This is a genomic window from Pyxidicoccus sp. M6 (assembly GCF_055568925.1).
In genome coordinates, this window is sequence record NZ_CM145714.1 from 741,047 (window position 1) to 852,965 (window position 111,919).

The following is a 111,919-nucleotide window of genomic DNA, read 5'->3' on the forward strand; positions in this document are numbered from 1 at the left end:
GGCGGACCTCTTCCTGGTCCTTCGCGTCCTCGAACTTCTGCGCCTGGAAGTAGTGCTCGCTCGTGGGCCACGTCTTGCCCCGGAGCTGGATGGGGTAGGGCGCGAAGTTCGAGCACCAGCCGTGGTCGTCGGTGACGCTGTAGAAGTGGATGACCTCGGACATGGACGGATTCCTCACCTGCGACGGCACAGCACGAGTCCGACGTCATCCGGCAGGCCACCTGACGCAAGCCTCGGCAGCGTGGCCAGCGCACGGGCGGCGGCGGAGAGGTCCGGCCCGGCGGCCACCGCTCGGATGCGGCGCGCGTCCACGTACTTGAACAAGCCATCGCTCGCGCCGAGCAGCGTGCCTCCGGTCCACGACACGTCGAAGAAGACAGGCAGGACCTCACCGCTTCCGAGCAGCGGCTTGCGATGCTGATGCTCGGTGAGGACGCGGTGCGAATCACCCTCCATCAGCCACAACTCCGAGTCCCCCACGCTGGCCCCGAGGATGCGCTCCCCGGTGACGCAGGCGACCATGGCGGTGGTCTCTCCTCCCTGTCCCGTTGACGCGAGCATTTCGTCGCAACGTGTCAGGATGTCGCTCAACGCCTCGGGCCGTTCCAGGTCCGGGCGCTCGTTCACGGCGGCCCGCACCGCTTGGACAACCGCGGCAGCAGCCTCGGTTCCCCGCCGCGAGTTCCCCGCACCATCCGCGACCACGAGCACCACGGCGTCACCCCAGGACAGGATGTCCACGTGGTCCGCGCTGGTCCGTGCCTGAGGCTCCACCACCTGGGCTGTCTCGAAGCATTTCATGGCTGTAGCCCCACTCCTGCAACGCCCGAGCCCACGCGAAGGCATTACCGGGCTCACCATGAAAAGCACGTCTTTCATGATTTGGTGCCGCCAGCCTCGGGGCCACACGCCCGTCCCGGCAGCAGGCAGGCGAACGCCGCGTTCCGTGACGGCGCGGGCGAATCCGGCTAGAAACGCCGCCGTGAGACGCGACGCTTATGGAGCGTTCGCCGCCATCGCGGTGGGGCTCCTCGGATGCAATGACCTGGAGGTCTGTGGCTCCACGACCTCCAACATCACCCGTGACAACGGGGAGGTCTACCGTTGCGTCACCTCCGAGGACTGCCCTCGGACCTCGCGTGTGAGTGTGTGCGTCACCGACGTGTCCCCCGTGGCCGAGTGCGTGCGCTGTGAGGACTCGCAATGCATCCTCGTGACTCCGGAGGCCTGCTAGTGCGGCGCCTGCGAATCGCGCTCGCCCTTCTGGCCCTCGCCGGCGTGGGTTGCCGCGACAAGCCCGTGGACCACCTCCAGCGCGCCCGCGACGCCACCTTCGAGAAGCGCCCCGACGAGGCCCTCGTCGAGTACCGCAAGGCCTTCGACGCGCTCCGCCACGACGAGTCCGCCGAGGCGCTCGTCTTCCGCGCCCGCGCCCTCAAGGGCGCCGCCGACGTGTACTGGCTGGAGCAGCGCAAGGTGAAGGAGGCCGTCGGCGTCTACCGCGAGCTCATCCAGCAATGCCCGGACTCGCCCGAGGCGCTCGACGCCCGCATCATCCTCGCGGAGCTCCTGCGCGTTCACTACCGCGACCTGCGCGGCGCCATCGACCAGCTCACCGCCGCCCTCAAGCTCAACCCGCCCCAGGGCGCCGAGCTGCACTACCAGGTCGCCAAGCTCTACTTCGAGCTCGGTGACTATCAGCAGTGCGAGCTGGAGACGCGCCGGCTCATCGAGCGCTTCCCCACCAGCGCCTTCGTGGACGACTCGCTCTTCCTCCAGGCCCAGGCCGTCTCGATGATTGAGGGCCGCCGCCAGGAGGCCTCGCGCACCTTCGCGGACCTGCGCACCCGCTTCCCGGACTCCGAGCTCGCGCCGCACGCCCTCTTCGAGATGGGCAAGCTGAAGGCCGACGCGGGGGAGAACGAGAAGGCGATTGAGACGTGGGTGGAGGCGCTGAAGACGCACCCGGACCCGTCGCTCGTGCAGGACTACATCGCCCGGGCCCGCAAGCGCATCGCCAACACGCACGCGGAAGTCGTGGGCCGCGAGGCCGCCTTCGACCGCAACCGCCCGGCCCGCAGCTCGCTGGAGGCCGTGGGCGGCCGGCCCGAAGAAGCCGCCAACGAGCACAACTGACTCACGCCGGCACGTCGAGCACCGCTTCCAGGAGCGGTGCCGCCACCGCCGGGTCATCCGCGTCCGCCACCAGCAAGAGGTGCACGCGCCCTCGCTCCACGCGCGCGTCCACGCCCTCCAGCTTCACCTTCGCGTCCACCGCGTCCAGGAACACCGGCGTTCCATCCGGCGCCAGCACGCCCACCGCCGAGCCCGTCACCACTCCATCCGCGTAGGCATCGCGCGTGTCCTCCGCCGCGGCGGTGAACACCAGCCTTCCGTCCGGTAGCGGCGACGCATCCGTGAAGGACAGCCGCACGCCTCCAGCCCGGCCCAGCTCCCACCGCCGCGTGGTGCGCACCACGTCCGGCCTCAGCGCGCCCACCTCCAGTCCGCGCCGGGCACGCTCCAAATCCAGGTCCACCAGCGCGTCCACGCCCGTGTCCCCATTGCCCCGGTTGAGCAGCCGCAGCCGCCCTCCCACCACCGCCGCGCCCTCGATGTTCAGCGGCCCCAATTCGCGCGTGAGCTGCGCATACAGCGCCGTGCAGTCCACCGTGCGCACCTCCCCCGCCAGCGCCCCGTCCGCGCCCAGCGGCACTATCGCCCCACGCAGCCGTGTCGGAGCGGAGCCCGAGGGCAGCGCCAGCAGCGCCCCATGCGGCGCGTCCGCGAGCGGCCCCAGCAGGCATAGCGCCTCCAGGTCCGGCTTGGCCGCCTTGCGTGCCGCCGGCTCGGACGGAAGCCCACCCGGGAACAGGCGCACGCTGCGCCCCGGTGCATCTCCGGCCACGGGGAAGACGGCGAGGTGCAGGGCGTCGTCCGCGACGATGTAGAGCCAGGCGCCGGCGCGCACCAGGCCGCTCGCCGCGGACACGTGCGCGGGGCGGCCGGGTGCCTCCGGGGACTCCAGCGTGAGGGTGCGCCTTTGCGTCGTGCGAATCATGGGCCGAAGAGCCTCCCGCGCGAGAGGCTACCGGCCTCGCCGCGTCAGAGCAGCGTACCGCGCAGAATCAGGCTGGCGACGGTGAAGTAGATGACCACGCCGCTGACGTCCACCAGCGTGGCCACGAAGGGCGCGGACGCGCTCGCGGGGTCGAACCCGAAGCGTCGTAGCACCAGCGGCAGCATGGAGCCCGCCAGCGTGCCGAACGTCACCACGCCCAGCACGGACAGCGCCACCGCGCAGCCCAGGAGGAAGAAGTGCTCGCCATACGCACCGGACGCCGTGTGCCAGATGACGATGCGCAACAGGCCCACGAGCCCGAGGACGATGCCGAGCACCACGCCGGACAGCGCCTCGCGCCGGGCCACGCGCCACCAGTCCTTCAGCCGCATCTCGCCCAGCGCCAGCGCGCGGATGATGAGCGTGGACGTCTGGCTGCCGGAGTTGCCGCCCGAGGAGATGATGAGCGGCACGAAGAGGCTCAGCACCACCGCGCTGGCGATTTCGTCCTCGAAGCTGCTCATCGCCGTGGCCGTGAGCATCTGCCCGAGGAAGAGCACCAGCAGCCAGCCGATGCGCTTCTTCAGCATGCCGAAGAAGCCCACCTCGAAGTAGGGCGCCTCGAGGGCCTCCATGCCGCCGACCTTCTGGATGTCCTCGGTGGCCTCCTCCTGCACCACGTCGACGATGTCGTCCACCGTGACGATGCCCTTCATCCGCCCCGCTTCGTCGAGCACCGGCAGGGCCATGAAGCCGTGCTCGCTGAACAGCCGGCCCACCGCCTCCTGGTCCGTGTTCTCCGCCACGGTGATGACGTCGCGCTGCATGACGTCCGCGACCTTCTTGTCCGGCGCGGCCTGGAAGAGCTGGCGCAGGGAGAGCACGCCCAGCAGGTGCTGCCCCGCGTCCAGCGCGTAGGCGTAATAGACGGTCTCCACCTTCTCGCGCGCCTGCTTGCGCAGGTAGCCGATGGCCTCGTCGATGCTCATGTCCGGCCGCACGCGGGCGAAGCGCGGGTTCATCAGACCGCCCGCGTCGTCCTCCGCGTAGGCCAGCAGCACATTCACTTCGCGTCGGCTGGCGTCGTCGAGCTGCGAGAGGATGGCCTCCGCCTGCTCGGGCTCCACCGCCTGCACCAGGTCCGCGAGGTCGTCCGGGGGCAGCACGCGCACCCACGTGCGGCGCTCGCCGGGCGGCAGGTGGAGGATGAGCTCCGCCTGGTCCCTCGCGGACAGGCTGATGAAGAAGTCGTCCGCCACCGACGGCGGCAACAGCCGGAAGCCCTCCAGCCGCTCGTCGACGGAGAGCACCGGCCAGACCTCGTGCAGGTCCTCCTCGGAGAGCGAAGCGCTCTGGGGGCTTTCCATCATCGGCTCACCTCCGGCGGGTGGGGCGTCGCGTTACACGCGGCGCGCGGGCCTCTCTACACCCGAGCGTGGGGCGCGGCGAGAGGCAGGCAGGCGACATTCCGCGCTTTTTCTCGCGACCCTCACCCCGGGCTTGGGTCCGCACCCTCCGTGTGGGCTCCAACGGGTTCCACGGAACGGGCTGGAGTCTCCGGGACGCCGCTCCCGGCATGGGGCCCGGCGCGGGGCAATGTGACACAGAAGGTGGAGCCCTCCCGGGGCCGGCTCTCCACCTCGATTCGGCCGCCCATCGCCTCCACGAGGCTGCGGGTGATGAAGAGGCCCAGCCCCAGGCCTCCGTAGTGGCGGCCGGACACGGCGCGCTCGAAGCGGCCGAAGATGCGCTCCTGGTCCTGCGGGGAGATGCCGATGCCCTCGTCCCGCACCGTCAGTCGCACCCAATCTCCCTGGTCCTCCACCCGCGCGTGAATGTCGCCACCGGCCCCATAGCGGATGGCGTTGGAGAGCAGGTTGGTGACGACCTGCTCCAGCCGCAACCGGTCCCACCGCCCGCGCGTGTCCCCCGCGGACTCCAGCTTCAGCCGGCAGCCGGCCTTCGCCGCCTCGGGAGCGAACCAGTCCGCGACCTCGCGCAGCACCTCGCCCAGATCCGCCTCCGTCAGCTCCAGCGTCAGCCGCCCGTGGTTGAGCCGCCCCACGTCGAGCAGCGCGCCCACCAGCGACGCCAGCTTGCGCACCTGCGCGCGCGCCACGTCCAGGTGGTGCCGGGCCCGGGTGTCGTGTGAGGCGATGCCGTCCCGCCACAGCTCGCGCGCCAGGGTGGCGAGCGTGAGCTGCAGCGGCGTCAGCGGCGTGCGCAATTCGTGCGAGGCCACGGTGAGGAACTCGTCGCGCAGGCGCACCGCGGCCTGGGCCTCGGAGTAGAGGCGCGCGTTGTCCAGCGCGAGCGCGGCCCGGTGTGCCAGGTCCTCGGCCACGCGCCTGTCCTGCGCGTCGTGGTGGTGGTCCGGGCGCCCGCGGATGAACGTCAGCGCCCCGAGCACCTGGTCCCTCGCGAGCAGGGGCACCGACAGCACCGAATGGATGCTCAGCGCGCGCAGCATCTCCAGATGTTCGGCGTCCAGCGCGAAGCCGGCCAGGGTCGCATCGTCCACGAAGGGCTCGCACCACGTCCCTCCGGTGTGGATGGCCGCGGCGGGCCCATGGGGCGCTTCGAGCTGCACGGGGTAGCGCCGCGAGATTTCGCGGGCCATCGCCTCGCGGGCCGGGTCCAGGTGCGCCACCGCGAGCCGGCGCAGGCCGCCCTCGGGCTCCACCAAATCGAGGAAGCACCCGTCGCCGAGGTGGGGGACGCACTGGCGCACCACGCGGGTGAGCGTGGCCTCCGCTTCGAGCGAGCTGGCCAGCGTCTCGCTCACGCACGCGAGGAAGGTCTGGTCCTCCTTGGCGCGCTTCAGCGCGGTGATGTCGAAGAAGCCCGCCACCACCGCCTGGAGCCGCCCCTCGCTGTCGCGGACGGGACCGGCCTTGAGGTGGAAGGTGCGCAGGGAGCCGTCGGGGCGGCTGTACAGCACGTCCTCCTCGCCACAGGGCTCGCCGGTGCGCAGCACCCGGGCAATGGGGTACTCGTCTCCCCGGTAGCGGCGCCCGTCCGGGTGGACCGCGTAGTAGCGGGAGAAGTCGTCGATGCAGGTCGTCTCCAGCATCGGATGGCCGAGCAGCCGCTCGGCCTCGTCATTGGCGAGCAGCGTGCGGCCCGAGGGCGCCTCGGCGAGGTGCACCGCCACGGGGAGCTGCTGGATGATGGCCCGCAGCCTGTCCTTCTCCGACTGGTGGGCGGTGAGCAGTTGCTCCCGCTCCTCCTGCGAGCGCCGGAACGCGGCGAAGTCACTGGCGATGGTCTCCAAGAGCCGTGCGCTCTCCCGCGCCGCGCTCTCCGCGCGCTCCACCGCCTCCCGCAGGGCGTCCTCTTTTCGCCGCAGCTCCAGCACCGTGCGCACCCGGGCGCGGACGACGTCCGGGTGCAGCGGCTCCAGCAGGAAGTCCACCCGCCCCAGCGCATGGCCGCGCAGCAGGGCCTCCTCATCGAACGGGGGCCGCACCACCAGCAGCAGGGGCGTGTGCTCCAGCGCGGGCGTCGCGCGCAGCCGTGAGGCCCGCTCGAAGCCGGCCTCCCAGTCCTGGCGCGCGTCGATGAGGATGCAGGAGGCCGGGGGCTGCTCCTCGCACGCGGTGCTTGCGTCGCTCACGCGGTGGAGCGGGGGGCCCAGGTGGGCCAGCATGGCCTCCAGGTCCCGCCCATCACCGGGTGCGGCCTCGACGAGCAGGGGAGGACCTTCCTCCCTCGGACCTGGCCTGGCTTCCCTCATCACCTCGAAGGTGATGGCGGAGCGGCGCGTTGCCATCCTCCCCGCCCATGGGCCGCACGGTGTGCGGAGGACCGCGCGAGGAGCGGGCGCACGTCAGCCCGCGGGCCGCTCGTACACCATCGTGCTGGCGCCGCTCACCCGGTTGTCACCCTCCCAGTAGAAGCGCGGGGAGACGGTGCGCAGCTCGGAGGAGAGCGCCGCGGTGCCAGGCAGGATTTCCAGCCCCAGGGGGCCCTGCGCCGGGGACACCACCGGCAGCACGGAGAGCGAGGCCGGCTGGATGCCCAGGCGGACGTCGGGGACGAGGAAGCCCGCGCGGAGCGCGGAGCTGATGCCCTCGACCTGCGCGTCCAGCACCAGGGAGCCCTGCTCCACCAGCGCTCCGTCCGAGACCACCCACCGCTGCAGTGTCTGTCCGCCTGTCTGGAAGGGCTCGCCGGCGCGCATCCACACCACGCCGTCCTCGTAGCCCACGGGGATGCCTCGCAGCGGCACGCAGGGCTCGCCCGTGGCGGCGAAGACGTCGTCCTGCCCGACCTGGAAGGGGCACGCCTGGCTGTCCGGCCGGGAGGTCATCCGCACCACCAGCACCCGCTTCGCGGACACGCGCACCAGCAGCCCCGTCGTGTTGTCGATGCCGAAGGGGATTTCGATGCCGGTGCCCCACGTCGTGGAGCCCGCGGCGGCGAGCACGCCGGCCTCCGTGAAGACGAAGCGGTGCAGGCGCTGGGTGTCGAGCACCCACAGCTCGTTCTCCGTGGCGAGCCGGCTCTGGAGGGTCGTCACCGGCGCCGACGTGCTGAGCAGCAGCGAGCCGGTCAGCTCGAGCTCCGTGCCGCCCGTGTCCAGGAAGCGGCGCACGCGGCCCTCGCTGCCCACCACCCAGACGACGTTGCCCGCGACGGCGACATCCGGCGGAAGCGAGGAGGTGGAGGTGCCGAGCCGCTGGGTGCGCCCGCTCGCGTGCACCGCCACTCCGTCACACAGCCAGGTGCCTCGCGTGGTGCGGTCCAGCTGCGTGCACCGGGGCAGCGGCAGCGTGGTGGCGGTGGTGCTCCCGGTCCAGTCTCGCGCCACGTACACCCCGAGCTGCTGCACGCTGCCCACCGGCGCGAAGGCGACGAGGACGTGGTGCCGTCCCGTCGTCTTCGGCGTGAAGCTGACGAGTGCGGACGTCCCATTCGCGCCCAGGCTCACCTGCGAGGGCACCAATTGGTTGTCCGGGTCGAACACCTCGGCGGTGACGCTGTCCGGCACCTGCGAGCTGGCTTCTCCGTTGCAGGACAGCGTCTGCACGGCGGACACCTTGAATGACGCCGGCGCATCCACGCGGAAGGTGGGCGGGCCTCCCACGGTGGATTCGTCGAAGAGCGTCGTGGTGATGCAGGAGTCGTCGGACGCCGAACAGCCCGACAGGGCGAGCAGTGCGGACAGTGCGAGCAGGCGGGCGGTCTTCATCGAGGGGGAGAGGTCGTCCAGAGACCCTTCGGCCTGGGGGGAGACGGCCTCCTTCCTCCTCTTACTCCTATTCGCCCCTCGGGTCAGCCCCGAGCGGCCGGAGGTGTCCGGCGCAGGGCGAAGGCGCGGGCGGCTTGTCACAAAAAGGATGCGACATCGCCCATGTCAGGCATTGATTTTCCGCCGCGTCCTTTTTCGCTGAAAGGAGCGGTGACGATGAACCCGACGAGCCCGATGAACCCCGAGTCCATGAACGCCGCTTCCGAACCCGCCCTGCTGGGACCCGCCGCCGGCGGTGAACCGCCCGGAGCCTGAGCCTCGCCTGCCTCGTCACCCGACGAGGCAAGGGTGGCCAGGGGCCGGGCTCCCAGAGGGGGACCCGGCCCCTTCCATTTCCGGGCCCACGCAGTGCCGACGCCCCGTTCGTCTAGCGGAACAGGACACCGCGCTTTCAATGCGGTGGGACGGGTTCGACTCCCGTACGGGGTACTCACGCAGCACGCAGCACACGCAGCCGTGGCCGAGAGGTGAGGCACCTGAGCGCCACTCAGGACCATGCGGGTTCGAGTCCCGCCGACTGCTTATCGGGATGTAGCTCAGCTTGGAAAAGAGCGCGCGCTTGGGGTGCGCGAGGTCGCTGGTTCGAATCCAGTCATCCCGACTCGATACACCCTGTCTGTGTTTCAAATGGGGCCATGGCTCAACGGGAGAGCACCCGGCTGGCGTCCGGGAGATCCGGGTTCGATTCCCGGTGGTTCCACTCGACTCAAGCGGACATCGGCGTGCAGAGCTCCACGAGCACTCCGCTGATGTCCCGCACGTAGGCCACCGTCTGTCCCCAGGGCTTCTGCTTGGGCGGCTGGGCGGGCGTGGCGCCGGCCTTCACCGCGCGCTCGTAGGCGGCCTTCACGTCCGGCGTGACGAGCGCCACCTCCACCGCGGCCGCGTCCTCCTTCGTCCGGTTGGGCCGCATGGTGAGGCCGTTCTCCTTCGCCAGTCCCTCCACCGCGAAGGCCAGCGCCGTGGCGCCCGTCTCCATCTCCGCGTAGGTGTTGCTCTCGTGGAGGAAGCGGCGTTGCAGGCCGAAGGCCTTCTCGTAGAAGTCGACGGTGGCGGGCACGTCCTGCACGTAGAGGATGACGTAGCCGAGCTTCATGGCGGAGCACTCCGGTGAAGAGGTGAAGCAGCGTGGGGCGGTGTTCTCACGGAGCGCCCGGGCCTGTCTTGAAGGAATCGGACAGACGTCAGCCGGTGAGCGCTCCAGGTGTCACGCCCGCCAGGTCGCGCACCTCGCGCGACAGGTGGGCCTGGTCCGAGTAGCCGCAGGTGAGCGCCACGGAGGTCAGGTCTCCTTCCGCCCCGGAGCGCAGCAGCTTCACGGCCCGCTGGAAGCGGAGCACCCGGGCGAGCAGCTTCGGCGCCACGCCGGCCTCGTCCAGCACGTCGCGGTGCAGGGTGCGCTCGCTCACGCCCAGTGTCCGCGCCAGCTCGGACATGCGCACCTGACCTCCCGAGGACTGAATCGATTGCAGCGCCCGAGCGGCGCGGGGATGGGGCTCGGCACGCAGCGACGTCCGCCGCCGCACGAAGGTCTCCTGGAAGAGGGCCAGGGCGCGCGCCGGTGAGGCGCTGTCCTCGAGCCGCCGCTGGAGCTCGGTGAAGCCCGGCGCGCAGTCCGCCACGGGGACGTTGAGGCCGCACACCTCGCGGGGGCTCACCCCGAGGAGGGGCAGCGCCCAGCCGGGCTTGAGCCGCACACCGAAGCTCACCGCGCCAGGGTCCAGGGGCACGAGGGCGAAGCGCTCCATGGGCCCCACCACCGTGAGCTCCGGAGCGTCCATCCACGTCCGGCCGCGCGTACCGCGGAAGCTGAAGATGACGTCCGTGCAGCCGTCGGGCAGCACCCGGGTGCTCGACGGCGCGGCGCCGAGGGGCGGGGCGGTGAAGCGCCAGAAGGCATCCACCGCCTCCGCGAGCCCGGCGGGAGGCGCCCACTCCTCATAACCCTGCTTCACTTCACCGGCGGACATCGTGGCTCCAGGGCATAGCCGAGGGAGAAAAACCTGTCACGTGTCAGGGACGCATTTATCGCGCGTCTATTTTCGCTGAAAGGAGCGGTGACCATGAACACGGCGAACCTGACGAGCCCGATGAATCCCGAATACCTGAACGACACTGTCATCGGCATCGACGCGCTCGCACTCGCTGGCCTGTTCACCGCTCTGGATTCGCGTCCACCCGGACTCTCTGAACCTCCGCGCCCCGTCTGACGACGAGGCACGAAGAGACCAGAGGCCGGGCTCCCAGAGGAGACCCGGCCTCTTTCATTTCCGGGTCATGCAGTCCCTTCCTGCCCCGTTCGTCTATCGGCGGAAGACACCGCACTCTCTATGCGGGAAGACGGGTTCGACTCCCGTACGGGGTACTCGCAGCAAATGCGATCGTGGCCGAGAGGTAAGGCCCCTGAGTGCCATCCAGGTGTGCGCGGGTTCGAGTCCCGTCGATCGCTCTCGTAGCAATCACAGACATATGGATTCCAAGCTCGGGGAGAGCGCTCGGTTCGTGAACCGGGAGGTCTGGGTTCAACTCCCAGAGGGGTCCACGACATATGGGACCATGGTTTCAACGGGAGAATTCTCGGTTCGCATCCGAGAGGTCCGGGTTCGAATCCCGGTGGTTCCACTCAACGCCGCGGTAGCCCAACCTGGTAGAGGCGCTGCATTCAGAGTGCAGAGGTTGCGGGTTCGACTCCCGCTCGCGGCATGGAAGTCCCCGTCGTTCGTATCTGCTCCGGGATGCGATTGGATCGCAGCACGGCCGTCTACCGTGTGAACAGGGTTCGATTCCCTGTCGGAGCGCTCTCGTACACGCCGCGTTAGCCCAACTGGTAGAGGCACTGCACTCAGAACGCAGAGAGTGCGGGTTCGAATCCCGCGCGCGGCACTCAGCCCTACTGTGTGAATGTGGTGACGATTCGGCACCCCTCGCACGCGACGCCGTACAGCATGCCCGTGTCCGAGAAGTCGGATTCGTCGTCGCGGACCTGACCCACGGCATGCATGGGCTCCTGGCAGCGCGGGCACGGTGGCGCCACCGGGTACTCGACCCAGGGAGGTGCTCCGCCCAGCCGGTGGAGCCGCCCTTCGTCGCTCATCATGATGCTGCGCCAGGTGCGCCCCGGTACGAAGTCCACCGGCTGAGGCTCGACGGTTGTCGGGCGCTGGGGAAACTTCGAGGTGCGGTCCGCGCCCATGCTCCACAGCGCGCCGTCCGGTGACATCTCCACGTGGACCGTCCCGCCCTCCCTGAGACAGGTGAAGCAGGTGGGCAGGCGCGCGGGCCAGGGCAGCCCATGTTCCGCGCCGTCTCCGTCGAGATGCAGCGCGTCCACCAGTCCGCTGCCGCACTTCATGCACGTCGCACCCGGAATGGGACGCCACAGCGTCCCCCGGGCGACGGGTTCCTCGTCTTCGCGAGGTTCCTCCGGGAGCACCTCCAGGCATGCGGGCGTGAAGTTGCGCACCAGCTTCCCGGAGGTGCGCGGCACCACGTTGGCGCGGCGCAGCCAGGTCAGGGCCTCCATCCGAGCGCCCTCGTCGAGCGCGCCCACCCACGCCTCGAGCACGCGCAGGGCGCCCTCGCGTCCGGAGCGAGCGAGCGCCAGGGCCGCCGCTGCCACCGGGTCCTCCACCGAGACGTACTTCTGTGGATGCCAGTCCATCCGCAGCGCGTCCATCAACGGGGCGAGGGCGCTGGTAGGCGCATCCGTCCACGCCAGCGCTTCCAGCTCGTGCTGATGTGACAGCTCACCGAGGTACGGGTGCAGCAGGGTGGGGTCCAGCTCGGTGAGGGCGGTGAACGCCTCCTCGAAGAGCCGCGAGGTGCGCCGCAATTCCATCACACCCTCGGCCAGGCGCACTCGGTCCTCCGGAGAGAGCGTCTCGTAGTCCGAAGGTTCGATGTCTTCTCCCGGAAGGCCCAGCGCTTCGAGCAGCGCCACCTCGCGCTCGTAGGCGGCGTCCGACGCGGCGTGCTCCTCCCAGATTTGCGTGAGCCGGTCCTTCACCACGTGGCCCGAGCGATTCACCACGCTGGCGCGCTCACCCCGGCCGAGCGGGTCAGGCTTTGTCTCCACCAGCCACACGCTCATGCCCTGCTCGGGGACGAAGTCCGTGCAGGCCGAGGCGCCGAAGCGGACCTCCACGCCCTGCGCAGTGCGAAGCGTGCCGAGGCCATCTCGCTCGTCATACGCGATGACGACGGCCTCGGTGGGAAGCGTGAGCGTGCTCATGCGCGGAAGCGTAGGGCATGCGGGCAGCCGGGCGGAAATGGCGTGTCAGGAGACGCGCTCCGGAGACGTCATTTCCCTCTGAAAGGAGCGGTGACCATGAGCATCTCCGAACGTCGCAACATCCGTCGCAACGACATCGTCCGTGGCCTCGCCGTTCCGGCCGCGAACCCCGAGCCCGAGCCCGTCCCCGACGAGCTCGAGTGGCTGGACGGAATCGCGTCCTTCCGTGACAGCCGACCCCGACTCTGAGTCCCGGTGCCCGTCTTCGGACAGGGCATGACGAGGCCAGAGGCCGGGCTCCCAGAGGGGACCCGGCCTCTTCCATTTCCGGGTCCCTTCACTCGCAGCATCCCTCCTGCCCCGTTCGTCTATTCGGCGGAGGACACCGCACTCTCAATGCGGAAAGACGGGTTCGACTCCCGTACGGGGCACTCGCAGTCCCTTTGGTCCTGTAGCTCAGTGGATGAGAGCGCTCGGGTGCGAACCGAGAGGCCGCAGGTTCGACTCCTGCCAGGGCCACATGTGGTGATTTGAGGTTCTGTAGCTCAGTGGATGAGAGCACTCGGCCGCGAACCGAGAGGCCGCAGGTTCGACTCCTGCCAGGACCATGAGTTTCGCTTCATGCACGCCGAGCCAGCTGGAGACGGCATCGGTCTGACGTACCGACATCGCCGGGTTCGACTCCCGGGGCGTGCACTCCCATCAGTTGTGCCGTGAGGCTCGGGTGTGGCAAGGGGACACGCCGTGAGCCCCGTCACCCTGCAAATCAACCTCGCGCCGACGGACTACCCCCACGCGCGGCTCATCCTCCCACACCAACTCCGCCAGCTCGCGCCCTCCGTGCAGGAGGTGCTGCTGGTCATCGACCTGCACCGCAGCCAGGGAGCGCGCTTCGCGGGAGCGTGGGAGGAGCGCAAGCCGAAGATGGAGCGGCTCCTGTCCGAGCTGTCCGCCGCCGACTCGCGCATCCGCGTGGTGGAGGTGGACTACTCGCCGGCGAGGACTCGGGCCCTGTCGGAGCAGTTCTTCGGGGGCACGACGCTGCCGATGAAGGACTCGCGCGGCGGGCCGTACCACTCGTACTTCTTCGGACTCGCGGCGGCGACGCACCGGCACGTGCTGCACCTGGACGCGGACATGCTCATCGGCGGCGGCTCGCGCGCGTGGATGGCGGAGGCCCAGGCGCACCTCGCCGCGCGTGAGGATTTGCTGAGCTGCAGCCCACTCGCGGGGCCGCCGCGCGCGGATGGCACGGTGGCGGGAGACGCGCGCTGGTACGAGCCGGATGGGCGAGTGCCCGGTGGGTTCCGCTACCGCCGCTTCAGCAGCCGCGTGTTCTTCGTGGACCGCGAGGCTTTCGTTCGCAGAGTGGGCCCGCTGCGTGCGCGCCTGGCGCCGCCGATTCACGTGCTGCGTGCGCTGCGCGCTGGTAATCCGCCGTACCGCGAGCCGGAGAACCTCGTCACCCGCCTCATGGTTCGGCGCGGCCTGTGGCGGCTGGACTTCCAGGGCACGGCGCCTGGCCTGTGGACGCTGCACCCGCAGTACCGCTCGCCCACGTTCTATGAGCGGCTGCCGGAGCTGATTGCCCGCGTGGAGTCCGGAGACATGCCCGACGCGCAGCGCGGCCAGGAGAACGTGCAGGACTGTCTGGTGGACTGGTCCGACGTGCGGGCAGCGCGCAGGAAGTGGTGGCGGCGCGGGTAGGGCGTCTTGTCAGGGCGTACGGCCTCGTACGTCCCTGCCGCCGCCCGACATGAGCGAACCGGACGCCCTGCCTCCTTCCTCGTTGGATATCTGGGGTGACCCTCTTCCGGCTCAGGCGCTGAGTCGCTGCGGCACGTTGCGCTTCCTGCACCTGCCCGGCTCGACCGAGGCCTGTCTCCAGGAGTTGCGTGCCGTCGACTTCTCGCCGGATGCCCGTCGGGTCCTCTCGGCCGTGGGCATGACGGTGCGCATCTGGGACGTGGAGGATGGCCGCGAGCTGCTGTCACTCTCCGGCCACACGCAGCGGGTGAATGCCGCGCTCTACGTCTCCAGCACCTGTATCGCGACGGCGGGGGATGACAACACGGTCCGGCTCTGGGACGCGGAGCGCGGTGTGGAGGTGCGGTGCTGGCCACTGGAGCAGCAAGGCATCAGCCACCTGGCGCTCTCACCGGATGGGCGCACGCTGCTGGCTGGCGCCTGGTGGCCGAACGGCTTCACCGTGCTCGACCTCGACACCGGGGCGCTGCTCCGGCGTGTGCATCCCGAGGAGAGCATAGGCGGACCGTGCACGCTGTCGTTCTCGCCTGACGGCTCGCAGGTCGTCCTCGTGGAGCAGACGAACGAGGACTTCCGGCTGTGCGTCTTCGACACGGCCACCTGGACGCTGCGGTGGGCAACGCCGCCGCGCTACCTGGGGTTCGGAGCGTGGGCAGCGTTCTCTCCCGACGGACAGCGGATTCGGTGCCCCGCTTTCGTGAAGGACCAGCGGCCCGTGGTTCACGAGTACGACGCCCGAACGGGCGAGCTGCTGGCGATTCCCGGGCTGGCCCGGGGAAGGCCGGTGACGCTCGCCGATGGCTCGGAGGCCCGAGTCATCAATGGCCGGCTGGTCATCTTCCGTGACGGGGCGCTGGAGCGCTGGGCTCGCATTCCCTATGCGTACTACTGCTCCGGATGGGAGCCCGTGGTGGCGCCGGGCGGGCGGTGGGCTTCCTTCGCGCGCGGACCCGCCTCCCTCCTCCTGCTGGACCTCCAGGCGCGGAAGGCGCATCCGGAGCGCGCTCACCGGGGCTACGTCACGAAGCTCACCTTTTCACGGGACGGTGAGCGCCTGCTGACGTACGGGGCCGACGGAACGCTGCGGACCTGGGAACGCGATTCGGGCAGGCAGGTGGAGTGCAGGATGCTGGATGTGTGGGATGACCGCTTCATCCACCTGCACGGCGGGCGGGCGCTCCAGTTACGGCGCTGGGGGGAGCTGTTCCTTCGCGACCTTCTCGAGGGCACCGAGGTCCCGGTCGAGGGCTACTGCTCGGACTACCAGAACGTCTGGTCCGATGACCGTGTGCTGCTCGCGGCTCTCGAATACGAATACGTCGAGGGAGAACGAACGGTCCACATCCACGACACGCGCATGGGAAGGCTGTTGCGGCGCGTGCCCATCGCCCTCGATGAGGACCGGCCGCTCCTGGCGCTGTCCCGGACAGGACGACTCCTGCTGACCTCCGAGCGCCCACGGGAGCCCAATCCCGAGCGGGCGACGGGAGTCCTCTGGGACCTGGAACGTCGTGCTCCGCGCTGTGTGATGCCACTGTGGTCGCGGAAGTCCTGGTGGCATCTGTACTCGCCGCGGGTCTGGTTCTCTCCCGATGCGCGGTGGCTGTACTTCCGTGATGAAGAGAACGTGGTGGTGCTCGTGGACGTCGCATGCCCGGAGCGACGCATCCGGTTGGAGGCGGGAGTGGGCGTGTCCGCAATCGCGTTCTCCGAGGACGGGACGCGCGTCGCCACCGGCGCATTCGAGGGTGGCATCCAGGTCTGGAGTCCGGAGGGGCGGCTCATCGGTTCGCTCGAAGGCCACCCGGTGGGGGTGTACGCACTGGCCTTCTCGTCGGATGGAGAGTTCCTGGCATCGGCCAGCTCGGACTCGACGGCACTCATCTGGCCCCGTGAGGCGTGGGAGCGGAGCGGGCCTGCATAGCGCCACAATCCCGTCAGGAATATGGAGCGCTGTTCGTCCGTGCGCGAGCCCCGATATGCGCGAACCCGACCGGCTGGACGTCTTCGGTGATCCGCTGCCCCCTGGTGCCCTTTCACGCTGTGGCACACATCGCTTCTGGCATCCCCCGGATGCGACGAACCGCGGGATGTATGCGGTCTGCTTCTCTCCCGACTCGCGGCGGCTCTTGTCGGCCCAGGGGCTGACGGCGCGCGTCTGGGACCTGGAGGACGGGCGCGAGCTCGTCGTGCTGGCGGGACATACCGACTTCCTGCACGCCGCGCTCTACGTGTCCGCGAAGCGCATCGCGACGGCGTCATGTGATGGCACGGTGCGCCTGTGGGACGCGGAGGACGGCACCGAGCTGCGGCGCTGGACGCTCGCGCGCTCCGTCCGCTGCCTCGCGCTGTCCCGCGATGGACGAACCCTGCTGGCCGGAACGGATGCACCGGACGGCTTCGCCGTGCTCGACCTGGAGCGCGATGAGCCCATCTGCCACGTCTGCTCGGAGGGCGCAACCGCCGGCACGGAGCTCATCACCTTCTCGCCTGACGGCACGCAGGTCATCACCCTCGAACAGGAGTGGAGGAACGCGTACGACGGGGCTCGCCTGTGTGCCTTCGACTTCCAGACCGGAGCCCGGCAATGGGCGTTGGCGGGGAGCGATAAGTCCTGGCCGTGGCTCAACTTCTCCCCGGACGGTGCGCAGCTGACCTGCTCGTTCGCGACGCTGGGACCCTGGCTTCCCATGACGTTTCACGTGCGCACCGGCACGCCCTTGCCACCCGGGCGACCGGAGGACGCGTGCGTCCGGTGCTTCCTCCCGGATGGCACGATGGTGAAGATGGGGGAGGGCACGGTCGAGCTGCACTTCCAGGGAGCGGTGGTGCAGGAGTTCCCCCTGCCCACGGACTGCGGCCTGGAATGGGGCCGGCCCGTGGTTTCTCCCGACGGGCGGTACGTGTCCTTCTATCAACAAAGAGCAGACGTCCTCCTGCCACTCGAGGTGTCGACGGGAAGGACGGGCCCGGTGCATGCACACCGTGGCTCGCTCAGGGAGGTCACCTTCTCCCGGGATGGGCGCCGCCTGCTGACCTACGCGTGGGATGGCACCCTGCGCGTCTGGGATTGCGCGACCGGCACCGAGGTGTCCTGTACGGACGTGTATCGCTGGTTCGAGATGCGGCACGGCTTCATCGAGCATGACTGCCTTGCGGATGGGGACATGTGGGTCTCCACGTGGCCGGATGTCATCGTCGGCGTCCTCTCGGGAAGCCTGGTGGAGCCCGAGGGCGGCTTCAGGCCCTACCGCATGAGCTGGTCGGGAGACGGCGCGCGCGTCGCTCACGTGCGCGAGGATGAAGCGGGGCGGCTCGCCATCGTGCATGACGCCCACACGGGGCGACTCCTTCGCAAGGTGCCACTGCCCATCGTGAAGGACGAGGCCCGCGCGCTCGCGCGGAATGGGCGTTTCCTGGCCACGTGGGAAAGCCACAGGTCGCCACCGGAGGCGCATACGTCCATCCGGATATGGGACCTGGAGCATGGGGTGCTTTGCTCCGAGCAGTTCCCGCGCGGCACGATTGTGTGGCAGATGCGGTTCACTCCGGACGACCGGTGGTTTGCCTATATCGACAAGCCGTGCACGCTCGTCCTCGTCGACCTCGAGCACCCGGAGCGCCTGCGCAAGCTGGAGTCACCGTCGCCCATCTCGACCTTCGCCTTCACCGAGGACAGTCAGTGCGTGGCCCTCGGGAGTGAGGACGGGCGGGTGCGGGTGTGTCAGTTGGACGGGCGGCTCCTCGGCGTGCTCGAAGGGCACCGGGACGTCGTGCGCGCCCTGGCCTTCTCCGCGGATGGCCAATGGCTGGCGTCGGGAAGTGAGGACACGACGGCGCTCATCTGGCCTCGCGAGGCGTGGGAGCGGAGCGCGCGCTGAGCCTCAGTGCCGGGCGGGTTCGAGGGTGGAGACCCCGGGCGACGTGGTGCTCTCGGCGATGGGCTGCAGGCTGGCTGGGAAGTTGGCGCGTCACGTTGGACGCGTGCGCGGGCCTGACGTGCTCGGCTTCGCGCCGTGGGTGGCGGTGCCCACGCTGGTGGCATGGGGACGGCATGACCACGCCATGCCGCCCGACTGCGCACGGAGGCTCGCGGGCAGGCTGCGTCACGCGAGACTGCACATCGGCCCCGGCAGTCACGACGCGCCCATCACCCGGCCACGGGTTTTCACCCGGGCCGTGGTCGACTTCGCGCGGGACGTCAGTGCAGCGCCTTCTCCGACGTGACGATGCCGTCCGCGTCCGCGTAGAGGTAATGGCCCGGCTTGAAGGTGACGCCGGCGAAGCGCACCTCCACGTCGCGCTGGCCCTCGTTGCGCTTGCCGCTCTTGAGCGGGTGCGTGCCGAGCGCCTTCACGCCGACGGCGGTGCGGCCCACCTCCTCCGCGTCGCGGATGCAGCCGTTCACCACCACGCCGGCCCAGCCATTCTTCTCCGCGAGCGCGGCGAGGATGTCTCCCACCAGCGCGCAGCGGCGGCTGCCTCCGCCGTCCACCACCAGCACGCGGCCCTGGCCGGGCTCCTCCAGCGCCTTGCGCACGAGCGAGTTGTCCTCGGGCGCGCGCACCGTGCTGATGGGACCGGAGAAGCTTCGGCGGCCGCCGTAATCGAGGAAGCCGGACTCGGCAATCTGGAAGTGCGGAGCACTGGAGTGCTCGTCGCAGAGGTCGGCGGTCTTGAGAGTCTTGGAGTCGCTCATGGCACTTGAGCCTGCTCAGGCCTCACGCGAGGACGCAACGTCCAACGCACGCAGGTCCTCCGCGTCCAGTCTCAACGTGAACGCCCCGAGCAACTCGCGCACCTGCTCGACGGACGTCGCGCTCGCGATGGGGGAGACGACGGTGGGCTGGGCCACGAGCCACGCGAGCGCCACCTGGGCCAGCGTCGCACGGTGCTTCTTGGACACGCCGTCCATCGCCTCCAGCACGCCCCAGCCGCGCGCGTTGTCGTACTTCTTCAGGACTCCCGCGGCGCGGGGAGACGGAGGCGTCGGCTGGCCCTTGCGGTACTTGCCGGTGAGGAAGCCCGAGGCGAGCCCGTAGTAGGGGACCACCACGATGTCCTCGGGCTCGCACAACTCGCGCAGCGTCCTCTCGAAGTGGGCGCGCGCGACGAGGTTGTACTCCGGCTGCAGCACCGTGTAGCGGGCGAGCCCTTCGCGCTTCGAGGCCTCCAGCGACTCGGTGAGGCGTTGCGGTGTGTGGTTGCTCGCGCCCAGCGCGCGCACCTTGCCGGCGCGCACGAGCGAGTTGAAGGCCTCCATCGTCTCCTCGGGAGGCGTCTTCGGGTCCTCGTAGTGGGCGTAGTACAGGTCGATGGTGTCCACCTGGAGCCGGCGCAGCGAGGCCTCGACGCTGCGCTGGATGTGCTCGCGGCCCAGGCCGGTGCCGAGCTCCGTCTGCGCGCCCACCTTCGTCGCGATGACCACGCGGTCGCGCACGCGCCGCGAGGTGAGCCACTTGCCGATGATGGTCTCGGACTCGCCGCCCTTGTTGCCCGGCACCCAGCGCGAGTACACGTCCGCCGTGTCGATGAAGTTGCCGCCGCCGTCGAGGAAGGCGTCGAGCACCGCGAACGAGGTGGTCTCGTCGCACGTCCAGCCGAACACGTTGCCGCCCAGGCACAGCGGCGAGACCTTCAGACCGCTCGCCCCGAGCGTCTGCTGTGCTTCCACCATCTTCTGCGTCATGCGCGTCTCTCCCGGCTCGACGGGGCCACTCCCGGACACCCGGGCCCACCGAGGTTGAGGGCACGAAAGCAGGAAAGTGGAGGACGGAGTGCTCGGGTTTCCGGGCGGGGTTCCGCCGGAAGGAACGTTCATTCCGCTGAGTGACGTTCCGGCGGCGAGAGCTGTCCAGGGGCGGACGACGGCATCACGGGCGCGGCGTGCCTTGTCGAGCAGGTCCTACGTCCGTGGCCGCTCCGCCAGCAGGCAGGCCACCGTGCTCGCCGCCCGCATCGCCCACCGCATCCCCGCTCGCATGCGCTCATCCTTCGCCGACTGCTCCACGCTCACGGGGCCCGGCGCTCCATGCCGGCCTGAGTGGAAGAATCCAATCTAGAACGATTTTCGGAGAAGGCTGTTTCTTCCGCCCCTCCAGGGAGTGTCCATAATCGGGTCCTGACGGAACGGAGAAGCGGTGGGCATGGGAGCGGGCGAGGGTGGACGGCAGGCGGGCCCGTGCCGCGTGTTATGGAACCCGCCATGAACCACGCTCACAGTCAGGCCCTCTTCGCCCGTGCACAGGCGCGCATCCCGGGTGGAGTGAACTCTCCGGTGCGCGCCTTCCGCGGCGTGGGAGGTGACCCCGTCTTCTTCCGTGAGGGCGCAGGCGCGTGGCTCACGGATGTGGACGGCAACCGCTACGTCGACCTCGTGGGGAGCTGGGGCCCGCTCATCCTCGGGCACGCGTACCCGCCCATCGTGGACGCCCTCGTCGACGCGGCGAAGCGCGGCACCACCTTCGGAGCGCCCACCGCGGCCGAGGTGGAGTTCGCCGAGCTCATCTGCGCCACCATGCCGGCGGTGGAGATGGTGCGCCTGGTCTCCAGCGGCACCGAGGCCACCGTGGCCGCCATCCGCGTCGCGCGCGGCTTCACCGGCCGCGACTACATCCTCAAGTTCGAGGGCTGCTTCCACGGCGCCGGAGACCCGTTCCTCGTGAAGGCGGGCAGCGGCGTGGAGACTCTGGGCCTGCCGGACTCGCCGGGCGTGCCGCAGGCGCTCGCGAAGCTGACGCTCACCGCGCCCTTCAATGACCTCGCCGCCGTGGAGCGCATCTTCGCGGAGAAGGGCAAGGACATCGCTTGCGCCATCATCGAGCCCGTGGTGGGCAACATGGGCGTGCTGATTCCGAAGCCGGGCTACCTCGAGGGACTCCAGGCGCTCTGCCAGAAGCACGGCGTGCTCTTCGTCATGGACGAGGTGATGACGGGCTTCCGGCTCGCGCGCGGCGGTGCGCAGGAGCTGTACGGGCTGAAGCCGGACCTCACCACCATGGCCAAGGTGATTGGCGGCGGCATGCCGCTGGGCGCGTACGGCGGCCGGCGCGACATCATGTCGAAGGTGGCGCCCGCGGGGCCGGTGTACCAGTCCGGCACGCTGTCCGGGAATCCGGTGGCGGTGGCCGCGGGCATGGCGTGCCTCAAGGCGCTCGCGGCGCCCGGCACGTACAAGCGACTGGAGGAGGTGAGCCGCATGCTGGCCGAAGGGCTCGCCGCCGAGGCGAAGTCCGCGGAGGTGCCTGTCACCCTCAACCGCGTGGGCAGCATGCTCACGGTGTTCTTCACGGGCGAGCCCGTCTACGACTACACCTCGGCGAAGAAGGCGGACACGGCGCGTTTCGGCCGCTTCTTCCACGCCATGCTGAACGAGGGCGTCTACCTGCCGCCGAGCCAGTTCGAGGCGGCGTTCGTTTCGCTGGCCATTGGCGAGCCGGAAGTGGCGCACGTGCTCGCGGCGGCGAGAAAGGCCTTCCGCTCGCTTGGCAAGGCCGATTGAGCCGGAGCCCCTCGAGGGGCCCGTTCGCTTCGGACCCTATACCCTCGTGCGCCGCATTGGCGCCGGGGGCATGGGGGAGGTGTTCCTCGCGCGCGAGGAGTCGCAGCGCCGCGCGTGCGTGGTGAAGAAGGTCCTGCCGCAGCTCATGGAGGACCCGCGCTTCGTGGGCCGCTTCCGCGACGAGGCGCGGGTGATGGTGCGGCTCACGCATCCGAACATCGCCCGCGTGTACGCCATGGGCGAGGTGGACGGGCAGCTCTACCTGTCCATGGAGTACGTGCAGGGCAAGACGCTGAGCCGGCTCGCGTACCGGCTGCGGCAGCTCGGAAGGACCATTCCCCTGGGCGTGCTGCTGCACCTGGGGCAGCGGCTGTGCGAGGGGCTCGCGTACGCGCACGACGCGAAGGACGAGGAGGGACACCCGCTGCACCTGGTGCACCGGGACTTGTCCCCCGCGAACGTGTGCCTCAGCTACGCGGGCGAGGTGAAAATCATCGACTTCGGCGCGGCACAGTCGACGCTGAAGGAGCAGCAGACGGCGCCCCGGGTGGTGATTGGGAACCTGACGTACATGGCGCCGGAGCAGGCTCGGAAGCGCTTCGTGGACCGGCGCGCGGACGTGTACGCGGTGGGCGCGCTGCTGTGGGAATTGGTGGCGTGGAGGCCGCTGACGCAGCGAGGGGACCCGGTGGAGCGCTGGCGGCGCGCGGCGTATCCGACGTGGGAGCCGGCGGGGCGCTTCCGGGAGGGCGTGCCGTCCAGCCTGGACGCGCTCTTGATGCGGGCGCTGTCGCCCGAGCCGGAGCACCGCTTCCCGGATGCGAAGGCGCTGGGCGCGGAATTGGCGCGCATCAAGCTGAAGCTGACGCCGGGCGTGGGTGACGCGGACATCGCGAAGCTGATGGAGAGTGCGTTCCCGCGAGAGAAGGTGGCGGAGACGAACGCGCTCGTGGAGTTGCTGCGCGAGGACACATCCCGCAAGCGCACGGAGCGCGAGGTGAGCGCCGTCGTGCTCACTCCGCCCAATGCGCTCGCCTTCGAGCACAGCGGCATCGATACGCCCGAGGACTTCGTTCCCGAGGAGCCCGCGCGCTCCGGTGCTCATGGGGCGCAGGCTGCGCAAGGGGCTCCGGGAGTGGGGCGTCAGGCGCCGGGCAAGACGGCGATGTACGGAGTCGGAGCGCGCGGTGCGGACGCCGCCGTCACCGAAGCCATCAGTGCTTCGAAGGTGGCCGGAGCCGTGGCGCGCTCCACGGATGGCGCCACAGAGGCACTCGAAGCATCGAAGATTGCCAGCGCAGTGGCACGTTCCGCGGATGGCGCGACTGAGACGCTCGATGCATCGAAGGTGGCTGGGGCCGTCGCGCGCTCCACGGATGGCGCTACCGAAGCCATTGAAGCGTCGAAGGTCGCCGGAGCCGTGGCGCGCTCCACGGATGTCGCCACCGAGGCGCTCTACGCATCGAAGGTGGCCGAGGCCGTTGCGCGCTCCACGGATGCCGCCGTCACCGAAGCCATCGACGCGTCGAGAATCCCCGCCGTGCCGAAGCGCGGAGCCGGCGCCGCCACCGAGGCCGTGGAGGCCAACAAGGTACTCGTGGCCATCGCGCAGGCCGAGGCCGCCCGCAACACGGGAGCTCGCCCCGTCCCCATGTTCACCGGCCAGGAGAACACGGTGACTCCGGTCATGGCGCCCCGTGGCGCACCCGCGAAGCCCGCTGCTCCCCGCCGCGCGCCTCGCGAGACACAGGTGGGCTTCGGCGTGGACATCTCCCAGACCGTGGATGCGGCCTCGGTGGAGGCACGCCGGCTGGAACTGGTCCGCGCCATCACCGGTGAAGACGAAGCGGTGGAGCCGCCACGTCCCCGGCTCCCCGGACGGCGCGCTCTGCTCGCCGCGGGCATCTTCGCGGGCGCATGCGCGCTCGGGCTCGGCGTGGCCTGGGCGCTGGGGCACCCGTAGTCCTCAGATGCCCTCGACCAGCTCTCCCTGCGACGCGCCGCCGTCCAGCGGCAGGTAGAGCCGGAACGTCGTGCCCTGTCCCGGCTGCGACTCCAGCGACACGCGCCCCTGGTGCGACTCGATGATGCGCTTCACCACCGCGAGCCCCAGCCCGGTGCCCTTGGCCTTGGTGGTGAAGAAGGGCTCGAAGATGCGCGCGCGCACCTCGGGAGAGATGCCCGGGCCGCTGTCCGCGAACTGCACCTCCACCTCCGGCGAGCCCGGTGAGCGTCGCACGCTGGCGCGCAGCATGCCGCCCTGGGGCATGGCCTGCACCGCGTTGATGGCGAGGTTGAGGAAGGCCTGCCGCATCATCCGCTCGTCCACCGTCACCGCCGGCACGTCGTCCGCCAGCTCCAACTCCACGCGCACCTTGCCGGCCGCTTCCGCCAGCGCGCCGCGCACCGCGTCCTCCACCAACGGCGACAGCGGCACCGCGTACGGGTGCGGCGCCGGAGGCCGCGCGAAGGTGAGCAGGTCCGCGACGATGCGGTTGAGCCGGTCCGCCTCCTCCGCCACGATGTCCACCAGCGGCACCGCCGTGCTCTCCGGCCCGATGATGCGCCGGATGGACGCCACCGAGTTGAAGATGGCGCCGAGCGGATTGCGCACCTCGTGCGCCACCACCGCGGACAGCTCGCCCAGCGCGGCCAACCGCTCGCGGCGCACGAGCTGCGCCTGCGTGCGCGCCAGCTCCACGTAGCTCGCCTTCAGGTCCTCCACGAGCCGCGCGCCCTCTCGGGCCAGCGCGAGCTGGTTGGCGATGGCGCTCGCGCGCTCCACCTCCGCGGGCGTGAAGCGGCGCGGCCACCGCGTCTCCACGGCCATGATGACGCCCACCGGCCGCTCGTGCACCACCAGCGGCAGCACCAGGAAGGCGCGTGCCTCGCTGATGCGCCGGAACTCCTGATTGACGCGCAGGTCCGCCTCGGCGTCCTCCACGAGCACCACCTCGCGCGTCTGGAAGGCCAGCGCGGACAGCGAGGAGTACGCCGGGAGCATCGGCAATGCCCGCCCGAGCAGCTCCGGATGGTTGCCCGTCGCGGAGCGAAACTCCAGCCGCTCGCCGGTGGAGTCCGGCAGCAGCACGTACGCATCCGGCGTGTCGACGATGCGCGCCAGGCTGGTGACGCCGGTGGCCATCAGCTTGTCCAGCTCCAGCGTTGCCGCCAGGGCCTTGGCCACCTCGTGCAGCAGCGCCAGGTCCTCCGCGCGCCCGCGCAGCTCGTGCAGCAGCCGGTGAGACTCGATGGCCGCCGCGAAGTGGCTGCCCATGGCCTGCAGCGTCTCCCGCTCCAGCGGGGTGAGCGGCCGTCGCTCGCGGAAGAGCACGGTGAGGATGCCCACGCCCCGCGAGCGCACCCGCAGCGGCACCACCACCAACGTGTGGATGCCCTGCCGCGTCAGCTCCTCGCGTAGGGGCCCCGGGCAGGCCTGCACGTCGCGCTCCAGCGGGGCTCCGTCATGCTCCGCCTGGCCGGCCAGGCCGCCCGCGTGCCACAGGCGCGCGAAGCGCTCCGACGACCCGTCCTCGAGTCCGCGCGCGTACGCCAGCTCCACCTCCTGCGTGCCATCCAGGGGCAGCAGCAGCGCCACCGCGTCGCAGCCGAGCAGGTCGACGATTTCCGCGGTGCCCGGGCCGAAGAAGGCATGCGGGTGTGGCGCCGACGCCGCCTCCGATGCCAGCCGGTTGAGCGAGGCCAGCGCCGTGTTCTGCGCGGACAGCCGGGAGATGGTGAGCGCCGCGTCCAGCGCCGCGGATACCTGCGCTCCGAAGAGCCGCGCGGATGGCAGCTCCTCCTCGCGCAGCCAGTCTCCCGCCAGCGCGAGCATCGCCCGCCCCTGGCCCTCCACGTCGATGCGCACCGCGATGACGTGGGGCTGCCCCGCCCGCTGCAGGCCCACGCGCACCACGTCCGCCAGCGAGGGCGCGTCTTCCTCCAGGAAGCGGCCGGCCTCCTGGGGCAGCTCGGGCGAGTACGCGGCGCCCTCGCGCCACGCGCGCTCCAGCACCGCCGGCCACCGGCCCACCACGTCGCGCACCCAGCGGCCGCTCAGCGCCTGGGCCTCCGGAGGCACCATCTGCGCCGGCACGAAGGTCTGTCCGAGCCGCACCCCGGGGCCCTCGGGCGACAGCCAGGTGAAGGCCAGTCCCAGCTCCTCCAGTCCGGAGAACACGCGGCGCAGCACCTCGCCCTCGGTGCGCAGCGCGGGCAGCCCCGCGCCCAGCTCCGCCAGTCGCTGCAGCACCGCGCGGCGCCGGCTGCGCGAGGTGGCGTCCCGCACCATCACCACATAGTCGTCCCCGTTGGGGATGACGGTCATCTCCGTGCGCCGGTCGCCGGAGATGGTGCGCACCGTCGCCTCGTAGGTGGTGGGGACCTGCTCGCCGCGCAGCCGCCGTGCATGCCGTCCGGCCAGCTCCGCCGCGCTGGCCTCGTCCAGCGCCGACGTGAAGGGCTGTCCCAGGAGGGCTTCGGCGGAGCGGCCCAGGAACGTCAACAGGGCCTCGTTCAGGTAGACGAAGTTTCGGTCCCGGATGACGGCGACGCCCACGGGCATCGCATCGAAGGGGCCGTAGATGGCCCGGAGGTTGGTGGCGGCTGTCACGGCACCCCCACTCTCCCACCGGTTTCAAGCCGGGGGGTAGGGGTGACCCCCTCACTTCGCCCACCAGCCCACAGCCCGGGGCCGGCCCTCAGGGCTTCCCCTTAAGATGGCGGGGCAGTCGCGTGTCGGCGGCGCTTCACTCGACCGTGGAGTTGCAGGGGTAATCCCGTGTCGGGATGGTGCTCCGCCGTGGCGGAGGACCGCGCGCCCCATCCGCGCGGGACGGGGCGCGGCCTGCGTTGCCCGCGTGCTCAGTGGGGCATGCCGCCCGCGCCCCACTCCGCGCCGCGGTGGTGCACCTTCTGGTACAGGCCGATGAGCTCCGCCTCGCCGACGATGTGGCCCTCCATCGCGTCCAGCAGGTCCTGGCGCGTGCACCGGCCCAAATCGGGCAGCACGGTGTCCAGCGCGTACAGGCGGAAGTAGTAGCGGTGGCGCCCCACCGGCGGCATGGGCCCGCCGTAGCCCTGGCGGTTCCAGTCATTCATGCCCTGGCGCGCGCCCGGAGGGAGCACGTCCGGGTTGGCGCCCTCGGGCAGGGCCTGTGCGCCGGGCGGGAGGTTGTAGACGACCCAGTGGCTCCAGGTCATCTGGGGGTTCTGCGGGTCTGGCGCGTCCGGGTCCTCCACGATGAGCGCCAGGCTCTTCGTCCCGGCCGGCGGGTTCGACCACTGCAAGGGTGGGGAGAGGTCCTCGCCCTCGCCCGTGTAGGCGATGGGGATGATGTCTCCATCCTTGAAGCGGGGGGACGTGAGCGCGAGCGGCTTCGGCATGGAGTCCTCCGAGAAGCGAATGCGGTGTCCTTGAGCAAGCTGGCGACGCGAGTCCCCGGGCGACGAGGAGCAATGAGCCCGCCGCTGGAACCCCGGCCTCCTGGGCGGCGGAGCAGATGGCCCCGCCGTCTGGCTTGATGGGAGCCCCCACGACTCCGTCACGGCTGGAAGCCGGCCGGGGAGCCGAGGCGTTCCCGGCCAGCCTCCTCCCGGCCTTCAGAGGGAGGACACGCGGTTTCCACCCCTGCCGGGGCAGATCGCGATAGCGCAGCTTCCGGGTGCCGCAATCGCCGCTGTGGGCCGCTGTCCAGCGCCGGATGGTACCCATTGCGTGTGCCGCGCATTCGGTGCTAAGCGGCGCCCGCGCGTGAATGGACGGGGTCGGGTGGCGCAGGAAACCCGAGGTTTTCCCGGGGTTTGGGGAGGCGTCCGAATGGCGGTGAAGGAGCCCCGGGAAGACAAGCAGGGTGACGGCAGCGAGCTGGGCGAGACGGCGCGGCAGATGAGGGCGGCGGAGCCCTACATCGCGGCGGTGTGGAAGCTGACGGGCGGTGCGGTGGTGGGGGTGTTGGGCGGCTACTGGCTGGACAAGTGGCTGGGGACGGGGCCGTGGCTGCTGGTGGGGCTGAGCCTGGTGGGGATTTGCGTGGGCTTCTACGGATTCCTCCGGGAGATGGCTCGACTGGGGAAGCGGAAGTGACGGGGAAGGGCGACGGGAAGGACCCCTTCTGGGGACACGCGGGGCTGGCGGCGGGCGTGGCGGTGGTGGGCGTGGCGGTTGCCGCGCTCCTGCCACCGGTGGTGGAGGACAAGGTCTCCGCGCTGTGGGGGGTGGGGCTGGCGGTGGCCAGCGGGGCGGTGGCGCTGTTGCTGAAGCGGCGGGCGGTGAAGCAGGACCTCAACGCCGCGCTGAAGGTGGTGGGCGTGGTGTTCGCGCTCCGGGCGGTGTGTGTGCTGGTCGGGTTGCTGGGGATGATTTCGCGGGGGCTGGCGGCGGTGCCGTTCATCGCCGGCTTCTTCGGCGTCTACTTCGCGCTGCAGTGGATTGAAGTGAGCTACGTGATGGCCGCGTCCAAGGGCGCGGCGGGCGGAGACGAGTGATGCGCAAGGCAATGGTGCTGATCGCCAGTCTGTTCGCGGCCACGGCGTGGGCCTCGCCGGAGCACGGCGAGCATGCCGCGGAGGAGCACGGCGCCCCCGCCGGTGAGCACGGCGCCGCCGCGGGCGGGCATGACGAGGACGTGCCGGGGTACATCCTCCACCACGTCACCGACTCGCGGGAGCTGGAGATTGAGCGCCCCCTGAGCACGCCCATCCACCTGGGCAAGCTGCCCACGTGGACCGTCGGCAACTGCACGCCGAAGATGACGGACCACGGCGAGGTGATTCCGGGCCTGATGGAGGGCTGCCTGGACCTGTCCCTCACCAAGCACACGGTGTTCATGTTCATCTCCGCGGCGCTGCTGCTCATCACCGTCCTGGTGTGGAGCAACCGCGACAAGACGAAGCTGGTGCCGCGCGGCACGGGCGCCAACCTCATCGAGATGCTGGTGCTCTTCGTTCGCGACGAGCTGGCCATCAAGAACATCGGCAAGGAGGAGGGCCCGCGCTACGTGCCGTTCCTCCTCACGGCGTTCTTCTTCATCCTCTTCATGAACCTGCTGGGCCTGGTGCCCTGGATGTCCACGGCCACCGGCAACATCGGCGTCACGCTGGCCCTGGCGGTGTGCACCTTCATCGTCACCCAGGTGGCCAGCATCCGCGCGGCGGGCTTCGGCGGCTACCTGAAGCACCTGACCGGCGGCGTGGCCCCCTGGCTGTGGCCCATCATGATTCCCGTCGAGGTGCTGGGCCTGTTCACCAAGCCCTTCGCCCTCACGATGCGTCTGTTCGCCAACATGCTGGCGGGCCACATCGTCCTCTTCTTCCTCCTGGGCCTCATCTTCATCCTCGGCCACCCCGGGGTCGCCGCGGTGAGCGTGCCCTTCGCCTTCGCCATCTACCTGCTCGAGCTGTTCGTGGCCTTCGTGCAGGCGTACGTCTTCACGATGCTGTCCGCGCTGTTCATCGGCATGGGCGTCGCCATGGGCCACCACGCCCATGACGACCACGGACACGGCCACGAGGGTGGCCACGGTCACGACCACGCCCACTGACAAGTTAGCGGGGCGCGTGCGGTAGGGCGCCCCGCGCAGAAGACCCGGCGGTTCGAAAGGCCGCCGGAGGTAGTCCTCAAGGGATTGAAACGACCCCCCCACAAGCGGGTCATCGCCTACGAAAGAAGAAGTGCTCCCATGACGAACCTCGCTCTCGCCTTCCTCGCCGCCGGCTTCGGTGCCGGTCTCTCCATCATCGGCGCCGCCCTCGGCATCGGTAAGCTCGCCGCCGCCGCCATGGACGCCACGGGCCGTCAGCCGGCCGCTGGTGGCGACATCCGCACCACGATGATCATCGCGGCGGCCCTCATCGAAGGCGCCACGCTGTTCGCGCTGGTCGTCTGCATCCTGCTCGCCACGAAGACGGCCTGAGCAGGCTGAAGCAGTCCGCAGCATCACCGGACTGAAAGAGCCGGTGCCCGCGGGCCTCACGCGCGGGTGCCGGCTTCTCGCCGGTCGCAGTCAGAAGCGTCGCTTTCGCAGCCTCCCTCCCTCTCGCCGGACACCCGTCATGTTCCTGCCCTCCGTCCTCGCCGCCAGCAGCTTCGTGTCGGTCCAGCCGGGTCTCATCTTCTGGACCCTGGTCACCTTCGTCATCGTGTTCTTCGTCCTGCGCTGGAAGGCGTGGGGGCCCATCCTGGAGCTGGTGCAGGAGCGCGAGAAGCAGATTGCCAACGCCATCGAGAGCGCCAAGCGTGAGCGCGCCGAGGCGGAGAAGCTGCTCGCCGACCAGAAGACGGCCATCGCCGAGGCCCGCCGCCAGGCCGCCGAGGACACCCGCCGCATCCAGGCGGAGATGGAGAAGTTCCGCGAGGAGCTGATGGCCAAGAGCCGCAAGGAGGCCGAGGAGCTCAAGCTCTCCGCCCGCCGCGAGATTGAGGAGCAGAAGACGAAGGCCATCGCCGAGGTCCGCGCCATGGCGGTGGACCTGTCCATCGAGGTGGCGAGCAAGCTCATCAACGAGCGCATGGACGACAGCAAGCACCGCGCCCTGGCTGACCAGTTCGTGCAGGGCCTGCCGGTGGGCGGCACCGGCGCCGTCCGTCGCACCGCCTAGTTCGGGGAAGCGCGCCCCCCGGCGCGCGCGTTCCAGGGAATCAGCATGGCTCTCTCCATCGGCATCGTCGGGCTCCCCAACGTGGGCAAGTCCACCCTGTTCAACGCGCTGTCCGCCGCGGGCGCGCAGGCGGCCAACTACCCCTTCTGCACCATCGAGCCCAACGTGGGCGTGGTGCCCGTGCCGGATGACCGGCTCGACAAGCTGTCGGCGCTCATCAAGCCGCTCAAGAAGATTCCCACCTCGATTGAGTTCGTGGACATCGCCGGCCTCGTGCGCGGCGCGTCCAAGGGCGAAGGTCTGGGCAACCAGTTCCTCGGCAACATCCGCCAGGTGAACGCGGTGCTGCACGTGCTGCGCTGCTTCGAGGACGACAACGTCACCCACGTCGAGGGCGGGGTGAACCCGGTGAGGGACCGGGATGTCGTCGACACGGAGCTGTGCCTCAAGGACCTGGAGACGGTGGAGAAGCGCCGCGAGCGCAGCCTCAAGAACACCAAGGTCGGCGGCAAGGTGGGCGAGGAGGCGAAGGCCGAGGTCGCCCTGCTGGACCGCATCAAGGCGGGCCTGGACGCGGGCACCACGGTGCGCGCGCAGAAGCTCACCGAGGAAGAGCGCGCCGTCATCAGCGACCTCTTCCTGCTCACCGACAAGCCCGTGCTGTACGTGGCCAACATCGGTGAGTCGGAGATTGGCAAGGAAGACGCCAACCGGCACGTGAAGGCCGTGAAGGAGATGGCCGCGAAGGAGGGCGCTGAGGTCGTGGTGCTCGCCGCCGCCATGGAGTCGGAAATCCAGCAGTTGCCCGAGGAGGAGCGCGCGGGCTTCCTGGAGAGCGCGGGCCTCAAGGAGCCGGGCCTCCACAAGGTGGCGCGCGAGGGCTACAAGCTCCTGGGCCTGTGGACGTACTTCACCGTCGGCGAGCAGGAGTGCCGCGCGTGGACCATCCACAAGGGCTACAAGGCCCCGCAGGCGGCCGGCGTCATCCACTCGGACTTCGAGCGCGGCTTCATCAAGGCCGAGGTCATGCGCTGGGAGGACCTGGTGAAGCTCGGCAGCGAGTCCGCCGTGAAGGAGAAGGGCCTGCTGCGCGTGGAAGGCAAGGAGTACGTCGTCCAGGACGGCGACTGCATGCACTTCCGCTTCAACGTCTAGGCTTCACGCGAAGACTCGGGTTGTCCTACGCGGGCGCTTCCCACCAGGGGGCGCCCGCGTTGCGTTCGCGGGCCCCGCGCCTAGAGCCGACCCGCGGGCCCGCGCAGCAGCGTGAAGACCCACAGGCCCACCGCCACCGCCGCGAGCGCGGTGGTGAAGAGCGCGTTGCGGCGCGCGACGGCGGAGCCTCCGGACTGGCGCAGCGCGTAGAGCCACGCGCCGCCTACCCGCAGGACGAGGAAGCCGGCGAGCAGCACCGGCCCCACCACCTGCCAGCCCGCGGGCCGCGTCAGCAGCACCGCCCATGAGGCGACGAGAGAGACATTTCCCAGCAGGGACAGCAGGGCGAGCCGAGGGTGCGTGCGTCGGGGGTCCACGGCGCGGCAGTCTCTCCGGCACGCGCTCCACCTCCAACGTCCGAGTGCGCGCGGTGCCCGGCAGGTGACAGCGACCCGGCGAGTCTTTTCCGCCTCCGTCAAGGCCGCCCGCGGCACGACGCTCCGGGGCCGTCGAGTGCCTGCCCTGCAGTCGCACCGTTTTATCACGATTTGACTGTAGGGGTGTGTGTCCCGCTACCGTTCGTGTTTCCCTCCTGCACATCTATCTGTAACCCGGTTTCTGGAGAAATCCGCTTGCACATGCGAAGACGAGTCGTCGTCTCCATGGCTGTTGGTGCTGGTGTCCTGGCGCTGGCTGCTCCCGCGTCCGTCCGCGCATACCGCGTATGGGCCGAGGAGCAGCGCCGTCTGCGCTTCGAGGACTTCATGCAGCAGCCCGGCGAGGACGCACCCCCGCAGCTGAAGGCCGCCGTCGAAGAGGAGCTGTTCGAGGACGGCGACTACGAGGTCGAGGACATCGACGATGCCTTCGCCCGCTGGATGGCGCACAAGGCCCAGTGGGGCATTCCCACGAAGCAGGACTCGGACACGCTGCTGGCCGAGGCCCGCGCCGAGGCGCAGCGCTGGGCGGACCGGATGCCCCGCACTCCGGGCCAGAAGGGGCTGGGGCAGAGCGCCAACGCCTGGGTGAACCTGGGCCCCACCGACGCGTTCTTCCAGTTCAACGGCACGCGCTACACGCAGGTGGACTCCGGCCGCCTCACCAACATCGCCGTGGACCCGCGCAATCAGAACGTCGCGTACGTCGCCACCTCGGGCGGCGGCGTGTGGAAGACGTTCAACCTCTTCTCCCCGGACCCCACCTGGCACCCGCTGACGGAGACGCTGGGCAACCTGGCCGTGGGCGACATGGACATGGACCCCCAGAACCCGGACACGCTGTACCTGGGCCTGGGTGACTTCGTGGACCTGGCCGGCGGACAGGTGGTGAAGACCACCAACGGTGGCGCGAGCTGGGAGACGCCGGTGTCGCTGGTGGGCACATACCCCGCTGGCTCGGGCGGCCTGACGGTGCGCCCGCTGCGCATCCGCGCCCTCAAGGTGGACCCGAGCGCGCCCAACATCATCCTCGTCGGCACGGAGGCGGGCCTGTACCGCTCCACCGACTCGGGCGCGTCGTTCCAGTTGGTGGACCTGCCCAACGTGGGCACGCAGACGCCGGACACCGTCTGGACCATGGCCTACACCGGACAGGTGGGCGGCGTGAGCCGCTGGGCCCTCAGCGGCACGGCCTACGCGAGCCCCACCTCGGCGGCCCCCACTGCCTCCACGGCGGTGCAGGGCGACATCTGGGTGAGCACGGACGCGGGCCTGACCTGGTCCTCGCGCGCGGCGGCCAACGCGCTGCCCGACAACAACACCACCACCGGCACGCTCCCGGACATCAGCCGCGTGGCGCTCGCCGCGGGCACGCCTTCCGAGGACCCGACGCACACGGTGCTGTTCGCGCTGACGGGCCGGCGCACCAACGTGGCCAATGGCGGTGGCATCTGGCGCTCCACGGACGCGGGCAACACGTGGCAGGACGTTTCCGGCGGCAGCAAGGGCGAAGGCTCGCCGCGCAACCCCGCCTTCGCGTCCTCGAGCGCCCGCTGCATCAGCATCAACGTGCACGGCGCCCAGGCCTGGTACAACGCCACCATCGCGGTGGACCCGGGGGACAACAACCGCGTCATCCTCGGCGGCACCTACTGCGGCCTGCGCACCATCAACGGCATGGAGGGGCAGCCCACGTGGGAGCTGGTGTCGCACTGGCTGCCGACGTCCACCACCAACGCCACCACGGATGACGGCGTCCTGCCGTACGTCCACGCGGACTGGCACGTCACGCAGGTGCTGCGCACGCCCACCGGCTACATGGTGATGGTGGGCAGCGACGGTGGCCTCTTCACGTCCACCGACGTCTTCACCCCCGGCAAAATCAATCAGGAGACGGTGCACTGGCGCTTCCCCAACCGGGGCCTGGTGACGCACCTGATGTACAACGTCGCGTCGGGTGACCCGGCCACGGGCAACGCGTTCGTCGCCTTCGCGGGCCTGCAGGACAACGGCACGCGCATGCGCGACTCGCAGGCGTCGCCCACCACCTTCAACCAGGTCATCGGCGGCGACGGCATCGGCGTGGCCGCGTCCCGCGTGGGCGAGGACAGCGTGTTCTGGGGCTCGGTGCAGAACAGCTCCACGCGCTGGTGCGACCCGGACACGGCGGGCAACAGCGGCTGCAACCAGGGCGTGGGCAACACGTGGCGCACCCTGGCGCCGCCCACCACGGCGGCCGCGGGTGGCTGCGCCGGTGACGGCGTGACGTTCCTCACCAAGGTGCGGGCCATCAACACCGGCAACCGGCCGGCGGCCATCACCGGCACCACCTACGGCGTCTTCCGCCTGGTGGGCACGCCGAGCGGCACGGACGTGCGCCAGTGGCAGCACCTGGGCGCGTGCGACACCGTCAACGGCGTCCGGGCCCTCGGCGTCTCGTCCACCGTGGACGGCCTGTACGGCGTCGCCGCCACGGCCGGACGCTTCCGCGTCATGTCCGGCTGCACGCTGGACACGCCGGCCGCGTCCTGCACGTGGACGGTGACCAACCGCATGGGGGTGGACCTCAACGGCAACGGTACGGTCGACATCGCGGAGTCTCCGCAGAACACCAACAGCGTGGACTTCCCGCCCAACCACGAAGGCATCACCCCGGGTGACATGTTCGTGGGCTCCAGCGTGACGGCGTCCGCCTCGCTGCCCGCGGGCACCGGCCGCGTGTACCTCACGAGGGACCGCGGCCAGACGTGGCAGAACATCACCGGCGACCTGCCCAACGTGCCGGTGCAGGTGGTGCGCTTCGACCCGTCGGACGACACCAACCAGACGCTCTTCGCGGGCACGGACCTGGGCGTGTACCGGACCACCAACCAGGGTGCGACGTGGGAGCGCTACGGCGTGGGCCTGCCGCTGGTGCGGGTGATGGACATGTACGTCGGCCGCACGGGTGGCCTGCTGCGCATCGCCACCTTCGGGCGCGGCATGTGGGAAATCTACCCGTCCGCCACCGCCGAGCGCGGCGTGGCCGGCAACGGTGACTTCGACCGCAACGGGCAGCTCGACTTCGTGGACCTGCTCGCCACGGCCAACCGCCTGGGCACCACCCCGGCCACCGAGTCCAAGCCCTACTACGACTGGAACCAGGACCTCGTCGGCACCCAGAACGCGGTGGACGAGCAGGACCTGACCCAGTTGGTCAATCGCTACGGAGGGCGGCCGTGATGATGCGCGCGTCCTCTTCCACCTCTTCGTTGCTCTCGGAGCGCAACATCTTGAGCCAGCGCATTGCTCTCGGTCTCACGCTGCTCGCGGCGCTGTTCGCCTCGGCCTGCGGTGACGACCCGAAGCCCCAGCCCGAGTCCGCCACCCTCGTCTTCCGCAGCCAGCCCGGTTCGGTCCGGGCCGGTGAGAAGCTCGGGGACGTCGAAGTGGCCCTCGTCGACGCCAGCGGCAACATCCTCACCGACCGCAGCGGCACGGTGCAGTTGACGCTGACGGACGCGCCCGAGGGAGCGAAGCTCGGCGGCACCACCCGCGGCGTGCTCAACTACGGCGTCACGCACTTCTCCAACCTCACCGTGACGAAGGCCGCGGCCGGCATGAAGCTGTCGGCGCAGTTGGCCTCACAGACGGTGGCGAGCGCGCCCTTCACCGTGCGCCCGGCCGTGGCCCATTCATTGTCCATCACCACTGGCCCCACGGAGGCGGTGGCCGGCGCGGCGCTCGCGCCGGTAGCCGTCACGCTGCGCGACGCGTACGGCAACATCCCCGAGGAGGTCTCCACGGTGACGGCCTCCCTGGAGGGCGGCACCGCGGGTGCCACGCTGTCGGGGAATCTCACCGCGCAGACGGTGAATGGCGTGGCCACCTTCAACGAGCTGTCCATCGACGAGGACGGCGAGGGCTACGTGCTGGCCTTCGCCTCGGGGACGATGGCCACGGTGAAGTCCGCGCCCTTCAAGGTGCGGCCCGGAGCGCCGGCCCGTCTGGCCTTCACCACGCAGCCCGCAACCTCCACGGTGGCGGGTGCCACGCTGGCTCCCGTGAAGGTGACGGTGTTGGACTCGCGGGGCAAGGTGGCGAAGGAGGCCGACGGCAATGTCTCCCTGGAGTTGGTGGCCGCCAATGGCGCGACGCTGGGCGGCACGGCCTCCGTGGCGGTGGCCAGGGGTGTGGCGACCTTCGATGCACTGAGCATCCAGAAGGCCGGCACGGGCTATACGCTGCGCGCCAGCTTCGGCTCGCTGGCGGCGGTGGACTCCTCTGCCTTCGCAATCACTCCAGCGGCGGCGGCGCGGCTGGCCTTCGTGACGGAGCCCGGCACGTCCACGGCCGGCGAGGCCCTGTCCCCGGCGGTGCAGGTGGAGCTGCTCGACACGTACGGCAACCGGGCGGCTTCCACCGCGACGGTGAGCGTGGCGCTGGGCGCCAACCCGGGCGGCACGGCGCTGCACGGCACGCGCTCGGTGGCCGCGGTGGCGGGCCTCGCGACCTTCGCGGACCTGTCCATCCAGGTCGCGGCGCAGGCGTACACCCTGGAGGCGATGTCCGGGCAGCTCGCGGCGGTGGCGACTGGCACGTTCGACGTGGTGCCCGCGGCGGCGGCGGCGCTGGCCTTCACCGGCCAGCCGTCCAACGCGGTGGCGGGTGGTTCGCTGTCTCCGGCCGTCGAGGTCACCATTCGTGATGCGTTCGGCAACACGGTGCCCTCCACCGACGCGGTGGCGCTGGCGCTGGAGGGCGGCTCGGGCGCGGTGCTGGGTGGCACCGTGTCCGTGGCGGCCGAGGCCGGCGTGGCCCGCTTCTCCGCGGTGCACGTGCAGAAGGCGGGCACGGGCTACACGCTGCGCGCGACTTCCGGCTCGCTGACGGAGGCGACGAGCACCGCGTTCTCCATCACCGCGGCCGAGGCGGCGAAGCTGGCCATCTCCCGTCAGCCGGCCAACGGCATCGCGGGCGAGGCGCTGAGCCCGGGCATGCGGGTGTCCATCCTGGACGCGTTCGACAACCTCACGGGCTCCACCGGGAGCGTCACCGTGGCGCTGGCCACCAACCCGGCCGGCGGCGTGCTGCAGGGCACGCTGACGGAGTCTGCGGTGGCGGGCGTGGCCACCTTCGGTGCGCTGCGCGTGGAGAAGGCGGGCACGGGCTATTCGCTGCGTGCCACGGCGCAGGGGCTCACCGAGGCGATGAGCGGCACATTCGACATCGCCCCGGCGAGCGCGGCCTCGCTGGCGTTCCGCAGCCAGCCCACGGACGGTGTCGCGGGCGAGAGCCTGGCGGCCTTCGAGGTGGAGATGCTGGACGCGTACGGCAACGTGGCGGACTCCACCGCGACGGTGACGCTGTCGCTGGGCACGAACCCCGGTGGCGGTGCGCTGGGTGGTGACGTGGCGGAGGACGCGGTGGCGGGCGTGGCCCGCTTCACGGCGGTCCAACTCCAGAAGGCGGCGGCGGACTACACGCTGCGCGCCACCTCCGGCTCACTGACGGCGGCGGTGAGCGGCATGTTCGACATCGTCCCCGCGGCGCCGGCCTCGCTGGCCTTCCTCCAGCAACCGAGCAACATCGCCGCCGGTGAGCTCATCGCCCCGGCGGTGCAGGTGGCGGCCTCGGATGCGTTCGGCAACCGGGCCACCAATGCCACCGGCAACGTGAGCCTCGCGCTGGGCACCAACCCGAGCGGGGCCTCGCTGACGGGCACCCTCGGGGTGGCGCTCTCCAATGGCGTGGCGTCCTTCCCGGACGTGTCCGTCGACCGGGCGGGCTCGGGCTTCACGCTGTCGGCGACGCTGGGGACGCTGCCCGCGGTGGCGAGCAGCGCGTTCGACGTGGCGGCGGCGGCGACCACCCTCGCGTTCGTGACGAACCCGGGGAACGTGACGGCGGGCAACGACTTCAACCCCGTCGTGCAGGTGGAGATTCGCGATGCTTCCGGCAACCGGACGACCTCTCGCGCCACGGTGACGCTGCGGCTGGCGAACAACCCGACGGGGGCTTCGCTGTCGGGCATCGTGTCGCGCAGCGCGGTGAATGGCGTGGTGCAGTTCCCCGGCCTGGGTGTGCGCAAGGCGGGGACGGGCTACACGCTGGAGGCGACCTCGGGCAGCCTGACGTCGGCGGTCAGCACCGCCTTCAACGTGTCGCCCGGGGCGATGAATCAACTGGTGGTGACGACGCAGCCTCCGGCGACGGTGGTGGCCGGTGCCGTCATGAGCGCCGTCGTCGTGGAGGCGCAGGACGCGTACGGCAACCGGATACCGACCTTCGGCAACGCGGGGGAGAAGATGGCCGTCGGCGTGGACCCCGACTTCAACCCGAGCGGCGTGTCCGTGCTGGGCACTCGCGAGGTGAGCGTCGTCAACGGCGTGGCCACCTTCTCGAACATCAGCCTGGACAGGGTGGGCAGCGCGGAGCTGCTGTTCGTGGCGTACAACGCGGCCATCACCGCGCTGTACCAGGGCTACTCGAACACCATCACCGTCACGCCCGGTGCGCCGGCGGCGATTGCCTTCGGCCCGGTGCCGGCGACGACGACGGCGGGCTCGGCGATGGGCCCGGCGGTGCAGGTGCGGGTGACGGACCGGTATGGCAATGCGACGAGCGGCAGCGGTGACGTGACGCTGACGCTGGCCGCGAACCCCGGCCATGACACGCTCCGGGGCACGTTGACGGTGTCCGTGACGGACGGCGTGGCGACGTTCGCGGACCTGGTGCTGCGCAAGGCCGCGCAGGGCTATACGCTGAAGGCCAGCATGGGCGCGCTGACGCCCGTGACGAGCTCCACGTTCGCAGTCATCGGTGCCGCTCCCGCGCGGGTGGAGTTCGCCGCGCAGCCGCGCTCGACGCCCAACGGCCTCCCGCTGAACGAGGTGGCGGTGCGGCTGGTGGACGCGTTCGACAACACGGCGACGTCGGAGGCACCGGTGACGCTGACGCTGGGCAACGCGAATGGCGCGGTGCTCGGCGGCACGGCGACGGTGAACGCGCAGGGCGGCGTGGCGCGCTTCGGCGACCTCACGGTGGACCGGAGCGGCCAGGGCTACGTGCTGGCGGCATCGTCGCCCTCGCTGGTGGGCGCCGAGTCCGACGCGTTCGACGTGTACGGCGCGTCGCTGGTGTACGTGGACCCGGCGGCGGGCCGCATCCGGCTGATGCGCAACCCGGCGTCGACGAATACGCAGCTCGTGCTGGACGTGGTGGCGGCCGAGGACCTGAGTGGCTACGGCGTGGGCTTCAACCTGCCGCTGGACGCGACGAAGGTGCGGCTGACGGCGCAGGACGGCATCACCGCGGGAGCCATCTTGTCGGTGGGCGCGTCGGCTCCGGCGATGGTGGCGGCGCTGCCTCTGAGTGGTCCGCTGACGGGTGTGCTGACCAGCGGCATCAGCCAGAAGGCGGCGGGCTCCGGCGCAGTTGCGACGGACACGGAGATTCCGGCGGGCAGCGTGCTGTACCAGCTCCGGCTGACGCTGGCGCCGGGCGCCGAGCCGGGCGTGGTGTTCGACGGCTCCAACCTGGGCAGCGGCTTCAAGGGCCTGCTGCGCAACAAGCTGGGCGATGACGTGGTCGGCAGCAGCGGCTTCGGAATCGGCAGGCTGGAGATTGCGGCGGACGCCGGCTTCCAGAAGACGGCGTCGCGGTAGTCGAGCGCTGTGAAGTCACCGCCTCACCGGGCACCCCCGGTGAGGCGCTTCCCGGGCCCTGCTTGGATGGCAATGTGCCATCCGGGTGGGGCCCGGGTGTTTTCTACGTCCTGGGTGCAGTAGGCGAGGGCTCCACATAGCGGGCTCGTGGACGCAGCAGGTGTCCCTGCTCGCGTTGCTCCAGCACATGCGCCACCCAGCCCGCCGCGCGTCCCACGGCGAAGAGCGTGGCCGCGCTTCCCGGCGGCAGGCCCAGCGCTTCCGCCAGCATGACGAGCGCCAGGTCCACCGACGGCGGCGGGTGTCCCGCGTCCCGCATCACTTCCAGCACGGCCCTCCCCACCCGGACTCCCTGCGCTTCGGGCCGCACCGACTGCGCCGCCTCCAGAATCGGCGGCGTCCTCGGGTCTCCCTTCGGGTACAGCTGGTGTCCGAAGCCCGGCACCGACTCTCCGCGCCGCAGCCGCTCGAACACCACCTGTGGCGCGCGCTCTGGCTTGCCCACCTCCGCCAGGAGTGCCTCCACCCTGTCACACGCGCCACCGTGCTTCGGCCCGGACAGCGCCGCCAGCGCCGCGCTCACGCACGCGTACAGGTCCGCTCCCGAGGACGCCGTCACCCGCGCGGTGAAGGTGGACACATTCAGCTCATGGTCCGCCAGTAGCACCAGTCCCCGGTTCAGGAACTCCGGCGCGCGCTTCACGTCCGTGTTCCATGCCGTGGCCAGTGACGTCGCCACTGTGTCCTCCTTCAGCGCCCTCGCCACCCGGCCCGGCGCCGACGCCACGCACACCCACGCCGCCAGGTGGCGCAGTAACTGCCGCGCTCGTGCCCTCTCCCCCTCAGGGGGCGCCGCGAATCGCACCGGGTCTCTCGCGCCCAGCAGTGGCACCAGCGCGGACAGCGCCGCCACCGGAGGAGTGCCCTTCGGCAGCAGTCGTGCCAGCTCCGACGGTGGAAAGGACAACTCCGGCGCCGGCCACTTCACCGGCTCCGTCGGCAGCGTCCCCGTCCACAACAACTCCGCCACGTCCTCGAAGGCGCGCCCCTCCACCGCCAGCTTCACCGCCAGGTGCCCCCGGTACTCGATGCCCTCTCCGCCCACCCGCGACACCGATGAGTCGATGACCGGCTCACCCCATCGCAGCGCGCCCGCGGCCACCGCCGCGTGTCCCGCCCGTGCGTCGTGTCGCGCCTTCAGCCGCTCCAGGTCCGCGCGCACGTAGCGGTTCTCTTTCGTCCCCGGCTCCGGCACGCACCGGATGAGCCCCCGGCTGACGTACGTGTAGAGCGTCGCCCGCTTCACGCCCAGCAGCTCGGCGGCTTCCGCCGCGGGCACCAGCTCCTCCTCACGTTGATGGTCGAATCGAGATTGAGAGCGACCGCCCTTACGCTTACTCATGCTTCACACGCCTCCACGGCGCTCATTGTCGACTCGACTGGATGCATTGTCGACACATGCGTACCCGTATCCCGGGCCAACCCGGCCCGGTGCGTGGAAAGGAGCCCTGTCATGCAGGTGGATTTCGGACGCACGTCCTCCGACTACGCAAAGCACCGCGCCGGCTTCCCGGATGTCTTCTTCTCCCGGCTCGTCCGCGAGGGAATTCTTCGTGCCGGCCTGCGCGCGGTGGACGTGGGCACGGGCACCGGCACCATCGCCCGAGGACTCGCGAGGCACGGCTGCACCGTCACCGCGCTGGACGTGTCCGCGCCCATGCTGGAGTCCGCGCGGAGCCTCGCCACCGAGGCGGGCCTGCGCATCGACTTCCATCAGGCCCCGGCCGAGCGCACCGGACTTCCCTCGGAATCCTTCGAGCTCTTCACCGCCGGCCAGTGCTGGCACTGGTTCGACCGCCGCTCCGCCGCCCGCGAGGCCGCTCGGCTACTCGTCCCCGGCGGCCGGCTCGTCATCGCGCACAATGACTGGCTGGCTCCCGAGGGCAGCGTCGTCGAGGCCACCGAGGCGCTCATCGACGCCTTCAACCCCGGCCCGCCGCCCACGTACCTCGGCTATGGCCACGGCGTGGGCGTGTACCCGGAGTGGTACCGCGACGTCGCCAACGCGGGCTTCACGAGCCTGGAGTCCTTCACCTTCGACGTGACGGTGCCCTACACCCACGAGGCGTGGCGGGGCCGCATCCGAGCCAACGCCCGGGTGGGCGCGTCGCTCCCGGCCGCCGCCGTCACGCGTTTCGATACGCAGCTTGCGACCATCCTCGCCGAGCGCTTCCCACAGGGGCCGCTGTCCATTCCGCACCGCATCTTCGTCCTCATGGCGACGCGGCCCTGAGACACCGGATGCGCTCGCGCTCGCGCGTCGGCGCATCCACGAGCCTTCAACCAGACGCGCACCTTGCCCTCTCGCTTCGTGGCGATGCGTTTCCGAGTCCCGCACTGTGCGCACAAAGGACCCACGTCATGTCCTCCCACAAGCACGTCGTGCATGAGCAGGAAATCCCCTGGAATGAAGTCACGCATGGCCCGAAGGTGTCGTATCGCCGCAAGCAGCTCGGCGCGGCGGCGAAGGGCCGGAAGCTGGGGTGCAGCCTGATGGAATTGCCTCCGGGCAAGTTCGCCTTTCCGCGCCACTTCCACACCGCCAACGAGGAGGCGTACTACGTCCTCTCCGGCACCGGCCGCTTGCGCATCGGCGAGGACACCGTCGCGGTGAAGGCGGGCGACTACGTGGCGCTCCCCGTGGGGCCCGAGGGCGCGCACCAGCTCGTCAACGACGGCACGGAGACGCTGCGCTACCTCGCCTTCTCCACCATGGTGGAGCCGGACATCACGGTGTGCCCGGACTCGAAGAAGGTGGTGCTCTTCGCGGGCGCCGCGCCGGGAGGTGACAAGTCCGCGCGCACGCTGTCCGTCATCCTGCCCCTGTCCGCCGAAGTGGACTACTGGAGCGGCGAGGAGCGATAGGCTTCCGGAGCTGCGCGAGTTTCAGGTGCCAACGCTTCAATGTGCGTTTCAGGTAGGGCCTTTGTCGACCTACTTGTGGCGTTGCGCAGTCTTTCCCGCGAAGATGGGGCGCCTGATGGTCGGTGTAGTTTTCACTCGCGACCTCGGGAGACTGCTCGTGTTCGACGCATATCGCTTCTTCGAGCCACTGAACGGCCGGTCCTTCACCGAGGTGCGCGACTTGCTGCGGGCCGTCGCGGAAGTGCGGGTGCGCTTCCTCGCGGACCTGCCCTCGGACTTCGACGTGACGGAGTTGCTCGAGCTGGCGCGCCGCAACCGCTGGCTCACCGAGGATGCGGAAGGGCGGCTGCACTTCCAGGTCGCGGCTCCCGCGAAGTCCCGGAAGATGGAACCCGCGTTCTCCTCATAGGCGGAGGGGCATCACCCCGCTGCTTCATGGGACTCGGCATTCTTCGTCGAATGAAGCTCGCTTCCGCGGCTTCGCGCTGACACCGCCTCACGCCTGAACGGCCGCGCCCGCGCATTCGCGTCTATGCTGCCGGCCGAATGGCCTCCCCCCTCGACGTGCTCGTCCGCGAGCGACTCCTCAAGGACCGCGATGCCGCCGCCGAGGTGGTTCGCGGCGGCGAGCCGCCCCACGTCTCGCTGCTGCGCCTGTGTGATGCCGGCCTCCTCGAAGGCGGCCTCAGCGCGGCCTACGGCGTGCGCCCCGACGAGCTGGTCGGCCCCCTCACCACCGCCATGGGCGGCGCCGCGAAGCGCTTCAAGGTGGTGGATGTGCGCGAGCGCCCCGTCCTCGAGCTGCACATCCTCGCCGGCGACGTCTCCGAGCGCTGGGAGGTGGAGGACCTCTCCGCCCTCGTCCACAACCTCAACAGCCTCTACCGCGATGACCTCAACGTGCGCGCCGTCGCCGAGCTGGGTGAGTGGGAGGACGCCCTCCAGCTCTGGTGTGTGGACAAGCGCGTCCTTCCGCGCCTGTTGCGCCAGCCCTTCTTCGCTCCGCGAAATGTCCGAGCACTGACTCCCGGGCAGGATTGATGTTCAGCCAAGGACTCCTCCTCCGGGGCAATGACCCTGCGGGGTAGGGGACGTGGTACCCCCTCGCGCGCAACTTTGCAGGCGCGGTGGAACACATACGTGTTCCCCGCAAGGGGCCGGGCATGCAAGGCGTCGTCTTCCACGAGCTGCGAGGCTACGCCGAGCATCGGCTGGGGCCTCAGGGCTGGGACTCCCTGCTGGAGAACGCGGGACTCCCCCGTCGTATCTACCTGGCGTTCCGCGACTATCCGGACGCGGAGGTGGTGTCGCTGGTGGACGCGGCCTCGCGGATGACGGGCAGGCCGAGGCAGCGCGTGCTGGAGGAGCTGGGCGAGCGGCTCGGGCCGAGCCTGCTGCGCACGTACGGCGTCCTCGTGGAGCCGCACTGGACGGTGCTCGACATGGTGGAGCACCTGGAGCGCCTGCACCAGCAGGTGCGACGCGACGCACACCTGCGCCCGCCCAGCGTCGTCTGCCAGCGCGTGCGACGTGATTTGGTCCAGGTGTCCTACGCCTCGCCCCGGAAGCTGTGCGGCCTGGGCATCGGCACCATCCGCGGGCTGGCGCGGCAGCTGGGCCAGACGGTGGTGGTGAGCGAGCGCCGCTGCATGCACCAGGGCGCCGTCACCTGCGAGCTGGACGTCAGCCTTCTCTCCTGAAAGGGCGGGCCCCGGCTCGCGGCGCATGGGCAATCTGGGGCACCATGGTGCCTGCATGCGCTCTGCATCCCTTCTCGTGCTCGCACTCCTCACGGCCACCCCGGCGTTGGCCGAGCTGGACTCCTTCGGCCTGGGGACGGGCAGGGACGGGTCCCTCAACGTCACCACGCCGGGCCGCGTCATCAACTTCGCCGTGCCGCTGCGGGACGATGCGTCCGCGGGCACCAAGGAGCTGAGCGTGGACCGGCTCGGCACGGTGAAGGCCCAGTCCCTGGTACTCATCCACCAGACGAGCGGCTTCGCCTCGACGACGGCCTCCGGCGGTGCCACCACGGTGACGCCGGGCGCGGTGGGGCGCTGGGAGCTGGCTCGCGTCGCGTCGGTGACGGCTCCGGGGACGGTGACGCTCACCGCGCCGCTGGCGTATGCCTACACCGTGCCGGGCGCGCAGGTCGTCGCGGTGCCCGAGTACACCGACGTCACCGTGTCCGCCACGGCGTCCCTCGTCGCGCCGCCGTGGGACGGCGACAGCGGCGGCATCGTCGCGTTCCTGGCCACGGGCAAGGTGGTGAACGACGGCGCCATCTCCGCCGACGGCGTGGGCTTCCGGGGTGGCGTCTTCTTCAACCACGCCACCCTCACCGGGTGCACCGGCCTGGACCTGTCGCCCGAGCAGGGCGGCGCCGCCAAGGGTGAGGGCGTGGTGCTGCTCCGCTACGGCCCGGCCGGCGGGCGCGGCCACCTGGTCAACGCCGGGGGCGGTGGGAACTGCCACAACTCGGGCGGAGGGGGAGGCGGGCACGGCGGCGTGGGCGGCAATGGAGGGCGCACCGCGTCCGACACGGACAGTGGCCGGGCCGAGGGCGGGCTCGGGGGCGCGTTCATGAAGTACTCGCTGGTGGAGCAGGCCCTCTTCGGTGGAGGCGGCGGCGCGGGCGAGGGCAACGACGGCCATGGCACCGGCGGTGGGGCGGGCGGTGGCCTCGTGCTCGTGCGTGGCAACACCGTGTCAGGCACCGGCCGGTTCAGCGCGAATGGCACTTCGGAGGTTTCCATCAACCCGATCGATGACGGCGCGGGCGGTGGAGGCGCGGGCGGTTCCGTCATCGTGCGTGCCGCCGGTCAGGTGGTCTGCGGCGAGGTGCAGGCGCAAGGTGGCGTGGGCGGCAGCGTGACGGACACCGTCCGTCGCCTGGGCCCGGGGGGAGGCGGCAGCGGCGGGTACGTGCTGGTGACGGGGACGCCGGTGAGCGGCTGTCCGGTGAGCGTGACGGGCGGGGCCGCTGGGACGACGGCCTTCGACGGCACCACCCACGGCGCGGGCGCGGGCGGCGCGGGCGTCATCCAGCAGTACAACGTGTCCTACCGGCCACCGACGACGCCCTCCATCACCTTGCCCGTGGATGGCTCGGTGGGAGTGTCGGCGCGTCCCCCGTTCGCGGGCTCGTCGGACCCGGGCGTGCGGGTCATCATCTATGTCGATGGCGCGGAGCTCTTCCAGCTCGGCGCCGGGACTGACGGCAAGTTCTCCGGGAGCTATCCCGGACTGAACGCCCCGCTGACCGTGGGTCCGCACGTGGTGTCGATGGTGGCGGAGTCGTTCGGCGCGTACAGCGCGCGCTCGTTCGAGGTGGCGTTCGACGTCGCGGCCACGCTGGCGGACGGAGGGGTGCTGGTGCCGCCCATCCTCGTGGTGCCCTCGGACGGTGACACCATCGGCCCCACTCCGCTGTTCGCGGGTGTGGCTCCGAATGGCGTGTCAGTGGGCATCGAGGTGGACGGCCAGCCGGAGACCATCACCGTCCCCGTGGATGCCTTCGGTCGGTTCCGCTACCAGGTGCCGGGCGAGACGCCGCTGCCGCCAGGGTCGCACTTCATCACCGTGCATGCGCACACCGAGACGGGCGAGAGCGGTCCGTTCTCCCAGGAGACGCGCTTCGAGGTGGTGGCCGCGGACGCGGGCTCGGGCACGGCGGACGCGGGCTCGGACGGGTCCGACGCGGGTGTCCGCGACGTGCCGGTGATGGTGGTGCCCGCCGAGGGCGACGTGGTGGACTCCACGCCGCTGTTCGCCGGTGTCGCCGCGCCCGGTGCGTCCGTGTCCATCGAGGTGGATTCCGTGGCGGTGGCCACCGTGGTCGCCGATGCGACGGGCGCGTTCCGCCACCCGGTGCCCGCGGAGCAGGCGCTGTCGGTGGGCACGCACAGCGTGGCGGCGCAGGTGGTGGGAAGCGTCGCGGGCGCATCGGCGCCTCGCTCGCAGGCCACGGGCTTCGAGGTGCGGGGCCCGTCGAATCTCGACGTGGGCTGCGGCTGTGGCGCGTCTCCCACGAGCGTCATGGGAGGCTGGGCCCTGCTGTGGGGACTGGCCGCCGCGGCGAGACGGCGCACGCGTTAGGCGGCGCCGGCCCGCGCGGGCACCGCGTCGCTATTCGTCGCCGCCGAGCAGCGAGCCCAGGCCGACGCCACCCAGCACGCTGCCCTCGTCGCGCGAGCCACCGGGGCCCGCGGCGGAGAGGATGCGGCCCGCGAGCCGGCTGAAGGGCAGCGACTGGAGCCACACCTTGCCTGGCCCTCGCAGCGTGGCGAAGAAGAGGCCCTCGCCGCCGAAGAAGGCCGTCTTGATGCCGCTCACCATCTGGATGTCGTAGTCCACCGTGGGCGTGAAGGCGACGATGCAGCCCGTGTCCACGCGCAGCACTTCACCGGGGCCCAGGTTGCGCTCGAGCAGCGTGCCGCCCGCGTGGATGAAGGCGAGCCCGTCACCCTGGAGCCGCTGCATGATGAAGCCCTCGCCGCCAAACAGGCCGGTGCCCAGCTTCTTCTGGAAGGCGATGCCCAGCGACACGCCCTTGGCCGCGGCGAGGAAGCTGTCCTTCTGCGCAATCAGCTCGCCGCCGAGCTTGTCCAACTCCACCGGGATGATTTTGCCGGGGTAGGGCGCGGCGAAGGCCACCTTGCGCTTGCCCCGGCCGGCGCGGTTCTGGAACACCGTGGTGAAGAGCGATTCACCCGTCAGCAGCCGCTTGCCCGCGCCGAGCAGCGAGCCCAAGAAGCCGCTCTTCTTCTCCGAGCCGTCACCGAAGATGGTCTCCATCTCGATGCCGTCCTCCATGTACATGAGGGTGCCGGCCTCGGCCACCGCCGCCTCCCCAGGGTCCAGCTCCACTTCGACGAACTGCAGGTCTTCGCCGTAGATGTGGAAATCCACCTCGTGCATCTGCGCCATGGACAAGCTCCGTCGTGAAAGGGACGGGCACCATAGCCGCCCCGTCGCGTGACTCAACCCGCGAGCGCACGGGAACATGTCGCGGGCGCGTGACGCCTGGAAGGACGCGGCAATCCGGCTACTGCGCGAGCACGAATGGACAGCGTCGCCACGAGCTTTTCGTCGTCGTCCGCGATGGAGCGGCGGTGCTCAGTCCGGAGGGCGTGCGGGCGTGCTGCCCTCGGCGGGAAGCTCCACGTCGGTGCCGCCATCCTGACGGAGGACCAGCCGGCGCAGCGTCCACAGCTGGGGCGTGTAGGCCACCTGGACCTGGAGCACGCCCTGGCCGCGAGGGCCCGCGACATCCAGCTCGAAGTCCACCAGCCCGGCGTCGGGCGTGGTGCCATGGGCACACAGCGAGAGGGCGCTGCTCGTCAGGGGCGCGCCCAGGAGCGCCGTGGTGAGGGGCGAGGCCTCCGCGGTGCGCAGCGCGAGCCGGTGCACATCATCCCGGCGCAGCTCCTGCTCCATGCCCCGGTAGAGCGAGCGCAGCGTCCAGGCCACGCCGCCGGCGAAGCAGCCCAGCCCACCCAGCACCAGGGCGCCGGCCACGAGCCAGCTCTTCCAGGGGCTGTGTCGGACGGGGCGAGGCATGCGCGGGGCTCCGCCACCATGCTAACGGGCAGGCAGGCGGGTTGCCCGGCAAGCGACAGGGACGCCCGTTATGTTCCGCCCCCTGAGTCGTGTGAGTCACCCCTGACGGAGGTCGCGGCCCGTGGCGGAGCTGTCCCAAGGCGTGGAGCGTGCGGAGCGTGGGGCGAGGCCGCGGCTACCCGTGAGCGTGTTGCTGCGCTGGCTGATGTCCCTGGGTGTCATCCTCACCTTGTTCGGCGGGCTGCACGCGTACATCGCCGTGCGCCTCTTCGTGAGCCCCCAGTGGCCCGGGCCGTGGAGCGTGCTGGGGCCGGTGCTGGTGGCGCTGCTCTTCGTGTCGCTGCCCGTGGGCATGTTCATGTCGCGGCGCGAGCCCACGGCGGTGACGCGCGCGCTCCAGTGGGTTGCCTACGTGTGGCTGGGCGCCTTCGGCATCTTCATCAGCGCGGTGGTGGCCGCGGACCTCATCGGCCTCGTGCTGCGGGGGACGGGCGTGGTGGATGACTCGCTGGCGCTCTCACGGGGCCGGGCGCTGGCGGTGCTGGCCGTGGCGCTGCCGGCGGTGGTGTATGCCTTCTTCACCGCGCGCGGCCGTGCGCGCGTGGAGCGCGTGACGGTGCCGGTGGCCGGGCTGGGCGCGGGGCTCAACGGGCTGAAGGTGGTGCAGATTTCGGACATCCACATCGGCCCCACGCTGGACGGGCGCTGGCTGCGGCGCGTGGTGGAGCAGGTCAACGCGCTGAAGCCAGACATCGTCGCGGTGACCGGTGATTTGGTGGACGGCCACGTGGAGGCGCTGCGCGACGAGGTGAAGCCGCTGGCCGAATTGCGCGCCGCCCTGGGCGTCTTCTACGTGACAGGCAACCACGAGTACTACCACGGCGGTCTCGCCTGGGCGGCCGAGGTGGCGAAGCTGCGACTCACCGTCCTCCAGAACGAGCACCGCGTGGTGGAGCGCGACGGCGCGCGGCTCACCGTGGCCGGCGTGACGGACCACGACGCGGGCCACATCCACCCCGCGCATGCCAGCCGTCCGGACGTGGCGCTCGCGGGTGCGCCTCACGGTGTGCCCCGGCTGTTGTTGGCGCACCAACCACGTACGGCGCTGCGCGTGGCCGAGGCGGGTGTGCCGGTGGACCTCCAGCTCTCCGGGCACACACATGGCGGGCAGGTGTTCCCCTTCATGTTCTTCGTGAAGCTCCAACAACCCGTCATCAGCGGGCTGGCGACCATCGCCGGGGTGCGCGTCTACACGCACCGGGGCACCGGCTACTGGGGCCCGCCGCTGCGCCTGGGGCCCGCGCCTGAAATCGCGGAGCTCACCCTCGTCACCGCGGAGTGACGCCCGCGCCCGTGGTGCCACGCCCAACGGGCGCCCGAGCGTCTGGCTGCCCTCGCCGGGGTACGGGCTCACCCCTTCTGGTATGGGATTACCCATACCTCCGGGTGGCATCTGCGTGGGGCCTGCTCGGGGTCCCTGGTCCTTCCCGCGTATTCACCTAGAATCCGCGGCCTCTGCTGTTGGCGAGGGGTTCTTCTCGGTGGACCAGACAACGTTGAACAAGCTTCTCTCGGTGGGCGTGCAGAACGGCGCCTCGGACATCCACTTCCGGCCGGGAGACCCTCCCATCTACCGAGTCAATGGCGTGCTCCGGCCGCTGAAGATGGACAAGCTGGTTCCGGACCAGACGAAGCTGGTCGCGATGCACGTCATCAGCGACCAGCTCGTGAAGGCGCAGATTGACTCGCTGCAGGAGTTCGACGCGTCGTACAGCGTGCAGGGCGTGGCGCGCTTCCGGGTGAACATCTACCGGCAGCGCGGCTCGCTGGCGTGCATCCTGCGCATCATCCCCGACGAGATTCCCAACATCGACGCGCTGGGGCTGCCGCAAGTCCTCAAGAAGATTGCGAGCAATGACCGCGGGCTCGTGCTGGTGACGGGGGCGACGGGCTCGGGGAAGAGCTCCACGCTCGCCGCGATGATTGACCACATCAATCGCAACGAGAGCCTGCACATCCTCACCATCGAGGACCCCATCGAGTTCGTCTACAAGAACATCAAGTCCTCCATCTCCCAGCGCGAGATTGGCCCCGACACGGAGAGCTTCGCCAAGGCGCTGCGCTCGGCGCTGCGGCAGGACCCGGACGTGATTCTGGTGGGCGAGATGCGCGACACGGAGACCATCGACATCGCGCTCAAGGCCTCGGAGACGGGCCACCTGGTGCTCTCCACGGTGCACACCACGGACGCGTCGCGCACCATCAACCGGCTGGTGTCGGTGTTCCCCGCCGAGGAGCAGGCCATGGTGCGCATGCGCCTGGCGGACTGCCTCAAGGCCACCATCTCCCAGCGCCTGCTGCCGCGCGCCACGGGCAAGGGGCGCACGGTGGCGCTGGAAATCATGACGCAGACGAAGTCCGTGGAGCAGTACATCCGCGAGGACCGCACCAACGAATTGAAGGACGTCATCGAGAAGGGCCGCGACATGTTCGGCATGCAGTCCTTCGACCAGCACCTCACCCAGCTCTACCGCGAGGGCATCATCACCCTGGAGATTGCGCAGGGCGCGGCGTCGAACCCCGCCGACTTCCAGCGCGCGCTCGAGTTCGACTGAGCTGCCGTGAGTCCTCGCGGATGGGACGGTGCTGGCACTGCACCAGGGCGCGCCTCTCCGCGTACTCCTGCTGGCCCATGCCTACAGGGTCAATTGGGCTCCAGTGCGGATGGTCAGGAGTCATGATTGACATACTGAACACGAGTTCATGTCCCTGAAGGCTCGGTGCGTGGCCGATTCACCAGGGCCGGGGTCCATGCCGCCCAATTGAACGGGAATTGAAGCAAAGCTTGATATTTCCGTTATTGCTGGGTACTCTCCGGGTGTGTCCTACGCCCCCGCCCCCCGCTCCATCGGTATGCCGTCCCTTCCCGCCCCCAATTTGATGGAGGTGGGCGCGCTGCGTCTGACGCGGCCAGACTCGACGGGGCGGCGCGTCATGTTGGTGTCCGAGGCGCCCCTGCTACGGCTGGCCATCGGCCGGGAGCTGGCGTCGGGGTTCGAGCTCATCCACTCGCTGGGCACCACGTCCGCGGACCGGCGGCTGGACGCGGGCGCGATGCCGGATGCGCTCGTCGTGGACCTGGACACGGCGGACCGCTCGGCGGTGCCCACGTTCCTGGTGCGGCTGGTGGAGCGGGGCTTCGTGGGCCCGCGCGTCCTCCTGTCCACGCACTTCCGTCCGGAGCCGGCGGCGGCGTACAGCGCCTCGTGCCTCACGCACTTCGCGCTGGCGCGGCCGTGGCGTCCTGGTGCGCTGCGGGAGTTGATGGAGTCCGTGCTCGGCGCGGCTTCTCCGCGCGCGGCGGCGGGCGGACTCTGAGGGCTTCCGCGCTGGCGGGGCTCATTCCTCCGAGTGTCCCGCTGCCTCCGCGCGCGAAGCTGAAGGGCTGGACGGAGGCCGCGCTGCCATTGTTGGAAGAGGCGCTCGTCTGCCTCCAGAAGGGAAGCGGCGCGCCCTGAACGTCAGGCCGCCACCGTGGCTTCGGCGATGCAGTGGGCCGCCTCGGTGGCATCGCAGCCATTGAGGCCCGCACCCCACGAGGCGTTGGCCTCCAGCAGCGCCCAGCCACTGCCCTCGATGCGCGCCACGTCCAGCACGCACGTGCGCGGCAGCGGCGCCTCGCGAGCGACGGTGGCGAGGAACGCCTCGGCCTCCTTCACAGAAGCATTGCCCTCGTACACCGCGCAGGTGCGCACGCGTCCATCGAGCACCCAAGCTCGGGCCTCCGCGCGCAGTGACACGATTTCCGACGACAGCACCGGCGTGTCCGGAGCCAGCCCCCGGCACTCCTCCGCGAGCGCCTCCGGCCCCGGCCACACCGCGGCTCGGAACACCTTCGGCACCAGCGGCTTGATGAAGCGGGGGAACGCTTCCGCCATCACCTGCTCCAGCGTGGCACCGCGCACCTCGCGCTTCACCCACGCGGCGTCGACCTTCAGCAGCAGGTCATCTGGAGGAGACACGAGCGACAGGCTCAGCTTCTGCGCCAGCACGAGGCAGAACGTGTCGTTGCCGTACAGGCGCACCCGCGCACGGTCCACCTCGGGTGGGCTCCAGAAGCGCCCCAGCTTCAGCACCGTGCCGCTTCCCGCCTCCCAGGCGCGAGCGACGGCATCGCGCTCCGAGTCGGCCTTGTCGGGGAGGAGCAGGGTGAGCCCGTGGAACATGTGCGCACCCTATCCGAATCCGAAAGCTACGATGCCGCCCCCAACTCCAGCCCTTTCGAGGCGACCGCACATGCAATCCCAGACCCGGCGCAATCTCCTGCTCGCAATCACATTCCTGGCCGGCTGCGCCGCTTCCCGGGTGCAGTGGGTTCCTCCGGCGGACGCACAGGTGCCCGAAGGCACTCCGCTCTGGGACTATCACTGCATTCAGCCCACGGTGGGTTTTGGCGGGCGAGCTCCCCAAGGCATCGCCACGCAGCTCACGGCGGCGGGCCAGCAGGGCTGGGAGCTCGTCACGGTCCATACCAACATCTACTGCCTGAAGCGTCCCAGGCGCTGAGCCGTCGCGCTCGAGTCACAGCTTCGGCGGGGCCACCGGGTCGTGCTCGGAGAGGAGCCGGGCCACGCGGGCCTCGTCGATGCGCGTGCCGAGCTGCTCCATCTCGTGCTGGTCACGCACCGTCTTGGACAGGCTGAACGTGGAGCCCACCGTGAAGAGCAGCCCCATGCCGAGGAAGGACTTCACCCAGATGTCCACCGGCAGGTTCCAGATGCCCACGGCGGTGACTCCGACGGACAGGACGAAGGACAGCCAGGTCTGGGCGACCCAGGCGGAGCTGTGGGGAACGACGACCTTCGGCGTGGCGCGGGACATGCGTGCTTCCTCCTCGGGGCGAGCCGTGCTCGCTGACGAAGAAGACAATGCACCTTCCGCTCGTAAAGCGCATGGAACTAGTCCATGCGCCATTGATAACTTCCAGTGAATGATTCAGCTCCAGCGGCTGGAAGGCTTCTACCGGGTGGCGCGCGCGGAAGGCTACGCACGGGCGGCGCGCTCATTTCCGTATCCAATAACGCAGCCCGGGGTGCACCAGCAGGTGAAACGCCTGGAGGACGAGGTCGGCGTGCCCCTCTTCGAGCGCGTGGGCAAGGACCGCGTGGTGCTCACGCCGGAGGGCCGCGCGCTGTACGCGCACGTGGCGCCCTTCCTGGAGGCGCTCGACTCCGTGGTGCAGTCCCTGCGCAAGGGCGAGGTGGGCGGCACGCTGCGCGTCCACGCCTCGGGCCACGTGCTGCGCCACCTGCTGCCGGCGTGGCTGCGGAAGCTCCAGGCGAAGCGGCCGGACATCGAGGTGGCCCTCTTCGAGTCCAAGGTGCCCGCGCTGGAGGAGCTGCGCTCGGGTGACACGGACCTGGTCGTGGACCACCTGCCCGAAGTCCCCGACGACATCGAGGCGCGCGAGGTGGGGCGCACGCACCCGTTCCTCGTGCTGCCCTCGAACCATCCGCAGGCGAAGAGCGCGCACCTGAAGCTGGCGCAGCTCCGGGACGACGCCTTCATCGCCTACAGCACGGACAAGCACCTGCGCGAGTTGCAGCTCGCGGCGTTGGCGCGCGCGGGCGTGAAGCCCAAGCGGCTGCACCAGGCGGACTCGTCGGAGACGATTCTCGGCTTCGTGGCGGCGGGGCTCGGCTACTCGCTGCTGGCGTCGCTGCTGCCCGGGGGCCCTCGCGAGGCGGGCGTGGTGGCGAGGCCGCTGCCCGGCGCGGGCACGGGCCTCATCCACGCCGCGTGGCGGAAGACGGCCGCGCGCAGTCCGCTGCTCCAGGCCGCGCTCGCGCTGGCGCCGAAGCCGTAGCCTTGAAAAGCCAACGGGGCCCCGCGCGTCCGTCCCGTGGGACGGAGCCCGGAGCCCCGTGACTCACTCAGTGCCGCGCGGAAGTCTCAGCCGCGGTGCTGGTGGATGGCCATGATGGGGTAGTTCATCGAGCGGATGGAGATCTGCTGAGAGCCATCCGGGTTGATGTTGTTGGAGCCGATGAACTGGGGCTTGCCGTCCTTCCAGCCCGCGAACATCACCACGTGCTGGCCGCCCGGCGTCTTCATGGACACCACGTCACCGGGCTTCGCGTCCTTCAGGTCCACGCGCTTGAAGTCCGGGTCCTTGTCCAGCTTCCCCATCAGGCCCATCACGCTGTTGTCGTGCTGCGCGTTGGTGATGAGGCCCGCCTGCTCCAGGCACGCGGAGACGAAGTTGGCGCAGTTGACGTTGTTGGGGACCCAGTCCTCCATGTCCGAGCCCACGCCGTTCTTCTCCATCTTGAGCGAGCCCGCGTTCTTGCCCAGGTGCGACTTGGCGATGTCGAACGCGCTGCCGTTGGGGGCGTTGCCGCCGTTGACGCCCGTCGTCCCCGGGGTGCCAGAGGTGCCAGAGGTGCCCGACGAGGAGCCCGGCTTGCCGCCGCCCTTGGAGGGCTCGAAGCTGTCCTTGGAGCCGGGGAGGTTCAGGGACTTGCCCGCGTAGATGAGGTTCGCGTCCTTGATCTGCGGGTTGGCCTTCATCAGCGCGCTGACGCTCGTGCCGTACTGACGAGCGATGCCGGAGAGGGTGTCGCCGGACTTGATGCGGTAGCTGCTCATGGGGGGCTCCGAAGAGAGAGCGGATGCCGAGGGGGCATTCCGGGTGGGACTTGCCTTCATTCTCGAAATTCGAGGCCGATAGTTGCGTACCCCCTGCGTTTTTTACCTACAGCTCCGGCGGGCTGTGCTCTCCGTGTGGGACGCGGCTCGCCCGGGTGTGCATCGAGGCGTGGAGGAGCGGACGGCCGCCGTGTCTGGAAATGGCCCGTGTGCGGGCGGGGACCCTCCCGAGAGGAGATGGGCGTTCCTACCGTGGACGCATGAGAGGGGCATTCCGGAGGCTGAACCTGGACTGGGTGCTGCCCTCGCTGGCGGTGGGGGGGCGCTTCCCCATCGAGGCGGCGGAGCACCTCGCGCGCAAGCTGGGCATCCGCTACGTGGTGGACGTGCGGGTGGAGGAGCGGGACGACGAGCACGTGCTGCGCGAGCACGGAATCACGTTGCTGCACCTGCCCACCGAGGACATGCGCGCCATCCGCCGCGACATGATTGACGACGGCGTCAAGTGGGTGACGCAGCGGCTGGAGCAGGGGCACAAGGTCTACATCCACTGTGAGCACGGCGTGGGGCGCAGCGCGCTGCTGGCGCTGTGCTGCATGGTGGCGCTGGGGCACCCGCCACTGGAGGCGCTGACGCTGGCGAAGAAGCAGCGCTGGCAGGTGTCTCCCAGCCCCGAACAGCTCCGGATATTCATGGCGTGGGCGGAGGGCTGGCGCGTGAAGCACGGGCTGCCATGGCAGATGCCCGAGTTCAACGCGCTGGCCGACGTCGCCTACAGCCACCTGCGCAATCCGCCGCCCGCCGAAGACATCGACGACGACGACTGAGCCGGAGCCCGCATGCTCGTGTACGGAGACCACCCGAAGACGGTGGATGCGGCGTCGGAGGCGCGAGCCCTCGTGAGCGCACGGCGTGAAGTGGAGGCACTGCCGCCGGGCCTGCCCCGTCACACCGCCCTCGTGTCGCTGCTCCTCCGCGTGGGTGAGTGGGCCCAGGGCGTGCTCGACGCGGAGCATGCTCGCACGGGTGAGGACGGAGACACGTTGCTCGCGCGTGCGGCCGCGCTGGGACACGACTGCGCGGCGGTGGAGCGCCACAAGGGCCACGTGCCTTCGCCCGACGTGCTGCGCTTCCACCGACAGGCGTGTCGCGCCTTCCAGGGGGCCACCACGCGCTGGCGGCGATGTCCTACGACGGAAGCGCGCCGAACGAGGCCGCACGCCTGCGTCAGGCGGCGGACCGCTACGCGGAGCTGCTGCGCATGGACCTGAAGGCCTTCGCCGCGTGCCGGCGTGGGCGCTGACGGTGTCGACGCATCGCGAGCCAGACCCACGTTCCTTCCGTGTCGCAGCGGCGCTTGCCGCGCACGCATGTCCACCCGCACGCCAGGGATATGACCGCCGTCATATCCGGCGAGGTGCTTGCGACATTTCGCCACAGGGCTCTCGGGACGACTCCGTGCGCATTGGGAGCGCAGGACTCGTGACCCATGAGCGCACTCCCTTCTGCTCGTCGTGCCCAGGTCTTCCACCTTCTCGCGGTCGTGCTCGCCGTGGCGCTGCCGTGCTCCGTCCATGCGGCGGCGTGCTGTCTGTCCGCCTCCGTCTTCGGCGTGGGGCGGCTGGTCGTCTGGGAAGAGGCCGCCGTGGGGATGTCCACGTCCTATGCCCGGGGCACGGGGCGCTGGGACACCGACGGCAAGTGGCACGCACGGCTCCTCGACTCGCGTGAGGACGAGCTGCGGGTGGAAGGCTGGGTGTTGCTGCGCCTTACCGAGGAGTGGCAGGTGTTTGCTCGCGCTCCCTGGGTGGTGGGCCTGCGCGCCGCGCCGGACGGCACGGTGTCCACGGGGCAGGGGCTCGGGGATGCCCAGGCCGGGGTGCGTTGGGAGCTCCTGTCCGTCGGGGAGTACGCGGAGCTGCCCGGCGTGGCGCTCGTCGCTTCCGTGGTGGGGCCTACCGGGAGACGTCCCGAAGAAGCCACCGACAGCCTCGGCGCGTCAGCGACCGGGCGGGGTGCGTGGGTGCTGGGGCTCGCGGCGTCCGTCGAGCGCAGCTCACTGCCCTGGTTCGTGCGCCTCGACGTCGGCGCGACGTTGCCGCTGGCCTTCACCCGGGCGGATACCCACCTGCGGCAGCGCTACGGCCCCGGCCTCCAGGTGGCGGCGTCGGCGGGCCGTGAGGTGGTGGCCGACGCGCTCGTCATCGCCCTGCAGGGCGCGCTCGAAGTCGAAGACGCGCTGCGCGTCGGCGGGAAGCGCATCCCCGACACCCAGGTCGTGGGACTCAATGCGGTGGCGTCCGCCTCCTGGAAGCTCTCACCCCATTGGACGCTCAGCGCCAACGTGGGGACGGATGCCCTGGGCCGGCTGGGCCTGGCGCGAAACAAGCCCGCGCGGTTCAGCGGGGGATTGGGAGTTCGTCATGGCTTCTTCTAACCGTGTCACCCGGACATTCCTGGGGGGGCTCCTCCTGGCGTGCGCCGTGGGCTGTGCCACCGCTTCGCCCGGCCCGGCCCGGCCCGTGAGGCAGTTGCTCCTCGAACAGGTGGACGGACGCCCCGTGGCGGTAGGGCAGGTGCTCGACCCGAGCGAGGCGACCGTCTTCGTCTTCTGGAGCACGAACTGTCCCTGCGTGCGGCGCTACCAGGCGCGCGTCGAGGCGCTGCTCGCCACCTATGCCGCTCGTGGCGTGGGCGTCGTGGCCGTCGACAGCAACGCGGATGACTCGCTGGAAGAGATGGTCCGGGTGGCGCGGGCGCGGGGCGTCGCCGTGCCGATGCTGAGAGACTCCGGGGCGTTGCTCGCCGACGCGGTGGGCGCACGCAGCACTCCGAGCGTGGTGCTCGTGCGCCGCGACGGCTCGGTGCTCTTCCACGGCTGGATTGACAACGAGCGCGAACCGGGAGTGCACGGCCGAGAGTCCTATCTCGAAGAGGCCATCGAGGGCTTCCTGTCCCGGCGGCCCTTCCCGGAACGCTCCCCCATTTATGGCTGTGCCATCACCCGCTCCCTGCGGGCGGGAGGCCGCGACTCCACCGCATGCGGTCATCCAGAGGGCCGTGCCGCGGTGGAACCCGAAGACAAGGACACTGGAGGACACCTGTGATGACCCGCTACACCCTGATGCGTCGACTGACTGGGGTGCTGTTCCTGCTGTCCGCCGTGGCCGGCTCTGGCTGCGGCGAGGACACCCCGGCTCCTCCACCGCTGGCGCTGACGAAGGTTTCCGAGGTCACGTCCGGCCCGGTGTCGCTCGAGCTCTGGTCGCCGGACTCCCTGTCCGTTGGCCTCAACCGCGTCTTCTACAAGGTCCGTCAGGACGGCCAGCCGGTGACGGGGGCCACCCTCACGCAGCACCCGGTGATGAAGATGATGGGCCACCAGCACGGCTGCCCGAGCATCGACCCGGGCACGACGGCCAACGCCGATGGACTGTTCGAGGGAGCGCTCGTCTTCACCATGCCGTCCGGCGGCACGGAGACCTGGGACCTCGGGGTCGACGTCACGCTGGCGGGCTCGGCGGGGAAGACGTCGCTCACCCTGGTGAACCTCCCCGTGGCCGACAAGGACAGCCGGCGCAGCCTGCAGGCCGCCGGCGCGCAGCGGCTCTACTTCACCCTGAACTTCCCGAAGCCACCCACCACGGGGACCAACGACTACGTCCTGACGGCGCACGCGGCGGGCTCGGACATGATGACCTTCCCACCGGTCACCGACCTCACCATCACCGCCATGCCCGAGATGCCGAGCATGGGCCATGGCTCGTCCGGCAACGTCGACCCGATTCACCAGGGCCAGGGCCTCTACGAAGGCCGGGTGAACTTCAGCATGTCGGGCGCATGGGTCCTCCGCTTCCGGGTGCAGCGAGGGGAGGAGCTCCTGGGCACCTTCGAATACGCGTTCGACATCTGACTCGGAGCGGCGCCCTCACTTCGTGGGTGGGGGCTCCGCCAGCCTCCGGACCGCCTCCGGCTGGAGAATGGTGATGCGGCCCTCGCTGGACTGGATGAGGCCCTCGCGTGTCCACCGGCTCATCACCCGGATGGCCGACTCCACCGTGGTGCCGGCGAGGTCCGCCACGTTCTGCCGGGTGAACCGCTGAGAGAAGGTGAGCTCGCCACCCCGCGCCGCGCCGAACTTGTCCGCCAGCCGCATCAACGCGGAGGCCATCCGTACCTCCACGGGCTCCGTGGCGAGGCTCAGCCGCGAGCAGCCCGACTCCAGCAGCCGCCGTGAGAGCACGTCCAGCAACCGCTGAGCCATCACCGGGTGCCGCTCGCGCAGGCGCAGGAAGGCATCCCCGGGGACCCGGAGGCAGGCGGTGCGCTCCAGGGCCGTGGCCGTCGCTGGCATGGGGCAGCGGCGGATGACCGCCACCGCCGCGATGATGTCCCCGGGCCCCAGCACCTCCAGGCACAGCTCGCGCCCGTCCCGCGCAGATTTTGCGATGCGCACCCGCCCGGTGAGCACCCCGTAGACCGAGTCCCCCGGGTCTCCCTGGGAGAAGAGCGCCTGCCCGGACGCCCGCTCGACACGCTCCACTGGCAGCGCCTCCAGCTCGTCCGGAGGCACTCCGCGCAGCACGACCATCGAACGCAGCAACTCACTGGCTTCCGCCATTGGCTCACCCCTGGCTGAAGGGTTCCCAGCAAGAGTCGAGCCATTGCGACGTCCGCGTTCAGTTGGACGTCGAGAAGGGCCTGCGCGGCAGGCGCACCGTGAAGGTGGTGCCCTCGTTCGGTTGCGACGCCACGGTGATGCTGCCGCCGTGGGCACGGACAATCTGGTCGACGATGTAGAGCCCCAGCCCCACGCTGCGGTTGCGCGTGCCGCTGCTGGTGCCGCGCTGCATGGGCTGGAAGATGCGCGGCAGCAGCTCGGCGGGAATGGGCGCGCCCGTGTTGTGCACCTCGAGCACCACCTCGCGCGCCTCGCCCCGCGTCGTCACGCGGACGGGGCTGCCCTCGGGACTGTAGGCGAGCGCGTTGCCCAGCAGGTTGCCCACGAGCTGCGCGAGCCGGTCCGCGTCCCACGCGCCCACGCCGTCTCCGTGCTGCTCCACGCGCAGCTCGCGCTCCGGATGGGACACCTGGATTTCGTCCAGCACCTGCCGCGTGAAGGCATGGAAGTCCATTGGCCCCGGCCGCGTGGGAAGCCCTCCGCCCAACCGTGCCTGCGTGAAGTCGAGCAGGTCCCGGATGAGCCGGTTGGCGCGCTCGGCGGAGGAGAGGATGCGGCCCAGCGGCTGGCGCATCCGCTCGTCCAGGTCCGTGCGCCGGAGCTGCGTCGCGGTGGACAGGATGATGGCGCTGATGGGGCTGCGGAGGTCGTGCGAGACGATACCGATGAGCTGCTGCTCGAAGCCCGCGCGCTCGCGCGCCTCCTGTTCCAGCGCGCGGCGCTGGCGGATGTCCCGGCAGATGCACGCGAGGAACAGCGGCTCGCGCGTGCGCGCATCCACGATGCCGAGCGTGCTCACGTCCAGGTCGATGCGCTCGCCCGTCTTGAAGTGGACGAGCAGCCCCTCGAAGCGGACCGTCTGTCCCTCCAGCATGCGCGGGAGCACCTGGTTGACCACCTCCATCGTCTCGGGCGCCCAGTAGTCGCGGATGACGGTGTGGGGCACCTCGGCCTCCTCCACGCCGACGAGCGCGCGGCCGGCGGGGTTGACGTAGATGAGCCGCTGGTCGGGCGAGGCGATGGCGATGAAGTCCGTGCTGTGCTCCACGAGCGCGAAGAAGTTCTGCCGCTCGGCCTCCAGGCGCTTGCGCTGGGTGATGTCCCGGAAGAAGACGACGGAGGCGATGATGTTGCCGTGGCTGTCGCGAGCGGGCCCGTAGTGCGCCTCCACCACGCCCAGGCTGCCGTCGCCGAAGCGGTAGCTCAGCTCCTCACCGTGGGCCTCCAGGCCCCGCAGGCCGCGCAGGAGCGGGTAGTCCTCCGTCGCGATGGGCGAGCCGTCGGGCTTGAGGATGGGCCACTGGTGGTAGTCCACGTGGCGGGTCGTCTCGTGGGCCGGGTGGTGGAGCTCGGCCTCGATGCGCTTGTTGGCGAGCACGACGCGGCCGGTGGTGTCCGCGATGGCCACCGCCATGGGCGCGTTCTCCAGCACCGCGTGCAGCCGGGCCCGCTCCTCCTCCACCTCCCGCCGCGCCCGCGCCTGGGCCGTCACGTCCACCGCCTGGATGAAGATGCCGTCCACGGCCCTGTCCTGGGCGCGCGTGGGCTGGAAGACGAAGTTGACGTAGCGGTCCTCCAGGTGGCCGGTGCCCGAGCGGTCCAGGCGGACGACGAGCTCGTCGGCGATGAACGGCTCGCCGGTGGCGTACACGCGGTCCAGCACGCCGATGAAGCCCTGCTCCGCGATTTCGGGCAGCGCCTCGTGCACGGGCCTGCCCACCAACTGCGCTCGGCCGACGAGCTGGAGGTACTCCGCGTTGGCATAGTCGTAGATGTGGGCCGGTCCGCGCAGCACGGCCATGGCGGCGGGGGCGTGCTCCATGAGCGCGTGCAGGTCCGCGCGGGTGCGCGCGGTGCGCTGGAGCGCCAGCATTTCGCCGCGCTCCTGCTCGCCGCGCCGCGTGAGGTGCACCACCTCCGTCATGTCCTCCACCTGGTGGAGGAGGTAGCGCACCTGCCCGTCCTCTCCGAGGACCGGGGTATTGATGGGGTTCCAGAAGCGCTCCTCGAAGCCGCCTCCGGGCCGGGGGATGTCGTACTTCTGCAAGGGCATGACGTCCGGGGCGCGAGTGGCCAGCGCATGCTCCAGCGAGGCGCGCAGGTTGTGGGTGCCGTTGGCGCGCGGGTCCTCCGGGTTGTCCGGAAACACGTCGAAGAGGGCCCGGCCGAGGACGTCTTCGCGGCGCGTCATCGTCGCGCGGAGGTACGCGTCCGTGACGGCGAGGATGGTGAAGTCCGCGTCCGGCGCGAGGACGAGGTACAGGCCCGGGCTCTTCTCGAAGAGGCGCTGGAAGTCGGGGACGGGCACCGGGCCTCCGGGGCGACAAGATGACACCAAGAGACTTGAATGGGATGGGAGGTCCGCGCATGGTGCCGGCGTGAGCACCATTCCCCATCCCGACTTCACGGCCGCGCGTTTCTCCCAGTGCCCTGACGCGCGCCTCCAGCCGGCGCCCGCGGACGGCGTCCTGCCGGAGGGCTTCTTCTCCACCACCAACCTTCCCACCTACGTGCGCGTGGGGGGAGTCTGGCGCATGCCGCGCGAGCCGCGAATGGACTGCGCGCTCGTGTTGGACGCAAACGGTGACTTGTGGACGCGAGAGGGCCGGCGCGTGCGCGCGGGCGAGCGCGTGGTGATGGGCCACGCCGAGGACGGCAGCCAGGGCGTGTACGTGAACACGGCCTACCTCACCGAGGGTGGTGAGGGAGAGTTCAAGTTCATGACCAGCGAGGTGTCGCGCGAGAAGCCCATCGACTACGCGCACATGGCGCGGCTGCTGGTGGAGGAGCGCGAGCGCGGCGGCTACCCGGTGTGGGTGACGGGACCGGCGCTGGTGCACTCGCGGGCGCGCGCGGACATGACGTGGTTCATCGCCAACGGCTTCGTGGGCGCGCTGCTGGCGGGCAACGCGGTGGCGGTGCACGACATCGAGGCGTCCATGTTCGGCACCACGCTGGGCATGAGCGGCTCGGGCGAGGCCACGTCCGGCGGCCACGGCATGCACATGCGCGCCATCAACAAGGTGCGCGCGGCGGGCTCCATCGCCAAGGCGGTGGAGACCGGAGTGATTACCAACGGCATCATGCACGCGTGCGTGGTGCACCGGGTGCCCTTCGTGCTGACGGGCTCCATCCGCGACGACGGGCCGCTGCCGGACGTCGTCACCGACAACCTGGCCGCGCAGGACGCCATGCGCCGTCACGCGGTGAAGGCCACCATGGCGGTGATGATTGCCACCGCGCTGCACGCCATCGCGACGGGCAACATGCTGCCGGCCTTCGTGGAGGAGAAGGACGGCGCGCTGCGCGAGCTGCCCACCATCTGCGTGGACTCATCCGAGTTCGTGGTGAGCAAGCTGAAGGACCGCGGCACGCACCAGGCCTTCGGCGTGGTGACGAACGCGCAGGACTTCATGCACATCCTGCGGCTCTACGTGGAGCGCGAACTGGCGGCGCGCGGCAAGGTGCCGAAGCAGGGCTGAGGCGCGGCGCTCAGAGGCAGACGTAGGCCTCCATGGGGAGGCACCGTCCCTCGATGCAGGGGCCGCGCAAGCACATCGGCTCGGAACCACAGGCTTCCCCCCGGCCCCGAGCATGCGCCGGGGAGCCGATGTTGGCCCCCGGCACGGGTGAATCACGCTCAGTGGCAGGACTGCGCGCCCACGGGCCGGCAGGTGCCGTCCACGCAGGTGCCGGAGTAGTAGCAGGCGTCGTTGTCCGAGCACGGCTCGCCCAGGCGCACGGTGCGCACGCACGTCCGGGTCGTCTGGGAGCAGACGAAGCCTCCGGCGCAGAGCAGTGGAGTGCAGGGCTCGCCCTCCCGGGGCCGTGGCTGGCACGTCCCCCGGACTCCTTCCAGGGGCTTCGCGCCGATGCAGTCCATGTCGGTCTCGCACTCGACGGAGTTGCGGCACGACGCACCCGTCTCGAGCCTCGGACGGCAGGTGCCGGGCTGGCCATTCTCTCCGTCGCAGAACAGCTCGTCGCGGCACTCCAGGGTGCCGAAGCGGCCGGTGCCAGGGGCCTTGCAGGACTCGCCCTCGCCCCGGGGCTTCTGGCAGCGGCCGTCGCGGCAGAACAGCGACCAGCCGCACCGCGGGCCCTCGTAGTCGTTACACGCCTCGCCCTCGGTGCTCACGGGCTTGCACGTGCCATGCGTGGAGCCGTAGGAGTCGCAATCCAGGCCCTGTGCGCAGACGCCCAGCGCCACGCCATTCTCGGCGCCGCAGCGTGTGCCCTCTCCTCCGGGCGTGAAGCACTTGCCGCCGATGAGGACGGTGCCCGGCGCGCACGCGTCGAACGCGATGACGGGCTCCGCCACGGTGCCCCGCCTGCAAACGCCGCCGCAGCTCCAGGCCGTGACGTCGCAGTACGCGCCCTCCCGGCACTCGGTGGTCCATTGGCACGTCCCACCGTCGTCCACCTGCCCCAGCAGGAAGCGACACCGGAGGTCGTACTCGATGCCTCGGTTCCGCATGGGCAGGCTCGCCGGTGACTCGTCACAGCTCCCTTCCCGGAGGTACTGGATGCACTGCGCGGCCTCCTCCGAGTCGTAGCGGATGCGTCCCGCCTCGAGCGCCTCGTCATACCGCGTGCCAAGTCCGACGAGGCTGACCTGGTCGAAGGTGAGCTGTTGCTCCTGGCATCTTTCCTCGTCGTCGATGAGCCCGCAGCGCGAGTACCGCTCGCAGATGGCCTCGGCGGCCTTGGCGTTGAAGTCCGCCCGCTCCACGTTCTTCGGGGCGTCTTCCTTGCCATCCCCCTCCGTCCCTCCGCACGCCGCCAGTCCTGCCCACATCACCGCCAATACCGCACGCCATCCGCGCATCACGCTGCAGCTCCTGAGCTCCGGGGCAGTCCGGCCCCGCCCTCCGGAGTCATACGGACCCGGCCTCCATTCCTGGTCGTCGTGCGCGCTCGGGCCTGGGGCCCTGCGGGCTCAGTGCGAAGGAGCGGCAGGCGCCATCAGATTGCGGTTGCCATCCGACACCGGTTCTGCCTCGCCGCGCAGCTTCTGCATCAGCACGTAGAGGCCGGGGATGAAGACGAAGTTGACCACGGTGGACACGAGCATGCCGCCGAACACCGCCGTGCCCAGCGAGTTGCGAGAGGCCGCGCCCGCGCCGGACGCCGTCATCAGCGGCACCACACCGAGGAGGAAGGCAATCGACGTCATGAGGATGGGACGCAGGCGCACCTCCGCCGCCTCCACCACCGCGTCGACGGCGCTCTTCCCGCGCGTACGGAGCTGCTCCGCGAACTCCACGATGAGGATGGCGTTCTTGCTGGCCAGTCCCACCAGCATCACGAGCCCCACCTGACAGAACACGTCATTGGCGAACCCGCGCAGCAATTGAAGGCCCAGCGCGCCCATGATGGCCAGCGGCACCGAGAGGATGATGACCAGCGGCAGCGTGAAGCTCTCGTACTGCGCCGCGAGCACCAGGAACACGAAGAGCAGGCCCAGGCCGAAGATGACCAGCGTCTGCCCGCCGCTCTGCTTCTGCTCCAGGCTGATGCCCGTCCACTCCGAGCTCATGCCTTGCGGCAGCACCTGCGAGGCGAGGGACTCCATGGCGTCCATGGCCTGACCGGAGGACACGCCCGGCGCCGCCTGCCCGCTCACATCCACCGAGCGGAACAGGTTGTAGTGGCGGATGACCTGCGCGGACACGGTGGGCTGCACCTTCACCAGCGACTCCAGCGGAATCATGTCGCCGCTGTCGCTGCGGACGTAGAAGGCGCCGATGTCCTGCGGGCTGTCCCGGAACTGCGCGTCGGCCTGCACGTAGACGCGGTACGCGCGGTTCGCGTAGTTGAAGTCGTTGACGTACTGGCTGCCCATGTAGACCTGCATGGTGCTGAAAATCTGTTCGATGGGGACGCCGAGCGCCTTGGCCATCTGCCGGTCCACTTCGACGTCCAGGAGTGGCGTATCGGCGTTGAAGCCGGTGAAGACGCCGCGCAGCCGAGGGTCCTCACCGCCCTTCGCCACCAGCGCCTGTACGGCCGCGGCAAGCTGGTCCAGCGAGCTGGTGCCGGCGGTGTCCTCGACGACGAACTGGAAGCCGCCCACGGCGCCCACGCCGCGGATGGCGGGAGGCTGGAAGGGGACGACGCGCGCGCCGTCGATGCGGCCGAGCGGGCCACGCAGCCGCTCCACCACCGCGGCCACCGTCTGATTCTTTCCGGGCCGCTCCTCCCACGGGTTCAGCAGGACGAAGATGTTGGCCATGTTGGGCCCCGTGCCCTGAGGAGAGAACCCGCCGTTGGCGAAGATGACGCGCGTCTCGGGCTGGGCCTTCAGAATCGTCTCCACCTCCGCCATCACTTTCTCCGTCTGGGCCAGGGACATGCCCTCCGGTCCCTGCACGGAGATGATGAGGTAGCCCTGGTCCTCGTCGGGGATGAAGCCCGTGGGCGTCGCCCGGACGAGCAGCACCGTGGCGCCGATGCAGAGGAGGAAGACGCCCAACACGAGGACGGGGTGCTTCAGGAGTCGGCGCAGGTTGCGGCCATACACCGAGCGCATCGCGTCGAGCACGCGGTCCATGTAGCGGAAGAAGACCCACTTCTCTCCCGTGTGCTGCCCGAGCATCCGCGCGGAGAGGGCCGGCGTGAGCGTCAGAGCGCAGAAGGTGGAAAGACCCACCGACGCGGCGATGGTGAGCGCGAACTGGCGGTAGATGGCGCCGGTGGTGCCGGGGAAGAGCGCCACCGGGACGAACACCGCGACGAGCACGATGGAGATGGCGACCACGGCGCCGGCCACCTCCTTCATGCCCTCGCGCGCGGCCTGCACGGGCGTCAGGTGCCGCTCCACCATCAATCGCTCGATGTTCTCGATGACGACGATGGCGTCATCCACCACGAGGCCCGTGGCCAGTGTGAGGCCGAAGAGGGTGAGGGTGTTGACGGAGAAGCCCATCAACTTCACGAAGGCGAAGGTGCCCACCAGCGAGACGGGGAGGGTGAACGCGGTGATGAGCACGCTGCGCCAGCCGTGCAGGAACAGGAAGATGACGAGGATGACGAGGAGGATGGCCTCCACCAGCGACCGCATCACCTCGTGGATGGTGGCGCGCACGGCGAGCGTCGTGTCCGTGCCCGTCGTGAACTGCATGCCCGGGGGGAACTGCTTCGCCAGGCGCTCCACTTCCGCGTAGACGGCGTCACGCACGTCGAGCGCGTTGGCGGTGGGGAGCTGGAAGATGGCGATACCCACGGCCTGCTTGCCATTGAGGCGCAGCAGCGAGCTGTAGTTCTCCGCGCCCATCTCCACGCGGCCCACGTCCTTCACGCGCACGCTCCTGCCGTCGTTCTGGCGCATGAGGACGATGTCGCCGAACTCCTCCGGCTCCACGAGGCGGCCCCGTGCGCGCACCGCGAGCTGGTAGGGCTGGTCTTCAGCGGAGGGCGGCTGGCCCACCTGTCCCGCGGCTACTTGAAGGTTCTGCTCCTGCAATGCCCGCGTGACGTCCTGCGGGGTGAGCTTGCGGCGAGCCAATTCGGTGGGGTCGAGCCACAAGCGCATGGAGAACTTGCGCTCGCCGAAGATGCGCACCTCGCCCACGCCGCGGATGCGCTTGATGGCGTCCTTGAGATTCACGTCGGCGTAGTTGCTGAGGAACTTCGCGTCGTAGCGATTGTCCGGGCTGAAGAGGGCCACCGACATCAGAATCTGACTGGAGGCCTTGTTGACGACGATGCCCGCTTGATTCACCTGTGAGGGCAGTCGCGCGGCGGCGCGGCTGACGCGGTTCTGCACGTCCACCGCGGCCACCTCGATGTCGCGCGAGGACTCGAAGGTGATGATGACGGTGCTGGTTCCGTCGTTGCCGCTGGTGGAGGTGATGTAGCGCATGCCCTCCACGCCGTTGAGCTCCTGCTCCAGCGGGATGGTGACGGCGCTCTCCACCACTTCGGCGCTGGCGCCCACGTAGTTGGTGGTGACAGTCACCTGCGGCGGCGCCAGGTCCGGGTACTGGGCGATGGGCAGCGTGGGAATGGCCACGGCGCCCACCAACGTCAGCAGGATGGAGCAGACGATGGCGAAGACGGGCCGGCGGATGAAGAAGTCGACGAACATGGTTCCCCCGGCTCAGCGGCTGCCAACGACCTGGGTGCCGCCCGCCACGACCTCGTCGTACGGGACGGCCCGGACCTTCACGGGCATGCCGTCGCGCAGCGCCTGCATGGAGGAGACGGCGACGAGGTCTCCGGTCTTCAGGCCCTTCTCCACGACGTAGGCCATTCTTCCGATCGCGCCCAGGTTGATTGGGCGGCGCTCCACCACCGTCTTGCCTTCCTTCTCCTGCACGATGAGGGCGAAGGGCTGGCCGCTCTGGCGCACCACCGCGAGCGCCGGAATCTGCAGCGCGTCGCGCACGGAGTAGACGAGGCGCGTGCGCACCAGCTCGCTGGGACGCAGGCCCACCGTGTTGCGGAAGGCGGCCTTCACCTCCACCAACTGCGTACGCGGGTCGGCCTGCGGGGCGATGAAGAAGACGGTGCTGGTGAGCAGCACCTTGCCCTGGCCGTCGAGGATTTCCACCGCCGTGTCCGGCTTGAGCTCCCGCGCGCGTGTGGAGGGCACCGAGACGCTGACCTCCAGCACGTCCGCCTGGGCGATGCTGGTGAGTTGCGAGGTGGCGCCGACGAAGTCACCCACGCGCACCAGCACGTCGCCCACGGTGCCCGCGAAGGGCGCGCGCACGACGTTGTACTGCAGCTGCACCTGGCGCTGCGTCACCTGCGCGGCCGAGGAGCGCGAGGCGGCCTCGGCGGCTTCCACCTGCGCGCGGGCGGAGTCGAGCTCCTGCGCGCTGGCGAGGCCTTCCTTGCGCAGCGCCTCGACGCGGGCCAGCGTCGTGCGGGACAGCTCGAGGTTGACCTTCGTGGAGCTCAGCTGGGCCTGGGCGCTGTCCAGAGCGGCCGTGTCCACGCGCGCGTCGACTTCCACCAGCGGCGCGCCGGCCTCCACCTGCTGGCCGGGCTTCACGAGAATCTTGCGCACGTAGCCGGCCACCTGCGGCAGCACGGTGACGCTCTGCCGTGAAAGCAGGCTGCCGAGGTACTCGCCGGTGTCGCGCACCTCGTGCGGTGCCAGCGACACCACGTCGATTTCACGCGGCGGGGGCGCGGGCGGAGGCCCCTTCTGCCCACCGCACGCGGCCACCGTCGCCACCACCGCCAGACTGCCCACCGTCTTCTTCAGCGCCGCCAGGGGGCGCACCCGCTTCACCAGTCGCACCGGGCCTCCGTCAGGAATGCGTCCAGGCGCGCCTGGACGAGCTCGAATTCACGCAGCACCAGCGTCAACTCCGCCTGGCGCAATGCCGCCGCGCTCTGCACCAGCTCGAGGCTGCTGCCGCGGCCCACTTCAAAAGCACGTCGGGTGAGTCGGTCCGTCTTCTCCGCCAAATCCCTCGACTCGATGGCCGTCTTCACCAGCGCCTCGGCGACTTCCACGCCGCGCCGGGCCTGGGCCACTTCCACTTCCACGTTGCGGCGCGCGCTCTCCAGCGTCGCGGACGCCTGCGTCTCCACGCCCTTGCGCTCGCGCACCAGTCCCTCGCGCGTGCCACCTTCCCAGATGGGCACGGTGAGCACCGCGGAGACGCTCCACGTGGCGAAGTGGCCGAAGCCCGGCGAGGTGGTGAGCCCATAGAGGGCGCTGGAGACGCCCAGCGAGGGCAGGTAGCCGGCGGTCGCCTGCCGCGTGCTCTCGTGCGCGGACTCCACCTGCGCCTTCGCCGCCACCAGGTCCGGTCGGGACTCGAAGCTCTGCAGCTGGGAGCAGTCCTTGCGCGTGGAGTCCACCAGCCCCTGGAGGTTGAAGGACGGGTCGACGCCAATGGACTGGCCGAAGCCGAGGGCGATGCCCAGCGCCTCGCGGGCCTGGCGGAGCTGCTCGTCACCGGCGACGAGAGCTCCGCGCGCCACGGCCACGTCCTGGTTGACGCGCACCACGTCCAGTTGGTTGCCGGCGCCCAACTCGAAGCTGCGCTGGGTGAGGGCCGAGCGCTCCAGGGCGCGCTGCAGGTTGACGCGGTTGATTTCGGCGGCGCGCTCGGCGGCCACGGTGGCGACCAGCGTGCGAGCCAGCCCCAGCGTCAGGCGGCGGCGCGCATCCATGAGGCTCGCCGAGGCGCCTTCTTCCGAGGCCCGCGCCGAGGACAGCCCGCGCCAGGCGCTCAGGTCCACCACCGACTGCGTCAGCGTCGCGGTGAGGGTGGCCACCGGCGTCGTCGCCGTGCGGCCGTCTCCAGCGGCGGTCGGACTCACGCCGGACGGTACATCCGGGTTGAGGAGGTCGTGCGCGAGGACGGCTTGAGCGCGCGCGTTGGGCAGCAGCGTGCCCAGGGCCTGGCGCCACCGGCCGCTGGCGCGCTCCACGCCGGCCTCCGCGCTGCGCAGGTCCGTGGAGCGCTCGCGAACGAGGCCGAGCGCCTCGTTCCACGTCTTCACCACACGTTGCGCGGGTGGAACGGGCGCGAGCATCGCGTCCTCAACCTTCGGCTGTAGCTGCACCTCGGCCTCATGAGGTTCGGAAGACGTCTGTATCGAATGGACGGCAAGCGCCAGCAGGAGAACGGAAGAAAGTGCCATGCGTGGGACGGGATGAACGTGAAGGATGTCGATTCGCGCGCCTGTCGGGCGCGGTTCTCCTGCTGGTCACATGCGGAGAGCGCCTCGCGCTCTCTCCGGACGGAGCGAGCTCAGCTCCGAGGCGTCGTGGGCTTGAACACCGCCGCGTCGATGGGCGCGTCGTAGCGGGCGCTCTGGACGACCTTGTCGCCCTTCTCGCCGTTGCCTTCCCACTGGATGTGGTGGCTGAACATGATGCCGTCCACGTCGCGGTAGTCGGAGAAGGTGATGGCCTTCGTATACGGCTTGCCCTCATGCGTTCCGGTGAATGTGCGGCGCACCTCCAGGAACGACTTCTGGTCGATGAAGCGGACCTCCGTCTCCGTGCTCCGCGTGAGCACCAGCTTGAACGCGGGGGCGCCGTTCACCTCCTCCGCACCGTCCAGCTTCACCGCCACGCCCCGGCCCTTCGGGTCCAGCAGGACGTTGTCGAACGCGGCGCCCTCCGCCATCGCCGCATTCTGCTCCTTGTCCATCGCCTTCGGTGCGGCCGAGCCCTCCACCACCCATCCCTGCTTGCCGTCGAACACCTTGCTCACCTTGGTGCCGTTCGTGTCCATGTCGTGACGGACGAGGTTGGGGCGCGCGCGCTGCGCGATGGTGGTGGTGACCTTGTCGCCCTCTCGGGTGACGGTGGTGAGCTGGAAGGTCTTCGCGGCCTTGAGCCGCTCCCGGCCGCCCAGCGCCTTCAGGTGCTTGTCGACCACGTCCTGGAGCGAGAGCTGTCCCTGCTTCTGGTGACACTCGGCGCCTTCACCGGCGGCGGCGATGGCAGGGGCGAACGTCAGACAGAGGAACAGGAACGACGAAGCGAGCGACTTGCGCAGCATGCGGTGCCTCCTGGGCAACTGGGTTGCGGGAGACACAGTGCCCGCGCGGGCAGCGCTCGGGCGGAGTGTTCAGCCGACGGGGACGCGCATGCGGCGAACGGGTACCGTCGTGCGGCGAACGGGCCCGTCCATCAACGCAGGTGCTGGAACTTCTCACGGTGGCTGCGGGCCACGCGCAATTCGGTGCCGCCGCTGAGCACCACCACGAGGTCCCTGCGCCCCTCGCTGCGCAGCTCGCGGATGCGTCGCGAGTTGACGATGGCCGAGCGGTGGATGCGCATGAAGCGCTCCGGGTCCAGCCGCGCCTCCAGGCTCTGCATCGTCTCGCGGTGGAGGTACGCCTTCCCACCCGCGTGAATCTGCACGTAGTAGTCGGCGGCCTCGATGTATTCGATTTCGTCCACGTCGAGGAACACCACGCGCCCCGTGTCGCGGATGGCCAGCCGCTGCAGCCACGGCTCGGGAGGCGGCATGGGCGCCGGGGCCGGGAGCGGCGTGATGTCCCGCTCGCCGTAGGTGGAAATCACCGACAGCAGCCGCTGGCTCAGGTCGGACATGCGCGCCTGGCGAATCTGCGCCTTCGCCCGGCCGACGGCGTCGTGGAAGCGGTCGTCGCGGAAGGGCTTCAGCAGGTAGTCGAGCGCGTGGGCGTCGAAGGCGCGCAGGGCGTAGCGGTCATACGCGGTGACGAAGATGACGGCGGGCAGCTCACCGGGCCCGAGCTGCGAGAGCACTTCGAAGCCGTTGAGCTCGGGCATCTGCACGTCGAGCAGGACGAGGTCGGGCCGCTGCTCGCGGATGAGGCGCACGGCCTCCGGGCCATTTCCGGCCTCGCCCACCACGCTGATGTCCGGGTCCGTGGCGAGCAGCAGGCGCACGCCCTCGCGAGCCAGGGGCTCGTCATCCACGACGAGCGTGCGGATGGGCGCGGACGCGTTCATGACGCGGACACCTCCGACTCCGACTGGAAGGGCAATTCCAGCCGCGCGCGCACGCCACCCTCGGGGCGGTTCTCCAGTGTGAAGGCGTGGCGGTCTCCGTAGAGCTGCCGCATGCGGGCGCGCACGTTGGCCACGCCGATGCAGCCGCCATGCGTGTCCCAGCCGGGCGCGAGCCCGGGGCCGTCATCGAGCACCTCCAGCACCAGCCGCGAGCCCTCACGCACGGCGCGCAGCTCCACGCGGCCCGCGCCGGCGCGGGCGGAGATGCCGTGCTTGATGGCGTTCTCCACCAGCGGCTGGAGGATGAGGCTGGGCACGAGCGCGCCGAGCGCGGCGGAGTCCACGTCGCGCACCACCTGGAGCCGGTCCTGGAAGCGGGTCTGCTCGATGTCGAGGTAGCGCTCCAGGAAGTCGAGGTCCTCGTGCAGCGGGACGCGCTGACGGCCGGTGTTGTTGAGGGCCATGCGCAGCAATTCACTCACGCCGGTGAGCATGCGGATGGAGCCGGCGGTGTCCTGCTTGCGCACGAGGACGGAGATGGCGTTGAGCGTGTTGAAGAGGAAGTGCGGGTGGAGCTGGGCACGCAGGGCGTCCAGTTGCGCGTGCACGAGGCGCGTCTCGAGCTGCGACTGGGCCAGCTCTCCCTCGCGGTAGCGGCGGTGGTACTCCATGGCGTAGCCGATGGAGAGGATGCCGCCGTAGATGAGGGTGTCCGTGATGACGTACTTGCTCATCATCCTGGGGAGGACCTGGGCTGGAAGGAGGTCCAGGTAGAACTGCTCTCCCGCGGCCCGGCCCAAGACCCACACGAGCAGCACGTGGGGCACCATGAGCCCGATGAGCGCGGGCACATGCACCGCGAGCCCGCGGTGCCAGACTCCGCGCTCCAGGCGCCAGCGCCGTCCCAGCCAGAGGATGAGCGGTGTGGCGAGAGCCCAGTACTCCCAGGGCGGGAGGACCATCATCAGGGACCGACTGAAGGGAGCGGTGGGGTCCTTGTCCTGGGCGTAGCTGTAGTTCTGGATGGCGCTGATGAGACCCGGCACGGCCCAGATGAGCAGGAGCTGCGGCATCCGGCGCAGGAACAGGACCAGTCCGGACGGCGCGGACAGAGAGTCTGCCGGCCGCGTCACGGCGGGGGACGGCAGGGCGGAGCGCACGGCGGAAGAGGTGGATTCCACGGCTCCTGGAGTCTACGCCCGCACCCGGGGGCACTCCGAATCGGTGCAGCCAAAGTGTTCCCTGGTGCAGCGAACGGGCTGCACTGTCAGCGGGAGGCCAGCCGTCCCCAGGTGTCGATGAAGAAGGCGCCGTCGCCCGCGACGACCTGGACGCCCTGACGCTCCTCGTCGATGCGCAGCACGGGCCCGGCGACCGACCAGGCGCGCTCGGTGCCCAATTCCAGCACGCGGCCGTCCGCGGTGCCTGCGTAGCGCGAGGTCAGCACGGTGTACGTCGCATCCGCGGGCAGCACCCGGGCGAGCAGGTCCAGCCGCTCCACGTACTCGGCGCTGCTCGCCTCCTCGGCGGGCGGCAGGGCCTGCCAGCTCACGTCCAGCACGGGCTCCAGGTGGAACGCGGAGTCCATCGAGACGATGCCCTCGTCCGTGGCTGCGAAGAGCTGCTCACCCGCCACCTCCAGCGCGAGGCACGAGGTGCCCGGCAGCCCATCCTCCGAGTCGAGGACGCGCACCGGCTGTCCTTCCCGGGTGAGCACCTCCAGCCCCTCCGTGGTGCAGGCCACGACGTGGCCCGCGAAGGGCTTCAGCCCATACACGGCGCCGGGCGCGGTGGCGGGGGAGGAGAGGGCGACAGAAGCGGCGATGGTGAGGGCGGAGAGCATCACGCCCGTCACTCATTGCGAACGCTGGGCCAGCGCTCCGCCCCAGGAGGGATGCGGAGATGCGGGCTCCCCGGCGTCAGGGGTGTGCGGCCCCGGCCACAGTGCGGCCGGGGGCCAGCGGTTCCGGCCCGCGTGTCACCCGCTCAATGGGGACGCGCGGGGAGGCGGGTTGGCAGCGGCGGAATGAACCGTCATTCCGCATCGCCTCGGCGTCAGAACGACTCCTCCGGCACCTCCATCAGGTCCAGGTTGCCGTGCTCCACCATGCGCGCGGCGTGGGCCAGGCCGGGCAGCACCTCGTGGCAGTACCAGCGCGCGCTGGCGAGCTTGCCCGCGTAGAAGGTCCTGTCGCCGGGGTTGCTCTTCATCCGCTCCAGCGCCACCTGCGCGTGCCGCACCAGCAGCCAGCCGATGACCAGCTCCGCCACCGACAGCAGCACGCGGTTGCCCTGCAGGCCCACGTGGTACAGCGACTCGCCCAGCTTCCCCATCAACGTGCCGAGCATCGTCTCCACGTCACCCAGCGCCCTGCCCAGCGCGGCGCGCTCGGCCTCCAATTCCTTCCCGCCGCCGCTGCCCTCGGCCGTCTCGCGCACCTGCGTCAGCAGCCCCTGCAGCGTCGCGCCGCCATCCCGCGCGACCTTGCGCATGAGCAAGTCGAGCGCCTGGATGTGCGTGGTGCCCTCGTAGAGCGTGTCGATTTTCTGGTCCCGGATGTACTGCTCCACCGGGTAGTCCGTCAGGTATCCCGAGCCGCCGTGCACCTGGAGCGACAGCGCGAGCATCTCGTATGCCTTCTCCGAGCAGTAGCCCTTCACCAGCGGCAGCAGCATGTCGTTGAGCGCGTCCATCTCACCGGCCTCGGTGGCGCGGTGGCCGCCCTTCACCTCCACGGCGTCCTGCACGGAGGCGGTGAAGAGGCACAGCGCGCGCATGCCCTCCGCGTGGGCCTTCTGCGCCATCAGCATGCGGCGCACGTCCGGGTGCCGGAAGATGGGCACGCGCGGCGCCGTCTTGTCGCGCGCCTGCAAGAGGTCCGAGCCCTGGAGCCGGTCCTTCGCGAAGGCCAGCGCGCGCCCGTAGCCCGCGGACAGCCCGGCCATGGACTTCACGCCCACCGCCATGCGCGCCTGCTCGATGATGTAGAACATCTGCCGCATGCCGTCGTGGACCTCGCCCAGTAGCAGGCCACGCGAGGGCTTCCCGTCGCCGAACGTCAGCTCGCAGGTGACGGAGCCCTTCAGCCCCATCTTCTTCTCCAGCTTGGTGCACACCACGCCGTTGTGCTCGCCGAGGCTGCCGTCCTCTTCCACCCAGTACTGCGGCACCACGAACAGCGACAGTCCCTTGGTGCCCGGCCCCGCGCCCTCCGGCCGCGCCAGCACCATGTGGATGATGTTCTCGGACATGTCCGATTCGCCGTTGGTGATGAAGCGCTTGACGCCTTCAATCTCCCAGAGGCCATTGCCCACCTGCCGCGCCTTCGTGCGCGCCGCGCCCACGTCGCTGCCGGCGTCCGGCTCGGTGAGCACCATGGAGCCGCTCCAGTGGCGCTCCACCATGTGCGGCAGGAAGCGGCGCTTCTGCGCGTCCGTCCCCAGCCGGTCGATGATGCGCGCCAGCAGATTGCCCAGCGTGTAGAAGGCCAGCGACGCGTTGGCGCCCGCCAGCAGCTCGAACGTCGCCCAGCCCAGCGACGGCGGCGCGCCCAGGCCGCCCAGGTGCGTCGGCTGCTCCAGGAGGTGCATGCCCGCGTCGTGGAAGGCGCCCATCGCCTTCTTCAGCCCCGGCGGCAGCGTCACCTTGCCGTTCTCCAGCTTCGGAGGGTTGTGCTCCGCCTCCTCGAAGGAGGCCGCCAGCTCGCTCGTACAGAGCTGGGCGAACGTCTGGAGCATCTGCCTCGCGGCCGTCTCGTCCAGGTCGCCAAACGGCGCGCGTCCGAGCGACGTACGGCCGATGTCGAGGAACTCGAAGAGGTTGAACTCGATGTCACGCAGGTTGGGGACGTAGTGGCTCGAAGAGGTCATGGCCCCGTGACGGTACCCGACGTTGATTCGCGAGTCAGTCTCCTCACGGGTCTGTATTCACCCATAGTGAAATCCGATTGCGAATACCGGTGAATAGCGCCTAGCCTTGAAAAGCCGTCATTCAAGGCGGCGCAGCGGCTCGAAGTCAGAGCCCGAAAAGGGGCCACTCATGACTCGTCGTCCTGTCGTGTCCGTCTTTCAGTCATTGGCAGTGCTCGCACTGATGTCGGCGCCGCTCACCGCCGCCGCGCAGCAGCAGGTCTGTGACGACACGAAGCGCGCCGCGTACCAGACCGCGGTGGATGCCGGTGCGTCCGAGGCGGAGCTGGAAGCGCAGTTCGGCGGGTGTCGCGGCACGGTGACGCAGGGCGTGGTGGCCACCGTCACCAACTTCAACATCTGGTACGAGAAGATGAACAGCTGCGGCCTGCACCCGCAGCAGCGCCGCCCCGCGTGCGACGTGGAAATCCGCCAGAATGGCGGCTACGGCGCCTTCCCCACGGGCAGCAACGAGAACGTGCTGTTCTGCTTCGACTGCGACCTCAACGGCGTCTTCGAGTACGCCGTCCCGGGCAGCGTGCACGTGACGAACAACATCTCGCCGCAGGGGCCGTCCTGGTACCACTCGGTCAACGCGGTGGCCACCAACACGCCGGCCACGTGCGCGTGGGGCAGCGGCCGCACCATCCGCATCCGCGCGATTCTGTCGTGGGCCGCGAAGCCGACGAGCTGCGCGTCCAAGCCCATCTGGGGCAACTGGATTGACTTCCAGGCCCGCCTGGACCCGTGACCTCGCGCTGACGTGAAGCGCTGAAACACGAAGGGCCTCCGGGTGTGTTCCCCGGAGGCCCTTCTGTTTTCAGCGAGCTTCGTACAGCTCAGGAGCCCTTGAGCTGTAGCGTGGGCACCGCGCCCTCGCCGAGGACGAGGTGCACCTGGCCGACCTTGGACGCGAGGTCCTTGTAGGCCTCGAGCTCCTTGAGGCGCACGAGCAGCGGGTTCTCCGCCAGCACCTTCGCCGTCTGCGCCATGGAGCGCGTCGCCGCCGTCTCCTCGCGGCGGAGGATGACGTTGGCCTCCGCCTCCTTCTGCGCCTGGATGACGCGGTTGAGCAAATCCTTCATCTCACCCGGCAGCACCACGTCCTTGATGCCGAAGCGCAACAGCTCCAGGCCCACCGTCTCCGCGCGCCCCTTCACGTCGGCGAAGAGAGACTCGGCCACCGCCTCACGGGAGGCGAGCAGCTCGTCCAGCGTGCGCACCGCCACTGCCTCGCGCGCCGCGAGCTGCATGGCGAGGTAGAGGACGTCGTCCGGCGAGCGCGCCACCACGGCGAGCCGGCGCGCGTCCTCCACGCGGAAGGCCGCGGAGAGGTTGAGACGCAGGCTGACGCGGTCCTTCGTCATCACCTCCTGGCCCGTGACGTGGAGCAGGCGCTCACGCAGGTCAATCACGGCGAGCTGCACCTTGCGCGCCACCGTCCATGCCGCATGGCGGCCGGCGGGCAGCACCGCGTCCAGCGAGCCGTCCACGTAGCGCAGCACCACGCTGCCCTCCGCGGCGATGGCCTCCACGTAGTCGCTCGCGGGCACGAGGGCGCGCACGTCGTCGCGCAGCGGGGCCGTGGCGACGCCGGACGTGTCCACGCGCTCCACGCGCACGGCGGGCGAGGCAGGCACGAGGGCGCGGCCGGGGATGCGCTCCACCGTCCACACCTGGTGCTGACCGCGGCCGAGCCACTTCACCGGGCGGCCCTTGTGGAAGAGCACCGCGCGCTCGTCGGCGCCGAGCTCCACCACCTGGAGGTCCGACTCCGGCACGAGGGCCAGGAGCGACGTGTCGATGTTGGCGAGGGGCTGCTCCGTGCTCACGCGCACCACGCGCACCTTGCGGAACGGCCAGGCCAGCCAGTACCGGCCGGGCACGAGGTAGCGCGTCGGCAGCTCGTCCACCAGGACGAACGCCCGCTCATTCTGCCCGACCTCCACACGCATGATGCTCATCGCGCACCTCCCTTCTCCCGCTTCGCGGGAGCCTTCCTTGATGACCGGAGTCATGAATGCGCGCTTCATGCGCGCGGGGCTCCGGGTGCTGCTGAAAAAGTGAGGGCCCCACCCTTCACGGACGTGATGCGCCGACTGCGTGTCCCTTCCGCTTCCGGCGTCTCCGCGCTCGCGGGCCAGGCACCTCCACGGACGGCGGCAGGGGCTCCCGCTGACGGCTCGGGGTGGCCCTGTCGCCCTGGCGGAAGGCCGGGCGTCACGGCGGGGAGGGTGGAGGCGGCGGACCGGCGCTCGCGTCAGCTCCGGGCAGGACCCTCTGGTGGATGACCGATTTCAGAAATCGGATCAGAACGAAGGATTTGAACCTTCAACCCCAAGATTTGGAATCTTGTGCTCTTCCCAATTGAGCTAGTTCTGAAAGGCCCCATACGTGGGACCCTTCTTGGGCCTCATGGCGGCCCGGCCAGACGGCCCGATGTGAGGGAACCACCGCGGGCGATGGACCCGGGAACACCCTGTCCGGCACCTGAACGCAGAGCGCTCACGCCCGGACCCGGGAGCCCGAGGACAGCCCCGTGGCACCTCTGGATTCCGTCAGTTCGCAGGGACGCCACCGTGGCACAGCGCCTGACAGGGGCGGGAAATGCGGGGGCCCTCCTCACCGGTGCATGGTGAAGAGGGCCCGTGTCGCCGTCGTGTGTCGTCTATTCGGAGGTGCCGGGCTGCTCGGCGTCGGGCTCCAGCGGAACCGGAGCCTTGGTGGCTTGCGGACCGGGCTGCGCGAGCACGGCCTGCACGGCCGCCTCCGTGTCGTCAGCCGGCTTCGCGGGTTCGCACGCCGTGGGGTCCGCCATGGCCGTCAGGTCAGGCGTGCTCGTGTCCGCCCGCACCTGCAGTGCCGACGTCGGCGGCGAGCACGTGGGCTGCCGCGGCGTGCCGGACGTCGGCTTCGCCACCGAGGGCCCACGGGACGTGGAGCCCGAGTTCTTCCGGGATGCGGCGTCACCGCGCGACGTGGAGTTCGAGCGCGTGAGCGAGTCGCTCTGCGTATTGGCCTTGCCCTCGCTGGTGGAGGTCGACGTGGCCGTCGCTATCGCCGAGGGCGCGGGCTTCTTCGCCGCCTCGCCCAGCACCTCCGTCAGGCGGTTGTTGCTGTCGTGCATCTGGTCCAGCGCGCGGCCGACCGTCACGTCGTTCTGCACGCGTGCCCGCTCCATGCTGGCGTCGTGCTGGTCGCGCACCTTCTCCAGGCTCGCCTCGCGCTGGTTGCGCTCCTTGTCGAGAGTGGCCTGGTACTCCGCGCGGTCCTTCTCCAGGCTGGCCTTGAGGGCGTCGCGCTCCTTGGAGACTTCGCTCAGGCGCTGCTCCACCGAGCCCTTCTCCAGGTTCAGCACCGCCTCCGCCCGGGCCATGCATGCCGCGAGCATCTTCTCCTCGGGCTCACGCTCCGGCATCGGCTCGCCCCGGTTCCAGGCCACCATGGCGCTGCTCTGCCACTGGTAGTCCGCGTGCATGACGCACTCCTGCATCAGCCGCGTCAGCCGGTCCTCGGACCAGTCCGGTGGGGGCCGTGCGCAGGGGCCCACGTCTTCCTTGACCGAGGATGGGAAGGTGCGGACCTGACGGACCCAGCAACCGTTGCGCTGCTCGACTTTCGACGCCGTACACCCCGCCAGCCCCATCGCGAGCACCACCACCGCCGCCACATGCTTCATGTCACCCCTCCATCCCCAACGCCGGCCCGCGTTCGCCGCAGGCACGGTAGGGACGGTGCGATCCGCCGCCCATTCAATGGGGTCGTCCGCGACGCATGGGATGTCCAGGGTCCAACGAATCAGGGCAGGCGGCCGAGCGCGGAGTGACCCATTGCGCGTGTGCTGGCGAACGCTCGCGAGTGGCCCGGCTCGGAGTCACGGTGTACCGGGCCGGGGCTGTTGGGAACTTGTGGAGTGTTTCAGTGGAGCAGTTCTCGCGTATGCGTGAGCAGCTCCGCGCCTCCGGGCTGTCCGTGGCCGGGCACCACCACGCGCATGTCGGGGAAGCGCTGACGGGTGCGCTCCAGGCTCGCGGGCCAGGCCGCCACGTTCGCATCGGACAGGTTGCCCAGGTCCTTCGCGGCGCCGTCCTTCACGAAGCAGCCACCGAAGAGAACTCCACTGTCCTTGTGCCACACCACGATGTTGTCCGGCGCATGGCCCGCGCCGGGGAAGAACACCTCCACGGGGCCGAGCTTCTGTGACTCGGAAACCGTGCTCGGCGGCACGGGCTTGCCACGCTCCTTCGCGAGCCTCACCGTCGCCTCCAGCCCGTACACCGGAATCCCCCGCGCCGTGAGGGCAGGCACGCCGCCCGTCCGGTCCTCGTGGAAGTGCGTCACCACGCCCGCGCGCACCGGGCGATGCAGCGTGTCCCGTGCCCAGGCCATCAGTCGCTCCGCATGCTGCGCGTTCCACCCCATGTCCACGAGGAGCGACTGCTCACCGTCCTCGATGAGCAGTCCGTTCGCGGGGTAGTGGTCGAAGTCCGCGCCCGCCAGCGTCGTGTGCAGCCACACCCCCGGCGCGAGCTGGCGCACGTGGATGTCCTCGGCCACCGTGTACTCGGAGGACAGGGTGGGTGTGGCCTGAGTGCCGCGCCCTGGTGACGAGGCACAGGCGGAGGCGAGCAGGAACAGGGCACAGAGTCGAAGGAGGGGGCGTCGCATCATCGGGGGCGAACCTCGGCGGGCGTGGTCATCCGCCCGCGTTTCAGGAGAGGACGCGTCCGGATGCAAGTCACATGCGCGGCGCCGTGCGAGCGGTGTCCTTCACTGCCGCGGTGCGCGCTCCAGCTCAGCGCGGTTCCGTGCGAGGAAGTCCCGGATGAGTGCCGTGATTCGCGGCCCGCTGGACTCCAGCGCGAAGTGGCCCGCGTCGAGCAGGTGCACCGTGGCTTTGGGCAAATCCCGCTGGTACGGCGCCGCGCCCGCCGCGATGAAGATGGCGTCGTTCTTCCCCCACACGACGAGCGTGGGCGGCTGGTACTTGCGGAAGTACGCCTGCCATACCGGGTACAGGGGCAGGTTGTTGCGGTAGTCGTAGAAGAGGTCCAACTGGATGTCCGCGTTGCCCGGCCGGTCCAGCCCCGCCTGGTCCACCGTCCACGTGTCCGGGCTCACGAGCGACGTGTCCGGCACGCCATTCGTGTACTGCCACTTCGTGGCCTCCAGCGTCAGCAGCGAGCGCAGGGCGTCACGGTTCTCCCGCGTCGGCTGGCTCCAGTACTTCCGCAGCGGCGCCCAGAACTCGCCGAGCCCCTCCTCGTACGCGTTGCCGTTCTGCACGATGAGCGCCGAGACGCGCTCGGGGTGGCGCGTGGCCAGCCGGTAGCCCACCGGTGCTCCGTAGTCCATGACGTATAGCGCGTAGCGCTTCACGCCCACCGCCTCGGTGAAGCCCTCCACGACGCGGGCGAGGTTGTCGAAGGTGTACGCGAAGGCACTCCGCTCCGGCGCGCTGCTCTGCCCGAAGCCCGGGTAGTCCGGCGCGATGACGTGGTAGCGGTCCGCCAGCGCCGGGATGAGGTCGCGGAACATGTGCGAGGACGTCGGGAACCCGTGCAGCAGCAGCAGCACCGGCGCGTCCGCGGGCCCCGCCTCGCGGTAGAAGATGTCCAGCCCCTCCACCTTCACCGTGCGGTAGCGCACCTCTCCGCGCGACGGCCCGCGCGCCTCCTCACGCGACGGAGGCGCCGCCGACGCACCGGCGGGGACTGCGGACAGCAACAGGAACGCCAACACTCCGAACAGTCGAGACAACGCCATGGCTTGCTCTCTCTCTCTCTCTCTCTCGGCCCGGGCACCGGGCCCGCCGGTACATTAATTGTACCGAACGTTCGGTTTAATAATCGGCGCGAAATTGGCGTCAAGCCGGAGTGGTGGAGGTCCCGGAGTTGACAGGGGGCCTCCGCGCTCGCAGAGATGGAGTGGACCGTTCGTTCCAACGAGGAGGCGCCGTGCCCGCTGCCCTGCTGTCCCGCGAAGAAGTCGTCGGCCGCCTGCTGGGGGTCTTCCGGCAGCAGGGCTACGACGGGGCCTCGCTGGCCGCGCTCTCCGAGGCGACGGGGCTGGGGCGCTCCAGCCTCTACCACTACTTCCCGGGCGGGAAGGACGACATGGTCAACGCGGTGCTCGACGCCGTGGAGGCGTGGCTCAAGGGCGTGGGGCTCGCACCGTTGCGGGAGCCCGGCACGCCCGAGGAGCGCCTGCGCGCCATGCTGCGCACCCTGGACGGCTTCTATGAGGGAGGCCGCCTCGCGTGCGCGCTGGGGGCCCTGTCGCTGGGCAGCGCGAAGGAGCGGCTCCAGCCGAGGCTGCGCGAAATCATGGGCCTGTGGATGACGGAGGTGGCCCGGGTGCTGGAGGAGGCCGGCCTGAAGCCGGCCGTGGCCCGCGAGCGCGCCGAGGACGCGCTCATCGAGGTGCAGGGGGCGCTCGTCCTCTCCAGCGGGATGGGAGACGCCGCCCCCTTCAAGCGCGCGATGAAGCGGCTGCCCGAGACGCTGCTGCGCGACGCCGTCGCTCCGTCTTCCAAGCGCTCCCAGAAGCCGGGGTGACGGCGCCGCGGGTGGTTACCGCCCTCGGGTGTCTTGCTGGAGGGCGCCCACGAGGTGACAACGCCATGAGCGGCTACATGCTGCCGGTGTCGTAGCTGGAAGGCGCATCCACGTGGAAGACGAGCTCCACGGTGCGCCGCTCGCCCGGGGCCAGGGCCACCTTCCACGTGGCGATGCCGTCCTCCGCCGCGAGCGTGTAGCCGGCCGTGGACTCCGGCTCCAGCTCCACCTTCACGTCGTTCAGCTCGGACACGGGGATGTGCTCGGCCAGCTCCACCTTCTCCGGGCGCGCGCGGAGGTTGGCGAGCTCGAAGCGATACGCGAAGCGGAAGCGCTGCTTGCCACCGAAGAGCCCCTCCGACTTCCGCACCTCCTCCACCACGGTGCGCTTCACGCGCAGCCCCTCTTCCAGTCCGAAGGTCAGCTCGAAGGGCGCGCCCTGCGCCACGCGCTCCAGGTGCTGGTGTCCCAGGAAGCCCGTGTCGCGGAAGACGCTGACGGGGCCGGGCAGCAGCGGGAAGCGCGTGGTGTTGGCCACCCGTGCCACGCGGAACACCACCGGGTGCAGCTTGGGCGCCGTGCGCCACGAGAAGTCCGCCTTCAGCCGGTGGCGCCCCAGGCGCACCCGCACCGCGGTGCCATCTCCGGGCACGCGCGTCGCCTCCTGCGCCTCCCACTGCACGGACAGGCCCCGCGACTGCACGCGCAGTCCCTCGCCCTCGGCCTCCGCCTCATCGGTGCCGCCCTCCGCGTGCTGCTGCTGCTCGTCGCGCCGCACCAGCACCTTGCGCTCCTTCGGCTTCTTCGTGGCGGACACGTACAGCGGCGTCACCGTGGGCGGCGTGGCGTCCTGGCGCGGCAGCGCGGTGGAGAGGTAGAGCTTCGCCCCCGCCCAGTCCTCGCCCGAGGCCTGGCGCACCGTGGCCAGCGACGTCAGCTCCACCACGCCCGAGCCTTCTTCCGCGCGCGCTTCGTAGAGCGGCGTCCAGGACGTGCCGCCCACCAGGTACGTCAGCTCCACGGGCACCTGCGAGCCCTCGGGGCAGGACACCCGCACCTCCACGCGCTGCTCGCTGAGCGAGGCCAGCCTCTTGAGGTTCTCCAGCTCCGACTCCACCTCGTCCAGCTTCTGCTTGAGCACGCGCTGCTTGTCCGCGACGTCTCGCGCCTCCTTCACCGCGCGCAGCCGCACCGCCATCGCCGAGTCGAAGGCCGCGGCCCAGGCGCGCGAGTCCGGCTTCGGCCCGGTCAGCTCGTTCGTGACGCGGTCCACGGCCACGTCGGTGAAGGCCTGCGCCAGCCGCTCCAAGTCCTTCGCCCGCGCGGCGGCGGCGTTCAGCACCTCCTGCTCGCGGTCCAGCTCGAGGCCTCGGGCCTCCCACTTCCCACGCTCGGACTCCACCGACGCTTCGCGCGTCACGGTGTCGGCGGTGATGCCCTCCAGGGTGGCGCCGGTGGCGCGGGCGCGGAAGCTCTCGGGCGAGGCCGCCTCGGGCAGGTGTTCGAAGACGGCGGTGGTGGCGCCGTTGCACGTCACCGTCCGCGTCCGCGTCACCTGCGCGCGGTCCGGGTAGATGACGACGGAGGAAATCTGGGACGTCGTCGCGAGCGCCAGGAGTGTCAGGGGCAACAGGGTCATGATGGGTTCCTCACGGGCTCTGGGACAGGCGCCAGTGCTGGGGCCGGCGCAGGGAGTATTCAAACGAAACGGTGCTCTTGCCGGAGGGCGGCACCACCAGGTCCCACTGCAGCTCGCCGGTCTTCTCGTCCTGGCGCGCGGCGGGCGTGGTGCGCTCCAGCTTCACCTCCACCTTGCCGTCCTGGCTGAGCGGCCACTGGTCCACCACGCGCACCGGCATGGGGAACGGATAGGGATTGGGCACCTCCAGCGTGACTTCGTAGGTGTTGATGTCGTCCTTGGAGATGAGGCCTTCCTTGGACTGAACGAGCTTCACGTTGCGGGCGGTGCGCACGGCGGGGTCCACGCCGAGCGGCAGCGTGAAGGCCTCACCGGGGACGACGAGGTCCAGGTCCGCGGAGCCGGCCGGGTCGCCCCCGACGAAGAGGGAGGCCTGCCCGCCCGGCAGCACCGTGCGCGCCGGGCTCTTGAGCTGCGCGACGAGGAACGCGTCCGAGGCGAGCGCGGGGAAGACGTGGCGCTCCACCTGCACGGGCCAGGACTCGATGAGCAGGGGCACGGTGCGCTCGCCCTGGCCGCTGAGCACCGTCTCCGGGCGCGGCGCGGAGAAGGCCAGGTCGTAACCTCCGGCCAGCGAGGCGGGAAGGTCCGAGGCAATCTGCGGCGGCTGCCAGCCCGGGGGCGGTGAGAGTCCCACGTACGAGTCCACCACGGGCTCGGGCGGGTCGTAGGACTCCAAGGAGTAGCCCCCGCCGCCCCTGCTGCCCGAACCGCGTCCCGAGGCGCGCTTGATGAAACCCTGGTCCACGTTGACGCCCGTGGTCGTGGAGCCGACATCGATGGTGGGCGGGCTGCCCGTGATTTCGATCACCTCACCGAGGGCCTCGGGGAGCAGCTCCACGTTCACCCGGATGGTGCGGTCCAGGCGGAGCTGAATGTCGCTTCGGGCATAGGGCCTGAACTGCTCCTTCTCGAACCGCAGGGTGTAGACGCCGGAGGGCAGGAACGGGATGCGGTACTGACCCTGCGCGTCCGTCACCACCGTCTCCTCTCTCGGGAATGAGGGGGAGGTCGCGGTCACGACGACGTCCGGCACCGGCTGCCGGGACTGCGCGTCGATGACGGTGCCGATGATGGTGCTGTTGCGCGCGCCGCCGGGAGCGCCGCCCCGCGACTGCGAGGGCGAGGACGCGGGCGGCTGGGACGGCTGCGACGGGTAGGACTGCGTCGTGGACGAAGCGCGTGGACGGGAGGCCACCTTCTCCTCGGGCTCCTCGGGAGGGGGGAAGGGCTTGCCGGCGCGAGTCAGCAGTTGCTTGCGCAGCTCGAGCTCCAGGTCCGGCTCCGGCGTGCGTGCGGGCAGCGGCGGCGGCTCGCTGGCGCGCTCCTCCCGCCGTCGCGGCTCGGGGATGAAGCGCTCGACGGTGCCAATCTTCCAGGTGCTGAAGCGGGGCAGCGACGTGGCGCTGGAGGGCAGGGCGGTGCTGAGCGTGAGCTTCGCGCGCTCCCAGTCCTCGCCGGTGTCCTGCGTGACGCGGCCGGAGAAGGCCACCTGCACGCGCTGCTTCTCCGGCTGCAACTGGAGCTCGTAGCGCGGGTACCAGCGCACGCCCTCGGGGATGACGTACGAGAGCTGCAGCTTCGTGGGGCCCGAGCCGGAGAGGGTGACGGCCACCTCGATGCCCGGCTTGCGTGGCCGCTCGCCGAGCCGGCCCGCCTCCGCGAGCCGCTTCTCGCGCGTGTCCTTCAGCGAGAGCACCCGGTCCTCCAGTTCCAGTATCCGCGCCTCCAGCTTCGCGGCAGTGTCCACGAGGAAGGCGGCCGAGGTGCTCCACGTCGCGGGCGAGGCAGGAAGTGTGGCCGGGTTCGCGGCATCCGACGAGGACGCGGGCTGCACGCGGCGGAGCGCGGCGAGCTGGAACGTCACGGCCGCGCGCTCGGCCTGGACGCGCGCGAGGTCGTCATCCAGTCTGTCCAGCGTGCCGAGCAGCTTCTTCGCCTCGTCCCTGGGAAAAGGCGGGGCGCTGGCGGGGCGCACGTCCACCGAGGAGACCTCGGCGCCCTGGGCCTCGACGCGGATGGAGTCCAGGTCCACGGCGACCGGCAGGCGGGGCAGTTCCACGCGCTGCGTGCCGGAGACGGTGAGGGTGGCGGTCCGCACCACGCGGGCCCTGTCGCTGTACACGGTCACAGCGCTGATGGGCGCTTCAGTGGTGACGCCGAGCATGCTGGCCGCCACCCATCCGAGTCCGAAGAAGAGCATGTCGCGCAAGCTATCCAGCGCGGTGCATCCCCATCTTCACGGAGACATCATGATGCGACCACGAAAGGCGCATTCCTCCGTCGAGGAGCACCCGAAGACGGGGGACGGGAGGGCCGGAGCGGGTGCCCCGCGGGGTGATGGTAAAGAAGGCCGCTCAACTGCGTTCCTGGAAGAGAAAGGGGACGCGAGGGGATGACAAGTCATTGCGCGAGGCGCGCCGGAGTCGGGGCCGGCCTGACGTGTGTCCCCGGGACGGATGCCCTTGTCGCCTGGGACACCCTTCTCCTTTACTTTCGTGCGTTGCCAGTATTTCCAGCTTTGCGCAGGATGCGTATACCTCTGGCGGGGGATTCCCTGGGCCGTCTGGGCGTGCTACCTCAAGGGTTACACGAGGCCAGTCTGGCGTGGACGACCCATGGGGTCCAGTCATGAATTGCTGGTATTGACGGTCATTCAGGATTGGTTGAAACTTCAGGTCTGAGGTTCCTCTTTGGCTGTGCCTCGTTGGGGGAGACACATGGCAACGCTCAGGATTCAACTGCGTCGTTGGGTTGTGATTGTCGGGACGGCCGCCGCGCTGGGCGCGGGCGCCGCGTACGCGCAGATTCGCGAAGTCGCGTGCTGCTATCCCTGCACGAGTCAGTCGAACGGCTCCACCGGCTACTGCTGTAGCCCCTGCTAGCGCGCGCGGTACCGAGCGCACTTCGTCTCGCCGCGCGCCATGCGAGTCGCCATCCGCATCCTGCGGGCTTTCGCCAGACCCGTCGCCTTCGTCGCGGTCGCGGCCCTCTCCTATTTCCTGGTGGTGAGCTTCGCCACGGAGAAGCCCACAGTCTGTGAGCAGGCCGCGCCGGAGGCCTGCGTGCCTCCCGTGACGGAGGCGCCGCCGCACGTCGAGCCACCACCGGCCACCACGGTGACGGTGGCCTACCTGGTCGCGGGCAACGGCGGCTCTGGCGTCGCCGTGGACCATTCCAGCCCGGGCTCTCGCGTCGCCGCTTCGAAGTCCGAGCGGCCACGGTCCTCCGTCGAGCCAGTCCCTGTCGATGACGATGCTTCCGAGGAGGTCGCCACGCTGCTGGATGGGCGCAAGGGGCCCCGTCCCGCGAACCTGATGGATTGCCGGTTCGACGGCGGCACCTTCCGATGCGGTGAATGCACCACCGACAGTGATTGTCCCGCCGGCCAGGGATGCGTGATGGATTACGGCAAGGGCACCTTCACGTGCGCCGCCAGCGAGTGCGAGGACGACTCGCACTGCTTCCCCGGCTCGGTGTGCCGCGTCGCCGCGGGCGGCGCTCCCGGGCCGGTGATTCGCCGGTGCCTCCAGACTGGCGTCCGCCTCATCGGAGAGCCATGCAGCCGGCTGCCCGCGACGCGCGAGGAGGCGTGCGAGGAGGGGCTGCTCTGCATCAACCACCACTGCGGCACGCCCTGCACCCCGGGCGAGGCCCGTGCGTGCCCGGACGGGTACACGTGCGAGGAGAGCCCCAGCGGCGCGGCCTGCCTTCCCGACTGCCGCAAGCTGGGGTGCTCCGCGGACAAGCAATGCGCTCCGCTCAATGACGGCGCCTTCCAGTGCCTGGACCTCGTCGTGGACGAGTGCTCCGACGAGAAGCCCTGCGCGGGAGGCGCGCAGTGCATCGTGAGGGGACGCGGCGGACGCGCGGGCCGGTTCTGCGCGGCGGCCTGTGACTCGTGGAAGGTGGACAGCTGCGGCGCCAACCAGGTGTGTGGGGTTGGCGGGCCCACGGGCAGCGCGTGTTATGCGAAGTGCGACCCGCAGGACTTGAGCACCTGCCCGCAGGGCTGGCTCTGCACGACGGTGACGGAGGACCTCCAGACGTGGGGGTGCCTGCCGGACTTCATGAGCGGCGCCCGCGCGACGCCGCACCCCGGCAGCCGGGCCGTCGCGCCCGCCTCACCGTGAGGCGGACGCCGCCAGCGGCTCAGGGCGGGCTGCTGGTGACGACCCGCTGACCGACCTTCTGCATCACGTCTTCAGGCAGCAGCGCGAGCAGGTCTGGCATGTAGAGGGCGTAGGCGAACTTCCCCTGCTTGTCCTCCCACTGTCCTCCGAAGTGCAGGCCCACCACGTGGCCGCTCCGCAGCTCCACCAGGGGACCGCCCGCGACGCCGAGCATGGTGCTGACATCGCTGACGAGCTGTCGCAGCGGGAGATGCCGGGAAGTCTCCACGGGGCTGGCCGAGAGAATCCGTCCCGGCATCAGCCGCTTGGTGTGGAGCTCCAACTCCGGGCCGAGCAGGGCGCCGCGGAGGGCACTCGGGAGCGAGGCGTCCTCGGTTGGATAGCCGAGCACGTAGACATACTGCCCGGCCACGGTGTCCATGTTGTCGGCTGCCTTCGACTCCAACGTCACGGGCGGGTTCTTCGTCGCGTCGTGCCCTGAAATCTCCAGCAGCGCGAAGGAGAAGTTGCTCTTTGGAACTCCATGCGCGGCGAAGAGGACCTGCGTGACGGGGAGCGGGTTCGCGCCGTGGGGGGCGTCGTCGAAGCTGAACTCCCACGAAGAGAGTGAGAGGCCGGCGGGCGGGGGCGACGTGAGCAGCTCGGGCGGGAAGCCATCTCCCACGGTCATGATGACGTTGCGGGCGACCGCGAACCCGGTCAGGTGCATCTCGCGCTCACCGGGCGCGCCCCGCCTCACGAGCGATCCGGTGGCACGGCTGACGGCGGAAATCTGCTCCGCGGCGGGAGACAACATCCGCTGCCAGGTCTCGGAGGGCGTGTCGACGAGCTTCCCGTCCCGCACGCGCAGCGCCGGACGTCCCTGGGCGCGGACGGCGAGCTCCTCGCCCTGGGAGGCACGCGCCACGAACGAAGGGCTCGTCGGGGCCGCCTCCTTCGGGGCAATGAGGAGGGCGTACTTCGTCCGGTCGTTCTGGGCGAGGGCCAGGTCCGTCTCCGTCTTCTGGTCCGTCGGCAGCAGGTCGATGAGGTCCGCGCGGAGCCGGTAGACCTCCGGGTAGGCGGCGGAGCTCGCGACCAGCCGGTCCAGGAAGGCGCGGAGCTTCTTCAGCGTCTCCAAATCCGCGGCCTCCAGGCCTCCGAACGCGGTGCTCTTGTTCCGCAGCGTCACGTAGGTGGCCCAGCCGTCGGCCCAGCCGCAGAACTCGGCGCGGGGCACCTTCGACAGGTTCTCCTGCTTGCCCGCGGCCTGGGCCCAGATGAGGCTGCACGCGACGTGGAACGCGGCCCGCGAGGCATCCGACTGACCGTCGACAATCAGGAGCTGTCCGTCGACGAGCTGGCCGCCCGCGCGCGAGGGCCCCTTGGGCCAGTTCGCCGCCGCGCGCACTCCGGCGCTGCCCTTCTCCACGGTGCCGGTGACTTCGTTGGGCGTGCTGACCCACTGGCGAATCTTGGAGAGGATCTCCTTGACGTTGATGCCCTGGACGGTGATTTCGACCTTGGAGAGCTCGCTGGAGGCGTTGTTGATGGGGACGACCTCCTGGGGCCACCAGGTGTTCTCCTGCCTGGGGCTGGCACTGGCGCTCGTCACGGAGGCCACGGCGACGGGCTTCTGCTCGCTGGGGGTTCTCTGTTCCTCTTCCTGGGCGAACAGGTGCAGCAGCGTCCGGTGGTGGTGGGCGACCTGGAGCGCGAAGACCCTCGCGTCCGCTTCCTTCTCCTCGCCCGTGTCGAAGTAGTCGAACCTGCCGATGTAGAGGCGGGGGTCGAACCAGAGCGTGTAGAGCTCGCTCACCAGGAGGTAGCAGAGCCCCACCAGAATCGCCGAGTACACGAGCTTCGCCACGGGGACTGCCGCGAAGAGTTCCATGACGTATCCGCTCATTCGACGAGGACGGGAGGAGCCGCGAGCCGGCATCGCAGAGCACCACGGGCTTGAGGGAACGGGGTGATGCTAGGCGGGCGAGCGAAGCACTGACAAGCAACGCCCTCGATACCGACCTGGAGGACAGGCCGATGCCGGGGGCGCTCGGAGTCGGGCGGGGCGGGTGCTACCGCGCGGCGGGCTCAGTGGCTGTGTTGTTGGAAAGGCTGCATCTGCGCCGCCAGCGCGCGCTGGAACGCGGGCCTCGCCTCACAGCGCTCCTTGTAGGCCTTCAGCTTCGGCTCGGCGTCGAGCAGGTCGGTGTGGCGGAGGATGCGGAGCACCGTGGTCATCATCAAATCTCCGACGGTGAAGCGGCCCTCCAGGTACTCGCGGTCCCCGAGCCAGGTGGCGAGGTCCGCGAGCCTGCGCCGGACCGCCGCCTCCAATTCCGGGCGGCGGAGCTTCGCCCACTCCTGGTCGGCGGCGAAGAGGTCGAGCTCGGCGAGCTGCATGACGAAAATCTCGATGGAATTGAGCGCGGCGAAGACCCACGTCGTCGCGCGTGCCCTGCCAGCTTCATCCGCGGGGAAGAGCACGTCGCTCCGGGACGCGATGTGGAGCACGATGGAGCCCGACTCGAAGAGGGTGAGGCCATCCTCCTCGAGCACCGGCACCTGGCCGAACGGCTGGAGGGCCCGGTAGTCGGCCGACGCCTGGACCTGCGGGTCGATGAGCCGGGCCTCGTATGGCAGGCCGGCCTCTTCCAGCGCCCACCGCACCCGGAGGTCGCGCACCAGGCCCTGCGCGAACGGCGGCACCCACTTGAACGCACTGACTCGAATCATGTCCTCGTCTCCTTGGTGTGAGCGGTTCGAGGAGCACTCTGTCGGGACGCAAAATATGCTCAAGAACATAGATTGGGCCCCGCCAGGATGGCGCTTCGGAGGAGATGCCATGCCGTACACCGCGGAACACAAGGCGCGCACGCGCGCGCGAATCGTCGAGAGCGCGAGGGTGATGTTCAACCGCCACGGCTTCGACCAGGTCTCCATCGACGATGTCATGAAGAGCGCCGGCCTGACGCGCGGCGGCTTCTACAACCACTTCTCCAGCAAGGACGAGCTCTACGCCGAGGCCGTGCGCAGCTTCACCACCTGCAACCCGTTCACGAAGCGTCAGGAGGCGTCGAAAAGCCCTCCTCCTCCGCCCCCTCGGCTCGCGCGGCAGTTGGTGGACCTGTACCTCTCCGACGAAATCCTGAACGACGTGGACCAGCACTGTCCGCTCATCGCGCTACCGTCCGACGTGGCGCGCGCCGGACTGGAGCCTCGTGCCGCGTACACCACGCTGATGGAGAACATGGTGCACGTATTCCAGGCTGCCTTCCCGGAGAACGACAAGGATGCCGAGCGAAAGGCCCTCCTGATGGTCAACCTCTGCGTCGGCGGCATGGTGCTGGCACGGACCACGGATGACCCGCGCCTGCGCAAGAAGCTCCGCGCCACCGCACGCGCGGAGGCGCTCGCCGTGCTGGAGCGTTGATGCATGGCCCACCGGACTCGGGGCACGGTGGGGGACGGAGCGCTCGGGGTGGCTACCGGCGCTCCACGTCCCACCAGCCGAACCACATCGTCCGTTCTTCGGTGAGATGGACCCAGCCGGGCGCGTGCGCGTACGCGCGCGGGAGCAGTCCCGCCTGTGTCACCGCGTGCGCTGTCTCATCGAATGAATAGAGGTGCAGCGCGACGGACGGGCCCGCTGTCTGGATTTGGCGCATGGGCATCTCGTGCCCTTCGAGCCCGGGGCGCCGCTCCAGCACGGTGAAGAGCAGGCGCGCGCCCGGCTCCAGCGCCGCGGCGAGGTTGCCGAGCACGCGCGGCAAATCCTCACAGAAGTCCAGGCAGCCGATGGCCAGCGCCACGTGGAAGCGACCCCACTCCGGGGGAAACGGCTGGTGGTAGCTGTGCAGGTGCCAGGCACCGGACGGCCGCGCGCGTCGGGCGAGCTCGAGCATCTCCGGGGAGAGGTCCGTGCCCACCACGTCCACGGAGGCGTCCAGTCCGCGCGTGTGCAGCCCGGGGCCACAGCCCACGTCGAGCACGCGGCACCCGGGCTTCACGGCCTCCGCGAGGAAGCACTCCACGCGGTCCTCGTAGCGGTGGAGCACGGAGAAGAGTGCCTCGTATTCCGGGGCAATCTCCCCGTACGCCTGTCGCACTCCGTCTTCCTGCGCGTCCCGGGACATGGTTCCCGGAGCCTAAGCACGCGACAAGGCCCGCGTGGAGAAGAACCCCGCAGGCCCTGGAACAATGGGACAGATGCTCGGTGCCGAGGCCGCTCACCCGCTCCGGGGCGTGCCGCATTCCGGGCAGAACTTCGCGCGCTCGGGGACCTCCTGGCCGCATTGGCCGCAGGCCACCTTCTGCACTGTCAGTGGCTTGCCGCACTCGGCGCAGAACTTCCCGCCCTCCGCCTTCGCGTTGCAGTGCGGACAGGCCGCCACGCGCGCCGCCTTCACGTCCAGCGACGCCACCTGGTCCACCTTGCGCATCTTGTCCCGCGCCTGCTCCACCGCCACGTGCGCCTGGAGGGAGGCCGCCTCCTCCGCGAGGTCCGGCGCGCACGCCTCACACAGGCTCCGCGCCTCGTTCCAGCACGACTGCGGGCACACCCACTTCCCGCACCGCGTGCAGTTCTTGAAGTGCTTGCGCCCTTCCTCCACCGCCTCCGCGTAGGCCTCGTCCCAGCCCTGGCCGCGCAGCGCGTCCTTCAGGTGCGTGCCCGCGTGCGCCGCGCGTCCAATCGTCCCGCCGAAGAACGAGCCCGCCGCGCGGAGAATCCCCGTGGCCACGCCCACCTTGCTCGCGATGAACGGCGACATGTGCCCGTTGCCGCACTTGTCGCAGAAGAACTCGAACTGGAAGCCGTAGTCGTTCGAGCGGTCCGTGTAGTTCCGGGTGAACTGAATCATCGACATGCCGCGTGTGCCCCCTTGAGACCCACGCGGCACGCTAACACACGGCCTCAGCCTTCGACCTGCCGGAACACCACCAGCGAGCGGCCCGTCAGCTCGAACTTCCCCTGCGGGCGCTCTCCGCTCCGCGCGTCATCCGCCGTGTACAGCTCCAGCTCCCAGTGGTGTCCCGGAGCCGCCGGGGCGAGCTTGAAGGGCACCGGCTCGTGGTGCGCGTTGAGCAGGATGAGCAGCGCGTCGCCGATGATGCGCTGGCCACGCTCGTCCGGCGTGGGAATCGCGTCGCCTCCGAGGAGGAACGCCAGCGAGCGCGTGAAGGGCTTCTGCCAGTCCTCCGCGCTCATCTCCGAGCCGTCCGGTCGGAACCACGTCAGGTCCTTGTGCTGCGAGTCCCACAGGTGCGCGCCCTTGAAGAAGCGCCGCCGCTGCAGCACCGGCTGCCCGTGACGGAAGTGGATGAGCTTGCGGGTGAACTCGAGCAGCTTCCGCCGCCGCTCATCCAGGTTCCAGTCCACGTAGGACAAGTCGTTGTCCTGGCAGTACGCGTTGTTGTTGCCCCCCTGAGTGCGGCCCATCTCGTCACCGGCGACAATCATCGGGATGCCGGTGGACAGGAAGAGCGACGCCAGGAGGTTGCGCTTCTGCCGCTCGCGCAGGGCGATGACGTCCGGGGTGTCCGTCTCGCCCTCCACGCCGCAGTTCCAGGACTGGTTGTCGTCCGCGCCGTCGCGGTTGTGCTCGCCGTTGGCCTCGTTGTGCTTGTGGCTGTACGTCACCAAATCGTGCAGCGTGAAGCCGTCGTGCGCGGTGACGAAGTTGATGCTCGCCTGCGGCTTGCGGCGCGCCTCCGCGTAGAGGTCCGCGTTGCCGGTGAGGCGGTAGCCCATCTCGCCCGCGAGGTTCTCATCGCCCTTCCAGTAGCGCCGCAGCGCGTCCCGGTACTTGCCGTTCCACTCGCGCCACGGCGCGGGGAAGCCGCCCACCTGGTAGCCGCCGAGCCCCACGTCCCACGGCTCGGCAATCAGCTTCACCCGGCTGAGCACCGGGTCCTGGTGGATGATTTGGAACAGCGCCGCGTCCCGGTCGAAGGCGCCCTCGCCCGTGCGTCCGAGCACCGTGGCCAGGTCGAAGCGGAACCCGTCCACGTGCATCTCGTTCACCCAGTAGCGGAGGCTGTCGGCGATGAGCCGCGCCGTCTGTGGATGGGCTGCGTTGACGCTGTTGCCGCACCCGGTGAAGTCCAGGTAGTGCCGCCGCTCGGGCATGAGCCAGTAGTACGCCGCGTTGTCGATGCCCTTGAGCGACAGCGTGGGCCCCAGGTGGTTGCCCTCGCACGTGTGGTTGTAGACGACGTCGAGAAGCACTTCGATGCCGGCCGCGTGCAAATCCCTCACCATGGCCTTGAACTCGGCCACGGCGGCGCCCGGCGTCTTGCGGCTGGCGTAGTACTGCTCCGGGGCGAAGTAGCAGAGCGTGTTGTAGCCCCAGAAGTTGGACAGCTTCTTGTCGTTGAGGAACGAGTCGTCCGCGAAGGCGTGCACCGGCAGGAGCTCCACCGTCGTCACGCCCAGCGCCTTCAGGTGTTCGATGACCGCGGGCGAGGCGAGGCCCGCGTAGGTGCCGCGCAGGTGCTCGGGCACGCCGGGGTGGCGCATGGTGAGGCCGCGCACGTGGGCCTCGTAGATGACCGTCTTGCGCCAGGGGACCTCCGGACGTCTGTCATTGCCCCAGTCGAAGAAGTCGCTCACCACCACGCTCTTCGGCACGCCCGCGGCGCTGTCTCGCTCGTCCTTGGCCAGGTCCTGCTGCGCATGGCCCAGCGGGTAGCCGAAGACGGGCTGGCGCCAGTCCACCTCTCCGTGGAGGGCCTTGGCGTACGGGTCCACCAGCAGCTTGTGCGGGTTGCAGCGGTGCCCGTGTTGCGGCTCATACGGACCATGCACGCGCAGGCCGTACAGCGCTCCCGGCTCCAGGCCCGGCACGTAGCCGTGGAAGACGTTGTCCGTCACCTCGGGCAGGTCGAAGCGTCCGGTTTCCTTCGCTGGGTGGGCCGGGTCGTAGAGGCAGACCTCCACGCGGGTGGCCACCGAGGAGAAGACGGCGAAGTTGACTCCGGTGCCGTCGAACGTCGCACCACGCGGCCAGGGCTTGCCCGGCCAGACCTCCCTGCTCATTCGGGCTCTCGATTCCTCTGAAGGAAAAATGCCCGCTGAATGTGGGAGTGCCCCTCCGGGCCGGCAACCGTCACGCGGCGGCAGCGTGGTCCAGTGAGCGCCAGGTGCCCAGCGCCCAGTCCTGCTCGTCCGGGTCGTCGAAGCTCACCACGCAGAGCGCCCGGCGCCTGCCGGACCTGCACAGGGCCGTCAGCCGGCACTCGCCCGGCTCCATGTGCAGCGAGGCCCTGCCGCTCACCCGCTCGCCGCGGTGCTCCAGCTCCAGCGCGCGGCGCTCGACGGTGGTGGGGGCGAGGCTCTCCTCGGTGCCGTCCTCCAGGGGGACGAAGCGCACGCTGCGGCGATGGTCCCTTGCCACCCACGTGCCGTCCTGGAGGTGCGCCTCCGCGAGCGAGCCGGGGATGCGAATCTCCCAGCCCTCCGGCAGCACCACCTGCACCGTGCCGCGCCGGTAGCCCATGGGCGGGCCGCCGGAGGCGGTGGCCGCGCGGCGGCGGACCTCCTCGGCCAGCGTGCCGCCGATGCCCAGGTAGCCGAGCACCTCCTGCCACTCGCGCCACGGGTAGGTGAGGGACGAATCTTCGCGCCAGGCCGACTCGAGCAGGCGGGCCACGTCGCGCAGGAGGGCGCGCTCCTCGTCCAGGAGCGGCGGGCGCCACACCACGTCCGTCCACAGGCGACACATCGCGCGGCTCAGCCGCGTGCGCGCATGGAGGCCGGGTGTCCACCAGGGAAACACGTCCATGCCGCGGCGCGGGTCCTCGTAGACGTTGCGCAGCCAACGTTCATCGCGAGGCCCGAGCGGCGTGAGGAGCGCGCCGGGATGCTCGAAGGTGTGGCCGAAGCGCATGGACAGTCCGAAGCCGGACTCTCCCTGGCTGCGCATGCGAAGCACCTGGGCCACGGACTCCTGGAGCGAGGCGAGCATGTAGACCTCCACCGGGCCCGCGTCGCCCGTGTGGAAGTAGCCTGTCGGGTCGCCCACGCCCGCGGTCTCATCCGGCTCCGCCCAGGTGAGGCCGAGCTCCTGGCCGAGCCGCTTCACCATGTCGCAGAGGTAGACGTGGTAGCCGGGGCCCACCGCGGAGGTTTCGGCTGAAATCACCACGCGTCCGCCGGTGGCCGCGAGGATGGAGACCTCACCCGCGGCGGGATGGAGGCGGAGGCGGAGCATGGGCGCGCCCTGGGGACCGGTGTCCATGCGGGCGCTCTCCAGCAGTTCCTCGGCGTGTTCATGGACCCAGGCCAGGGCTCGCCGCAGCCAGGGTTGGGCTGACTCGGGGGGCGAGAACGGATTCACGTCCGCGTCGCGCCGGCCGGCCAGCAGCAGCTTCACACTCATTTCACCCCACCCGTGTTCAAGCTTCGCTTCCCTCTTGTTCGATAGCGTGTCTGGTGTCGAAGGTGCCACCGACGCGCAGTGCCTGACCGCCCGTCCTCCACGTCGCCCGGGCTTGCGGGCGGGACGCCGGGGGCTCGGCTGGCTGGCTGCTCCAGAAGCCAGGCAGTGAGCCGGGTTTCTCAGTCCGTGGGGAGGGGCTGGAAGCCGCGCACGGCCTTCTTGAAGTTCTCCACGTAGGCGTCGCGGTCCTCCTCCGCCACGAGGCACTGGAAGAGGAAGCCGTGCTTCTCTCCCATCAGCAGTGCGTAGTAGTGCGTGTAGTTCCCTCGGGCCGCGGGGTTCTTCTCTCGAGTCACGAACTCATGACCCGTGAGGCCGTCCACCGTCAGCGCGGCGCTGGATTCGATGATGGCGTCCTTGATGACCGACATGCCTTCCAGCTCCGAGCGGGCAAAGGCAGACATGTCATCCCCCATGCTCTTCCTGCGTGGGAAGCGGGAGATGGTGAGGGTGGGCTGCGGCCGGGATGGCTCGGGGGGCTTCCCGTCGCGCGTGTACGTGGCGCCGGCGGCGGTCCGCTGGGCTTCCTTCAGTCCAGGCTGCTCCTTCAGCGTGAAGAGCTTCGGCCCGGGAGGGGCCTCGGCGCTGCGATTCCAGCGAAGGGAGCGCAGGGCGGACTCGATGGGCCCGCTCACCGCCGCCGAGTACTGGTCGCGCCAGTTGGCCTTGACCACGAGCGTGCCGGAGGCGTCTCCCATGGCGAGAATCCACCAGCGGTAGTCCACGCCGTCGGTGGTCTCGGTCATGTGGATGAGAATCCCCGGCAGGCCGTCGACCAACACGTTCTCCCGGGACAGCACCTTTCCGCCCTGGGACTCGAGCGATTCCTTCTGGAAGCCCGGGATGACCGTCGCGCTGGAGAGTGGGTACTCCCGGAATTGGATGGCGGCGTGCATCTCGGGATTCATGAAGCCTGTGAAGCGCGTGGTCTCCACGAAGCCCGCGGGAGGCACCATGGACACATGAGTACCCTTCACCTGGATGGGCTCGGAGGCGTTGTGACGCGCGGGGGGCGCTTCAGGCGTCTTGGTGCACGCGAGGACCGGGCCGGCGGCGACGGCGGCGGCGAGGAGCAGCCGCAGGACAGGGTGTGGGGCGCGAGGTGCCATGGGACGGACGCTGGCAGGTCGGGCGGCGTCCGTTCAAGCAGGCTCAGGTATGACAGGTGCCCTGAGACGTAGGGGCACACAGCTTGGGGGGAAGGAGGCCGCCATGAGCAAGAAGGACGTCCTGCACATCCCACCGGAAGCCCTGCCCACCGCGCCGGACCGCAGCGCCGGCACCGAGGAGCACCCTCCGCATCACGGCCCGCCGCCGATGCAACCGGATGGCGGTCCCGGCAATGGCCCCGGGGCCGGTGGGGACTCGCACATCATCGAGCCCGTGGGCACGCCGCGCCCGTACCCCGGCACCAGCGTGCAGTGAGCGCGCGTTGAACCCTGTGTGAGGGCCGCCGCTCTCCACCACGTCCCATGCGGGCGGGGTGGGGAGCGGAGTTGTTTCAGCCGCCCTTCGCCTTGCGGATGGGCAGGAAGACGGGCTTCCACATCCGCTTCTCCAGGTGTGCCTCCAGGTCCTCCGGGAGCTCTTCTCCGCAGACGCCTTCCTTCACCGCCTGCCGGATGACGGCGATGGCCACCTGCTTGCTCGCGGTGTGGATGCGGTCCATGCGCGGGTAGAGCGCCCCCTGCGCCAGCCGCTGCGCGTCCACGAACTCGCTCAGCGCGAGCGCCGCGGCGGTGAGCATCCCATCCGTCACCCGCTTCGCGCGGCAGGTGAGCACGCCCAGCCCCAGGCCCGGGAAGACGAACGCGTTGTTGCCCTGGCCCACCGGGTACACCGTGCCGTTGAACTCCACGTCGTCGAACGGGCTGCCCGTGGCCACCAGCGCCTTGCCCTCCGTCCAGCGATACACGTCCGCCGGAATGGCCTCGCTGTTGGCCGTGGGGTTCGACAGGGCGAAGACCACCGGATACGGCGTGTTCTTCGCCACCTCGCGGACCACCTCTTCGCCGAACGCGCCGCGCTGGCCGGACAGGCCGAGCAGCACCGTCACCTTCGCCTCGCGCACCGTCTCCAGCAGCGAGGGAATGGCGCCCTGAAGCTTCCAGCCCGCGACGCGTGAGGGCTCCTGCGCCAGCTCGCGCTTGTAGGGCTCCATGCCCTTGCGGTCCTTGAGGATGAGCCCCTTGGAGTCGATGAGGAAGATGCGCTCGCGCGCGGCCTCCACGCTCAGGCCCTGCAACTGCAGCCCGCGCACAATCTGCCGCGCCACGCCGACGCCTCCCGCGCCCGCGCCGTGGATGACGAAGGTCTGCTGCGTCAGCGGCTGCTGGCTGCGCTTCGACGCCGCGAGCAGCCCCGCGAGCACCACCGCGCCCGTGCCCTGGATGTCGTCATTGAGCGAGGGCAGCACGTCCCGGTAGCGCTCCAGCACGTCGAAGGCCTTCTGCTTGCTGAAGTCCTCCCACTGCAACAGCACGCGCGGGAAGCGGCGCTGGAGCGCGGTGACGAAGCGGTGGATGAAGTCGTCGTAGGCCTGGCCCTCCAGGCGCTTCATCCGCACGCCGAGGTACAGCGGGTCATCCAGCAGGTCCTGCCGGTTCGTGCCCACGTCCAGCTCCACGGGCAGCGTCACCGCGGGGTCGATGCCCGCGGCCGCCGTGTACAGCGACAGCTTGCCGATGCAGATGGCCAGGCCGCCGAAGCCCTGGTCGCCGATGCCGAGGATGCCCTCGTTGTCCGTGGCGACGATGAGCTGCACGTCCGGGAAGGGCGTCTCCTCCAGCAGCGAGTCGATGCGGTCGATGTTCTCCGGGTTGACGACGAGCCCGCGTGGGAAGCGGTAGATGCGGCTGAACTGCTCCACCGCCTGCGCCACCGTGGGCGTGTAGATGATGGGCATCATCTCCTGGATGTGGGCGTCGAGCAGCGCGTAGAAGAGCACCTCGCTGCGGTCCTGCAGCGCGCGCAGGAAGACGTGCTTCTCCAGGTCCGTCTTGAAGGACTTGAAGTTGGCGTACGCGCGCGTCACCTGCTCCTCCAGCGAGGACACGTGCGTGGGCAGCAGGCCCAGCAGGCCGAACTCCTCGCGCTCCTCGCGGGTGAAGGAGGTGACCTTGTTGAGCAGCGGCAGTCGCGTGAGCAGCAGCCCCGGGAGGGACGTCTCCAGGTATGGGCGGCCATCGGCGTCGTACTTCTTCTCGTATTGCTTCATGGGCCAGCTTCCATAACGACGGTCCGCCGAAATGGCGATGCCCGCGCGAGGGCGTGCGCGGGCATCGTCCACTGCTTCATGTTCTCGCGGTCCGGTACGCGATTACTTCTTCATGTTGGAGTCCGGCGCCGGGGTGGTGGTGCCGGTGGACGAGTCCGAGCCGGTGTCCGGCGACGTCATGCCGCTGCTGCCGCGCGAGTCGTCCGGGGACAGGGGGGTGTCGTCGCTGGTGTCGATGTCGCCGCTCATGTCACCGGCGCCGGAGCCGCCCGTGCCCGGGTCCAGGGTGGGGTCGGAGCCCGTGGTGCTGGAGCCGCCCGTGCCCGGGTCCGTGGTGGAGCCGGAGTTGATGTCACTGCCGGAGCCGGTGCTGCCCGTGCCCGGGTCCGTGGTGGAGCCCGTGTCGGGGCTCATGCTCGGCTCATCCATGCCCGTGCCGCCGGTGCCCGGGTCGGTGGTGGTCCCGGTACCCGTGCCGGTGGTGTCACCTCCCGTGGTGCCCGTGCTGGTGCCGCTGGTGTCAGTGCCCGTCGTGGTGTCCGTGCCGGTGGTGCTGGGCTCGCGTGTGGCGCCCGAGTCCGACTTGCAGCCGGTACCCAGCGCGAGGAGGCCGGCGGAGAGGGACGCGAGGACGAGCTTCGTCTTGAGGAACTTCATGTGGTTTCTCCCAGTGAGGGGTTGAGGATTCCTGGCTGCTGCTGGTCGGGAACGTGAGCAGCCAAATCCGGGTGTGCAGGGGCCGCTTCTCCGGCTGCCTGCTCTTCGGGCGTCACTGGGAAGAAAACCCGGGGACGACTTGCCGGGTCGGCTTCGTCTATCAGGTACCGGAGTTGGGGCCCTCCAGCCGGGGGCGGTCATCACCGCGGGTGCCTCGAGCGCGGCGGCGCAGGGACTCGCGCCAGCCGGGGGCCAGGGCCTCGCACTCGGCGAGCGCGGCGGCGGCGTCCGGCGTGTGCACGTGCATGGCGTGGTTGGCGAAGGCGACGGTGAAGGCGGGGTAGGGGCGCTCGAGGAGCTCCAGGGCGTCGCCCTCCCGCACGGGGCCTTCTTCGAGGACGCGGAAGTACCAGCCGGTGCGGCCCGTCTCCTGGATGAGGAGCGACAAGTCCTTGCGTCCCCATCGGCGCGCGGGCTTCCAGCAGGGCTGGCGCGGCTGGGACACCTGCACGCGGGCGCCGCCCACGCGCAGCACGTCGCCGATGCAGACCGTGTCCTCCGCGCCGCCGGAGAGGACCCAGTTCTCACCGAAGGCACCCGCGCCCACGTCGGCGCGCTCCAGGCGCTCGCGCCAGAAGTCGTAGTGCGAGGCGGCGTAGGCGAGCACGGCCTTCTCCAGGCCGCCGTGGACCTTGAGGTCCGCCTGGCCGTCTCCAGCGAGTCCCGTGCGCGAGAGCCAGAGCGGGCCAGGCACGGCGTCCTTGAAGATGGCGCTCGTCCACGGCCGCTCCATGGGCGACGCGGCGCCGGCCGTGCCCAGCTCGCGGGGCAGGCCCACGCGCAGCGAGAGGATGCGGGGCGGGGTGGCGTTCATGCCCGCGGGACAAAGCAGGCGCGAGCGCGGGTGTCCAGCGGTGCGGAGGTCTTCCGTAGTGGACTTGCAGACGCATTGGGGGGCCACGCGCCAAGCCGTTCATACACATCTCTGCGTCATCTGCCCGACATGACCGGAAGAACGAGTGAACAGGGCACCAGAGTGGGACGTCACGACAGGGGCTTGAGGTTCTGTTCCTGGCCAGGCAACCCCACCAGCATGATTCTTTTGGGCATGGATGCTGCTAGCGTCCGGCGCATCCACGGACCCGTGGTTTTCTTCGAGTCATCATGCCGACCGAATCGCACGTCCTGACTGTATCGTCCCTCGAGGGCCTCACCGACCTGCCCATGGTCATGGCCTATGGCGACCTGGACGACCATCTGCGTCTGACGGTCCTACTTGCCGCGCAGCTCAGTGCGAAGGTGGAGCCGGGCCTCGTCGAAGTGTGCTTGGCCCGTGGCACACCGTGGCTCAAGAGGAAGAAGGCATTTCAGAACCTGCTTCGAGAGGCGCAAGCTCGCGCGGCCGCGCACTTTGTCTGCCTGGTGGACCCGGATGCCCTCGATATCGGCGAGGTGTTACCCGATGATCGATGGGATGATGCGACCTTCCTGCGCGAGCGGTCGGAGTTCTTTAGCCTGCTCCTGGATTCCTTCGCCGAGGGGGGCTGGCAGTTGGTCCGCCAGGAGCCGCGTCCATGGACTACGAGCAAGCTTGATAGCCGGGATGGCATCGTTGCGGAGACGCCGCGACCTCAACCATTTTCAGCAACCGCGGATGCGCGTCGTCTTGATGCGGCGTTGCAGCCCGTATCCGCAGCGGTGCGGCCTCTTCTTCAGGTCCTTGTCAGTCGTGGGAGACTGCATGCACGAGAGGCTGCGCGCATGTTGGAAGCCTCCACTGCACTCCAGATCGACGATCTTGTGCTGGAGATGGCATACGACGCGCTCAGCCCCGATGCCATCGATGCGGCCAAGCGTCTGGCCTTGCTCAGAGGCCCTCAGCATTGGAACGGAGTCGCAGGTCCATTTGAACAGCGTGACGACGTCACGTCGGTTCTGGAGGCAGGGCCCGCTGGGATTCCTCGTGCCGCCGTGCGGGAGTTGGTCGAGAATCGTTGGGTTGACGTGTTCACGGGGAAAGGTCAGCAGCTTCGGTTCTTGATGGCGAATGTGCTTCGGCGCTTTCTGCTTGCCCGCGCCGCCATCACCCATGCCGAGCGTCTAATCGAAGAACATCGCTGGCTTGCTTCCCGTGAGCCCGCAGACGTCAGCGAGGGCGTGGAGATACATCACCATGCGGTTGAGAGTATGGACCCTCAGCTTGCTCATGCCAGCGCCCGGTACTATGGCGCCGATCTGCGGCAGATTGCCTTCAACTTGAGTAAGAACGAAAATCAGCATCAGCAGGCTGCAGATGTCTATCGAATCATTGTCAATGAGTTCGATGCCGACGATGCCTACGCTTGGGAGTATCTCGGATTCAACCTGGCCTACTCATATGAAGGTAGAGAAATCCCCCCCGGCGTCCGCCAGGAAATCCGGAACGCATATATGCGAGCGAGCAAGCTCGACCCGGACAATCCCCTCTACAAAGGGCGTGAACTGGGATTCCGTGTGCGCATGGGGGAGCGCGTCAACACGGACTTCAAGCGGTACCTCCGGCGTTTTCGTGGCATGGGGCCCATGGCGCTCTCGTTCTTTTCCAAGCCCGTGCTCGAGCCCATGGAGTTCCATCAGCGCCATGCTCTGATTGATGAATGCAGGGCGGAGGACCTGATGCGCCTTCCCGAACTCCGGGAACTCTTCTGATGGCTTCAGCCCACGCGGCTCTCTTTGCGGGATTGCCAGCTCCTCAGCCCGGAGCGCTCACGGTCTACGTTTTTGGTCCCGGTTATGGTGAGTCGCAGGTTCTGGCTCTGCCGGATGGGAAGTGGTTGGTCGTGGATTGCTGTGTGCTCAACGGGGTCAACCTGCCCCTTGAGTTGCTCTGCCACTTCGGTGTCACGTCAATCGATTTGCTTGTCGTCACCCACCCTGACCTTGATCACTACAGGGGGCTTCCCGAACTGCTTCAACGCCTGCAGGTACTCAAGCTGTGGCGCTACCCTGCCTTCCAAACCATGAGGGAGTTGCTCAATTTGCTTGAGAAGGCAGCGCCTGACCCGCGCTTCCCAGAGATGATGAAAGCGCATGACGCGATGGCTCCTTTGATGAGGTCTGTCAAGGGCGAGGAGGTCTCCTACGGCCGGCGGTGGTGGCCCAGGGATGCGCCCTATCAAGTGCATTGCATCGCACCCTGCTCTGCGGAGAAGGCGTCCTGGTTCGAGTCTCTTTCGGAGTTCATCCGGCGGCTCCAGCGTGGAGGTCGGCTCACTGTCGAGGAGACACGCCGGTTCATGGAGCGGGGCAATGAACTCTCGTTGGCCCTCGTCATCTGGTGGAATCAGGTGGGCGTCCTGCTGGGGGGAGACGTCGAGAGTCCAAGCGCGAGTCATCGAGGCTGGAAGGCTGTTCTCGCCAATCTGGCCGAGGATGAAGACCTGGAGGATGGGGGACTGCGCCTGGTTCAAGACTTGCGCATCGTCAAGGTTTCCCACCACGGGTCGGAAGGAGCCTTCTGTGAGGAGGCCTGGGCTCAGCACGGAAAGACGAGGCCGGTGGAACTCGCTTTGGTGACGCGGTTCGACAGGGGAAGGAACCCGCCTCCCCAGACTGCGGGGCTCGACCCCCTGCGGCGCTTCGTGAGTAGGCTTGCCCTGACGTCAGAGCCTTCAGCAGGCTGGTCCGTCGTGACGGGGGCGGGTGGGGCCGTGTTGCGCACCCATCAGGGCCTGGTGCGGCGGCTTGTGTTGCATTGTCGTTCGGACCTCATCCTCCCGCTGGTATTGCCCTCTCGGCCCAAGCGGGATTGTTCGAGCGTCCAACGGTGGCCAGCCCCTGACAGAAAGGGCAGGCGTCCACGCAGGCCGGTGACGGTGAGCGTGGATGGGAGATTGTTCCGGGCAGCCGCGATGGTGCTGGATGCGGCGGCGCCCCGAAGCCCGCTCTCGGAGCGCCGCCTCGCTACGCTAGAAGCCCGTGCCGCCGTCGAGCACGGAGCCGCCCGCCGGAGGCTGGAACGTGCCGGTGCTGCCCGTGGAGTTCGGGCTCACCCCGGGCGTGGTGTAGCCGGAGCCGCCCGTGCCCACGCCCGCGTCCGTGCCCGTCATCGACGTGCCCGAGCCGCCCATGCCCGTCCCCGTCGAGCCCGGGGCCGTCGTGCTGGTGCCCGGCGGCGTGGTGTAGCCCGTCCCCGTCCCCGTCGTGCCCGGAGCCGTCGTGCTCCCCGTCGACGTGCCCGTGTTGGGGTCCTGCGTCGTGGTGCCGGTGGTGCCCGTGCCGGAGCCGCCAGTGCCGGTCCCCGTGCTCGTGCCAGTGCCCGTGCCCGGCGTCGCCTGCGCCAGCGTCACCGGCGCCTCCGTCGCGCTGCACGCAGTGCCCAGCACCAGGGTGCCCGCCAGCGCACCCGCCCACAACCCACCCCGCTTCGTGTGCTTCACCATTGCTGCCTCCCTTCGTGCGTGTGCGACCTTCAGTCCTTCATCCGTTTCAGCGCGTGTGCGTGGCGGGCTTCGAGCCCGGAGGCCCCGCCACCGCGGATTCCTTCTCCTGCGCCCGGCGCGCGCGGTGGCGCCGCAGCCTGCGCTCGGAGAGCACCAGCAGCAGCGCCGGGAAGGCCACCAGCATGATGAGCAGGTTGGTGGCGAAGCCCAGGTTGGCCAGCGCGCCAATGGAGTTGAGGCCGGGATGGTCCGCGAGGAAGAGGGCGCCGAAGCCCATGGCGCTCGTCAGCAGGCCCCCGCAGATGGCCCGTCCCGTCTCCGAATAGACAGCCACGAAGTCACTGCCCGGCGACGACAGGCGCGTGAGCAGGTGCACGCCCGCGTCCACCGTGGTGCCGATGAGCACCGGCATCACGAGGATGTTGAGGTAGTTGAACTTCGCGCCCAGCAGCGGCATCACCCCCAGCAGCGCAAGCAGCGACACCACCGTGGGCAGCAGGCACAGCACCGCCATGCGCAGTCCGCCCAGCGTGGCCCACATGGCCAGCAGCACCGCCAGCGTCGCGCCGCCGAGGATGAGCGGCCCCTCCCGCGTCACCATGTCGATGATGTCCGCCAGCACCATCGCCTCGCCGGCGATGGGGCTGCGCCGGGCGCCCTCGGGGTCCACGGCGCGCACCTCGCGCGCCAGCGCGCGGATGGCCTTCCCGTCCGACAGGCTCACCGACGGGTACACCATGACGAAGCCGCTCGCGCCGCCCTGCCGGCTCAGGAACTGCTGCCGCACACTGGCGGGCAAATCCTCCTGCGTGAAGGGCCGTGCCTGGGACGCGCGGCGCAACTCCGCGAGCTGCTCGCGCTGCTGCGGCGACAGGCGCTCCTCGGGCACGTCCTGGAGCAGCTCCGTCAGCCGTTGGAGCACGGCCTGCTTCGCCTGCTGGTCCGGCGGGACGAGCGACGACAGCGAGGCCACGAAGTCGATGGTGGAGTCCTTGCCATGCTCGCGCTGCGCCTCCTGGAGCGCGTGCACCATGGCCTGCTCCTGCTGGGGCGTGTCGGTGAGCACCACCAGCGGCGTCTGCGAGTAGCCGATGATGCGGTTCACCTCGCGGTCCAGCACGAAGGAGGGAAGGTCCTCGTCCCACAGTGATTGGAAGTCGAAGTCGAATCGCAGCCGGGGCACCTGCGTCAGCAGCGCCGCCAGCAGCACGCCCGACACGGCGGTGATGACCACGCGGTGCCGCACCAGCACCCGCCCCAGGGGGGAGTGGCGCGGCGCCGCCGCCGCGAGCCTGGGCCGCCACTTCCAGCGCGCGGCCAGGCCCATCAGCGCGGGCAGCACCAGCACGTAGGCCGCGACGAGCACCAGCATGCCCACGCCGGCGATGACGCCGAACTCACGGAACGCTCGGAAGCGCGAGGTGCCCAGCACGAAGAACGTCAGCGCCGCCACCAGCGCGGACACCAGCGCCGCGCCGCCCGTATGTGTGAAGGCCTCGCGCGTGGCCGCTTCCGAGGACTCGCCCTCGTTGCGCAGGTGCAGGTAGCGCCCGAGCAGGTGGATGCCGTGCTCGATGCCGAGGCCGCCCAGAATCGCTCCGAGGAAGCCGGTGAGCAGATTGACCTGCCCGTACACCCCCGCGACGAGCCCGTACGTCCACGCGAGGCCCACGCCCACCGGTGCCAGCACCAGCCCCACCGCGAGCGCGCTGCGGAAGTGGAAGAGCAGGTACAGCAGCATCAGCGTCGTGGCCACCGCGGACGACACCGCGATGTCGCGCGTAATCTGCGCCTGCTGGTCGATTTTCTTCTGGAACGTGCCGGTGATGTCGACGCGGAAGTCCTTGCCGTACCTCGACAGGTCCTGCGCGTTCAGCACCTCGCGCACCTCGCCGATGAGGCGGCGCGAGTACGCGAGGTCCGCGGAGGAGGTGTCCGGCTTGGCCAGCAGCACCACGCGGCGCGCTCGAGGGTCCAGGTAGTAGTCCCCCGTGTTGGAGGACAGCCGCTGCCCGGCGCTTCCGCCGTACTTCTTCTCCAGGTCGGAGAAGTCCAGCGACGGAGGCTCCTCGCCCAGCAGGTCCACGAAGAGCGGGTTGGCGCGCTGCTTCTCGTAGGTGATGCGCGCCTCCAGCCGGCGCTCGACCTCCTTCAGGTCTTCTTCAGACAGGAAGTAGAGCGCCCTGTCGCGGAAGAAGGCGCTGGGGCGCTTCACCTCCACGAAGCGGATGCCGGGCAGCGCCTCCAACTTCGGCGCCAGCTCGTCCGCGAAGCGCTGGAGGGACTCGGCGTCGCCTCCCTCGCCCACCACCGCCACCCAGCCGAGCGCACCGAAGCGCTGCTCCAGCGTGTGCAGGTCCTGCACGCTCTCGAACGACTTCGGCAGCAGGTCCGCCAGGTTGGAGTTGAGGTGGAGCTTGAGCGCGAAGACGCCGCTCACCGCGGCCAGCGCCACCGCCACGAGCAGGGCCAGCGCCGGGCGCCGGTGGTTGTAGGCGGCGACTGCGCCGACGGTGCGCTCCACACGCACCATCCACTTCCGCTCCCCCTGAGTAGGCGTCGTCGAGTCGGATTCCATCGCTCGCCAGGGCCCGCCGGCCGGGCCACCGGCCCACCCGGTGGCACGGAGGACGGTGCGGCTTCCCCTCCCCCGGGTGCCCGCTGGAGCGGACCCCATGTCGGGGGGCAACGTGCCCATCACCGGGAGGCGTTGCAGTCTGGCGTCGGCTGCCTGTCCGCTCCCCGGGTGGGCGGCACGGGCCCTGCCCATGGGCCGGATTCGGCCGTCTCAAGGGAGGCATGCACCCGTCTGAAAGATGCCGGATGGACAGTCGGGCATCCGCGCGGAGCCCTTGTTAGACAGGGCCGGTAATTCGTTTCCTAACTTTCCGCCTTCCGGCATAAACGCGTTGACTGGACGGTTTGCGCGTGCCCAAGGTGGGTGGCGTTTCGCCCAGTCAACACAGCGGGTGTCGCAACATGGATGAGAAGCGTTGGTCGGAGCGGTTCGAGGGGACGATTGGTCGCCTGGCCGCACGGAACCACCGGCGGCCTTTCCAGGCCCTGCTTTTGACGCTGGTTCTGACTGTTGCGGGCCTCTTCTTCGCGCGGACGCTGTCCCTGAATGCGGACTTCGTGGGGCTCCTGCCGAAGAACTTCCCGTCCGTGCAGGACATCGACAAGCTGCGCAAGCGCTTCGGTGGTCAGGGCAACGTGGTGGTGGTGGGCATGGGCGCGGAGCCCGAGGCCCTCAAGCGCTTCGCGGATGACATGGCTCCGAAGCTGGGTGAGCTGTCGGAGATCCGCTACGTGTCGTTCCAGCGGCCCAGCGCCTTCTTCAACGAGCACGCGCTGTACTACGTGGACCTCCCGGACCTGAAGACCATCCAGGAGCGCATCGACGCGCGCATCACGTGGGAGAAGGAGCAGGCCAACCCGCTCTTCGTGCGGCTGGATGACTCGCCTCCGCCGTCCGTGGACTTCTCCGACATCGAGCAGAAGTACACCGGCCGCGCCAACCAGCGCCTCTCCGGCCAGGGAGAGTTGTACTACCTGGACACGACGGAGCGCATGGTGGTGCTGATGGCGAAGCCCAAGGGCAGCGCCGCGGACCTGGACTACTCCAAGAAGGTCGTCACCCAGGTGGAGGACTTCCTGGCGAAGCAGGACCTGTCCAAGTACGGGCCGGGCTTCAAGACGGCGGTGACGGGCACCTTCAAGAAGAAGATTGACCAGCAGCGCGTCATCGTCAGCGACCTGGCGAGCGCGTCCACGTTGGCCATGGTGCTGCTGCTGCTCTACCTGGCCTTCCACTTCCGCAGCGCGCTGGCGGTGGGCCTCACCATGCTGCCGGTGATGGCGGGCCTGGCGTGGACCTACGGCTACGTGGGCCTGGCGTACGGGCAGGTGAATCTGCTGACGGGCTTTCTCGCGGCGGTGCTGGGCGGCCTGGGCGTGGAGCACGGCATCCACCTGCTGGGGCGCTACGGCACGCTGCGCGCGGAGGGCATGAACTCCGAGGCGGCGGTGCAGGAGTCCTTCCGGCACACGGGCTTCTCGGCGCTCATCTCCGCGCTGGTGGCGGCGCTGACGTTCCTCAGCCTGGCCATGTCCGAGTTCAGGGCGTTCCGCGAGTTCGGCGTGATTGCCGCGGTGGGTATGCTGGTGAGCGTGTTCTCGTACGTGCTCATCCTGCCGGCGCTGCTGGGGCTGGCGGCGCGCTTCGGCTGGACGCCGCGCATCCACGAGAGCTCGGCGGGTCCGCTGGGGCTGCTGGCGCGGTGGCTGCCGCGCTCGTACCGGGGCGTGCTGCTGGTGGTGGGCGCGGGCGTGCTGGTGCTGATGTCGCAGTCGTACCGGGTGTCGTTCAACTACGACTCGCGCTCGCTGGAGGACTACAAGCAGGCGTCGGCGGTGCTGGACCAGAAGGTGAACCACATCCTCGGCTACTCGCAGACGCCGGTGGTGGTGCTGACGGACTCGCTGGAGATGGAGCGCGAGGTGGTGCGCCAGCTCGAGGCGCGCAAGGCGGCGCGGGGCAAGGACTCCACCATCGACTTCGTGGGCGCGCTGGAGGACCTGGTGCCGCGCCAGCAGGAGGAGAAGCAGCAGGTGCTCCAGGCGATTGCGTCCAAGCTGGGCAAGCTGGACCCGGAGCGACTGCCGGCGGACACGCGCGCCACGCTGACCCGCGCGCTGCACATGGCGGGGGCGAAGCCCTTCACGCAGGCGGATTTGCCCACCAGCGTGCGCCACCAGTTCGAGAGCCTGGATGGGAGCACGGGCGGCGTGGTGCTGGTGTACGCGGGCGGCGTGAGCCTGTCGGACGGCGAGGGCACGCGGCGCTTCGCGAAGGAAGTGCGGGGCCTGCAGATGCCGGACGGCAGCCAGGTGTCGGCGGCGGGTGAGGCGCTCATCCTGGCGGACATCCTGGACATGGTGTCGCGCGAGGGCCCGCGCATCCTGGTGGCGGCGGTGCTGAGCGTGCTCGCGGCGATGTGGCTGACGCTGGGCAAGCTGCGCTCGGCGCTCATCTGCATGCTGCCGACGCTGCTGTCCGTCGTGGGGCTGGTGGGGCTGATGGCGGTGCTGGGTCTGCAGTTCAACTACCTGAACATCATGGTGCTGCCGGTGCTCATCGGCACCACGGTGGACGCGGGCGTGCACCTGATTCAGCGGCTGGGCGAGCCGGGCGCGGACTTCATCTCCGTGTATGGCGAGACGGGCCGTGCAATCACAGGCGGCCTGCTGACGAGCGCCATCGGCTTCGTGGCGCTGATTCTCGCGAAGCACCCGGGGCTGAACTCGATTGGTGATTTGGCCAACCTGGGGTTCGGCATCAACCTGGTCATCGTGCTGCTGGGCTTCCCGTCGCTGCTGCTGATGGTGGAGCGCTGGCGGCGCCGTCACGGCACCACGCCGGAAGCGCCCGAGCAGCCCGCTCCCGAGGCGTGAGCCGCTGGCCGGAGTCCCGGGTCCTGGCTATGAAGCACGGTGAGGCCGCCGCGGTCGAAGCGGCGGCCCTGTGTGAGACCGAGGTAGGGCCATGGCGCAGGGAATGATTCGGAAGGGCGGGCGGCGGTGGCTGGGCGTGCTGCTGCTGGCGGCCGTGTCCGCGTGCAGCCACGGGGACAAGAAGGACAAGTCGGGCGACGTGAAGTGCCCGGAGTCGAGGGACCTCACGTGCATCACCGGCGAGAGCTGTACCCTGGACCGCGAGCGCGGCTGCGAGGTGTGTCAGTGCTCCAAGGCGGACGCGCTCACGCCCACGGACAACCGGCGCCCCGAGGCGATGCAGCCGACCCGGTGGCAGTAGCGGCGGGTCCGGCTGCCCGTTGCGTCTAGCGGGCCTCGGCCGTCGTGCTGGACTCGGGCCGCTGGAAGGCGCCGTCCATGGCCATGGCGTCGTGGATGCGCGCGGCGATTTCGAACGAGTGCAGCCGCGCGGCGTGGTCGTAAATCTGTCCCGACATCATCAGCTCGTCCGCGCCGGTGCGCTGGATGAAGGCCTCCAGTCCACGGCGCACCGTGGTGGGCGAGCCGACGATGGTGCACGAGAAGATGTGCTCCAGGTACGCGCGCTCCGTCTCCGTCCAGCGGCCCTCCATGCTGTCCACGGGCGGCTGGAGCGGACCCGGCGTGCCGCGGTGCAGGTTGATGAAGGCCTGCTGCAGCGAGGTGACCAGCCGCTGCGCCTCCGCGTCCGTGTCCGCCGCGAAGACGTTGATGCCGAGCATGGCGTACGGCTTCTGCAGATGCGCGGACGGCTTGAACTGCGTCCGGTAGAGGTGCAGCGCCTGCATCATGTGGTCCGGCGCGAAGTGCGACGCGAAGGCGAAGGGCAGGCCGAGCGCCGCCGCGAGCTGCGCGCTGAAGAGGCTGGAGCCGAGGAGCCAGATGGGCACGCGCAGGCCCGCGCCCGGCACCGCGCGCACGGCCTGCTGGGGCGTGGCGGGCTCGAACCAGGCCTGCAGCTCCATGACGTCCTGGGGGAAGTTCTCCGAGCTGCTCATCAAGTCCCGGCGCAGGGCCCGCGCGGTGCGCTGGTCCGTGCCCGGGGCGCGGCCGAGGCCCAGGTCGATGCGGCCGGGAAAGAGGGACTCCAGCGTGCCGAACTGCTCGGCGATGACCAGCGGGGCGTGGTTGGGGAGCATGACGCCGCCCGCGCCCACGCGGATGGTGGAGGTGCCGCTGGCCACGTGGCAGATGACCACCGACGTCGCCGCGCTGGCGATGCCCGTCATGTTGTGGTGCTCGGCCAGCCAGTAGCGCTGGTAGCCCCATTTCTCCGCGTGGCGCGCCAGGTCCAGCGTGTTCCGGAGGGCCTGACCGGCGTCACTGCCCTGGGGGATGGGAGAGAGGTCGAGGACGGAAAAAGGAATCATGGCCGTTACCTTTTGGCTTCGAGCCCGCTCTCTAACACCGGTCACGGCCGCGCGCTGGCCGTTGTGGAGGCACTGCCCGCCGTTCCGGAAGGGGTGTCTCCCGCGAACATGGGCACCCGGCAGTCCCCCCGCGGG

At 69.8% G+C, this 111,919-nt stretch carries 95 protein-coding genes, 15 tRNA genes and 1 pseudogene (1 of these 111 only partly in view); 59 read left to right on the plus strand and 52 right to left on the minus strand.

The genetic code is table 11. From position 1 onward, the window contains the following. Positions 1-163 carry the 5' end (the start) of an NADAR family protein gene (locus ACVTJA_RS03070; RefSeq protein ID WP_465833651.1) on the minus strand. Its footprint begins 287 nt before the window's first position, so 163 of the gene's 450 nt are visible here — the first part of the coding sequence; the start codon lies at positions 161-163; its stop codon lies off the left edge, out of view. 11 nt (positions 164-174) lie between these two features. Further along, positions 175-801, minus strand: coding sequence for a protein phosphatase 2C domain-containing protein (locus ACVTJA_RS03075; RefSeq protein ID WP_465833653.1), 627 nt, complete (start codon positions 799-801; stop codon positions 175-177). Between the two features lie 181 nt (positions 802-982). On the opposite strand from ACVTJA_RS03075, the gene ACVTJA_RS03080 reads away from it, so the two are divergent. Both ACVTJA_RS03080 and ACVTJA_RS03085 read left to right on the plus strand, forming a co-directional pair. Then, positions 983-1,234 carry a hypothetical protein gene (locus ACVTJA_RS03080; protein WP_465833655.1) on the plus strand — a complete coding sequence of 84 codons (252 nt, stop codon included), beginning with the start codon at positions 983-985 and terminating at the stop codon, positions 1,232-1,234. Next, positions 1,234-2,136, plus strand: a complete 903-nt coding sequence (locus ACVTJA_RS03085; RefSeq protein ID WP_465833656.1) for a tetratricopeptide repeat protein — start codon at positions 1,234-1,236, stop codon at positions 2,134-2,136. The genes ACVTJA_RS03080 and ACVTJA_RS03085 overlap by 1 nt, the downstream gene beginning before the upstream one ends. 1 nt (position 2,137) lies before the next feature. Here the strand turns inward: ACVTJA_RS03085 and ACVTJA_RS03090 are convergent, their stop codons facing one another. From ACVTJA_RS03090 to ACVTJA_RS03105, 4 genes are all read right to left on the minus strand, one after another. Then, a complete protein-coding gene (locus tag ACVTJA_RS03090; RefSeq protein ID WP_465833658.1) occupies positions 2,138-3,061 on the minus strand; it encodes a DUF6929 family protein in 924 nt (307 codons plus the stop codon). A gap of 44 nt (positions 3,062-3,105) precedes the next feature. Continuing rightward, positions 3,106-4,431, minus strand: coding sequence for a magnesium transporter (mgtE, locus tag ACVTJA_RS03095; protein ID WP_465833659.1), 1,326 nt, complete (start codon positions 4,429-4,431; stop codon positions 3,106-3,108). A 119-nt stretch (positions 4,432-4,550) separates the two neighbouring features. Beyond that, the gene (locus ACVTJA_RS03100) at positions 4,551-6,833 is read right to left on the minus strand and encodes a hybrid sensor histidine kinase/response regulator (RefSeq protein ID WP_465833660.1); all 2,283 of its coding nucleotides are present in this window, start codon (positions 6,831-6,833) and stop codon (positions 4,551-4,553) included. Between the two features lie 57 nt (positions 6,834-6,890). Further along, positions 6,891-8,255: a hypothetical protein gene (locus tag ACVTJA_RS03105; protein ID WP_465833661.1), complete on the minus strand. Its 1,365-nt coding sequence runs from the start codon at positions 8,253-8,255 to the stop codon at positions 6,891-6,893. 162 nt (positions 8,256-8,417) lie between these two features. Between ACVTJA_RS03105 and ACVTJA_RS03110 the strand changes: the two genes are divergently transcribed. The 5 genes from ACVTJA_RS03110 to ACVTJA_RS03130 all read left to right on the plus strand — a co-directional run bounded on the left by ACVTJA_RS03110 (position 8,418) and on the right by ACVTJA_RS03130 (position 9,015). Continuing rightward, on the plus strand, positions 8,418-8,570 hold the full coding sequence (locus ACVTJA_RS03110) for a hypothetical protein (RefSeq protein WP_465833663.1): 153 nt from the start codon (positions 8,418-8,420) through the stop codon (positions 8,568-8,570). 101 nt (positions 8,571-8,671) lie between these two features. Then, positions 8,672-8,744: transfer RNA gene (locus ACVTJA_RS03115), tRNA-Glu, on the plus strand. 21 nt (positions 8,745-8,765) lie between these two features. Next, positions 8,766-8,837, plus strand: a tRNA-Gly gene (locus tag ACVTJA_RS03120). A 3-nt stretch (positions 8,838-8,840) separates the two neighbouring features. Continuing rightward, positions 8,841-8,916, plus strand: a tRNA-Pro gene (locus ACVTJA_RS03125). 28 nt (positions 8,917-8,944) lie between these two features. Further along, a tRNA-Ala gene (locus ACVTJA_RS03130) sits at positions 8,945-9,015 on the plus strand. 6 nt (positions 9,016-9,021) lie between these two features. On the opposite strand, the gene ACVTJA_RS03135 is transcribed toward ACVTJA_RS03130, so the two are convergent. Further along, entirely contained in the window at positions 9,022-9,411 is a 390-nt protein-coding gene (locus ACVTJA_RS03135) for a VOC family protein (protein WP_465833664.1), read from the minus strand. Positions 9,412-9,499: 88 nt separating this feature from the next. After that, on the minus strand, positions 9,500-10,285 hold the full coding sequence (locus tag ACVTJA_RS03140) for a helix-turn-helix domain-containing protein (RefSeq protein ID WP_465833666.1): 786 nt from the start codon (positions 10,283-10,285) through the stop codon (positions 9,500-9,502). A 93-nt stretch (positions 10,286-10,378) separates the two neighbouring features. On the opposite strand from ACVTJA_RS03140, the gene ACVTJA_RS03145 reads away from it, so the two are divergent. The 7 genes from ACVTJA_RS03145 (at position 10,379) to ACVTJA_RS03175 (ending at position 11,198) form a co-directional block, all read left to right on the plus strand. Continuing rightward, positions 10,379-10,525, plus strand: a complete 147-nt coding sequence (locus ACVTJA_RS03145; RefSeq protein WP_465833668.1) for a hypothetical protein — start codon at positions 10,379-10,381, stop codon at positions 10,523-10,525. Between the two features lie 82 nt (positions 10,526-10,607). Further along, a tRNA-Glu gene (locus ACVTJA_RS03150) sits at positions 10,608-10,680 on the plus strand. A gap of 12 nt (positions 10,681-10,692) precedes the next feature. Next, positions 10,693-10,764: transfer RNA gene (locus tag ACVTJA_RS03155), tRNA-Gly, on the plus strand. A 22-nt stretch (positions 10,765-10,786) separates the two neighbouring features. Further along, a tRNA-Thr gene (locus ACVTJA_RS03160) sits at positions 10,787-10,857 on the plus strand. Positions 10,858-10,865: 8 nt separating this feature from the next. After that, positions 10,866-10,937, plus strand: a tRNA-Ala gene (locus tag ACVTJA_RS03165). 6 nt (positions 10,938-10,943) lie between these two features. Next, positions 10,944-11,018: transfer RNA gene (locus ACVTJA_RS03170), tRNA-Leu, on the plus strand. A 106-nt stretch (positions 11,019-11,124) separates the two neighbouring features. After that, positions 11,125-11,198: transfer RNA gene (locus ACVTJA_RS03175), tRNA-Leu, on the plus strand. A 7-nt stretch (positions 11,199-11,205) separates the two neighbouring features. Here the strand turns inward: ACVTJA_RS03175 and ACVTJA_RS03180 are convergent. Next, positions 11,206-12,546 carry a hypothetical protein gene (locus ACVTJA_RS03180; RefSeq protein WP_465833670.1) on the minus strand — a complete coding sequence of 447 codons (1,341 nt, stop codon included), beginning with the start codon at positions 12,544-12,546 and terminating at the stop codon, positions 11,206-11,208. Positions 12,547-12,642: 96 nt separating this feature from the next. Between ACVTJA_RS03180 and ACVTJA_RS03185 the strand changes: the two genes are divergently transcribed. From ACVTJA_RS03185 to ACVTJA_RS03220, 8 genes are all read left to right on the plus strand, one after another. After that, positions 12,643-12,795 (plus strand): hypothetical protein, encoded by a 153-nt coding sequence (locus ACVTJA_RS03185; protein ID WP_465833672.1) that lies wholly within the window; start codon positions 12,643-12,645, stop codon positions 12,793-12,795. A 108-nt stretch (positions 12,796-12,903) separates the two neighbouring features. After that, positions 12,904-12,977 (plus strand) — tRNA-Glu (locus ACVTJA_RS03190). 14 nt (positions 12,978-12,991) lie between these two features. Continuing rightward, a tRNA-Arg gene (locus ACVTJA_RS03195) sits at positions 12,992-13,065 on the plus strand. Positions 13,066-13,080: 15 nt separating this feature from the next. Then, positions 13,081-13,154 (plus strand) — tRNA-Arg (locus tag ACVTJA_RS03200). 15 nt (positions 13,155-13,169) lie between these two features. Further along, a tRNA-Val gene (locus ACVTJA_RS03205) sits at positions 13,170-13,242 on the plus strand. 48 nt (positions 13,243-13,290) lie between these two features. Beyond that, the gene (locus ACVTJA_RS03210) at positions 13,291-14,253 is read left to right on the plus strand and encodes a hypothetical protein (RefSeq protein ID WP_465833674.1); all 963 of its coding nucleotides are present in this window, start codon (positions 13,291-13,293) and stop codon (positions 14,251-14,253) included. 49 nt (positions 14,254-14,302) lie between these two features. After that, positions 14,303-16,237: a WD40 repeat domain-containing protein gene (locus tag ACVTJA_RS03215; RefSeq protein WP_465833676.1), complete on the plus strand. Its 1,935-nt coding sequence runs from the start codon at positions 14,303-14,305 to the stop codon at positions 16,235-16,237. A 55-nt stretch (positions 16,238-16,292) separates the two neighbouring features. Further along, positions 16,293-18,194 (plus strand): WD40 repeat domain-containing protein, encoded by a 1,902-nt coding sequence (locus ACVTJA_RS03220; protein WP_465833678.1) that lies wholly within the window; start codon positions 16,293-16,295, stop codon positions 18,192-18,194. Between the two features lie 320 nt (positions 18,195-18,514). On the opposite strand, the gene rraA is transcribed toward ACVTJA_RS03220, so the two are convergent. After that, the gene (rraA, locus tag ACVTJA_RS03225; protein ID WP_465833680.1) at positions 18,515-19,012 is read right to left on the minus strand and encodes a ribonuclease E activity regulator RraA; all 498 of its coding nucleotides are present in this window, start codon (positions 19,010-19,012) and stop codon (positions 18,515-18,517) included. Positions 19,013-19,027: 15 nt separating this feature from the next. After that, positions 19,028-20,002 carry an aldo/keto reductase gene (locus ACVTJA_RS03230; protein WP_465833682.1) on the minus strand — a complete coding sequence of 325 codons (975 nt, stop codon included), beginning with the start codon at positions 20,000-20,002 and terminating at the stop codon, positions 19,028-19,030. Between the two features lie 516 nt (positions 20,003-20,518). On the opposite strand from ACVTJA_RS03230, the gene hemL reads away from it, so the two are divergent. Both hemL and ACVTJA_RS03240 read left to right on the plus strand, forming a co-directional pair. Next, positions 20,519-21,814, plus strand: coding sequence for a glutamate-1-semialdehyde 2,1-aminomutase (hemL, locus tag ACVTJA_RS03235; RefSeq protein WP_465833684.1), 1,296 nt, complete (start codon positions 20,519-20,521; stop codon positions 21,812-21,814). A 70-nt stretch (positions 21,815-21,884) separates the two neighbouring features. Further along, positions 21,885-23,777 carry a serine/threonine-protein kinase gene (locus tag ACVTJA_RS03240; protein WP_465833685.1) on the plus strand — a complete coding sequence of 631 codons (1,893 nt, stop codon included), beginning with the start codon at positions 21,885-21,887 and terminating at the stop codon, positions 23,775-23,777. A gap of 3 nt (positions 23,778-23,780) precedes the next feature. Here the strand turns inward: ACVTJA_RS03240 and ACVTJA_RS03245 are convergent, their stop codons facing one another. Further along, positions 23,781-26,378 (minus strand): ATP-binding protein, encoded by a 2,598-nt coding sequence (locus ACVTJA_RS03245; protein WP_465840759.1) that lies wholly within the window; start codon positions 26,376-26,378, stop codon positions 23,781-23,783. A gap of 299 nt (positions 26,379-26,677) precedes the next feature. Further along, a complete protein-coding gene (locus ACVTJA_RS03250) occupies positions 26,678-27,199 on the minus strand; it encodes a YbhB/YbcL family Raf kinase inhibitor-like protein (RefSeq protein ID WP_465833687.1) in 522 nt (173 codons plus the stop codon). A gap of 433 nt (positions 27,200-27,632) precedes the next feature. On the opposite strand from ACVTJA_RS03250, the gene ACVTJA_RS03255 reads away from it, so the two are divergent. The 6 genes from ACVTJA_RS03255 (at position 27,633) to ychF (ending at position 31,567) form a co-directional block, all read left to right on the plus strand. Then, positions 27,633-27,899 (plus strand): AtpZ/AtpI family protein, encoded by a 267-nt coding sequence (locus tag ACVTJA_RS03255; protein ID WP_465833688.1) that lies wholly within the window; start codon positions 27,633-27,635, stop codon positions 27,897-27,899. Then, the gene (locus ACVTJA_RS03260) at positions 27,896-28,300 is read left to right on the plus strand and encodes a hypothetical protein (RefSeq protein ID WP_465833690.1); all 405 of its coding nucleotides are present in this window, start codon (positions 27,896-27,898) and stop codon (positions 28,298-28,300) included. The genes ACVTJA_RS03255 and ACVTJA_RS03260 overlap by 4 nt, the downstream gene beginning before the upstream one ends. Further along, positions 28,300-29,355, plus strand: a complete 1,056-nt coding sequence (atpB, locus tag ACVTJA_RS03265) for a F0F1 ATP synthase subunit A (protein ID WP_465833692.1) — start codon at positions 28,300-28,302, stop codon at positions 29,353-29,355. The genes ACVTJA_RS03260 and atpB overlap by 1 nt, the downstream gene beginning before the upstream one ends. Before the next feature lie 138 nt (positions 29,356-29,493). After that, positions 29,494-29,727 (plus strand): ATP synthase F0 subunit C, encoded by a 234-nt coding sequence (locus ACVTJA_RS03270; RefSeq protein WP_465833694.1) that lies wholly within the window; start codon positions 29,494-29,496, stop codon positions 29,725-29,727. Between the two features lie 139 nt (positions 29,728-29,866). Continuing rightward, positions 29,867-30,412 carry a F0F1 ATP synthase subunit B gene (gene atpF / locus ACVTJA_RS03275; RefSeq protein WP_465833696.1) on the plus strand — a complete coding sequence of 182 codons (546 nt, stop codon included), beginning with the start codon at positions 29,867-29,869 and terminating at the stop codon, positions 30,410-30,412. 45 nt (positions 30,413-30,457) lie between these two features. Beyond that, entirely contained in the window at positions 30,458-31,567 is a 1,110-nt protein-coding gene (gene ychF, locus ACVTJA_RS03280; RefSeq protein ID WP_465833697.1) for a redox-regulated ATPase YchF, read from the plus strand. 80 nt (positions 31,568-31,647) lie between these two features. Here ychF and ACVTJA_RS03285 read toward each other — a convergent pair whose 3' ends face one another. Beyond that, positions 31,648-31,944 carry a hypothetical protein gene (locus tag ACVTJA_RS03285; RefSeq protein ID WP_465833699.1) on the minus strand — a complete coding sequence of 99 codons (297 nt, stop codon included), beginning with the start codon at positions 31,942-31,944 and terminating at the stop codon, positions 31,648-31,650. 261 nt (positions 31,945-32,205) lie between these two features. Between ACVTJA_RS03285 and ACVTJA_RS03290 the strand changes: the two genes are divergently transcribed. Beyond that, entirely contained in the window at positions 32,206-35,226 is a 3,021-nt protein-coding gene (locus ACVTJA_RS03290) for a hypothetical protein (protein ID WP_465833701.1), read from the plus strand. Between the two features lie 50 nt (positions 35,227-35,276). Beyond that, positions 35,277-39,650, plus strand: coding sequence for a beta strand repeat-containing protein (locus ACVTJA_RS03295; RefSeq protein WP_465833703.1), 4,374 nt, complete (start codon positions 35,277-35,279; stop codon positions 39,648-39,650). 103 nt (positions 39,651-39,753) lie between these two features. On the opposite strand, the gene ACVTJA_RS03300 is transcribed toward ACVTJA_RS03295, so the two are convergent. Then, entirely contained in the window at positions 39,754-41,052 is a 1,299-nt protein-coding gene (locus tag ACVTJA_RS03300) for a citrate/2-methylcitrate synthase (protein ID WP_465833704.1), read from the minus strand. Positions 41,053-41,163: 111 nt separating this feature from the next. Here ACVTJA_RS03300 and ACVTJA_RS03305 point away from each other — a divergent pair, with 111 nt between their 5' ends. From ACVTJA_RS03305 to agmC, 6 genes are all read left to right on the plus strand, one after another. Next, positions 41,164-41,943 (plus strand): class I SAM-dependent methyltransferase, encoded by a 780-nt coding sequence (locus ACVTJA_RS03305; RefSeq protein WP_465833706.1) that lies wholly within the window; start codon positions 41,164-41,166, stop codon positions 41,941-41,943. 128 nt (positions 41,944-42,071) lie between these two features. Next, entirely contained in the window at positions 42,072-42,575 is a 504-nt protein-coding gene (locus ACVTJA_RS03310) for a cupin domain-containing protein (protein WP_465833707.1), read from the plus strand. Positions 42,576-42,732: 157 nt separating this feature from the next. Next, entirely contained in the window at positions 42,733-42,984 is a 252-nt protein-coding gene (locus tag ACVTJA_RS03315) for a hypothetical protein (protein ID WP_465833708.1), read from the plus strand. Between the two features lie 137 nt (positions 42,985-43,121). Further along, complete coding sequence (locus ACVTJA_RS03320) at positions 43,122-43,616, plus strand: hypothetical protein (RefSeq protein ID WP_465833709.1); 495 nt, start codon at positions 43,122-43,124, stop codon at positions 43,614-43,616. A gap of 122 nt (positions 43,617-43,738) precedes the next feature. Next, positions 43,739-44,275, plus strand: coding sequence for a heme NO-binding domain-containing protein (locus ACVTJA_RS03325; protein ID WP_465833710.1), 537 nt, complete (start codon positions 43,739-43,741; stop codon positions 44,273-44,275). 55 nt (positions 44,276-44,330) lie between these two features. Beyond that, positions 44,331-46,673, plus strand: a complete 2,343-nt coding sequence (gene agmC, locus ACVTJA_RS03330; RefSeq protein WP_465833711.1) for an adventurous gliding motility protein AgmC — start codon at positions 44,331-44,333, stop codon at positions 46,671-46,673. Positions 46,674-46,703: 30 nt separating this feature from the next. Here agmC and ACVTJA_RS03335 read toward each other — a convergent pair whose 3' ends face one another. Beyond that, positions 46,704-47,504, minus strand: a complete 801-nt coding sequence (locus ACVTJA_RS03335) for a TIGR00266 family protein (RefSeq protein WP_465833712.1) — start codon at positions 47,502-47,504, stop codon at positions 46,704-46,706. 189 nt (positions 47,505-47,693) lie between these two features. Next, positions 47,694-48,137, minus strand: coding sequence for a cytochrome c oxidase assembly factor Coa1 family protein (locus tag ACVTJA_RS03340; protein WP_465833714.1), 444 nt, complete (start codon positions 48,135-48,137; stop codon positions 47,694-47,696). 121 nt (positions 48,138-48,258) lie between these two features. Here ACVTJA_RS03340 and ACVTJA_RS03345 point away from each other — a divergent pair, with 121 nt between their 5' ends. The 3 genes from ACVTJA_RS03345 to ACVTJA_RS03355 all read left to right on the plus strand — a co-directional run bounded on the left by ACVTJA_RS03345 (position 48,259) and on the right by ACVTJA_RS03355 (position 51,515). Continuing rightward, complete coding sequence (locus tag ACVTJA_RS03345; RefSeq protein ID WP_465833716.1) at positions 48,259-49,479, plus strand: metallophosphoesterase; 1,221 nt, start codon at positions 48,259-48,261, stop codon at positions 49,477-49,479. A 214-nt stretch (positions 49,480-49,693) separates the two neighbouring features. Then, positions 49,694-50,752 (plus strand): type IV pilus twitching motility protein PilT, encoded by a 1,059-nt coding sequence (locus tag ACVTJA_RS03350; protein WP_465833718.1) that lies wholly within the window; start codon positions 49,694-49,696, stop codon positions 50,750-50,752. A 379-nt stretch (positions 50,753-51,131) separates the two neighbouring features. Beyond that, on the plus strand, positions 51,132-51,515 hold the full coding sequence (locus ACVTJA_RS03355) for a hypothetical protein (protein ID WP_465833720.1): 384 nt from the start codon (positions 51,132-51,134) through the stop codon (positions 51,513-51,515). 143 nt (positions 51,516-51,658) lie between these two features. Here the strand turns inward: ACVTJA_RS03355 and ACVTJA_RS03360 are convergent, their stop codons facing one another. Beyond that, entirely contained in the window at positions 51,659-52,363 is a 705-nt protein-coding gene (locus ACVTJA_RS03360) for an ATP-grasp domain-containing protein (RefSeq protein WP_465833721.1), read from the minus strand. 70 nt (positions 52,364-52,433) lie between these two features. Here ACVTJA_RS03360 and ACVTJA_RS03365 point away from each other — a divergent pair, with 70 nt between their 5' ends. Then, entirely contained in the window at positions 52,434-52,703 is a 270-nt protein-coding gene (locus ACVTJA_RS03365; RefSeq protein ID WP_465833723.1) for a hypothetical protein, read from the plus strand. A 15-nt stretch (positions 52,704-52,718) separates the two neighbouring features. Here ACVTJA_RS03365 and ACVTJA_RS03370 read toward each other — a convergent pair whose 3' ends face one another. Then, on the minus strand, positions 52,719-53,018 hold the full coding sequence (locus tag ACVTJA_RS03370; protein WP_223758172.1) for a YiaA/YiaB family inner membrane protein: 300 nt from the start codon (positions 53,016-53,018) through the stop codon (positions 52,719-52,721). 109 nt (positions 53,019-53,127) lie between these two features. Here ACVTJA_RS03370 and ACVTJA_RS03375 point away from each other — a divergent pair, with 109 nt between their 5' ends. Next, on the plus strand, positions 53,128-54,003 hold the full coding sequence (locus ACVTJA_RS03375) for a LysR family transcriptional regulator (RefSeq protein ID WP_465833725.1): 876 nt from the start codon (positions 53,128-53,130) through the stop codon (positions 54,001-54,003). Positions 54,004-54,089: 86 nt separating this feature from the next. Here the strand turns inward: ACVTJA_RS03375 and ACVTJA_RS03380 are convergent, their stop codons facing one another. After that, complete coding sequence (locus tag ACVTJA_RS03380; protein ID WP_465833726.1) at positions 54,090-54,785, minus strand: LysM peptidoglycan-binding domain-containing protein; 696 nt, start codon at positions 54,783-54,785, stop codon at positions 54,090-54,092. A gap of 260 nt (positions 54,786-55,045) precedes the next feature. On the opposite strand from ACVTJA_RS03380, the gene ACVTJA_RS03385 reads away from it, so the two are divergent. From ACVTJA_RS03385 to ACVTJA_RS03405, 5 genes are all read left to right on the plus strand, one after another. Further along, complete coding sequence (locus tag ACVTJA_RS03385) at positions 55,046-55,612, plus strand: protein-tyrosine phosphatase family protein (protein ID WP_465833728.1); 567 nt, start codon at positions 55,046-55,048, stop codon at positions 55,610-55,612. Positions 55,613-55,624: 12 nt separating this feature from the next. After that, positions 55,625-56,056 carry a hypothetical protein gene (locus ACVTJA_RS03390; protein ID WP_465833729.1) on the plus strand — a complete coding sequence of 144 codons (432 nt, stop codon included), beginning with the start codon at positions 55,625-55,627 and terminating at the stop codon, positions 56,054-56,056. A gap of 218 nt (positions 56,057-56,274) precedes the next feature. Continuing rightward, positions 56,275-57,222 (plus strand): hypothetical protein, encoded by a 948-nt coding sequence (locus ACVTJA_RS03395; protein WP_465833731.1) that lies wholly within the window; start codon positions 56,275-56,277, stop codon positions 57,220-57,222. Next, positions 57,209-57,892 (plus strand): redoxin domain-containing protein, encoded by a 684-nt coding sequence (locus ACVTJA_RS03400; protein ID WP_465833732.1) that lies wholly within the window; start codon positions 57,209-57,211, stop codon positions 57,890-57,892. The genes ACVTJA_RS03395 and ACVTJA_RS03400 overlap by 14 nt, the downstream gene beginning before the upstream one ends. Continuing rightward, positions 57,892-58,698 carry a FixH family protein gene (locus ACVTJA_RS03405; protein ID WP_465833734.1) on the plus strand — a complete coding sequence of 269 codons (807 nt, stop codon included), beginning with the start codon at positions 57,892-57,894 and terminating at the stop codon, positions 58,696-58,698. Before ACVTJA_RS03400 ends, ACVTJA_RS03405 begins: the two co-directional genes overlap by 1 nt. Before the next feature lie 15 nt (positions 58,699-58,713). Here the strand turns inward: ACVTJA_RS03405 and ACVTJA_RS03410 are convergent, their stop codons facing one another. Continuing rightward, a complete protein-coding gene (locus ACVTJA_RS03410; RefSeq protein WP_465833736.1) occupies positions 58,714-59,406 on the minus strand; it encodes a Crp/Fnr family transcriptional regulator in 693 nt (230 codons plus the stop codon). 58 nt (positions 59,407-59,464) lie between these two features. After that, on the minus strand, positions 59,465-61,774 hold the full coding sequence (locus ACVTJA_RS03415; RefSeq protein ID WP_465833738.1) for a sensor histidine kinase: 2,310 nt from the start codon (positions 61,772-61,774) through the stop codon (positions 59,465-59,467). A gap of 70 nt (positions 61,775-61,844) precedes the next feature. Between ACVTJA_RS03415 and ACVTJA_RS03420 the strand changes: the two genes are divergently transcribed. After that, entirely contained in the window at positions 61,845-62,948 is a 1,104-nt protein-coding gene (locus ACVTJA_RS03420; protein ID WP_465833739.1) for a putative NPN-dependent ornithine cyclodeaminase, read from the plus strand. 158 nt (positions 62,949-63,106) lie between these two features. Here ACVTJA_RS03420 and ACVTJA_RS03425 read toward each other — a convergent pair whose 3' ends face one another. The 9 genes from ACVTJA_RS03425 to ACVTJA_RS03465 all read right to left on the minus strand — a co-directional run bounded on the left by ACVTJA_RS03425 (position 63,107) and on the right by ACVTJA_RS03465 (position 75,757). Then, the gene (locus ACVTJA_RS03425; RefSeq protein WP_465833741.1) at positions 63,107-64,294 is read right to left on the minus strand and encodes a hypothetical protein; all 1,188 of its coding nucleotides are present in this window, start codon (positions 64,292-64,294) and stop codon (positions 63,107-63,109) included. A gap of 111 nt (positions 64,295-64,405) precedes the next feature. Continuing rightward, complete coding sequence (locus ACVTJA_RS03430) at positions 64,406-67,555, minus strand: efflux RND transporter permease subunit (RefSeq protein WP_465833742.1); 3,150 nt, start codon at positions 67,553-67,555, stop codon at positions 64,406-64,408. A 12-nt stretch (positions 67,556-67,567) separates the two neighbouring features. Beyond that, entirely contained in the window at positions 67,568-68,710 is a 1,143-nt protein-coding gene (locus tag ACVTJA_RS03435; protein ID WP_465840760.1) for an efflux RND transporter periplasmic adaptor subunit, read from the minus strand. Then, positions 68,707-70,077 carry a TolC family protein gene (locus ACVTJA_RS03440; protein WP_465833743.1) on the minus strand — a complete coding sequence of 457 codons (1,371 nt, stop codon included), beginning with the start codon at positions 70,075-70,077 and terminating at the stop codon, positions 68,707-68,709. Before ACVTJA_RS03440 ends, ACVTJA_RS03435 begins: the two co-directional genes overlap by 4 nt. A 110-nt stretch (positions 70,078-70,187) precedes the next feature. After that, positions 70,188-70,946 (minus strand): hypothetical protein, encoded by a 759-nt coding sequence (locus tag ACVTJA_RS03445; RefSeq protein ID WP_465833745.1) that lies wholly within the window; start codon positions 70,944-70,946, stop codon positions 70,188-70,190. 131 nt (positions 70,947-71,077) lie between these two features. Continuing rightward, the gene (locus ACVTJA_RS03450; RefSeq protein ID WP_465833747.1) at positions 71,078-71,887 is read right to left on the minus strand and encodes a LytR/AlgR family response regulator transcription factor; all 810 of its coding nucleotides are present in this window, start codon (positions 71,885-71,887) and stop codon (positions 71,078-71,080) included. Further along, positions 71,884-73,068: a sensor histidine kinase gene (locus tag ACVTJA_RS03455; protein ID WP_465833749.1), complete on the minus strand. Its 1,185-nt coding sequence runs from the start codon at positions 73,066-73,068 to the stop codon at positions 71,884-71,886. The genes ACVTJA_RS03450 and ACVTJA_RS03455 overlap by 4 nt, the downstream gene beginning before the upstream one ends. Before the next feature lie 86 nt (positions 73,069-73,154). Next, on the minus strand, positions 73,155-73,733 hold the full coding sequence (locus ACVTJA_RS03460; protein WP_465833751.1) for a hypothetical protein: 579 nt from the start codon (positions 73,731-73,733) through the stop codon (positions 73,155-73,157). Positions 73,734-73,942: 209 nt separating this feature from the next. Further along, a complete protein-coding gene (locus ACVTJA_RS03465; protein WP_465833752.1) occupies positions 73,943-75,757 on the minus strand; it encodes an acyl-CoA dehydrogenase in 1,815 nt (604 codons plus the stop codon). A 169-nt stretch (positions 75,758-75,926) separates the two neighbouring features. Between ACVTJA_RS03465 and ACVTJA_RS03470 the strand changes: the two genes are divergently transcribed. Continuing rightward, the gene (locus tag ACVTJA_RS03470) at positions 75,927-76,547 is read left to right on the plus strand and encodes a hypothetical protein (RefSeq protein ID WP_465833754.1); all 621 of its coding nucleotides are present in this window, start codon (positions 75,927-75,929) and stop codon (positions 76,545-76,547) included. Positions 76,548-76,635: 88 nt separating this feature from the next. Here ACVTJA_RS03470 and ACVTJA_RS03475 read toward each other — a convergent pair whose 3' ends face one another. From ACVTJA_RS03475 to ACVTJA_RS03495, 5 genes are all read right to left on the minus strand, one after another. Then, positions 76,636-77,760 carry a slipin family protein gene (locus tag ACVTJA_RS03475; protein ID WP_465833755.1) on the minus strand — a complete coding sequence of 375 codons (1,125 nt, stop codon included), beginning with the start codon at positions 77,758-77,760 and terminating at the stop codon, positions 76,636-76,638. Between the two features lie 344 nt (positions 77,761-78,104). Further along, positions 78,105-78,178, minus strand: a tRNA-Trp gene (locus tag ACVTJA_RS03480). A 286-nt stretch (positions 78,179-78,464) separates the two neighbouring features. Continuing rightward, positions 78,465-79,475 (minus strand): hypothetical protein, encoded by a 1,011-nt coding sequence (locus ACVTJA_RS03485; RefSeq protein ID WP_465833756.1) that lies wholly within the window; start codon positions 79,473-79,475, stop codon positions 78,465-78,467. Between the two features lie 239 nt (positions 79,476-79,714). Beyond that, the gene (gene blaPYX / locus ACVTJA_RS03490) at positions 79,715-80,464 is read right to left on the minus strand and encodes a PYX family subclass B1 metallo-beta-lactamase (RefSeq protein ID WP_465840762.1); all 750 of its coding nucleotides are present in this window, start codon (positions 80,462-80,464) and stop codon (positions 79,715-79,717) included. Positions 80,465-80,566: 102 nt separating this feature from the next. After that, positions 80,567-81,562 (minus strand): alpha/beta fold hydrolase, encoded by a 996-nt coding sequence (locus ACVTJA_RS03495; RefSeq protein ID WP_465833757.1) that lies wholly within the window; start codon positions 81,560-81,562, stop codon positions 80,567-80,569. Between the two features lie 191 nt (positions 81,563-81,753). Between ACVTJA_RS03495 and ACVTJA_RS03500 the strand changes: the two genes are divergently transcribed. Then, positions 81,754-82,353: a TetR/AcrR family transcriptional regulator gene (locus tag ACVTJA_RS03500; protein WP_465833759.1), complete on the plus strand. Its 600-nt coding sequence runs from the start codon at positions 81,754-81,756 to the stop codon at positions 82,351-82,353. A gap of 73 nt (positions 82,354-82,426) precedes the next feature. Here ACVTJA_RS03500 and ACVTJA_RS03505 read toward each other — a convergent pair whose 3' ends face one another. Continuing rightward, complete coding sequence (locus ACVTJA_RS03505; RefSeq protein WP_465833761.1) at positions 82,427-83,992, minus strand: mucoidy inhibitor MuiA family protein; 1,566 nt, start codon at positions 83,990-83,992, stop codon at positions 82,427-82,429. A gap of 10 nt (positions 83,993-84,002) precedes the next feature. Continuing rightward, entirely contained in the window at positions 84,003-86,255 is a 2,253-nt protein-coding gene (locus ACVTJA_RS03510) for a mucoidy inhibitor MuiA family protein (protein ID WP_465833762.1), read from the minus strand. Between the two features lie 517 nt (positions 86,256-86,772). On the opposite strand from ACVTJA_RS03510, the gene ACVTJA_RS03515 reads away from it, so the two are divergent. Both ACVTJA_RS03515 and ACVTJA_RS03520 read left to right on the plus strand, forming a co-directional pair. Then, positions 86,773-86,937, plus strand: a complete 165-nt coding sequence (locus ACVTJA_RS03515; RefSeq protein WP_465833763.1) for a hypothetical protein — start codon at positions 86,773-86,775, stop codon at positions 86,935-86,937. A gap of 39 nt (positions 86,938-86,976) precedes the next feature. Continuing rightward, a complete protein-coding gene (locus ACVTJA_RS03520) occupies positions 86,977-88,185 on the plus strand; it encodes a hypothetical protein (protein WP_465833764.1) in 1,209 nt (402 codons plus the stop codon). A gap of 19 nt (positions 88,186-88,204) precedes the next feature. On the opposite strand, the gene ACVTJA_RS03525 is transcribed toward ACVTJA_RS03520, so the two are convergent. Further along, complete coding sequence (locus tag ACVTJA_RS03525) at positions 88,205-90,058, minus strand: hypothetical protein (RefSeq protein ID WP_465833766.1); 1,854 nt, start codon at positions 90,056-90,058, stop codon at positions 88,205-88,207. 197 nt (positions 90,059-90,255) lie between these two features. Next, entirely contained in the window at positions 90,256-90,900 is a 645-nt protein-coding gene (locus ACVTJA_RS03530; protein WP_465833767.1) for a glutathione S-transferase family protein, read from the minus strand. Between the two features lie 109 nt (positions 90,901-91,009). On the opposite strand from ACVTJA_RS03530, the gene ACVTJA_RS03535 reads away from it, so the two are divergent. Beyond that, positions 91,010-91,597 (plus strand): TetR/AcrR family transcriptional regulator, encoded by a 588-nt coding sequence (locus ACVTJA_RS03535; RefSeq protein WP_465833769.1) that lies wholly within the window; start codon positions 91,010-91,012, stop codon positions 91,595-91,597. Between the two features lie 52 nt (positions 91,598-91,649). On the opposite strand, the gene ACVTJA_RS03540 is transcribed toward ACVTJA_RS03535, so the two are convergent. The 5 genes from ACVTJA_RS03540 to ACVTJA_RS03560 all read right to left on the minus strand — a co-directional run bounded on the left by ACVTJA_RS03540 (position 91,650) and on the right by ACVTJA_RS03560 (position 97,714). Then, a complete protein-coding gene (locus ACVTJA_RS03540; RefSeq protein WP_465833770.1) occupies positions 91,650-92,300 on the minus strand; it encodes a class I SAM-dependent methyltransferase in 651 nt (216 codons plus the stop codon). 93 nt (positions 92,301-92,393) lie between these two features. Further along, a complete protein-coding gene (locus ACVTJA_RS03545; protein ID WP_465833771.1) occupies positions 92,394-93,032 on the minus strand; it encodes a double zinc ribbon domain-containing protein in 639 nt (212 codons plus the stop codon). A gap of 47 nt (positions 93,033-93,079) precedes the next feature. Continuing rightward, complete coding sequence (glgX, locus tag ACVTJA_RS03550) at positions 93,080-95,203, minus strand: glycogen debranching protein GlgX (protein ID WP_465833773.1); 2,124 nt, start codon at positions 95,201-95,203, stop codon at positions 93,080-93,082. 70 nt (positions 95,204-95,273) lie between these two features. After that, positions 95,274-96,545, minus strand: a complete 1,272-nt coding sequence (locus ACVTJA_RS03555; RefSeq protein WP_465833775.1) for a hypothetical protein — start codon at positions 96,543-96,545, stop codon at positions 95,274-95,276. A 179-nt stretch (positions 96,546-96,724) separates the two neighbouring features. Continuing rightward, entirely contained in the window at positions 96,725-97,714 is a 990-nt protein-coding gene (locus ACVTJA_RS03560; protein ID WP_465833777.1) for a hypothetical protein, read from the minus strand. A gap of 103 nt (positions 97,715-97,817) precedes the next feature. Between ACVTJA_RS03560 and ACVTJA_RS03565 the strand changes: the two genes are divergently transcribed. Beyond that, the gene (locus tag ACVTJA_RS03565) at positions 97,818-98,030 is read left to right on the plus strand and encodes a hypothetical protein (protein ID WP_465833778.1); all 213 of its coding nucleotides are present in this window, start codon (positions 97,818-97,820) and stop codon (positions 98,028-98,030) included. A gap of 76 nt (positions 98,031-98,106) precedes the next feature. Here the strand turns inward: ACVTJA_RS03565 and ACVTJA_RS03570 are convergent, their stop codons facing one another. The 3 genes from ACVTJA_RS03570 to ACVTJA_RS03580 all read right to left on the minus strand — a co-directional run bounded on the left by ACVTJA_RS03570 (position 98,107) and on the right by ACVTJA_RS03580 (position 101,353). After that, positions 98,107-99,822 (minus strand): NAD-dependent malic enzyme, encoded by a 1,716-nt coding sequence (locus tag ACVTJA_RS03570; RefSeq protein ID WP_465833779.1) that lies wholly within the window; start codon positions 99,820-99,822, stop codon positions 98,107-98,109. 102 nt (positions 99,823-99,924) lie between these two features. Further along, positions 99,925-100,479 (minus strand): hypothetical protein, encoded by a 555-nt coding sequence (locus ACVTJA_RS03575; RefSeq protein ID WP_465833780.1) that lies wholly within the window; start codon positions 100,477-100,479, stop codon positions 99,925-99,927. 160 nt (positions 100,480-100,639) lie between these two features. Then, complete coding sequence (locus tag ACVTJA_RS03580) at positions 100,640-101,353, minus strand: MOSC domain-containing protein (protein ID WP_465833781.1); 714 nt, start codon at positions 101,351-101,353, stop codon at positions 100,640-100,642. A 290-nt stretch (positions 101,354-101,643) separates the two neighbouring features. Here ACVTJA_RS03580 and ACVTJA_RS03585 point away from each other — a divergent pair, with 290 nt between their 5' ends. Further along, entirely contained in the window at positions 101,644-103,167 is a 1,524-nt protein-coding gene (locus ACVTJA_RS03585; protein WP_465833783.1) for a hypothetical protein, read from the plus strand. After that, positions 103,167-103,397, plus strand: a pseudogene (locus ACVTJA_RS03590) (hypothetical protein); the annotation flags it as partial. The gene ACVTJA_RS03585 and the pseudogene ACVTJA_RS03590, both read left to right, overlap by 1 nt. Here the strand turns inward: ACVTJA_RS03590 and ACVTJA_RS03595 are convergent. The 3 genes from ACVTJA_RS03595 to ACVTJA_RS03605 all read right to left on the minus strand — a co-directional run bounded on the left by ACVTJA_RS03595 (position 103,365) and on the right by ACVTJA_RS03605 (position 107,433). Continuing rightward, on the minus strand, positions 103,365-103,550 hold the full coding sequence (locus ACVTJA_RS03595) for a hypothetical protein (RefSeq protein ID WP_465833785.1): 186 nt from the start codon (positions 103,548-103,550) through the stop codon (positions 103,365-103,367). The pseudogene ACVTJA_RS03590 and the gene ACVTJA_RS03595 overlap by 33 nt on opposite strands. A gap of 876 nt (positions 103,551-104,426) precedes the next feature. Beyond that, positions 104,427-104,900 (minus strand): Erp protein, encoded by a 474-nt coding sequence (locus tag ACVTJA_RS03600; RefSeq protein ID WP_465833787.1) that lies wholly within the window; start codon positions 104,898-104,900, stop codon positions 104,427-104,429. A gap of 46 nt (positions 104,901-104,946) precedes the next feature. Next, positions 104,947-107,433 (minus strand): efflux RND transporter permease subunit, encoded by a 2,487-nt coding sequence (locus ACVTJA_RS03605; protein ID WP_465833789.1) that lies wholly within the window; start codon positions 107,431-107,433, stop codon positions 104,947-104,949. A 446-nt stretch (positions 107,434-107,879) separates the two neighbouring features. On the opposite strand from ACVTJA_RS03605, the gene ACVTJA_RS03610 reads away from it, so the two are divergent. Together ACVTJA_RS03610 and ACVTJA_RS03615 are read left to right on the plus strand one after the other, a co-directional pair. Then, complete coding sequence (locus ACVTJA_RS03610; RefSeq protein ID WP_465833791.1) at positions 107,880-110,354, plus strand: efflux RND transporter permease subunit; 2,475 nt, start codon at positions 107,880-107,882, stop codon at positions 110,352-110,354. 103 nt (positions 110,355-110,457) lie between these two features. Beyond that, positions 110,458-110,715: a hypothetical protein gene (locus ACVTJA_RS03615; RefSeq protein WP_465833793.1), complete on the plus strand. Its 258-nt coding sequence runs from the start codon at positions 110,458-110,460 to the stop codon at positions 110,713-110,715. 25 nt (positions 110,716-110,740) lie between these two features. On the opposite strand, the gene ACVTJA_RS03620 is transcribed toward ACVTJA_RS03615, so the two are convergent. Then, positions 110,741-111,784, minus strand: a complete 1,044-nt coding sequence (locus ACVTJA_RS03620) for an LLM class flavin-dependent oxidoreductase (protein ID WP_465833795.1) — start codon at positions 111,782-111,784, stop codon at positions 110,741-110,743. Between the last annotated feature and the right edge of the window lie 135 nt (positions 111,785-111,919).

Bases quoted from the DNA above. Each gene is read 5' to 3' on its own strand.
- ACVTJA_RS03600 (WP_465833787.1), bottom strand. From the start codon at position 104,900: ATGGTGAAGCACACGAAGCGGGGTGGGTTGTGGGCGGGTGCGCTGGCG.
- ACVTJA_RS03530 (WP_465833767.1), bottom strand. From the start codon at position 90,900: ATGATTCGAGTCAGTGCGTTCAAGTGGGTGCCGCCGTTCGCGCAGGGC.
- ACVTJA_RS03405 (WP_465833734.1), top strand. From the start codon at position 57,892: ATGACCCGCTACACCCTGATGCGTCGACTGACTGGGGTGCTGTTCCTG.
- ACVTJA_RS03340 (WP_465833714.1), bottom strand. From the start codon at position 48,137: ATGCCTCGCCCCGTCCGACACAGCCCCTGGAAGAGCTGGCTCGTGGCC.
- ACVTJA_RS03360 (WP_465833721.1), bottom strand. From the start codon at position 52,363: ATGTTCCACGGGCTCACCCTGCTCCTCCCCGACAAGGCCGACTCGGAG.
- ACVTJA_RS03325 (WP_465833710.1), top strand. From the start codon at position 43,739: ATGCAAGGCGTCGTCTTCCACGAGCTGCGAGGCTACGCCGAGCATCGG.
- ACVTJA_RS03425 (WP_465833741.1), bottom strand. From the start codon at position 64,294: ATGCGCGGATGGCGTGCGGTATTGGCGGTGATGTGGGCAGGACTGGCG.
- ACVTJA_RS03615 (WP_465833793.1), top strand. From the start codon at position 110,458: ATGATTCGGAAGGGCGGGCGGCGGTGGCTGGGCGTGCTGCTGCTGGCG.
- ACVTJA_RS03140 (WP_465833666.1), bottom strand. From the start codon at position 10,285: ATGTCCGCCGGTGAAGTGAAGCAGGGTTATGAGGAGTGGGCGCCTCCC.
- ACVTJA_RS03570 (WP_465833779.1), bottom strand. From the start codon at position 99,822: ATGAAGCAATACGAGAAGAAGTACGACGCCGATGGCCGCCCATACCTG.
- ACVTJA_RS03445 (WP_465833745.1), bottom strand. From the start codon at position 70,946: ATGCTGCGCAAGTCGCTCGCTTCGTCGTTCCTGTTCCTCTGTCTGACG.
- ACVTJA_RS03410 (WP_465833736.1), bottom strand. From the start codon at position 59,406: ATGGCGGAAGCCAGTGAGTTGCTGCGTTCGATGGTCGTGCTGCGCGGA.
- ACVTJA_RS03605 (WP_465833789.1), bottom strand. From the start codon at position 107,433: ATGGTGCGTGTGGAGCGCACCGTCGGCGCAGTCGCCGCCTACAACCAC.
- ACVTJA_RS03105 (WP_465833661.1), bottom strand. From the start codon at position 8,255: ATGAAGACCGCCCGCCTGCTCGCACTGTCCGCACTGCTCGCCCTGTCG.
- ACVTJA_RS03470 (WP_465833754.1), top strand. From the start codon at position 75,927: ATGACTCGTCGTCCTGTCGTGTCCGTCTTTCAGTCATTGGCAGTGCTC.
- ACVTJA_RS03505 (WP_465833761.1), bottom strand. From the start codon at position 83,992: ATGACCCTGTTGCCCCTGACACTCCTGGCGCTCGCGACGACGTCCCAG.
- ACVTJA_RS03580 (WP_465833781.1), bottom strand. From the start codon at position 101,353: ATGAACGCCACCCCGCCCCGCATCCTCTCGCTGCGCGTGGGCCTGCCC.
- ACVTJA_RS03450 (WP_465833747.1), bottom strand. From the start codon at position 71,887: ATGAACGCGTCCGCGCCCATCCGCACGCTCGTCGTGGATGACGAGCCC.
- ACVTJA_RS03230 (WP_465833682.1), bottom strand. From the start codon at position 20,002: ATGACGCAGAAGATGGTGGAAGCACAGCAGACGCTCGGGGCGAGCGGT.
- ACVTJA_RS03090 (WP_465833658.1), bottom strand. From the start codon at position 3,061: ATGATTCGCACGACGCAAAGGCGCACCCTCACGCTGGAGTCCCCGGAG.
- ACVTJA_RS03545 (WP_465833771.1), bottom strand. From the start codon at position 93,032: ATGTCGATGATTCAGTTCACCCGGAACTACACGGACCGCTCGAACGAC.
- ACVTJA_RS03385 (WP_465833728.1), top strand. From the start codon at position 55,046: ATGAGAGGGGCATTCCGGAGGCTGAACCTGGACTGGGTGCTGCCCTCG.
- ACVTJA_RS03390 (WP_465833729.1), top strand. From the start codon at position 55,625: ATGCTCGTGTACGGAGACCACCCGAAGACGGTGGATGCGGCGTCGGAG.
- ACVTJA_RS03255 (WP_465833688.1), top strand. From the start codon at position 27,633: ATGGCGGTGAAGGAGCCCCGGGAAGACAAGCAGGGTGACGGCAGCGAG.
- ACVTJA_RS03135 (WP_465833664.1), bottom strand. From the start codon at position 9,411: ATGAAGCTCGGCTACGTCATCCTCTACGTGCAGGACGTGCCCGCCACC.
- ACVTJA_RS03310 (WP_465833707.1), top strand. From the start codon at position 42,072: ATGTCCTCCCACAAGCACGTCGTGCATGAGCAGGAAATCCCCTGGAAT.
- ACVTJA_RS03185 (WP_465833672.1), top strand. From the start codon at position 12,643: ATGAGCATCTCCGAACGTCGCAACATCCGTCGCAACGACATCGTCCGT.
- ACVTJA_RS03475 (WP_465833755.1), bottom strand. From the start codon at position 77,760: ATGAGCATCATGCGTGTGGAGGTCGGGCAGAATGAGCGGGCGTTCGTC.
- ACVTJA_RS03520 (WP_465833764.1), top strand. From the start codon at position 86,977: ATGCGAGTCGCCATCCGCATCCTGCGGGCTTTCGCCAGACCCGTCGCC.
- atpF (WP_465833696.1), top strand. From the start codon at position 29,867: ATGTTCCTGCCCTCCGTCCTCGCCGCCAGCAGCTTCGTGTCGGTCCAG.
- ACVTJA_RS03620 (WP_465833795.1), bottom strand. From the start codon at position 111,784: ATGATTCCTTTTTCCGTCCTCGACCTCTCTCCCATCCCCCAGGGCAGT.
- mgtE (WP_465833659.1), bottom strand. From the start codon at position 4,431: ATGATGGAAAGCCCCCAGAGCGCTTCGCTCTCCGAGGAGGACCTGCAC.
- ACVTJA_RS03355 (WP_465833720.1), top strand. From the start codon at position 51,132: ATGTTGGTGTCCGAGGCGCCCCTGCTACGGCTGGCCATCGGCCGGGAG.
- ACVTJA_RS03495 (WP_465833757.1), bottom strand. From the start codon at position 81,562: ATGGCGTTGTCTCGACTGTTCGGAGTGTTGGCGTTCCTGTTGCTGTCC.
- blaPYX (WP_465840762.1), bottom strand. From the start codon at position 80,464: ATGCGACGCCCCCTCCTTCGACTCTGTGCCCTGTTCCTGCTCGCCTCC.
- ACVTJA_RS03220 (WP_465833678.1), top strand. From the start codon at position 16,293: ATGCGCGAACCCGACCGGCTGGACGTCTTCGGTGATCCGCTGCCCCCT.
- ACVTJA_RS03525 (WP_465833766.1), bottom strand. From the start codon at position 90,058: ATGGAACTCTTCGCGGCAGTCCCCGTGGCGAAGCTCGTGTACTCGGCG.
- ACVTJA_RS03395 (WP_465833731.1), top strand. From the start codon at position 56,275: ATGAGCGCACTCCCTTCTGCTCGTCGTGCCCAGGTCTTCCACCTTCTC.
- ACVTJA_RS03245 (WP_465840759.1), bottom strand. From the start codon at position 26,378: ATGCCCGTGGGCGTCGCCGTCATCCGGGACCGAAACTTCGTCTACCTG.
- ACVTJA_RS03515 (WP_465833763.1), top strand. From the start codon at position 86,773: ATGGCAACGCTCAGGATTCAACTGCGTCGTTGGGTTGTGATTGTCGGG.
- ACVTJA_RS03365 (WP_465833723.1), top strand. From the start codon at position 52,434: ATGCAATCCCAGACCCGGCGCAATCTCCTGCTCGCAATCACATTCCTG.
- ACVTJA_RS03075 (WP_465833653.1), bottom strand. From the start codon at position 801: ATGAAATGCTTCGAGACAGCCCAGGTGGTGGAGCCTCAGGCACGGACC.
- ACVTJA_RS03375 (WP_465833725.1), top strand. From the start codon at position 53,128: ATGATTCAGCTCCAGCGGCTGGAAGGCTTCTACCGGGTGGCGCGCGCG.
- ACVTJA_RS03465 (WP_465833752.1), bottom strand. From the start codon at position 75,757: ATGACCTCTTCGAGCCACTACGTCCCCAACCTGCGTGACATCGAGTTC.
- ACVTJA_RS03240 (WP_465833685.1), top strand. From the start codon at position 21,885: ATGGGGGAGGTGTTCCTCGCGCGCGAGGAGTCGCAGCGCCGCGCGTGC.
- hemL (WP_465833684.1), top strand. From the start codon at position 20,519: ATGAACCACGCTCACAGTCAGGCCCTCTTCGCCCGTGCACAGGCGCGC.
- ACVTJA_RS03595 (WP_465833785.1), bottom strand. From the start codon at position 103,550: ATGCGCTTTCATCATCTCTGGGAAGCGCGGGTCAGGCGCTGCCTTCTC.
- ACVTJA_RS03110 (WP_465833663.1), top strand. From the start codon at position 8,418: ATGTCAGGCATTGATTTTCCGCCGCGTCCTTTTTCGCTGAAAGGAGCG.
- ACVTJA_RS03440 (WP_465833743.1), bottom strand. From the start codon at position 70,077: ATGGCACTTTCTTCCGTTCTCCTGCTGGCGCTTGCCGTCCATTCGATA.
- ACVTJA_RS03585 (WP_465833783.1), top strand. From the start codon at position 101,644: ATGCCGACCGAATCGCACGTCCTGACTGTATCGTCCCTCGAGGGCCTC.
- ACVTJA_RS03610 (WP_465833791.1), top strand. From the start codon at position 107,880: ATGGATGAGAAGCGTTGGTCGGAGCGGTTCGAGGGGACGATTGGTCGC.
- ACVTJA_RS03510 (WP_465833762.1), bottom strand. From the start codon at position 86,255: ATGCTCTTCTTCGGACTCGGATGGGTGGCGGCCAGCATGCTCGGCGTC.
- ACVTJA_RS03290 (WP_465833701.1), top strand. From the start codon at position 32,206: ATGCGAAGACGAGTCGTCGTCTCCATGGCTGTTGGTGCTGGTGTCCTG.
- ACVTJA_RS03270 (WP_465833694.1), top strand. From the start codon at position 29,494: ATGACGAACCTCGCTCTCGCCTTCCTCGCCGCCGGCTTCGGTGCCGGT.
- ACVTJA_RS03145 (WP_465833668.1), top strand. From the start codon at position 10,379: ATGAACACGGCGAACCTGACGAGCCCGATGAATCCCGAATACCTGAAC.
- agmC (WP_465833711.1), top strand. From the start codon at position 44,331: ATGCGCTCTGCATCCCTTCTCGTGCTCGCACTCCTCACGGCCACCCCG.
- ACVTJA_RS03250 (WP_465833687.1), bottom strand. From the start codon at position 27,199: ATGCCGAAGCCGCTCGCGCTCACGTCCCCCCGCTTCAAGGATGGAGAC.
- ACVTJA_RS03305 (WP_465833706.1), top strand. From the start codon at position 41,164: ATGCAGGTGGATTTCGGACGCACGTCCTCCGACTACGCAAAGCACCGC.
- ACVTJA_RS03215 (WP_465833676.1), top strand. From the start codon at position 14,303: ATGAGCGAACCGGACGCCCTGCCTCCTTCCTCGTTGGATATCTGGGGT.
- ACVTJA_RS03560 (WP_465833777.1), bottom strand. From the start codon at position 97,714: ATGGCACCTCGCGCCCCACACCCTGTCCTGCGGCTGCTCCTCGCCGCC.
- ACVTJA_RS03575 (WP_465833780.1), bottom strand. From the start codon at position 100,479: ATGAAGTTCCTCAAGACGAAGCTCGTCCTCGCGTCCCTCTCCGCCGGC.
- ACVTJA_RS03100 (WP_465833660.1), bottom strand. From the start codon at position 6,833: ATGGCAACGCGCCGCTCCGCCATCACCTTCGAGGTGATGAGGGAAGCC.
- ACVTJA_RS03335 (WP_465833712.1), bottom strand. From the start codon at position 47,504: ATGGCGCAGATGCACGAGGTGGATTTCCACATCTACGGCGAAGACCTG.
- atpB (WP_465833692.1), top strand. From the start codon at position 28,300: ATGCGCAAGGCAATGGTGCTGATCGCCAGTCTGTTCGCGGCCACGGCG.
- ACVTJA_RS03555 (WP_465833775.1), bottom strand. From the start codon at position 96,545: ATGAGTGTGAAGCTGCTGCTGGCCGGCCGGCGCGACGCGGACGTGAAT.
- ACVTJA_RS03300 (WP_465833704.1), bottom strand. From the start codon at position 41,052: ATGAGTAAGCGTAAGGGCGGTCGCTCTCAATCTCGATTCGACCATCAA.
- ACVTJA_RS03380 (WP_465833726.1), bottom strand. From the start codon at position 54,785: ATGAGCAGCTACCGCATCAAGTCCGGCGACACCCTCTCCGGCATCGCT.
- ACVTJA_RS03565 (WP_465833778.1), top strand. From the start codon at position 97,818: ATGAGCAAGAAGGACGTCCTGCACATCCCACCGGAAGCCCTGCCCACC.
- ACVTJA_RS03370 (WP_223758172.1), bottom strand. From the start codon at position 53,018: ATGTCCCGCGCCACGCCGAAGGTCGTCGTTCCCCACAGCTCCGCCTGG.
- glgX (WP_465833773.1), bottom strand. From the start codon at position 95,203: ATGAGCAGGGAGGTCTGGCCGGGCAAGCCCTGGCCGCGTGGTGCGACG.
- ACVTJA_RS03430 (WP_465833742.1), bottom strand. From the start codon at position 67,555: ATGTTCGTCGACTTCTTCATCCGCCGGCCCGTCTTCGCCATCGTCTGC.
- ACVTJA_RS03180 (WP_465833670.1), bottom strand. From the start codon at position 12,546: ATGAGCACGCTCACGCTTCCCACCGAGGCCGTCGTCATCGCGTATGAC.
- ychF (WP_465833697.1), top strand. From the start codon at position 30,458: ATGGCTCTCTCCATCGGCATCGTCGGGCTCCCCAACGTGGGCAAGTCC.
- ACVTJA_RS03540 (WP_465833770.1), bottom strand. From the start codon at position 92,300: ATGTCCCGGGACGCGCAGGAAGACGGAGTGCGACAGGCGTACGGGGAG.
- ACVTJA_RS03485 (WP_465833756.1), bottom strand. From the start codon at position 79,475: ATGAAGCATGTGGCGGCGGTGGTGGTGCTCGCGATGGGGCTGGCGGGG.
- rraA (WP_465833680.1), bottom strand. From the start codon at position 19,012: ATGAGCGACTCCAAGACTCTCAAGACCGCCGACCTCTGCGACGAGCAC.
- ACVTJA_RS03320 (WP_465833709.1), top strand. From the start codon at position 43,122: ATGGCCTCCCCCCTCGACGTGCTCGTCCGCGAGCGACTCCTCAAGGAC.
- ACVTJA_RS03400 (WP_465833732.1), top strand. From the start codon at position 57,209: ATGGCTTCTTCTAACCGTGTCACCCGGACATTCCTGGGGGGGCTCCTC.
- ACVTJA_RS03535 (WP_465833769.1), top strand. From the start codon at position 91,010: ATGCCGTACACCGCGGAACACAAGGCGCGCACGCGCGCGCGAATCGTC.